We start from the raw sequence: 115,343 nt of genomic DNA on the forward strand, positions 1-115,343 counted from the left end.
CGCATTAACGCGTACGCACCTCGCCAATTCCTTGCCAGCCTTAGTTTTAAGACTCTTCTTTCGTTAGTTGCTATTTAACATTAATATGTGTGCAGCTTATGCGCTAAACCGTTATATCGCCAACACCTATATTCAATAGTCATTTAGTTAAATTCCATATATTATATATCTGTAATTCATATATATCCATTATGAAACATTTATTACTACTTACGCTGTCTTGTTTATTTATCTTATCCTGTTCACAAGATGATACACTAAGTTCTGATGAGTATCCTCAGAAATGGAAGCTCGTTAAAATGACTGGCTCAATGGATTCTTCTGAAACAACCGATGAGGATATGTCTTGGCAAGAATACTATTTGTTATATAAAGATAATTCCTTTCTTAAATCCCGAGAACAAAATGGAGAGAAAACACAGGCCAATGGGACTTATCAGATTATAAATAAATCGGATGCAAAGTATTTAGTGTTAATATACAAAAGCGAACACAATATAATCGGCAATTGCAGTTCCAAAGCTGAGGAAAATTTGGTTCTTGCCTCCAAAAATAAAATAATTAGCACGTGGCAAAGTTGTGATGGCCCCCGCTTAGAATATAAACGAGTAGAATAAAGTAGCTATTTGCTAGCCATATAACCAGCGCTTCAAGTGGGACGTGCCTGGCCCCTACTTCGCGCAAGGCTTCGTAGAGCGGGCAATGCCGCCCTTGGTTTTAAAATTCATCTTTTGTTAGTTGTAAAATAAATAGAATTGAGTGTGCCGGTTTAGTGCAATACCGTTAGTGCAACTAACTAAATATCAATTTACCTATTCCACCATGACACCCTTTATAATTACGGGCATTCTGGTAGTTGTAGTTGGTTTTATGGTCTATGGTTCAATTGCTTCTCAAAAATGGCATAAAGAAAACCAAGGCCAGGAAACTATCACAGAAACAGAACATTTCTACTGGCATCTTTTTTACTTTAATTCAAATGACAGCCGAATATTTGTTCCAAAACGAACTGGTGGTGGTTTCACAATTAACTTTGCTAACCCATTATCAGTGATTGCCGGTATATTAGTAATTGGTGGATTTTTGGCTTTAATAATCCTCAAGCAAGGGTAAACGTTACACTAACCAACTTTCGAATACTCCTAAGAATAAATGACTTACTTTGGTAGTATAGCCACTACTGAATCCACTTCGCCCTCTCTTGATGCTTTCTGGCTTTTTAGCTTTCCGATCGTTATAGAACGCATGCGATTTTTCCACCTTAAAAATCTGTATAAATAATTGTACCTTGAAAATTGACGGTGTGATCATTGACGGTTAAAATAATTCCATGAATTATTTTATTTACCTTATTTCCGGTTATTCAGCAATCACCTGTATAATGTGGATAATTGCTTATTGGTATGTACTCAAGCAGATTTATGCACCGCCAAAAATAAGCCAAGTGAAAGCACCTGAACCTTCGTCCTTTCCTTCCCTTTCTATATTAGTTCCTGCCTGTAATGAAGCTAATACTATCAGAGCTGCGTTGCAGTCAATACTGGAACAGGACTATCCCAATATGCAAGTCATTGCCATAAATGACCGATCAACCGATCAGACTGGTAAAATCATAGATCAATTGACTACGCAATATGATAATCTACATGCAATTCACATTGAAAGCTTGCCCGATGGATGGTTAGGGAAAACGCATGCTTTGAAGAAAGGATACGAAATGTCAACTGGAGATTGGGTACTGGCTACTGATGCAGATGTATGCTACAAAAAATCAGCACTCCGATCCATCATGGCAGTAGCGTTGCACCATGATCGGGACCATATTTCCTGTATACCAGATATGGAGAATAATGGTTTCCTACACGAAACCGCCTTTGATGGTTTTGTAAGCCTTTTATTTAGTCAACAAAATCTTGTAGGCGTACCTGATCTCGAATCGGATGATTATTTTGGTTTCGGTGCCTTCAATATGTTTCGAAGAGATGTTTTTAACAGAACAAAGGGGTTTGATTGGTTGCGTATGGAAGTAATTGACGATATGGGTATCGCCCGCATGTTAAGAGATCACGGTGCCAAACAAGGTGTTTATTTTGCATTCGATCAGCTTGAACTGGAATGGTATGGATCACTTGGAAAAATGATCAAAGGTCTCGAAAAAAACAGTATTGGCGTGGTTGCGCATTACAGTTATCTGAAGGGATTTTTAATACCCATAATCTGGCTTTTATTTTTCATGGGGCCTATCGTGGGTCTGTTCTCTTCATTTTCCGCAATACAGATACTGTCGGCAGGGGTGATAATTGCTAGCATCCCGTTTAATATTTTGGCTTCATATAGGTTAGAACGATCTTATTTCTCATTCCTTTTTTCTGGTTTTGGGATGTTTTTTCCAATGTATGCCCTCATCCGTTCAACATTTGCATGTTTAAAAAGAGGAGGAATAAAATGGCGCGGGACCTTTTATCCTGTCGATGAACTACGGAATATGCAGCGGGTTCGTTTTTGAGATTTGTAGGATTCTTTGCCTTTTCATTTATTAGTTAATCTTTTGTTTTAAACTAATTTAACACTGTTACGCCTGCGCCTTATGGATAAGGTCGTTATACTGCAATTAGACACTCAAAATGCCTATCATGCAGAAATCATCTACTAGATGTAGTTCTATTTATCAACTTAAATCAAGATTATGAAACAACTATCATCAGTACTATTCATACTTTTGTTATTTACTGCCTGCAGCCAAGAAATTCCCGAAAGATATACAGCCAATGTGGAAGAAATTTTCAGCGATATTTCCATTTCTGAGGATCTTTACCTCTATGTTGATGGAACCGGTCAACCGGCTGATGGGCACTACACTTCCAACTATCAAAACGGTTCCATTCAAGCCGATATAACATTCAAAGATGGGATGATTTCGGAGGGTGAAATTTTCAGTCCTGATGGGGTACTTACAATACGTTACACAACTGAAAATAACCTGATGAAAATATCCTATTACAACAAAAGTAATAGTCAGCCCAGAATGGTAACCCTCTATGGTGATGATCTATCAGATCGAGTAGCGTTCCACACTTGGGATGAGGACGGGACCCGGAGAGTAAAACATGATCAAACAGTTATGAAACAGTGGTACGAAAATGGACAGCCACAGTTTGAAATGTCATTGAGGGATGGAAAATTACATGGAAAATCGGCCACATGGTATGAGAATGGCCAGATTAAATCTGAGGTGCATTATATCAATGATATGAAACACGGAACCTTTAAAGAGTGGGATAAAGAAGGAAATGTTATCAGTAAGCAGGTTTACGATATGGGAAAATTGGTTACAGAGAAATGAACAAAAACCATTAATCTGCAACAGCAACTCAATTACTACAAACATGCAATTGCGTTATAAGGAATCATCTTATATAAGATGACTCAATATTTATCAATTACATTCGAATCGATCAAGTTCAACGTTAATACTTTTTGAGTAAACTGTTGCTGATTAAATGATAATAAATTTATCTGACAAAAAAATGGAAGATCAAATTAAAGAAGAGTTTCGTCAAAACCGGAAGAAGATGTACTATATAATTACACTTATAGTCGTTATTGCTGGCTCTGTATCTACAACTTCGGGTCGCTTGGTGATCGATACCCGGCCTTTAATTCGGCCTCTGCTGTCTTGTCGATTGCCGCGCCTGCGCTTATGGCGGCCATGTTTGAGGTGCTTGTAGAGTCCTTTGTCAGCCGGATCACCGGTTCGCTTGCCGGCCCAGATCCACTGGTAGAGGGTCTCATGGGAGACCCCGTCGATGCCCATCACGCTCCATCGGCCGCTGATAAGTTCTGGGGAAAGTTTTTCTTCGATCAACCACTGGCGGGCCTGAGCTTTGAGGACGTCGGTAAAGCGTCGGTGTTTAGGCTTGTCGGCGTGGCGCTGGTCGGTCAACTGCTGGGCGGCTTTCGGACAATAGGCCTTGTCCTCCGAGTTGCTGTTGGTTACATTGCGGTTGAGCTCCCGACAGATCGTTGAGCGGTGTACGCCAATGGTTCGGGCAATCTCGCTTTGGTTATGACCTGCATCGAGCAGAGCTTTGATTTGATAACGATTTTCTTCGCTGAGTTGGGTGTATTTTTGCATGACAACATGAATATAACCCGCTTGGCTAAGACCTCAGGAAATTACCTAAGATCAAACTTCATATTACACTATTACTCAAATCGAACTTATAATAAGCACATTAACTAAACGTGCCTCACCATCCTACGCTTCTAAACCAAAAGCTTTGGTGAGCAGGCCACAGCAGCGTTTGGCTTTTTAGCTTTTCCTTTCATTATTTAAAAAGTTAAAATTTTATTTGCTCAGCTTATAAACAATGTCGTTATACCTTTATTTATGATTCGACAAATTACCATATTCAGTTACTTTTGCATTTGTATTCTGGGATGTCAAAACACAGTCAATAATATTGAGGATCCCAAGGAACCTCTGCATGACATACACATAGAGGGAGATGTAAAATTTCATGGGGAACTCACTTTGTCAGCTTCAAATAACAATCTAAACACCAAAATATGGGCAGAAAATATTAGTACTGACACAGCCAGCATTGAAGCAGGTCCCTGCGCTTTCAATGTTATTGCTTATTCTGAAGGCAATAACCCGGTTTGGTATAACCGACCTCCGGATAAATATATCTGTACGGATCAACTGTTCATTTACAGGATTGCTCCCAAAGAAATAAAACAGCTTACAGGCCAACTGTATATTAGTGGACAAAATTGGTATTGGGATATTCCTGAGGGTGATTGGAATTTTGTAATAGAAGCTAGAACGAAAAAAGGAGAATCAATTTCATTTAGCGCCAATAAAACAAAAATGAATTAGATAAGGTATCACCCGCCATTACAACCAATCCTAAAATATACCCAGTTTTCAGGTCATCATTACCTATCGTGGTCTCCCCTTTTATTTTTACATCAAGATTTTAAACGAATTATAAATGTTCTTTATTTGTAAAAGAACAAGTAAGGCATATTCTTTATACTGTTTATATATCATAAGGATTGATATATACATATTCATAGCATTTACATTTAAAATCATATAAGCAACAAATCGTGATTTCCAAAACATCTCTGATTACCCTGGCTTTTACAATAGTTTTATGTGTCTCCTGTACAACCGAAAAAAATGAAACTGTTTTTTCGGTGGAAGGAAAGTTAAGTAGCATCGACACGGAAAATGCACTATTGTATCAAGCGAAAGGTCTTAATGCTAATCAGTTCGATATCGTGGATACCCTGTCGGTAGATGCTGACAGTACGTTTTCAGCGAGCTACAGTCTTGAACCTCATTATTACCGTTTGAAAATACACGACACTCTGCACGTGCCATTTATTGCTGATTCCGGGCAACATATTACAATCAGTTTTCCCGCAGAGGACAAGTACGAAGTATCCGGATCTCCGGACACAGAACTTTATGAAGAGTATGAAGAATTCCGAATAGAGGTTTTAAGAGAAAATGTTTACCCAATAAGAGAGAAACTGGAAGATTTGCTCGAAGAGAATAATCCGGAAGATTCAGCGCGAATTGAAAAGCTTGGCGAACGTGTGGTAAAGGCAGAAGCAGGTTATCGGGATACCCTGATACATGCGGTAAAAAAGATGGGAACATCTATCGCCATTTATCCGACCATGGTTCGCTGGAAAGGCGATGAACACATGGATTACTATGAAGAATTGGCCGCAGATTTCTCTGAACAACATAAGGGACTTGAAGTAGCAGAATTGGTATCAGAGAAAGTTAGAATTTTAAAGCAGGTTTCCATCGGCGGAAAAGTTTCAGAAATTGTCGCTCCTGACACATCGGGTGTGGAGAGGTCACTTTATAATAATCTCGGCAAGTACACATTAATAGATTTTTTTGGAAGTTGGTGCGGTCCCTGTAGATCAGAAAGCGATCATTTGGCAAGAATGTATAAACAATACAAAAGCTCCGGATTTGAAATTTTTGGATTTGGGATTGAGTATGAAAGAGACCGATGGATCCGAGCGATCAAAGAGGACAACAGAACCTGGATCAATGTTTCTACGGTTGACGGTTATTCAAACGATATTGCCCGGGAGTATTCCATTACAGCTATCCCCAAAAATTTTCTTGTTGATGAGAACGGGATTATACTGGCAAAAGATATTCATGGCCAGGAACTTGAAGAGAAACTGGATGAATTATTTTCAAAAATTGAAAACTGACACCCTCACTGCTAATTCGGGTCAGTAAGTCAGATACCGAGCCTATATTCCGTAAAAAGTCTTGCTTTCAGGTTATTATTCTATTCAAATCTCTTTTTTGTTTATCAAGAATAACAACAATCAAGATGGCAAAGTAAAATCCTCACATAAGCATGCTCGGAGCATCCAATTTAGTTTAAACATAAAACCTGGTTTTTAATCAATACCTCAAAAGAAATTTTTTGTTTTATAACCGGTAAATAATGTTGGTATTGGTGCAGATGGCAGACGAGTTGGCATATCATTTCAAACTGTAATCTAGATGGAAAGACTATCAACTACGCAGACCTTCCTCCCGTTTTGCAGTTATCTGTTGGCATTTTAGCTGTTCGTTCAGTATTTAACAAATAAACATTCACACGTGCACCTGAAGCAGGCGCAATATTTTTCACACATCACAAATCTGCATTTGTACTGCAAAATATTATACTTATGACTGATACCGAAAAGGAACTCCGTTATCTAAAATTATTAGCCCAACAGTATCCCTCAATCCGGGCAGCCTCAACAGAGATTATCAACCTCAGTGCTATCCTTGAGCTCCCCAAAGGTACGGAACATTTTATCTCTGATATCCACGGGGAGTACGAGTCGTTCTTGCATGTACTGCGTAACGGCTCGGGATCGATAAGATGGCGCATTGAAGAGATTTTCGAATATACCCTTGACGATCAGGAAAAACGAAATCTGGCCACCCTTATTTATTATCCCGAACAGAAAATGCCAGCCATTGTCAAAGAGCTTGATAATCCCGATCAGTGGTACCGAAAAACTCTTTTTCAGCTTATCAAACTTTGCCGAGTCTTTTCCTCAAAATACACGCGCAACAAGGTACGCAAAGCCCTGCCGAATGACTTTAGCTATATTATCGAGGAGCTGCTTCACGAGCAGGAAAGCACTCAAAATCGCCAGGAATACTACAGCAGTATTATTCAATCCATTATTGACACAGATTGTGCGGATGCGTTTATCACGGCACTGGCCCGGCTTATTCAGCGGTTGACCATCGCGCGCCTGCATGTTATCGGTGATGTATACGATCGCGGCCCCGGAGCTCATATCATTATGGATAAGCTCATGGAGCATCATGCGGTAGACTTCCAGTGGGGTAACCACGATATTGTTTGGATGGGAGCAGCGGCCGGTAGCCAAGCCTGTATTGCCAACGTGATACGCGTTTCTCTGCGCTATGCAAATATGGAGACCATTGAAAACGGTTATGCCATCAGCATGCTGCCACTGGTTTCGCTGGCGGTAGAAGTTTATGGTGAGGATCCCTGTGAGCAGTTTCGCCCCAAAGAAGCCGACGAAGAATTTACTGAAAATGAACAGCTGTTGATGGCACGTATGCAAAAGGCCATCACAATAATACAGCTAAAGTTGGAGGGACAGATTATTTGGCGACAACCGCAGTTCCAGATGGAAGATCGGTTGCTGCTCGATAAGATAAATTATGAGCAAGGTACCATTCAACTCAACGGCCAAACCTATCCCCTGTTGGATACTCATCTACCTACCATTGATCCCGAGAATCCCTACGAACTTTCCGAGAAAGAACGGGCGGTTATGGAAAAGTTATCTTTGTCATTTAAAAACAGTGAACGTCTACAGTCGCATGTGCGATTCCTCTTTTCCAAAGGCAGTATGTATCTGAGATACAATGATAACCTGCTCTATCACGGCTGTATTCCCATGACGAAAAGTGGGCGTTTGCGTCACTTTACTCTTGACGATAAAAAGCACAGCCCCCGCGAATTTATGGATCGCCTGGAACAGCTTGCCCGCCAGGGTTATTTTGTAACTGACCAACCAGAGAAAAAACAGTACGGACTCGATACCATGTGGTACTTATGGAGCGGGTCACAGTCTCCGCTATTTGGCAAGAATAAAATGGCGACTTTTGAGCGCTATTTTATTGATGACCCTGAGACTCATAAAGAAGAAATGAATCCCTACTACGATCACCGAACCAATGAAAAAGTTGTTGATAACATTCTGGAAGAGTTTGGCCTCAATCCTGAAGAAGGGCATATCATCAATGGGCACGTACCGGTGAAGGTAACCAAAGGCGAAAGCCCCGAAAAGGCCGGCGGTAAATTACTGGTCATCGACGGCGGGTTTGCCAAAGCCTACCAGGAAAAAACCGGAATTGCAGGATACACGCTTATCTATAATTCATTTGGACTCATCCTTGCCGCACACCAGCCTTTTGAGTCTACCCAAAAAGCCATTGAAGAAGAAATTGATATTCACTCTGATACCCGTATCCTGGAACGCAATAAACAGCGCATCCGTGTTTGCGATACCGATAACGGTCAAGAAATTCAGCGTAAAATTGAAGATCTGCAAAAACTGCTAGAAGCCTATCGATCGGGACTGATTAAAGAGTTATCATAACCTGAAAATAGATAAAAACATGTCCTTAGCAGCTACTCTTGCGATCCTGATTGTCGCCTTATTACACATCGCCTTTTTAGTACTAGAAATATTTTTGTGGGATACCAAACTCGGATTACGACTGTTGGGCCACTCCAGGGAAAGTGCGGCATCAACCAAGAAACTGGCCGCCAACCAAGGTATTTATAACGGCTTTCTTGCTGCAGGATTATTTTGGGGGCTTAGCCTTGGAGCAGAAGGTTTTACTGTCAATCTCTTCTTCCTTTGCTGCATAGTTATCGCGGGACTATTTGGAGCTGTGACGGTTAGCAGAACCATCTTCTATGTTCAAGGGTTACCTGCTCTTATAGCTTTACTGCTACTTTTTTTGACATAGGAAATAGCTATTATTTATTATCTCACATTTCGTGTGATGATAATAAAAAATTCAACCTACAGAAGAACCAATATTAACTTAACAAGCTTTCAGAGATTACATTTTAACTGGTGCTAATATTAGTTTGAAATCTGCCGTAAACTAATGCGCGGTTGATCCCGGCAGTTCCCGTTATACTTGATACAACCAAAATAATCAGTTATTTACTTCAGGAGTAATCTAAAACCGTCTGAGGCACAGAGTCACAAACTAAAAATCAATTTTTATAAAGAGAACAACTATGGAACCGTTTGAATTAAAAGTTGATACCAATACTATTTATATAAAAATCATACACTTTTTGGGCACTCTGATGCTGGGATTCTTTATCGGAGCTATAATTTTCATATATAAATATGAAGGCACAATCGATTGGATGAATTCATTCATAGGTATTACGTGTAGTCTTGTTTTTGCTTTTTTCCCTGGGGCAGCGGTCAATCAAGCTCTTATTATTAATGAAGAGGGAATCTTTCTAAAAAACTATAGTACGTTTTGGGGTAAAAAGAAATATAATTGGTCATCAGTTAAAGCTGTTGAAGTGAAAAAGAATCGAATTGAACTGACAAAGAATGTTGGATCTACTGCGAAAATTAAACTTCCCTTACACACTGATGAACAGATTAAAAATTTAAAAAATTATCTTCGGCAGGTAACCCGTTCTAAAGAAATTGCTTACAAAAACTAAAATTAAGTATAACCCGTGTATCAATACAGGCTCCTCCCATCTACCCTCCTGTTTTACAGGCTTGACCTATATAGTGCCAGCAATTTTACTTTTTAACTTTGTAATTAATAGTACTTTCCAACAACAAATAAATAATACAAGAGATAATTCATATCGAAACAACAGAAAAATTATTTAAAGCCGCTAAAGTACCTGCAATTGTCACGGTAATACTATTATTAATTCCTTTAGTAGCTATGCAGCTTACCAGCGAAGTAGATTGGGATGAGACTGATTTCATTGTTATGGCCATTCTCATATTCAGCACCGGCTTTTCCTACAAACTGGTTACCATGAAATCGGAGAACTTCATCTACAAGGGAGCTGTCGGACTGGCACTTTTTACAGGATTTTTCCTCATCTGGGCAAACTTGGCCGTTGGTATCATCGGATCGGAAGACAATCCTATCAACCTATTGTACTTTGGGGTGATTTTTATCGGAATTATCGCAGCATTTATGGCCCGATTTCGTTCAAAAGGTATGACACTCGCAATGTGTGCGATGGCAATCGCCCACGCATTAGTAGCTGCCATTGCTTTGATCGGTGATTTTTACCAGTCTCCACCCAGCACGGTATTCCATATAATAGGCATAAATGTGTTCTTTATTACACTGTTTATGATATCTGCATTCTTATTTCGATATGCTGCCCACAGGAACTAAATCTATTTATATAGTGACATATTTTTGAGCAGAAACCTCGATAACTATTAAATAGGTAGATACCTAAAAGGAATAAAAAAGGGCAGCCTGCTTTCAGACTGCCCTTTCAGGTTACATAAGATATTAACCACACTTGTTATTAAAGGTTCTATTTAGAACCCATCCAGTGTGACTGAAATTAATCCAGATCAAAACGATCCAATTGCATTACCTTAGTCCATGCATCGACAAAGTCCTTAACGAACTTTTCTTCTGCGTCATCAGCTGCATAGACTTCAGAAAGCGCACGCAATTCAGAATGCGAACCAAAGATCAAGTCAACACGGGTGGCCGTCCATTTGACGTCACCGGTATCACGATCTTGGACTTCAAAAAGCATTTGTTCATCCGAAGTCGCCTCCGTTGTATAATCCATGTCAAGCAGATTCACGAAGAAATCGTTGGTCAACGTTCCCGGTTGATCGGTCAAGACACCATGATCGGAATCATCGTAATTAGCATTCAGTGCACGCATTCCGCCTACAAGTACCGTCATTTCAGGGGGAGTAAGCGATAGCAATTGTGCCTTGTCAACCAACATTTCTTCCGGCTTGGCACTGCACTCGGAATTGTAATAATTCCGAAATCCATCAGCATTAGGCTTGAGCCATTCAAAGGATTCCTCATCCGTTTGCTCTGCCGTAGCATCATTACGTCCGGGTGTAAAAGGTACTTCTATGTCATGACCTGCATCTTTGGCCGCTTTTTCAATCGCAGCAGCACCACCGAGAACGATTGTATCAGCAAGGGAAACCCGCTTGTCTCCGGATTGGGCACTATTAAATTCCTCCTGAACGCCTTCAAGCACCTCAAGTGCCTTAGCTAATTGTGCAGGATTATTTACTTCCCAATCTTTCTGTGGAGCAAGTCGAACCCGAGCACCATTGGCACCGCCTCGCTTATCAGAATCGCGATAGGTTGAAGCGGAAGCCCATGCCGTTTTAACGAGCTCTGATACAGACAGGTCCGTATCAATGATCTTCGCTTTAAGCTCTTCGATATCCTTATCATCAATCAGTTCATAGTCGACTTCTGGAATAGGATCTTGCCAAATCAGGTCTTCTTCAGGAACTTCCGGCCCGAGATAACGAGATTTGGGTCCCATATCGCGGTGAATAAGCTTGAACCATGCACGAGCATAAGCATCCGCAAATTCATCGGGGTTTTCATAAAATCGTTTGGATATTTTTCTATACTCCGGATCTACTTTCAAAGCAAGATCTGTGGTCAACATCATCGGAGCATTTTTCTTATCAGAGTCATGAGCATCGGGCACGGTACCATCTCCTGCTCCGTCTTTTGGCTGCCATTGATAAGATCCGCCCGGACTTTTTGTGAGCTCCCATTCGTATTCAAACAGATTTTCGAAGAAGCCCATATCCCATTGCGTTGGATCATTAGTCCATGCGCCTTCTTCACCGTCGGTAATCGTATCTCCACCTTTTCCTGAACCATAATCGCTGATCCAGCCAAAACCTTGTTCTTCAATATTAGCCGCTTCGGGTTCAGGGCCTTTATGTTCAACAGGTCCGGCACCGTGTGTCTTACCAAAGGTGTGTCCACCGGCAATAAGGGCAACCGTTTCTTCGTCATTCATCGCCATACGCAAAAACGATTGTCGAATAAAGTGTGCTGATTTTTCCGGATCCGGTTCTCCATTTGGTCCCTCGGGATTAACGTAAATCAAACCCATGTGATCAGCGGCAAGTGGTCCTTTAAGATTGCCTTCTTCATCATGACGTTCATCATCCAACCATTCCTGTTCGGAACCCCAGTTAACAGAAGTATCGGGTTCCCAATCGTCTTCACGTCCACCGGCAAAGCCAAAGGTTTCAAAGCCCATTGATTCCATCGCAACGTTCCCGGCCAGTACTAACAAGTCCGCCCATGAAAGCTTACGACCATACTTTTTCTTAATGGGCCATAGTAAACGACGCGCTTTATCTAAGTTGGCGTTATCCGGCCAACTGTTAAGAGGAGCAAAACGCTGTTGTCCGCCTGCGGCTCCACCGCGACCGTCAGCAACACGGTACGTACCGGCAGCGTGCCACGACATCCTGATAAAAAGTCCGCCGTAATGACCCCAGTCCGCAGGCCACCAATCTTTGGAATCGGTCATCAGATCATGAAGGTCCTGCTTGACGGCCTCGAAATCGAGCTTTTTAAATTCTTCGGCATAATCAAAATCCTCCTCCATTGGGTTACCCTTGGACGAAGGCTTACGTAGCATATCCACGCTTAATCGTTCGGGCCACCACTTTTCGAGTTTTGTACCACCGGCAGCAGTTTCATTTGAATCCCCATTATGAAATGGGCATTTGCTTGCATTACTACTTGATGTATTTTGAGCTTTATCTTTATCCATACGATACTTGGTTTATCAATTTTTTTATTTATCTGTTTTAATCTAACCAAATCATTCATTCATATAAATTGTTTTCTGATAGAAAAATACTATTACCGATATTAGAGTTAGTTATGAGTTTGCAGATAAACGATATTTTTCTTTGTGAGCCAATTTCCCCATTCCTTCTTAAAACAACTGATCATCTTTCAGTTTAAACCCTTTAATTAATTACTATGAAGGCTTTGCAAAACCATTCTGTCATCGCGAATGTAATGTGGCGATCTCCTTTTAAAAGCTTTGTTCGGGAGATTGCCTGCCTATGCCGAAGCTTTTTTACACAGGTGCCATATACAGAAAGGCTCCGCGCAGGCAGGCTTCTCAGGCTCGCAATGACAAGCTAAATTTTGAGGGTTTTGCAAAGGCCCCTACTATTATGTGTTTGTTTTAATTCTGCAAAAAAATCAGCAGACAGGTAGAGAGTGTAAACGATTTTTGCTTATAATCACTTATAATAACTTTAGAATTTGTTATGATACTGAATTAAACACAGGGATGAGTATGAAAAAAATTGCAGGTTTACCGGTCTGGATTATAGTTTGCAGTTTGGCCGGTGTATTTGGAGCTCAGTTTGAGCCCGGCACATGGTACGAACTATTGCAAAAACCAAGCTGGACCCCACCAAACTGGGTCTTCCCCGTTGTTTGGCCTATTCTTTATATTATGATGGGAACTTCGGGCTGGCTTGTTTGGCGAATGGATTCCGTTTCTTTATCTAATTACGAATTCAAGTGGTTTTTTCTACAACTTATACTAAATGCACTCTGGTCGTGGCTCTTTTTCGGAAAGCACTATATTTCAACGGGCTTAGCTGAAATTTTACTGCTATGGATTGCCATCGCTTTTACCCTGCTTCTATTCTGGAAAAAGAATCGGCTGGCAGGACTGCTACTCGTACCCTACCTGCTTTGGATAAGCTTTGCTTCAGCCCTGAATTTTGCGATCTGGCAACTTAATTAACCACCTTTTATATGCAGCAGTTCGACTACATCATAGCGGGTGCAGGTGCATCGGGACTTTCCCTGGCTTGGAAAATGCTGCATTCACCATTATCAGAAAAAAAGATCCTTGTCCTCGATCAATCTCTAACCCCAACCAATGATAAGACCTGGTGTTTTTGGGATACTGCCGACCCTCTTTTTGCGGATCTGATTTACCAAAAATGGACCCAAGCAGAAGTCAGTATTTTTGGGAAGCGATCCACCAAACATTTGAACGATTATACTTACTACTGTCTACGGAGCGGCGACTTTTACAACCACATTTTAAGCAGCCTTGAAGATCATCCCAATTTTAACCTGCTCGAAACTACAGTCAAGGAGCTATCATTTGATGGTCATAATCCCATATTAAAAACTGAAACAAATTCATTTAAAGCAGACTATATTTTCCAAAGTTGCTTTACTCCCTGGGACAAGACCGAAGATCATCCCCGACATCCACTGCTGCAGCACTTTCTGGGATGGGAGATTACCACATCAAAACCGGTTTTTGATGATAGCTTTTTCACCTTAATGGATTTTGACCAAACATTTGAGGATGGAATAGCTTTCATGTATCTGTTGCCCTGGTCTAGAACTTCTGCTCTCATCGAATACACCATCTTTTCAGACACACTGCTTGATAAAAAACAATACGAGGAAAAGATCTCTATATATTTAAACAACCGATATAATCTAAAACCGATTGATTATAGTATTGAACGAAAAGAATTTGGAAAAATACCGATGGAAGATCGTCCCCACAAACCATGGTATAAACCCGGAATACTCAATTTGGGTACCATTGGCGGGGTTACCAAACCTTCAACCGGCTACACATTTAAACGCATCCAAAAACAAACTGATGCAATTGTTGAGGACTTGTTGTCGAAGGGCACCTTAGAACCCCAACCCCCTTCTAAAAAGCGGTTTAAAGCTTACGATCTTTGGCTGCTACAAATTATTGATCAGCATCCCAAGGACGCATTCCGGATTTTTAATCACCTTTTAAAGAATAATTCTCTGGATGATGTTTTTCGATTTCTTGCAGAGGAATCATCCATACGGGATGATCTGAAAATTATGAACAGCGTTCCCGTATGTCCCTTTCCTGAGAGCTATCTGGAAGACTCTTGGACGCCTTAGAGAGTTCTAATCGCCTTCACTCTCCGCTTTTGGCCCTGCAGCTTGGTACTCAGTGCGATTCCCCAGCAGGTAACCGTATGGCTTCAGCGCTTCAACCTGATCAAAGACACATTTTAAAATTCCCAGAAGTGGCACAAATAATATCATCCCCGAAATACCCCACAGCTGACCACCGATTACGAGTGCAATTAATGCCATAAAGGGATTAATGCTTACCTGCGATCCAATAACATTTGGAGTGATAAAATTCCCCTCAAGAAACTGAACGACTGCAAAAACGGTTACCACTCCAAGGGGATTCAATAGAGAATCGGTAAATAAAAGTGCGAAAATGATGGCGGGCAGACTTCCTAAGATGATCCCTATATAAGGAATGATTGCAAGAATAGCTGCAAAAGCAGCAAAAAATAGGACATGATCAATGCCAACAATCCATAATCCTATCGCATTTAAAATACCCAGGATTGTAATGACTGTCATCATGCCCACAATGTAACTCTGCGTAACACTTTGGATGCCGTCAATAACAGAATCGATCGCATCGTTCTTACCATCCACGGCCTTGTGTAAAAAAGTACGGTACATTTTCTTGTAGTACATCATAAAAAATACAAAAAATGGGAGCAGCCCTATGGTTGTAAAGACGCTTGTTGTAGCTCCCAATACCGTACTGATGTATTCCCCACTTTTATTAATCGCCGTTTCAAGCCCCCGTTCTAAAAACTGTACTTGCCGATCGGGAGACAGATTAAATGTCGCCTCAAAAAACTGTATCAGATCACTACTCAACGTTTGAATCTTGGCATTAGCCTCGGGCAGACGATCAGCAAATTGAATAAACTGGATAGAAAGCAGCGACATAATACCTCCCAAAATTACAGCAATTAATATGATGCTGGTTAAAATGGCCAGAATTCTATTGAATTTATGTTGCTGTAACCATGTACTGATGGGATCTAATAACATTGCAATAAGAGCTGCAAATGCGAGAGGCATTAAAATAAATTTCCCATACGACAAAACAACGAACAACAAGATAATCCCAAATAATATTGTTGTTCCCTTCAACCAGATTGGAAATTCTTTTTCCATCAGTTATTTAATATTAGCAATTGATATTATCCCTCTAATTGATTCCCTAAATCGGTCAACGGCGGATCGTAATCTTCCTGAAATATTTCGAATGGAATTCGATATCCCACTTCTTCCTTAACATTACTATCCTCGATGACTTCCTGGTAGGTTTCATAGCAATCCAAAGCTGATAAAAATTTCTCGTAGTCATCTTCACTGGCTTCAACCCAACAGTCAATATCACCCTGTTTTGATGAAGTCAGATTAAACTTTCCCTCCCCTTCATCTTCGCTGTAATGGGTAAAAAAGGCGAGTCGCTTTGGGTAGTCAAATCCTTCTCGTTTTAAATCACAATACACACTTTTAACAACCGCATGACTTACAAGATGATCTTCGAATCCGCTGATACCATGCACCGCATAGGTCACTAATACATCAGGCTCAATTTTCTGAACCTGTTTGCGTATCACTTCCTCAATATCAGCAGGATCCATCTCTTTCAAACCGCTATCAGGCAGATCAAATACCGTCATCCCGTTTAAATCGAGCACTTTTTCTACACATTGCATTTCTTTATAACGTATTTCTCCCATCTCTTTTTTATTTACTCCCAATCGAAATCGCTGCTTGGTAGCCTCTCCTTTTGTCAGGGTAAACAGATATACTTCATGGCCCTTTCGACGCTGGGCAGCAATTGCCGGGGCCGGGCCAAATGACTCGTCATCGGGATGGGGAAAAACGTAAAGAATTTTCATGGCAAGATATTTTGATTAAATCATTTGCATGATGTTAATCATAATTTTGCTGTCACAAAACCCAAATATCTGATAAAATAAATGGCATCAAAAGCGGAAACTGGGAGTCCTATGTTGTAGCTGCTTCAATTTGAATCTCCTGATTTTCCAAGGCAGGATTCCCAACTTTCTCATCACTTTCAATTTTACCGTCACGAAGGCGAATAATTCGACGTGAATGCTCAGCAATTTCGGGTTCATGCGTAACAACGATAATTGTATTCCCCGACCGGTACAGCTCCTCAAAGAGCTTCATAATCTCTTCCCCTGTTTTCGTATCAAGATTACCCGTAGGCTCATCGGCCAATAAAATAGAAGGGTTATTTACCAGAGCCCGAGCAATAGCTACACGCTGACGCTGCCCGCCAGAAAGTTCATTGGGTTTATGATCCATACGATCTCCCAGTCCCACGCGCTCTAACGTTTTCGCTGATCGTTCATGACGTTCAGCAGTTTTTACACCCGAATAAATTAGTGGCAATTCCACATTTGAAAGGCAATCCGTACGGGGTAGCAAATTAAACGTTTGAAATACGAATCCGATCTCCCTATTTCGAACTTCTGCAAGATCAGCATCGTCAAACTGGCTGACATCCTCTCCATTTAAAATATAGGTGCCCGAAGTTGGAGTATCCAAGCAACCAATAAGGTTCATCAAAGTAGATTTGCCCGATCCCGATGGACCCATAATAGCAATGTATTCATTTTCCAATAAATCAAAGGTAACGCCATCAAGAGCACGTACCTCTTGGGTTCCCATCTGATAAATTTTCGTTAAGTCCTCTACCTGAATAATCGGTTTTGCCATTCTGCTATTAATTTGAAGCCATTCGGCCAATCTTATTATTATTCACATTCACTTTATCGCCATCCGAAAGCTCCCGGGAAAGCATTCGATAACTACCTGTTACCACCTGTTCACCGGCTTCAAGTCCCGATAAAATCTGAATATGAGTATTATCACTGATGCCCGTTGTTACTTCCTTGCGCTTAGCTTCTCCATCTTCTACAACAAACACCACTTTTCGCATATCCTCTTCAGGAATAATTAGATCTTCATCAACATTAGTAGTATCACTTTCACTTTTCGTAGTATCGTTCTGTGCAGATCTGTTTTCATCAGCAAAATCACGTACCGTCACAGCTTGTATCAGTACCGAAACGACATTGCGCACGGTCTGCGTTTGCACATCCACCGTAGCAGACATACCAGGCTTAAACGAGGGGACAAATTTATCCTCTGGCATCTCTTGCGAGGCCTGCTGAACCAGTTGTTCATCCCCAACCATATCAAGATTGTGGGGTGTAGCTACCCGAATTTTTACTTCATAGTTGGTAACCTGTTCGTTCGTCCCTTCTCCGGAAATTTCAGCAGAGTTAGCTATTTCTGTTACAACACCGTTAAATGACCGTTCAGGATAGGCATCGACTTCAATATTTGCAGTATCTCCTGTCGAAACATTTACAATATCATTTTCATTAACCTGCACCTGAACTTCCATCTGATCCATATTCGCTATCCTTAGAAGTTCAGTTCCTATGGATTGGGTATTCCCCAGCACTCGTTCACCAACCTCCACGGCCAACTTACTTATTGTCCCACTACGAGGGGAACGAATAATAGTCTTTTGCAACTCTTCTTTCGCCTGTTCAAGCTGAGCTTCGCTGCTCTGCACCTGGTATTTTGCAGCGTTAAAGTTCGCCTTTTGAGCCTCATAATTCGTTTCTGATTGTATAAATTCTTTTTCAGAAATAGCTCCTTTTTCAAAAAGCTGTTTGTTCTGTTTATAAACCGATTCAGCTTCCAGCAGCGATGCACGGGCCTGTTCCATGCGCGCTTTTTGCGTGAGCAACATGGCATTGGTCTCATCAATTCTGGCCTGATAAATATCCGGTTTTATGCGCACCAAAAGCTCTCCCTGTTTTACATAGTCCCCTTCTTTTATGGGTAGTTCTATGATCTCTCCGGATACTTCCGGACGCAAGATCACCTCTACTTCCGGCTGCATTTTTCCAGAAGCCGATACAATCTGAGTTATGGTTTTCAATTTGGCTTCGGTTACCTCAACCTGCTTGGCTTCCGGTTCACCTCCTAACCATCCCATCGTTTTACCTAATAATGCTCCTATCCCCAATAAAACAACGAGTCCAATACCAACATATAATAATTTTTTTGTAGCAGACTTCTTCTTTCTTGACATATTTTTAAAATCTAATTCTCTTAATTTAACGTCATTTCTTTATCTAATTTGCCTATATAATAATCCAGAAGTTTTTCCTGGAATATTAGATTATATAACGCCCGGGCATTATCTGACTGGGCCTGAACATAATTTGCATTCGCATCACTGAGTTCAATTAACGTACTTGCCCCTACATTATAGCGCTCTTGCTGAGTTTCATACGCTCTTTCAGCAGCCCTCAATGCTTTTCTTGTCGACTCTAACTCTTTTTGATACGATAAATAATCATTATAAGCCTGCGTGACTTCTTGAATTATTTGCAATCTCGTATTCTCTAATCCAAGCTTAGCATTTTTTAGATTAATCTTTGCCGTCTGTATCTGATTCATACGATTCCAATTATTGAAAATTGGAATATTAAGCGAAAATCCTATCGAGGTGGTATAATTTTGATCATAGAACTGATCACTAAAAGAAATCCCTCCACCAAAATATTGATCGCTATATGAAGATGACAGTCTCGCACTTGCACTTAAGGTAGGTATCAGGTTGTACCTTGCCTGTTTTAGCTGAAGTTCAAGAGCTCTAAGATCTGCCATTTCACTTTTAAGATCTGAACGATTATCTAAGGCATTCGTTATTAATTCATCAATATTAAACTCCTGTCCTCCGATCTGAATATTGCCATTACCTTGAATTTCGGGATGTGTAAATTCATAATTACCGCGGGGATCTATTTGTAATTGCCGCACCAGAGCAAGCCTACTCATTTTTAAATTATTCTCGCGCTGTGTCAGGGTTAACTCATTACTGGCTACCGTTGACTCCTGATTATACAGATCTACCGTAGGTCGGGAACCAACTTCAACTTGTGCCTTTACCTGCTCTAACTGTTTTTGAGAGGCTTCAAGATTTTCTTTTGCAATTTTTACCAGTTGCTCATCCAAGAGAACTTGCAAAAAATTTGATGCCGCATTGAAAATCACATCTTCTTTGGCTCTTTGCATCTGCTCCTCGGAAGAAAGCTTATCAGCCTTGCTTCTCCTCAAACTCAAAATATTTTCAAAGCCATTAAAGAGGGAGAGGTCAGCACTCAGGCTCCCGCTTAATCCATTTGTTACATTGTCTTCGAATACTTGCGTGTCACCCTGACGAACCAGCTGCTGTCCTTTTCTACTTGATCCACTGAGATTAGCTGATATTGAAGGAGCAAAGTCAGCATATTCACTCTTAATGCTACTTTCCGCTAACTTTAAATTATTAGATGCTTGTTTAAGCTGGTAGTTATTCTCCAGAGCAATATCAATAGCCTCTTGCAGCGAAATTTCTCGGGGCTGAGAATCCTGGGCATATACAGTAACACTCAGCATTAATAGACTAAATAGTAAACAGATACCTTTGCGCATATCGATAATTTATTTTTTGGGTTTACAACTCGGGAGGTTACACGATCAATGATACGAATTGTTACGGAGGGAATAGGTTATTTTACGTTATAAAAGATTAAAAGCTTTTTTAATCATCTTGTTCTCCGTTATTTGGCGCCAAGTGCTCTTCAGCCTTTTCTTCAAGGATATTTTCGATATAGTCGGTTGCAAAGCTTATGGCCTTACGGGTAGCAAGTCTCTTTAACTCAGATAACAGTGCCCCGCTAAATTCTCCCACTTTATCGGATGAAGAGGTCGATGATTTCCTTTTATGACCCAGTAAAAATCCTATTACCGCTGAGGCCCCTACAATAGGCAAGGGATACTTTCGAATGATATTTTTAGGAGCCAAACTACTACTTACATCTTCACGGACCTGGTCAATAGAATTATCCAATTCTCCCTCAATGTTATTCAATTCTTCTTCCAGCTCCTGCTTCTTTTTCTCCAGTTCATCAACTTTTTCTCGTGCCATAATATCCTATCCTTCTTTGGATTTTGAATGCCCTTCTTTTTCAATTTTCAAAGTCTCTTTAACGGTCTCTCCATTTTGCTCGATTGATTTTATTACTTCATTTTCAAACCGATGTTGCAGCTGCTTAAAAACACTTTTAGGTTTCAAATACATAAATAATCCACCTACCAGCAACAACGGTAACGAAACCAACACATAGCCCAGACTTCGACTCTCAAGCAAATCTCCAAGATAAATAGCCAAAGCAAATAACAGAAAACAGAGCCCTCCCAAAAGCAGAAAAACACCAATGCCACGCTGTACCGAGGCTGCCATTAATCCCGAAATGGCTTCTCCAATATTGAGCATGGTGAGCTCAATACGTTTTTCGAGATATAGCTTTAAGTCAGCAGTAATAGCACGTAACCGTTTCCCGAATTGATCTTTCTGTTTATCAGTTTTCATTATTTTTAATCTTCTGAACTCAATAATTTACCAACGATATAACCAATAAATAATCCACCTGCTACACTTTTAACGGGATGTTTTCGGATTAGATTTTCGGCTCGTAATTTTAGCTCTTCAACACGTTTCGCCAGCTCTTCTTCCTCTACCATCTGGCGACCGCGATCGAGTGCATTATCCAACTCTTCGTTTAAATTTTCTAAAATCTCTTCATCCATGACTTTAATAATCTTGTTAACGTAATAGGCTCCATCGTCTTAATTATAAGGAAATATGTGGACTTTAAATATTACATATTTCTATTTTTAGCCTCAATCCACCGTCCCATATACTTTGTACTCTCAGCGGTATGGTGCATTAACATCTGACCAATAAAGTTTTGCGCACGATGCCTTGGCAGATCTTTCCGAAGTCTTTTGATATTCTCTATTAGCTGATTATCGAAATCCGGTTCTATAAACTTTTTATTAAGGATTGAAAAACCCTTTTGTTGCGCTTCAGTCCACGCCTTTTTATCGCTATAAAGATGTTGGGCTGCAGACGCAATGTCTTCTGAATTCTCGGCTATTATTCCACCCCAATTTTCATCACTGCTTACAATACCCTCTGCACCTATACTTGTTGTCACACTCGGCGTTCCACACTGCATGGCCTCTATCAGCTTACCTTTAAGACCCGCCCCAAACCGAAGGGGAGCCAACAATACCTTCGCATTGGCTACCACCTGTTTAGCATCCTTTACCCTGCCCTTCACATAAAATCCTTCTTCGGGATTATGCATCTGTTCCGCCTCTTGGGTAACATAGGCTCCATATATATGCAGCTGGACATCAGGCAATTGCTTCCTGATCAATGGCCAAACTTTCTTTTTTAAATATCTAACGGCATCCATATTTGGGGAATGCCGGAAGTTACCAATTGTGACGAAGTCACTTCGTTCACTAAAATCCGGTAACGCATTCTTTGCATCCTCTGTAATTGGATCAAGCAAAAAGGGAAGATATTGTAACAGGCATGGATCTACGTCAAATACCTCCCGGAGCAGATCCATTTCCGCCTCAGAAATAATCAGGGATAAATCCGATCGAAAAATACTGGCGATCTCTCGCTTGGCATCTTTCGAGGATAATAGATCTTCCTTTGTACACGCTCGATTTTCGTTATGGGCCTTTTTTCGCGCCCTTCGCAAAAAATGCAGATCTTCAGTATCCAATATCCGCAATGCATTGGGACACTGCTCGGCAACACGCCATCCGAACTGCTCCTCAACCACAAATCGATCAAAAAGAACGACAGAAGGATTGAGCTCTCTGACGAATTCGTCAAAGGTTGAGCTGTTCATCTGGATAGAAACTTGGTCGACGCCAATAGCCTTCAGGTTGCTCATGTGATCTGTTTCGGCAGCCGAGCTCGCGAACGTTACGTTCCACCCCTGATCTTTAAATAGATGGATCAATTCAAGCATGCGTTTGCCGGCGGCCGATGAATTGGGTTCGGGCCATACAAAACCAATTATCAAAACATGCTGTTGATCATCTTTCATTATTCCAAAAGAAGTTATTCGTAGCGAAGGCTGTCGATGGGATCTAAACGGGCCGCTTTATATGCGGGATACACTCCAAATAAAAGGGCAATAACGAACATCCCAAAAAAGCCCGTCAGCACTGCCCAAATCGGAATAACGGGTTCGGTTTCGATCCAAATTGCCATGCCATTACCGGCCAGTATTCCAAGCACAATTCCTATTAATCCACCCAGCTGACAAATAAAGATTGTTTCAGTAAGAAATTGTGATACAATTGCTTTTTTTGTTGCCCCTACTGCTTTACGAAGCCCGATTTCACGGGTACGCTCGGTTACGGAGACCAGCATGATATTCATCACCCCGATGCCGGCTCCAAACAATGTAATACCTCCAATTACAAATCCAACGGCATACAAAATAAAGGTAAACTGATCGAAGGTACCCGCAAGAGAGTCATTTGTTTCAATTTCAAAATCATTTTCGGCACCGGGTGCCACTTTACGGACAACTCGCATTATCCCGGTAATTTCGTCCATAGCGGCTTCAATAAAATCCATAGCCGGCGCCTTAACCTGTATATCGATGTTGCGATCTCCACCATAAATCATAAGGCCCGCAGTATATGGAATCAGCACAAACTGATCCTGCGATTGCCCAAACACACTCCCCTTTTCATCTAACGTACCAATAATCCTGTATTGCTGTCCGGCTACCCGGATATTTTTTCCAATAGGATTCACATTTTGAAATAGTTCCTGTTGAATATCATGCCCGATGATAGCTAATAACCTTCCATACTGAATATCCTCAGAACTAAAATTACGGCCTTCACTCAGTTCATAAGCATTGTTTCCAAGATAATACTGGTTACTCCCAATCACTCTTACCGTAGGATCGGTTTCCTCATCTCCGTACGTTACTTTGGTATAATCAAATGTTTCATCCGGACTCACATTCTCCGCTAGTCGTAACATTTCTTGAAGCCGTTCAGCCGTTTCAAACGTAATATCCTGGCGATTTCGCACATTTTCTGCACTGCCACCCATCCGAACAGACGGCGTTTTGGAAACGTTGATTACGTCGCCTCCCATAACACTCATCGTATTCTGGAAAAAATTGTCTAGTACAGCTACCGCAGTGGTGGAAACAATCACCGAAAATACTCCTACAATAAGAGCCAATAAGGTTAGTGAAGACCGTAATTTATTGGCCCAAAGAGAATCAAACGCCTGTTTAAATACTTCTATAATATTCATTTTTATTCGTACCTGAGTGATTCTATGGGGTCTGATTTTGCAGCGCGGTAAGCAGGGATAAATCCAAAGATCAATCCAACAATTGAACACAGTACGATAGCTGCAATAACAACACTGATATCAATGCTGGCCACAAATATCTGATTAAGTAACATGCTCAGTGGATAGGAAAGCAGGAGTCCTATCAATCCCCCTAAAAGACACATGATCACCGCTTCAATTAAAAACTGATACATTATTTCCCACGCTTTGGCTCCCACCGCCTTGCGGATGCCGATCTCCTTGGTGCGTTCGCGAACTGATACAAACATGATGTTCATTACACCAATGCCACCAATAATTAGTGAGAGTGCTGTAAGTCCTCCTCCAACCATATACAGACCGGCTTTAAATGATGAAAGCTGAGCTTCAAAAGCTTGCGGTTTATTCAGCTCAAAATCGTTATCCTCGGTAGCATCAAGACCGCGAACACGGCGCATGATGCCCTCAATTTCATACTCTCCTTCTTCCAAAATCTTTTCATTTGGAAATTTTACTGCAATCTGAATGTTACCACGTAAACTAAAAAGCTGTCCATAAGCCTTAATCGGTGTAATAGCACGCCGATCCATATCAGCTAATCCCAAAAACTTTCCCTGTTTTTCCAATATCCCAATTACCCTAAACCGCTGTCCCCCAATGCGAACCTCTTCACCCAAAGGATTTTTACGATCAAATAAGCTTTCTGCCAGTGTTGCTCCCAGGACCGTTACTTTCGCTCCCCGCTGTATTTCTTCGGGCGTAAAAGCACGTCCCGTTTCAATACCGAGTCCAGCTGTTTCAAAATATTTATCGGTAACTCCGGCAATAAAAACGCCATCTGCACTCACATCATCATACCTGATGGAGGTGCCTCGCGACGCTGATGCCGAAACAGCGGAAGCAAGGCGGCTCGATTCTCGGATATCTTCCACATAATCCAATTTAATATCTCTGCGACTCCGATATTTCCACCATTCATAATTGGGTCCTCGATTCCATGGATGCTTTTCGACATATACTACATTCTGGCCCATCATGGCCATGCTCTTATCAAATTCAGCATCCATGCCATTACTCACGGCATTCATCAACGTTACCATCACAATACCAATAATGATACACAGGGTTGTGAGGAAGGAACGAGTTTTATTAATCCCTAAAGCGCTCAAAGAAATCTTGAGTCCCTCCCAGCTGCTATTTATAAATCGACTTATCTTAGACATGCCCTAATTTCGGTTCAAATTTTATAACGTCTCCTCTACGAGCTAAAATACGAAACGTTACAGGAAACTTAAGAAATTCATTTTTAGCGATCCCTTAAAATCAGCTATATTATACTGTAAAATTAAAGAAACTACATGATATGAAACTGGATATTTTGGCACTCTCTTCTCACCCGGATGATACTGAACTTTGCTGCGGGGGTACGCTGGCAGCGCTTGTTAACCAGGGCAAAAAGGTAGGCGTAATCGACTTTACGCGGGGAGAAATGGGAAGTCGCGGTACTCCTGAACAGCGGTTGCAGGAAGCTCAACATGCTTCCGATATCATTGGACTCGAAATTCGAGAGAATTTAGGCCTCCCGGATACGAAGCTTAAAAGCACGCGTGAATATCAGAAAAAAATTATCCAAAAAATTCGGGAGTACCGACCGCATGTATGTTTGGTGGGAGCTCCTTCAGATCGCCATCCCGATCATGGCAATGGCACAAATTTGGCCTTGGATGCCATTTTCTATAGCGGATTAACGAAAATCGAAACATTTGACAAGCAGGGTGATTCGCAAGAGCGTTGGCGTCCTTCGCATGTGCTCCATTTCATGCAGGATCGACCTTTTGATCCTGATATCGTTTTTGATATATCGGATACATTTGAAACGAAGAAAAAAGCTATTCTAGCTTTTGAATCCCAATTTAACGTAAAAGATCCCGGCGACGAACCCGAAACATATATTTCCAACGAGCAGTTTTTTAAGGGAATTGAGGCCCGTGCCCGCCACTATGGTCATTTGATTGGAACAACCTATGGTGAGCCATTTAAATATCACAACGGACCGGTACCGATGGCATCGTTTAACAGTTTATTTGAGACAGAGCCGCAGAGATAAAGTGAAAAGCGAGAAGGATTGCAATTTACTTCTCGATTCGTGCTTGCCTCTCATCCTTATCGAAATAATTCGAAATCTCATCCAATAAAAAAGAGTGCACGGTGGGATTCCCTGCCACAATTCTTTTACCAAACAGCCAATCGCTACCGCCGGACCAGTCGGTCACTTTCCCGCCTGCTTCCTGAACAATTAAAGCTCCGGCTCCCACATCCCACGGGTTCAGGGCATATTCATAGAACCCCTCAAAACGTCCGCAGGCTACGCAGCATAAATCGTATGATGCCGCTCCGGGACGACGCAGCCCCTGAACTGTTGTTATCAGCATGCGGAAAAATTCTAAATAATTGTCCACAAGACTCAAGTCATTATAAGGAAATCCCGTGCCTACAAGAGCGTTAGCAGGATTATCGAGCTTGGAAACTGAGATAGGATTACCATTCAAATAGGCCCCCTTGCCCTCTATTGCTGTAAAACAGTCATTTCCCGACACTTCGAGCACCAATCCCATTTTTGGTTTACGATTTTCCCAGAGTCCAATCGAAACACAGTAAACCGGAAAGCCATGCGCAAAATTTGTGGTCCCGTCAATAGGATCAATCAACCACGTTCGCCCCTCAGGCATTGCCTGTTCTGCAGATGACTCTTCGGCAAGAATATGATCATCCGGAAATTCCTTTTTAATAACAGACAGAATTTCTTTTTCGGCCTTTACATCCGCTTCCGTAACCAGATCATTTTTACCTTTATAATCGACCGAAAAGTTACTGTCTTTCTGATATTTCCGAATAATTTTGGCTGCTGATTTTGCAGCCTTTTTAGCAACATTTAATTCTATGGTAAAATCTGACATCTATTATGCCCTTAAAATTCGCTGTCAGTTTAAGAGTTATAATACATTATTGATCGGATTCCCGTTCATGCTTCATCTTATACTCAAACACTTTATCCGATACCTTATTCGCCGCATCAGAATCCGGATCGGGAAACAGTTCATCAATCGGTGATTCTTGCAACAACGTACGTTGACGTCCGGCCTCTTTCATCGCTTTCATCACCTTCTTACGCTCATCATCTTCTTCGGTTGAATTATAACGCTCGTATAAATCAACCTGCAGGCGATCGAGGTAATGAATTTTAAGCGCTTTTAGAGCACCTTTAGCCGTACTATAAGGATTTTTATCCTTCTTATACTGCACGCCGATTTTTTCGTGGTGACGCTCACTAACGGAATGTTCTTCAAGCACGATCTCTCCCACCAACTCGGGATACGGATGTTCCCGTTCGGCATAAGCCTCTACCGAAACTTCTTTCTCATCTTTATAACGATCAATGATATCCTTATAAAAATTGCGGAGCTGTTCATCCTCAAATTGCCGCTCGTTGCACTGCGAACCGATGTAGTCAATCATATCACGCTCATACATCAGCATCAGACGAATCAATTCCTTTTCATAATTGGGACGCTTCTTAGGCGGTTCGGGCTGGTTCTTTTTGGGTGATTGTGACGCTTCCCGATCATTATATCCTACCGAGTGAGGAACCGGAGCCTGTGGCCGCTGGTCTCCGTCTCCCTGCTGCTGACGTCGCTCCTCTCGCTCTTTTCTTCGTTTCTCACGCTGACGGGCTTTCTTGCGTTCATCCTTCAGCTGTTTGCGGATTTTTCCCAACTCATCAAAAAGCGCGCGATCTCCAATTTTTGCTTTGCTATTCAAGTGCTGCACATAGGTTTCTCGGGATACCTGATCCGGCATATGCGCAATACTTTCCAGAATCTCGGAAATTACCTTTTTCTTCTCTGCCGGCTCCTCCCACTTCCCCTCTTCTTTTGCTTTATGGATCTGATAGCTCAGAAAATCTTTCGATTCCTCGCGCTTCAATTCCAGGAATGAATCCTTTCCAAATTGGCGAACAAAGGAGTCAGGGTCTTCCCCCTCGGGTAGCTCCAGCAGCTTCACGTCCATCCCCTCGCGCAGCGCTATATTGATGCCGCGCTTCATCGCACGCTGTCCGGCAGAATCCGAATCGTAAATCATCGTAATGGTATCCCCGTAGCGATGCAACAATTTCATTTGATCGGGCGTCAACGACGTCCCGCTGGATGCCGCCACGTTATTAATGCCGTATTGCTGCAGCGAAATTACATCCGTATATCCCTCAACCAAAAGAACTTCGTCCGTTTTCCGAATATCATTTTTAGCAAAATTGATGCCGTACAGGACCTTGCTCTTATTATAAACTTTAGTCTGCGGCGAGTTGATATACTTCGCAGTCTTTTTATTATCTCCGAGCACACGTCCGGCATAGGCAATAACTTTACCCGAGGGATTAAAAATCGGGAACATCAACCGACCACGAAAAGCATCATAATAACCATCTCCGTGATTACTCGGCTTGATAAGCCCCGCTTCTAACAGGTATTCTTCGTTCAGTCCTGAATCAAGTGCCGTACGGTAGAGTTTTTCGCCATCCGAAGGAGCATAGCCAAGACCATATTTCTTGATGATGCTGCGATCATAGCCACGCTCTTGTAAATAATCCCGGGCTTTTTGCGCTTCTTTTGTTTCCATCAAATGACGATAGAAGAAAACTCCCGCATACTTGAGCGCATGATAGATTCCCTCGCGAAGATTGTGCTCCTCATCAAATTCTTCAGCATCCTCTTCGGGCAGTGAAACACCGTAACGGTCAGCAAGAGAGCGCATCGCTTCCACAAAACCCACGCCTTCCATCTCCATCACAAAATTAAAGACATCACCCGATTCTCCACAACCAAAACATTTATAGATTCCCAGATCGGGCGTCACGTGAAAAGAGGGCGTTTTTTCATCATGAAACGGACAAAGACCTTTCCAGCTTCGGCCGGATCGCTTCAATTTCACATAGTCCTCGACCACCTCGACGATATCCGCCGCGCCGCGTACTTCTTCTTTTTTTTCATCGGGAATCATCCTAGCCATAGCACGGAAATGATAAGAGAATTCTTCATGAATCTCATCTAATTCTACTAATAATTTCTATCGTTTAATATCAATACTCTAGAAAGCAACATGGTATAAAATCAATCCAAAAAAATATGCAGCGAGCGTAACTATTTACCTAAGAATAACGAAATCTTTTATTTACGGGGAACTAATTGTTTCTATTTAGGTTTTTATATGAACATTTCAACTTAAAATAAAAATGAGAGGTATTGTGATGCTACTTAGAACAATAACTATGTTAACCTTAGGATTGTCATTATTAGTTATTAGTTGTAATGATACAACCAATGGAGACCTATCTAATGAAAAATTATCCCAAATAAATCAATCAAGCCAAGTTAGTAACCTTGAATACAAGGCAAAGAAAAACTCGAACTCTAATTCGAGTACTATTTTAGAAATAGCAGCTACCAACGATGATTTCTCAATATTGGCCCAAGCTGTTTTATTTGCGGGTTTAGATAAAGCACTCGACGGAAGGCGCCAACTTACGGTACTTGCACCTACCAATGCTGCATTCGCCAAACTCCTCGCTGAAGGACAAACAGCAGAAGAATTATTACAGTCCCTTGGCAAAGAAACCGTCAAAGACATTTTGCTCTACCACGTAGCGCCCGGTAAACGTGCGGCAAATGCTGTTTTAGGATCAGAGCAGATAAATACACTTCTCAAGAAGTTTATTGATGTAGAACTAGATAGCGGTAATTTAACGGTCGGAAATGAAGAAAATGGATACGCAAACGTAGTCGCTACCAATGTATTTGCATCCAATGGTGTTATTCATGTAATTGATAGCGTTATGTTACCACCAACTTCTTCCTTACCTCCAGCCCGTAAATAAATACATTTTCATTATTTACGATTGTAAGTTAAAAACTATGGGAGTCCTTCAATAAAAGAACGGACTCCTGTTTTTTTGGCATTATCCTCTTCAATACACTTTTGCATCTCAGTTAATTTAGATCCCATAAATTTTTAGATCCTGTCTTTGCCAAATCATGATCTTGTCGGTATATTCAGACCGACTTAAGGAAATTATTTTAACTTAATTTAGGAAAGTTCATGAGCGTACTTGTAGGTAATGATACTCGATTAGTAGTACAGGGAATTACCGGCAGCGAAGGAAGCTTCCATGCCGAGCAAATGATTGAATACGGCACTAATGTAGTAGCAGGTGTAACGCCAGGAAAAGGCGGCCAAAAGCACCACGGTCTGCCCGTATATAATACAGTGGCTGATGCGGTGGAAAAAGAAGATGCCAATACATCGGTTATTTTCGTGCCTCCCGCTTTTGCAGGCGATGCGATTTCTGAAGCTGCTTTTGCTGGGATAGAAACTATAATCTGTATTACGGAAGGTATTCCCGTTAAGGATATGATTACCGCCAAGCAGATTGTTAATAGTCGCGGAGCTACGCTTATTGGTCCAAATTGTCCTGGTGTAATTACACCCGGCGAAGCCAAAATTGGGATTATGCCCGGCAATATTTTTACACCCGGCAAAGTGGGACTTATCTCCCGATCCGGAACACTCACCTACGAAGCGGTTGATCAGCTTACCAAAGCCGATCTCGGACAAAGTACAGCTATCGGTATTGGCGGCGATCCGGTGATCGGAACCACACACACCGATGCCGTAAAACTTTTTGAAGCTGATGATGATACCGAAGCCATTGTACTGATTGGTGAAATTGGTGGTACGGCCGAAGAAGAAGCTGCTGCTTATATCCAAGAAAATGTAGACAAGCCCGTTGTGGCATTTATTGCAGGCAGCACAGCACCTCCGGGCCGACGCATGGGTCATGCCGGTGCCATTATTTCTGGTGGAGAAGGCGGCGCGGATGCCAAGAAAAAAGCGCTGCGCGATGCAGGGGTTACGGTCGTTGACAGCCCTGCTGAAATAGGCATCACACTTAAAAAGCTTTTAGAAACAGCTTAACTTTCTAAACTCGTCCGGTCATATGATCGGACGAGTTCTTTTATTTTATTCCGGATATATGACCTACTTCATTTTTGGATTCGCAGTTGGTGTGTTTGTCAGCGGATTGATCGAAAAGTATCATAAAAATGAAGCGACAAACTGGATAAATTCATCTTACCTTTTCCTGATAAGCGGTATCACTTTTGTGATTTATATTTACCTGGATTGGTCTACCCTCCAAGAGGTTTTTGAAAATCTATTTTCCTGATTTATTCCTATCTTTTAGGTTCAGTTTTTTATGCTCAAATTGATCGGTTTTTATGTTTTTACATAAACTCAACAAAAGCTATTCCTTATTTACATACTTTTATTTGGTTCATACACGTTAGAATGATAATTTTTATTTCTAATTATGATTAAACGTAGAATTAACATATCGACCGGGCTTTTGCTGATAATGCTTCTGGGCATCAGCCTTTCGTTTTCTACGTTGCATTCCCACCACAATCTAGAGCTTCACAACTCTTCAGAATTTGCAGATACGGGACATTGTATTACTTCTGATGATACCCTGTGCCCTATTTGCGCTCATTTGATTGAATCCGATCTTATCTCGATCAGTGAATCAGATACTGCCTTTTTCAAGGCTGAAAAACGAATCACATTCAACGCTGAAGAAGAGCATCCGGGCTCTGTTATCACTAATCGTGGCCGTTCCCCTCCCGTTCTTGGTTAATTTCTGATTTATCTGCTTGTCCATTTTAGGACCTGCAAAACCTATATCTATACAAGAAATATTAAGATCAAAACAACCAAGAACTATGGACTTTTTTACAAATTATTCTACCAAATTTATTGCTCTCACTTTTGCGGCAACGCTTCTTTTAGCAGGATGCAGTAACCCAGCCAGCGATGACGATGACCACGACGACCACACCGAGCCACACAGCATAGAATTTGTCCTGAACGGTGAAACAGTAGTCAGCTTTACGGATGGTAATATAAGCGGACATTTTGATGTTGCCAAAGGTGATGAAACAGCCCTTATTACGGCCAATTTTTACGATGAGGATGGTGACGAAATCCACGGTGAAGACCTCGATGATGAGTATTCTTTAGCTTGGAATATAGGAAATACTGATCACGCGGACATTGAACAGCATGACGAAGATGGTCGTTGGAGTTTTCATATCGTAGGTAAACAAGCCGGAGAAACAACTGTGCAGTTCCTCCTTCAGCACGGTGACGATCACGCTGACTTTGAAACACCAGCTGTTGATGAAAATGACGCCATCGAAATTCACGTAACAGATTCCAGTCAATAATTACTGACGATTATACGAAAGGCCGGAAACCTGATAATTTCCGGCCTTTTATTTCTCCTGTTTAACATCGTTTATTAACAGCTTTTATGGCATCATCTACTAAGTTAAATGTCCTGTTAGTTTTATCAGGACTCATATTTTTTCTATTGCAGCTGTCAAATACTTCATTTGCCCAGAGCAGTGCTATAGAAGGCATCATTATTGATGAAGAAACCGGCAATTCCATCAGCTATGCGTATCTCTTTTTGGAAGGAATTAATCGTAGTCAAACAACGCACAGCGATGGTACCTTTTCATTTCGAAACGTCCCGGAAGGTACTTATAACCTCAAAATGCAGCGGATTGGCTATAAAACCCAATCGCGGACCATTGAAGTACCCCCTAATGATACCTTGAAAATCACGTTAACAATGACCCCTACCATTTTAGATAATGAAGGGATTGAAGTAGTTGGTCAACGTGACAGAGGAAGTAGTAATCATCTCGAAAATGCTTCACAAAATATTTCCGGAGCCTCTTTGCGTCAAAATTTAAGCACTACCCTTTCGGGTACGCTTGAAGATGTACCCGGAATCAGTACGCGTTCAATGGGTACTGCTCCCGGTCGTCCGATAATGCGCGGGCTGGGAGGCGAACGGCTGATGATACTCCAGGATGGAAAACGTACGGGCGATGTATCTTCACAATCAGCCGACCATGCTGTGACAATAGATCCGATGTCGGCCGAAGAAATTGAAATTGCGCGCGGTCCCTCGGCCCTCGAATACGGATCCAATGCTATTGGCGGAGTTATCAATGTGGTACGTAACCAAGTACCATCAAGCATACCCGACCACCTGCACGGCACTGCAAGTCTGCAGGGAGAATCGGTAAATACCGGATCAGCAGCAGGTATTGAATTTGGTTTACCCCTGGGAAATAATTTTGCATTAAAAGCAGACGGTAACTTCCGATCAACATTGGATACCAATACTCCGTCTGGTACCCTTGAAAACTCCGGTATTTTTTCAACAAACAATTCCGTTGGGCTCGGATATATTAAACCCTGGGGACATGCAGGAATTTCTTCTAATATTTATTTAAACAATTACGGTATCCCGCCAGATTCTCTGGGTGGTCATCCCAATGGCGTAGATATTGAGATGGAGAAATTTCAGCTTGAGGGAACCTCCGAAATTATTTTAGATCGTCCCTTTATACGCAAGTTGGAAATCGATCTCTCGCACAAAAGCTACTTTCACCAGGAAATAGAATCCAGCGGTATCGTTGGTACCGAATTTGGTGTACTTACCACTAATGCTTCTGTAAAAGCAAACCACAATAATCTTGCCTTTTTTGATGAAGGAAAATTCGGCATATGGGCAGAACAAAAAAACTATGCCGTCAATGGCACACGTACACCAGATTCCGATTCATATAGCCTGTCAGCATTTTTTATTGAAGAAAAAGATATCGGTCCCTTTCACTTAGAAATTGGCGCACGACTTGATCACACCGTCGCAATGCCCGATGCGGAAAATCAGTCGATACGGGGTCGTGAAATTCGCGATCGCAGCTTTACCGCGCTGGCTAGCTCGGCTAATGCTGTCTATGATTTTGGGGGCGGATTTTTCACTGGTGCCAGCGTCATTCATTCCTTCCGCGCGCCCTCACAAGAAGAACTTTTTTCGCTGGGTCCCCATTTAGCATCCTATTCGTACGAAGTAGGAAACCCCGATTTAGATTCAGAACGCGGTTTGGGTAAGGAAATATATTTGCGCTACAGAAAATCTAACGCTCGTGCAGAACTCACGTTTTTCCACAATGGATTCTCGAACTACAACTATGCGGCAAATACAGGTGAAAATCGCCCCGAATTTTTAGGCGGATATCCCATCTACCAATTTACAGGCACTGAAGCTGTACTACAGGGGATAGAATTTAGCTCTCAGCTTCAACTTTTTAGTAACTGGGCTCTTTCCGGAACCCTTAGCTATACCCACGGCAAGCGTAGACTTTTCGAACAAGAACAAAATCAGCAGGCAACAGACGACGAGTGGTCCCCCTTGCCTATGATTCCCCCACTGAAGGGAAATATCGAGCTTAGCTATAATAAAGATGGGCTTAAAATTGGTACTAAAAGCAAATGGGCGGCCGAGCAAAATCGTACCGGTGAATTTGAAACACCTACCGATGGCTACGCTATCTTTAACTTATTTGGACAGTATCACTTCGAAAAGTGGGATCTGCTCCATACGGTATCGTTAAATGCAAACAACATTTTCAATACTACCTATCGTGACCATCTATCGCGAATTAAGGAAATTTATCCGCAACCGGGACGCAATATTTCTATGCTTTACCGGGTATATTTTTGATCCCAAGAATGATCATATTTCAACTTTTGTTGTGAAATCTAAAAATTAAAATTTTTGATTTACTACTTTTAAACATTCAATGAAAGTACGTCCTACCATAACAAACCGAGCATTTCTTCTGGTGGTTGGACTATGTCTTATCGGGATTTCATTCCATATTCACGATGATATTCCGGTATTCTCCGATCAACATCAGCTTGAACACCATATCAGTCTCGATCAACCGGACTGCCTGGCATGCCTGCATCTGATTCAAAGCCTTCCTACCCAATCCCAGATTGGAAGTACCCTAAGTTTTCAAACCCATACTTTTCTACTTCAAAATCAACTTTTTGCAGGAACAGGTGATTACCACCGCATCTCAAATAAGTCCCCTCCCACCTATACATAACAATAAATACGCAATTCATTCACAGACTTATTTGAAATCAAATAATTTGTTATGCTGCATCTATTTAAAACGATCACCCTAATATTTTTAGCTTCTTTATTAACAACAGGATTATTTACATCATCTCTGCATGCCCAAAATCAATCCAATAATACCTCCAATATCACGGGCACGGTTACCGATGCCAGTGGCGCGCCTCTACCCGGCGTTAATGTCGCATTTGCTAAACTGGGAGAAGGAACATCAACGAAAACGGACGGGAAATACCGTATAGAAAACCTCCCCTCCGGCACCTATTCCCTTACCTTTTCATTTGTAGGATACACTTCCCAAACCCGGAAAGTAATTCTCCGTGCCGGTGAAACCACCACTCTTAATGTCACCCTTCAAAAACAGACATTGCAATCGGAGACCATCACCGTAACCGGAACGCCCTACGAATCGGATCCCCTTACAACACCTGCAGACGTTGATGTATTAACTGGTGACACCAAGTTTTCTCGTCAGCAAACTTCGCTGGGAGCATCGCTGGATGAACTGGCCGGGATATCCACCATCTCAACGGGAAGCCAAACCGGTAAACCGGTCATACGCGGCCTCAGCGGCAGCCGTGTGCGTGTACTCGATGATGGAGCGGCCATGGATTACCAACAATACGGTGTGCGCCACGGTCCCAATGTAGATCCGTTTACTTCAGAACGTATCGAAGTGGTGCGCGGAGCTGCAAGCGTACAATACGGATCAGATGCGCTCGGAGGGGCTGTAAATGTGATCTCCAATTCACTACCTGATGCCATCGATTCTAACCCCTTTTTACAGGGTCAAACCCTGGGTGAGTTTTCATCCAATAACAATGAGCTTGTAGGTGGATTGCACCTCAATGGCGCTGCGGGACGATGGGGCTTTACCGGCACCGTCATTCGCCGTTCTGCCGGCAATATGAAAGCACCCGATGTGCCTACCTTCCAAGAGAGCAATAATACCTCAGCTCCCAAGTTTTCCGGGGAATTAGATCATACGGACTATGACCAACTGAATGGCAGCTTCGGGATCGGTTACAAAACGGGAATCGGCCAAATCACCGGAGAATATACCCGCTGGCAAAACAATCACAATTTTCTGCTACCCAACGGCAAAGGACTGGGGCAAAATCTGGAGAATAACTCCCTGCAGATTGAGGGAGACTTGGATCTCGGAAATGATTACACGTTAAATCCCCAGTTTACCTATAGCCAGAACCTGCGGCAATCCAACCCGGGCGGACCCAATGCGGAGCCGCGGAGTGAACTGCCGGACGAAGGTTTTGCACACCTGGATATCCTGCTAAACAGCTATACGATGAAAACTGATCTCAAACATCCGGCAGTAGGTCCATTCGCAGGTACAGTTGGCGTTGAATATAAATACCAGGAACAGGATACCCGCGGAATAGAACCCCTAGTACCTTCGGCCTCTATCCAGAATATGGCAGCCTTCGTTTTTGAGCAGGCGGAAATCAACGATCTCACCTTCTCATTCGGGGCACGCGTTGACGCACGCTCTCAAGAAGCTGAACAAAATCCCGATCTAAATTTACCCGATGCCAATGCCGGTGAAACAGATGACGTGCTCAACCAATCGTACGTGGAATTTAGCGGATCGCTGGGCGCTACCTATCAATTTACCGAAGAGCTTGCCATTGCAACAAATATTGGACGCGGATTTCGCGCGCCGAGTCTTTTTAATCTACATGTGGATGGTGTTCACGGCGGTATTGCGGCCTACCAGGTTGGGAATCCATATCTTGATTCCGAACGATCACTAAATACAGATTTATCCATTCGGTGGCGTTCCGAAAACGTGCAGGCCAAAGCTACCGTCTATCGAAATGCCATTAATAATTACATGTTTTTAGTTAATACCGGAGAATTTGCCGGACCAAATAATGACGGCCCGCCAATTTTAGAATTTGTGCAGGGCGACGCACGATTAGTGGGAGCCAATGCTGATCTTACTGCACAAGTTCTGCCCTGGCTGCAATTGTCAGGCACTTTTGAAACAGTCAACGGCCAAAATGTGGATGAAGATATTTCGGAAGTTGACGATCTGCCGCTCTTACCTCCCACAAAACTAAGTGGCAAGGTAAAAGTGATGGGATCATCATTCGGTAAATTTGAAAACGTCTTTTTTAGCATGGGCATACAATATACATCGGCAAAAGAAGCAGCCGGACGCTATGAACCCTTTTGGCAGTTTGGCAATGCGCCCCAATTTAGTGACTTTGGAGTGGCCTCCACAGACGCTTATACCTTGATAAATGCTACTTTAGGTGCTGAGGTATCCCTCTGGGATCGCCCCATTGCACTACAACTATCCGGTAATAATTTACTTAATAAAGCTTATCGAGATTTCCTGGATACCTACAAAGGATATGCATTAAGTCCCGGCAGAAATATAACCTTCCGAATTAAGGTACCGTTTACCGTCTTGTAAATGTATTTAAAGAATCTGGAATAAAGATTGATAATTACAAGGGAATAAAGTTAGTTTAACCCCGTTCGCAAAATGACGGAAGAACAAAACATAATTTTATTATCTAATCAATGACTAATACTCTCAAATACCTTTCAACGCTTCTATTGGCAGTCGTACTTATCGGGTGCCAAAATGATGATTCACCCCAAGAAACTCCACAGCAATCACCGCAGCAACAGACTCAACAGCAAGGCCCTATGGGGCAAATGCAGCAACAGCAAGTACCTGATGTTGAAGTTTCTGATGAGGAAGCTGCCACCTTCGCCGATGCTGCCATGAGTGCACAGCAAGTACAGATGCAGGCTCAAAAACAAATGATGGGAATCATACAGGATGAAGGGCTTGATGTCCAAACTTATCAAAAGATTGCGCAATCTAAGCAGATGGGTCAGGGTGATTCCACGCAGTTCAGTGACAGCCAAATGAAAATGTTTGATGCCGCTACCTCTGCTATTCAAGAATTGCAATCTGAAATTCGGGATAGCGTAACAAAAGCTATTGAAGATGCGGGCATGAAAATGCAGCGTTTCCAGGATATCAGTCGTGCTGCCCAGCAGGATTCAGCGCTGCAGATGCAAATTCAACAACAGATAAAAGAGAAAATGGGTGGACAAATGCAACAGCAACCACCGCAAAACTAATTTTAAATTACACTCGTTTTACAGAAGTCCGCTGTATTAAGCAGCGGACTTTTTTATTTGGAACCACTTTCATGGGATATTGACAAAAAAGGTTGATCCTACTCCAACTTCACTTTCGACCTGTATATCGCCACCATGGGCTTCTACGATTTTTTTGGCAATCGCCAATCCCAATCCTGTACTTTTTTCTCCGGCTGTGGGTTCACTGCTTATTTTAGCGAAGGGTACAAACAAATCTTCAAGTTCATCTTCGGGAATACCCTGTCCTTCATCCTCGATATAAATGGTAATGGCACTTCCCGCCTTCTCGCTAATACCTACTTCTACTTCTGTTTGAGACTGTGAATATTTAATAGCGTTGGAGACCAAATTATCCAACACTTGTTGAAACTTATGGGCATCGATCTCTTTAGTTATGGGGATATCGGGCACCTTTGTAACCAGAGAGATATCTTTTTTATTAGCAGTTGGTCTATTCAGTGACACTATCCGCTCAATCAACTTACCAATATCTTCATCCTTTTTATCCAAATTTATACTTCCCGATTCGATAGCAGAAATATCCAGCATATTCTCAATAATTTGCACCATATATTCACTGGATTGTTTCATCTCTTTTACCAGCTGAAACTGATCATCGGTAAAGATGTCCTGTTCTTCATGATCTTCAATCAAAAAGTTGGAATAATTTTGGATTAGCGTTAGGGGATTTCGCAGATCATGAGCTGCCATTCCCAGCATTTGATTTTTGAGTTCATTGATCCGTTCCAGTTTGGCCGTCTTTTTCGTAAGCTTGCGCTGCATATTAGCCAGCTCATTATTGAGTCCGCTCATCTGATCATACATTGCCCACTCATCATTTTTTGATCCGGTAGGTTGCTGCTGTTCTTTCATAAAGGAACGCAGCTTATTAATAGACTCATTATTCATTTCCATCAATCCATTCAAAAACTGTTCGGTATCATCCGAATTGGCAGTACCTATTAACAAGTTTTCATCATCAAATCTAATACCTGAAAAACTAAACAGGCTCATTTCATCACCATCTGTAACATGCAGTTCCCAGTTATAAGCTACATCGTTGGTATTGATGCGCTTAATGAACTGATAGGCTTTGGGAATGCTGTCGCTCTCCAGGCAATCCACAAAAGAAATTGTTTCTTCTCCCTGGAGTGAAAAAAGCCCATAAGAATCGTGAATTATCTTTTGAAGAATCCCGTCATCATTTACAATGACAGCAATTCCGTTTGGAAGCGTCTGGTTCTGTTTACTCAATTTTTAATCAATTTATTTGCAGTTTCAATGGCATCGGATGCCGATCCTGCTGACGCATCAGCCCCAATTCTCTTCCACAAATCGGGTACAACTTTAAAGGGATATCCTCCAACCATTATTTTTAGATTCTCGAGTTCGCTATCATTCCGCAGTTTTTCAATCAGATTTTTAGCTTTACTAATATGTAAGGGTAACGTCACTGAAATCGCCAATACATCAGGATCATTTTCTTTAATCGATTGCATTAAATGGGTATCCGGCATATTAGCTCCTAAATAATGGGTTTCCCAACCTTCCATCTCAAAAAAGTCAGTCACCATGCGGATGCCAATTTCGTGGAGTTCGTTAGCTACCGAACAAGCAACCAATCGTTTATCACTCTTCTCCATGGCAAATATTTGTGGATATAACTGCGACATAATCAGCTGTGTGGCAGCGGTACAGTAATGCTCATGAGCCACGGTGATTTGATTCGTCTGCCAAAGTGCCCCCACCTCATACTGCGTCTTTTGAAAAATATGCTCGTAGATATCTTTTATCGACGTTCCATCATCCACCAGCGTTTTAATCAGCTGGGCCGCCTCTTTACGATTTCCCGACAGTAACAAATCCAGATATTCCCGTGCTTCATCAAACAATGGATCATCCTTATGCAAAAAAGTAATTTCTTCCGTATCAATATCCTGCAACGAGGAGAGCCCGTCATTAACATATTCGACTAATAAAGAAGCCTCAGTATCCGGCAATGTCTTTGTTATTGCTTCTCGTAAGATTACGATATTATCAAACAGATCACTTTTGGGGATATTCCGTTCTTGCAACATTGTTCGCGCCCAGCCCAAATAGTTATTAAACAGTTTCTTACTGTCAACACGAACGGCCTGCTCTAAGTAATCGAGGTGATAAATAGTATCCTCATAACATTTCTTTCTCCCCTCTTCCCCATAATCCTTATCCAGTTTCGGGTGACGTTCAAATTGCATCGCCGTAACAAGCTCGGCCAACTCCTCCTTGTGGGCCTCTAATTGTTGTACCACCTTGTGGTCTGATTTCGGCATAATGTGCCTCTATTTACGATGTTATATGATCAAAATAGCTGAGCGTAAAGCTCCGTTTTACCAGTTTTAATCCTTTGGGAATATTCTGATGAGATTCGCTACGATGATTATCATGCCAATGATGAAAGGACTCCTCATCTTCCCAATGTGTTATCAGCCAAAACTCTGCGGGGTTATCCTTCGGTGAAATTACATTAAGACCCACAAAGCCATCGGCATCTTCAACCAGTTCGGGACGATTCCTAAATGCCTCCCGCACTTCATCTTCCATATTATTCCGCACTTCAAACTTACTGATAGCCGTAAATCCCATACCACTACGGATGAACTTTATTTTTTTACTGCCTTAACCTAAATGCTCCCTACCTAAAATATGTAAATACTTTCAGGCATCATTTAATATAACAATTTAATCTAACAATTTAACATCAAAACAGTTTATCAATTATTCAATCAGTATACTCCTTCATAATTCCTACCATAATTAAATTGCTACATCGTATCTTTTAACAGCTGCTCTGGGATTTTATTATCATCCCGCTCGCTGTTCCAGGTAATATTTGTAATCCACCAGCGGTCTTGATCATACACCAATTGCACCGTATTTACTCCGCGGCGGCTCACTTTTCCATCCTCGGCCGACTTAATTTTAAAGGATGTCTGCACCGTAGCAATTTCCCCGAACTGGAATACCTCGCGAGCTATCTCCTCTTCCCAAAACCCATTCTTTTTAAAATACTCATCATTGCGATCCCTGTACTCATCGGGCGTCATGGAAATATATCGCAATGTGCCATCCTCAGCCTTACTTATTGCTCCCATCGTTGCCTCTTCTTTATACAACGAAGAAAATCTTTCCCAGTTGCGCTGACCGGCCGGACCGGAAATCACATCGTACAAAGCATTAATGATACCATCAATACTTTTAACATCATCCCTGTTAACCTGCTGACCATAAGAAATACTACTGAATGTGAAGAAAAGAATAATTAGTAACCCGTAAAACAATCTCATAATAGTATATTTTGTTATGGTTTATCATCAGTTTTTACTGAAATACGACAAGTAAGTTACTTCTAAATCTTATTTTATCATCACCTGTTAACCTGCTGACCATGAGAATCTCTTGGACGTGAAAGAAAATCGTGGTAACTCCGGTAAAACCAATCTTCATCCATTATCGGTATCTTTGCTATAGCTCTGTCATCAGTTTTTACTGAAATACGACAAGTAAGTTACTTCTAAATCTTTCGTCAACGGACCTCCCCTGAGCATGCGGTCGTTATATGATTCAAGATCAACACCACTATTAAATTGTAGCGACCACAAATTCTTAAACTGCGCCCCTCCCAACAGGTTATATCCGTTTTCAATCTGATCGCCGCCGAAGTTCCACAAATGATATTTTACAGCCGCGACATTATAAGATCGGAAGATTCCGTTGGGCTCTGTTTCTTGGTAACGCAGAAAATACGCTGCTCCTTGGTAATCGGTTCGCTGACCGAATCCACTGTCATTAACCTCATAACCAGGACTTGTAACCGAATAAGAGACCGAAGCCAACCAATGCTCTCCGGCAAATCGACCAAATGCCAGCCCGCCTGCATACCCCTGCAGGTTCGTTTTGTTGGGATCAACCGACAAGTAATCAGCATCCGGGCGATTGTAATATCGAAGGCTGCTTTGCTGGGTTAACTGCAGGCTTTCGGAGCTCCCGCTAACTGTACTCGCAGAAAACGTACCGCTGAAAATCCAATCTTTCTTTATCGGAACGCTAAAATATCCTCGTTTTATTTACATGCCATGCACTAATACGTTATCGGAACGCTAAATCTGCTCATTTTATTTACATGCCATGCACTAATACGTTAACCAACATAGCATTTATCGGAACGCTAAATCTGCTCATTTTATTTACATGCCATGCACTAATACGTTAACCATAATTGCTACCAACAACCGGCAGTAAACTTACCCTTTCTTCGGAAGTCCCATTATTTTTGTTTCAAAATAATGGAGTTTATCTAAAATATCGGTGGTTACAACTCACTGACAAGTATTTTAATGCATCATGATTTAGCTGGGAGAATCAATCCTCCACTTTTTCCCGGATAAAAAGTGGAACTTTTTTGACTTTCTTCTTCTTTATTAAGCTTGCACTACAAAAAGAAAAACAAGTCTACTATTACTAATACAAAGCAACAATCTCTCCTCAAAGATTTAAATCTTTACGTCATTTTCGGGATCACCCTCTCCGCGGTGATGGGCGTTTCCAGCATCGCTCCCGCCCTGCCCAAAATGGCCAACGTGCTGGATGTCTCAAACGAACGCATTGGGCTGCTTATCACAGCATTTACCGTACCCGGGATGTTTTTGACCCCTTTACTTGGTGTCTTTGCTGATCGTGTCGGGCGTAAAGCCATTTTAGTTCCCTCATTGTTTCTTTTTGGAATTGCCGGAACAGCTTGTGCTTTTGCCACCGATTTTACGTGGCTGCTCATCCTACGTTTTTTACAAGGCATTGGTGGAGCTTCGCTCGGTGCCCTCAACGTAACGCTTATAGGTGATCTCTACGAAGGAAATCGACGGGCAACGGCCATGGGTTACAACGGCAGCGTACTAAGTGTGGGCACAGCGGCATATCCGGCCATCGGTGGTGGCTTGGCGCTATTTGGATGGTTTTATCCCTTCTTTCTTACGCTGCTGGCTATTCCGGTTGGCTTATTTGTGCTGGCCAAACTGGATAACCCCGAACCCGATAATCACAAACATATAAAATCATACCTGGGTGATGTACTACAGGCACTGAAATCCAAAAAAGTAATCGGGCTTTTTGCTGCAAACTTTCTCACTTTTATTATGCTGTACGGTGGCTACCTGACCTTTTTCCCAATTTTACTGGATGAACAATTTGAAAAGTCATCCCTCATTATCGGTATCATGCTCTCCGGTTCATCTTTAATAACCGCTTTTGCTTCTTCTCAGCTCGGCAACTTAACCAAGCGGTTTCCCGAGTCAACGCTTATTATTACAGCAGCCATTCTCTATCTCGGCGTATTTTTAAGCATCCCTTTTATTGAAAATATTTGGCTGTTTGCTCTTCCCATCATTGTGTTTGGATTTGCTCAGGGCATCAACATCCCCAGCATTTTAAACCTTCTTACCCATCAGGCTCCCAAGGAATACCGAGCGGCATTTTTATCGGTAAACTGGACGATTATTAGAAGCGGTCAGGCGGTGGGACCTTTCCTTTTGGGATTGGTGTACGGCGCTATCGGACTCAGTGGGACATTTTGGATATCTGCATTGGCTGCGTTTTGCCTTTTATTAGTAGCAAGTGTGGCAATAAAAGGGTAAATCACTCAAGCCACCAGTTATTATATAAAATAACGGCTTTATGAAATTGTTAGGGAAAGAGAAATTTTTTATCGTATAGAAGTGATTTATGGCCCCAAATAAAAAAGGCCTCAGGAGTATCCGTCCTGAGGCCCCGTGCTTTAGGTTTCAGCATTTAGGAGTGACTAGAGTATCTAGTTGGCTAACTAGATGGGGTCTAGAGAGACAATAATAGTGCGTTCTGTTTTCAAGAGTATGGCAAACCCCTTTTGTTACAAAAAAATCTTAGTTTAGGAATTGTGCCCTCAGAGGCCCGGAACAAATCATTCAGCCTGTAATATCACTAATTCAACAGTTTATCAACTAACTTAGACCGGCCTGTTTATGACCTACCCAAAATTTGTATCCGTAATTCTATTGACATGCACTCTTTTATTACTGGATGGATGTGCTGCCCTTGAAGATTTATCCAACTCTATCCAAAAGCCACAGCTTTCAGTAGAAAATGTCCGAGTCAGTGATTTTAATTTTGAAGAGATAGAGCTTACTTATGATATAAAGGTCAATAATCCGAATGCACTGTCGGTGCAAATGCTGGCCTATGACTATAATCTTGATATCAATGAAAATACACTGGTAAGCGGCGACCAGAAAAAACAACTTGCTATCGAGGCATCCGGAGAAAGTACATTCCAAGTACCGATGCGCCTTAATTTTGCAGATATCTATCGAAGCGTGCAGAGTCTGCGGAATTCCGAAGAGGCCTCTTATAACTTTTTAAGTAATCTTACCTTTGACTTGCCCGTGCTTGGTCAAACAAAAGTTCCAGTTAGTAAAGAAGGACGCATTCCGCTGTTAAAAACACCCAGAATAAGCCTCGAAGACTTTAATGTTACTGGAATTAGTTTGAGCAGTGCAGATATTAACCTGCAGCTACGGTTTGATAATCCCAACAGCTTTGTGATCGACGTTCATTCTCTCAATTATGATTTAATGATCAACGGGGACCAGTGGGCCAACGGCACCGCCCTTGAAGGGGCGACTATTAAGCAAAAAGGCGTAACCACGCTCAACATCCCGATATCGCTAAATATTTCTAAAATAGGGATGTCGGCATATCGTTTATTAACCGGAGACGAAGCCTTTAAATATCAAATAAAGGGAGATTTTGATCTCAATGCCCGACATGAACTGCTCGGCCAAACTACATTTGATTTCCTGCGCTCCGGTAATCTTTCACTGCCTTCAAACTAACATTAAAAGAAACTCCATATCATTGTCGAAAGATTACACGACATACACTCAATCTCCTCTGGGTCCTCTTCAAATCAAAGCCGATGAAAAGGGGCTCACAGCCGTCAATTATTGCGATGATAACCCGATTGAATCACCAGACCAGCACGAACAGCCGGTACTCACAAAAACCATCGACCAACTAAATGAATATTTTGAGGGGAAAAGAAAAACGTTTGATATCCCACTTGTTTTGAAAGGAACCAATTTCCAGCAAAAGGTCTGGAAACAGCTGCAACAAATTCCGTATGGACAGACAATAACCTACAGTGAGCTGGCATCGCGCCTTGGAGATACCCAAAAAGCTCGGGCTGTCGCTGGCGCCAATGGACTAAATCCTATTCCAATTATTATCCCCTGCCACCGAGTTATAGGAGCCGATAATAAGCTTACCGGCTACAGTGGCGGGATCGAACGAAAACAATTTCTACTACAGCTTGAAGGAGCACTGCTTTTGTGACTTTGAGAAACACAACTATTCTTCTGTGATTTTGTACAAGCAATTGAGGGATCCATTTTCCGGCACTAAGATGTAAGAATCACAGTTGAAATTCATTGAACACCATTTCCGCCTTTCGGCATGAGAATTGTGAGCCGAGTTCCCAAAAGGCTCGTAAAAGTTCCATGGGAATCTAACTCCTTGGTGTTGCCATCATTTCTTAACTTCACGGTTTTAATCAATCCGGCATAACGAATGGTGTGCGGAACCCAGAGAGGGAAAGGAATAATTTGTATCGGTACGTAACCACAAAATCACCTCTATAGTTAAAGAACCATCAAAATTATTCCACCCGATGGGTGTAGCGTTTTCAGCATTCTCAGCCGGACACTTTTTTGGTTCGTTTTTTGGTGACAAAAAATGAATATAATCTAAACGATAAAGCATTGTCAGAATCTTTTTTAAAATCTTTTACTGTCATCCCCTACATCTGATTATTACATTCCATCAAATCTAAATCAATGAAACCGGAGCTATGAAGAATTACCTGATCCTGCTAACCGCTCTTTTAACTTTAACAATTGGCATTAATGACACCTTGGCCCAAGTCCAGGAAGCTCCTGATCGAACTATGGGCGAAGGACCTTATGATCATATGATAATACGGGGCGTAACATTGGTTGACGGAACCGGTTCTCCGCCCCGCGGTCCGGTAGATGTGGTAGTTAAAGGTAACCGCATTACCTCGGTACAGTCGGTGGGATATCCCGGCGTGCCCATTGATGAAGATCGCCGCCCACAGGCCAATGAAGACACAAAAGTTATTGAAGCCGAGGGTATGTACCTGCTGCCCGGCTTTATTGATATGCATGCCCATACCGGCGGAGAAGCCCAGGGAACACCCGCCGAGTACGTTTATAAACTATGGATGGCACACGGTATTACCACCGTTCGCGAACCCGGCTCTTTTAACGGGATGGACTGGACGCTCCGGCAAAAAGAGCGAAGTAGCCAAAATGAAATTACTGCGCCGCGCATCTTTTCCTACATTGGTTTTGGGATGGGGCATGATGGTGAAATAACATCTCCCAAAGAGGCTCGCAAGTGGGTACAAATGATTGCTGATAAAGGCGCCGATGGCATCAAATTTTTTGGAGCCCCTCGTCCCATTTATAAAGCTGCAATTGAAGAGGCGAATAAGTTAGGCCTTGGCACAATGACCCATCATGCACAAACGCGCGTAGTGTATAATAATGCGCTTGAATCTGCACGGCTGGGACTTACAAGTATCACCCATTGGTATGGTATTCCCGAAGCCTTATTTACCGATCAGCAGATCCAAGACTACCCGGCCGATTATAATTACAATAACGAGCAACACCGTTTTGAGGAAGCCGGGAAGCTGTGGAAACAAGCCGCTGAACCGTACAGCGACAAGTGGAACAGCGTGATGAATGAGATGCTGGAGCTGGATGTAACGCTTAATCCCACTTTTACTATTTATGAAGCCAGCCGCGACTTAAGTGCTCAGCGCCGCGCCGAGTGGCACGAAAAATATACCCTTCCCTCCCTTTGGGAATTTTACAAGCCCAGTAGAATTTCACATGGCTCCTACTGGATTAACTGGGGAACCGAACAAGAAATTGACTGGAAAGAAAACTTCGATCTCTGGTTTAAATTCGTCAATGAGTTTAAAAATCGTGGCGGTCGTGTTACGCTTGGTTCCGATGCCGGATATATCTACAAGCTCTATGGATTTGGATATATTCAGGAGATGGAGATGCTGCGGGAAGCCGGTTTTCATCCGCTCGAAATTTTTCAGTCCGCATCGCTTAAAGCAGCCGAAGTACTTAAAATGGATGATCAACTCGGTACTATTGAAGTGGGTAAACTAGCCGATATGATGCTGGTAGATGCCAATCCCTTAAAAAATCTAAAAACACTTTACGGCACTGGTGCTGTACACGTGAATAGTGATAACGAACCGGTTCGGATTGGCGGCGTTGAATATACCATCAAAGACGGCATCGTTTATGATGCCAAAAAATTGTTGCAGGATGTGGAAGAAATGGTGCAAAAATCGAAGCAAGAAAAGAATTACCAAATTACCCAGCCGGGACTGGATTACTAATCAACTATTTAATTTGAAAAGTTGCTAGTTCATGTAAATCAGATTTATATTCTTTATAGCAAATATTCTGAAAGTTCACATTATAATAAAATTGTAAAGGGTACTTGTATCATGAAAAAATCATTACTTACGTTATTGTTCTGCGGATTATTACTGTTTTCGGTTGAAACAGTTCATGCTCAAAATTCAGAAAATTCAGGTCTTGGTGTAGGGGCTGTAATTAATAATCCTTCCGGTCTTAGCGCCAAATACTGGCTCAGTGATAATATTGCGGTAGATGCAGCTTTTTCTTTTTCACTCTCAGACAACTTTTCAGACGTATATCTGCATTCCGACGTTTTAAAACATACTGATACGATTAATTCCGAAGCTCTTGAACTGTATTATGGAATGGGACTACGGCTCTTATGGGGCGATATCTACAACGATGTAAATGCAGGACTCCGCTGGCCCGTCGGTACAGAATACTCTTTCGCAGATACAAAGATAAAAAGCTTTATTGAGCTGGCACCTACCTTAGATTTTGCTCCTGATGCTCGTTTTTTCTTTGGTGGAGCTGTAGGTATGCGGATATATTTGAATTAATATAACTTTTATCAAGCAATATTAAACCAGTGCGCTGGACGAACCTTTTATCTCTTTCATTTCGAAGGAAAAAGTAAATGAGACCCCATTTTTGTCTTTCACTTTTTGTTCAGCTTCCAGCTGCTGAATGAGCGTTTCAATAATCGTCATACCAATCGATTTTGATTTTCGATATTCAAAATCACTTGGCAGGCCGCGGCCGTTATCCTTAATGCTAACAATAACCTTATCCTCGATATTTTCGAGCGTAACCTTAATCAAACCGCTTTCCTGATCGGTAAAAGCGTGTTCAAATGCATTTGCTACCACCTCATTTATAATAAGCGCACAAGGCACAGCCTGGTTCACATTGAGATTAAAGGAATCGTATTCAAGCTCTACCTTTATTTCTTTATCACTTGCTGAAACTCCTTTGATATTATTAATCAGATCTTTGACATAGGAACCAAATTCAATTTGGGAGAGTGAGGCCGACTGATACAGCTTTTCGTGAATCAGTGCCATGGTTTTAATCCGGTTTTTACTGTCAGTCAGCAGACGCCTAACCTCTTCATTTTCGGTGCTAAAGGTCTGCAGATCCATCATACCCGAAACAACGGCTAAATTATTTTTTACCCGGTGATGGATTTCCTGCAAGAGCGTCTCCTTCTCTTTAAGCGACTCTTTCAATTCTCGCTCATACTCTATCTGACCGGTTACATCCTGCCCAACTATTTGAATTGCTCTCTGATCACCTTCGTAAGTAATCGGGGTCGACTGTATTTTAATATGGCGAATCTTTCCATCTATGGCCTTAATCTTATAAATAACGGCTATCCTATGGTTAAGATCACCCTCCACCATTCAGGTGATAAAATTTTCATCCAAATCAATTACTTTGCTGCCTTAAAGAGTTTCCAAAATCAGTTTTTAATTACTGATATAAAATTTTTACCCTCTGTATACTCTATTTCAACTTGTGAATTAAAACGCTGTTATGCCCAATAGTAAACAGGTATCTATTCCAACCTTTAAACAGGTCCAAAAAGCATATCTTAAAATTCGTGATAAAGTTCATCGCACCCCGGTTATGAAAAGCCAAAAAGTAAATGAGCGCGCCGGTGGAGCGCTGTATTTTAAATGCGAAAATTTCCAGAAAGTGGGGGCATTCAAATTCCGCGGTGCCACGCATGCCGTTGGCAATCTGAGTGATGAAGACGCCAAAAATGGAGTAGCTACACACTCTTCGGGAAACCATGCGCAAGCAGTGGCGCTGGCCGCCAAACAGCGCGGTATCCCCGCCCATATTGTAATGCCCGAAAATGCGCCCAAAGTTAAGGTTAATGCGGTACGTGATTATGGGGCCAATATCACTTTTAGCGAATCAACACAGGAAAGTCGGGAAGCTACGCTCGAAGAGGTCATTCAAAAAACAGGCGCTACGTTTATTCATCCGTATGACAATCCAAATATTATCATGGGTCAGGGAAGCGCCGCTATTGAACTGCTCGAAGACAAACCGGAACTGGATATTATTCTGGCTCCTGTTGGAGGCGGCGGTTTGATCAGCGGTACGGCTATTGCCGCGTCGGGATTTTCGCCCGAAACCAAAGTGATCGGAACCGAGCCGGAAGTGGCCAACGACGCCTATCTCTCATTTAAAACCGGAGAACGTCACCCCGTACAAAGCACCGATACCGTAGCCGACGGACTGCGGACTTCCCTCAGTGAGCTCACATTTAATTGCATTCAGCAGCACGTTGATGATATTGTTACAGTAACAGAAGATGAAATAATTGAGGCCATGCGCTTCATCTGGGAGCGAATGAAAATCATCATTGAACCTTCGTGTGCCGTTCCTGTTGCAGCGGTTTTTAATGGAAAAGTTGATGTCTCCGATAAAAAGGCTGGTATTATTATTACGGGAGGAAATATTGATTTGGACCATCTACCCTGGCAGGATTTTGAGAATTAGGAATTAAGAATTTGTTATTGATGTCGGATAAGATCATCATAATTGGTAGTGGCGTTTCTGGAATTACCACTGCACTTACGCTACAACTTTTGGGTTACGAGACTGAAATTATTACTGCGAAAGTGCCCACTGAGATAGCTAATAAAAATGCACATCCCGATTTTGCCAGTCTCTTTCCATCGGCCTCGATAATCCCTCATTCGGTCTATTCACACCGGCTGGAGGAACTGTTTAAACTATCACAATCATTTTTCTACGAACTCAGGAAGCAAGTTTTTCCTGGATTAACAATTAACAAACATTTTGAGATATTTGAGTTTGAACCCGATCAGCCTAACTATTGCGAATGGATGCTCAACCTTGAGCTTATTGATAACCTTCCTGATGATACCATTCCCCGCCGCTCTGATGACAAATCTCTGAATGGTTGGGTCTTCGACTGTGTCTTTGCCGATTGGTCGCTCTATTTTCCCGCACTAATTGCTCTATATCAGCAGAGTGGAGGAACGATCACAAAACAAAAACTGGCACGTAAAGATATCTCTAACCTATCATCTGAGGTTATCATCAACTGCAGCGGTGCTGGCGGACCTTTATTGTTTGAGGATCCCAGTGAAAATCAACTAATAATGCGGGGCCATTTGCTTCACAAGGCTAATGCCCCATTAATTACAAACAGTGCAGATGAAATTACATCCTACAATTACACCCCTCAACCCGATGTGTATTCCGACGCCGAGGGTAATACCTGCGATGTGTATTGTTATCCCCGAAAAGACGGTTGGATACTCGGTGGTAGTCGTCAGGTGGGAGAACTAAAAAAATCGAATACCTGGGAAAGTCTTAATGACTCATCTACCTATACTATCGATGGGATTCAATTTCCACAAGAAATTATCAGCCTGAATAATGAGATTCTCAGCTATACTTACGATCATTCCTTTGAAGTATCAGACGACATTACTCCTTCGGTCGGTTATCGATACATCCGTAACCGCAAAAATGGGTTACGACTCCATCAAGAAAACGTATCAGGTAAAACAGTTTATCATAACTATGGCCACGGCGGGGCGGGCGTTACGCTTTCCTGGGGATGTGCTCTTGAAATAACTCATGAAATTACAACCAAAAAAACAAAAGAATTAAAAACCGAGCTGCTGAAAAACATCAGCAAAATTGATATGAAAAAGCTATCCTGACTCTTAGTTGTAGATTTGTTTTTCGGCACAATCCGGACAATCAAGCCAATTTTCTGATGGCATCTTCGGCAGTGCTTTGGGACTACTGCCCTTCTCAAAAACAGGCCGGTAAAGCACATCGCCTTTTTCGTGAGACTCCCCACAACTGTGGCAACTTTCCTCCCCATCGAGCTCTTTGGGCGTATATCCTGCAATAACCCAGCCTTCGTGACCGGCGTGTACGGCAAGACTTTCCAGTGCGGCACGAACCGTTTGAGATTTATTGCCGCTATAATACCTCTCTGACAATTCATTTAAAAGCTGTACGGTTTCATTATCAAGAGTGAAATTCAGCCGTTTCATAAGTGAAAATTTATGTTAGTATTTTTTCCAATCATTCCAATTTTATGTTTAAAGACTACGTCAACTACATCAGTAGACCATATACCAGGCAGCGAAAACCAAGAGTCCGCCAATAAATGTATTGAGTACAGCCCATCGTCTATATTTGTCAAGTTTGTGATGCTCATCGTGATCCAGGTCGGTATCCCGGTGTACATTGCCACCCACTTCGCACTCCGGTAAAAAATCGATTGCTACATGGAAAAAGACGCCGGTCGCAAAACCAAATATTAGCGCATTTATAACGGCATCAGATGGAATTTCCAATAAACTTACCGGAAGAGCCGTGAGACCAATAGCTGAAGCCGGCAGCAATAAAAGCAGTGCAGACTGACCCTGCATTGTAAGACGTCGTGAAGCGGCATAGCCGGCGGGACCTTTATGTGTTACAATGGCAACCCCAAGCAAGAGCCCCAGTTCCGGCATGGCAGCATAGACCATGCCGATAATCACACCTGCTGCAAGAGCATGCGAGGTAAGTTCCAGCACTACCGGAGGGGTCGAAAAGGAAGTGTGCGTTAACCCATGATTTAGAGTATGTATCGCAAAACCGGCCATGATTCCCACGGCAATTCCCAACCCTCCGTATACCGGATGATGGTTAACGGCAGTAGGTACTAGGAATATTGCAGCGCTGGTAATCATGGCTCCGCTTGCTAATCCATAGCCTGCAATCAGATGATTCAGTTTCGTTTTACCCGCAGCTTTAATCCCCATTGGAATAGCGAGAGCCATAGCGGCAAACGCAATCCATGATATACCAATAATTTTCCAGTTTGAAACCAACATAGCGAACAACGTAAATATGCATAATGTGATAACAGTGCCGTAAGCAATAAATTTATCAGACATATATAATAAAGCTCATTTCGATTTTGAAACTCGGGAAACCGAACAGGTTCGTGCAGAGTGAATTTTGTAATTGAACCAGTGACCGGCAATCAATAGAAGGCTCCCCATTGTTGTAACAGCCGATTCTATCCACATTCCCATCGAGTCGTGTAGCAGCCATGTTACACCAATAATCGCAAGACCTGTAAATAATAAACCGGATACTCGAGCAGGAACATTACCTGAACGTACAACAAAGTAGACGGTTGGTGTAATCAGTAAAAATAAGATTGGATGAGTCCAGCTATGGACTGATTGAGCAACCGGCCAAAGGGGCAATAGTGCTACAGCCACCGGAAAGAAGAGACAATGCACCGCACAAAGTCCTGACAGGGATATTCCTATTCGGTCCCAAAAAGATTTCGAAAACAAAAGACGATCAAATTGATTGCATTTTTAATGTGTATTAAAATACACACTTACCGCATTTCTTGCAAGACTTTGATCTACTCTTCTGACAAAAATTATTTACAAATAATTTCGAAAATCGGTTTCATAATTTCTGGAAGCTCCTATTTTTAAAACTCATAAATCTTTAATTAACGGTATCATAATGTTAAACGGTAAAAGAATTGCTACGCTGGCAGGCATCATCTTTTTAACACTTTATTTAGCGGCTCCATCCCTTGCGCAACAAAACAATTTTAGCAGCAAGGATTACGAAAAATCACAATACGATATTGAGATGCGAGATGGCATCAAATTGCATACTGTAGTGTATGCTCCTAAAGATACTACACAAGAATATCCCATCCTGATGAAACGAACGCCCTATAGTTGCCGTCCGTACGAAGAAGGAAAAGTGCCCGAACGCATCATGCATAATCCCCACCTGCAAAAGTCAGGATTTATCTTTGTCTGTCAGGATGTACGAGGCCGCTGGATGTCGGAGGGTGATTTTACGACAATGACTCCGAACCAAACAGATCCCGATAAAATAGATGAGAGTTCTGATACCTATGATACGGTAGAATGGCTTATTAATAACATTCCCAATAATAATGGTAAAGTGGGCCAATGGGGAATCTCGTATCCCGGATTTTATACTACCGCCGGATTACCCGATGCACATCCTGCTATGGCTGCCTCTTCTCCTCAGGCTCCCATATCAGATTTCTTTTTTGATGATTTTCACCACCACGGGGCCTACTTCATGAGTTACTGGTACGTCACTCCGCTGTTCGGCATCCAGCAAACCGCCCCGACCGATACTGCCTGGTACAATTTTGCTGATCTACCCACAAATGATATGTACAAATTCTATCAATCGATCACACCGCTGAAAAAATGCCAACAAGTACTATTCAAAAAACAATTTCTTCTGGCAAGAGCTAAAGAATCATCCCAATTATGACGAGTTTTGGCAAAGCAGAAATATTCTTCCGCACTTAAATGATATTGATCATCCCGTGATGACGGTCGGCGGCTGGTTTGATGCAGAAGACCTGTATGGGCCGCTTAACACGTATCGATCTATCGAGGAGAAAAATCCGGAGACCCAAAATACTATTGTGATGGGACCCTGGAGTCACGGCCAATGGGCCAGCAGTAATCCTCACCAATCGGTGGGAGAAATCTACTTTGGCGAAGGGATCTCTGCATTCTACCAAAAGGAAATTGAATACCCATTCTTCATGAAACACCTGAAAGGTATTGATATTAAAGACCTCCCTGAAGCATATATGTTTAATACGGGGAAAAAATCATGGAGTACCTTTGATCACTGGCCTCCTAAAAACACAGAGCAGAAATCATGGTATATCCACAGCGGTGGTCGTTTAAGTGATGAAAAACCAGGCAAACCAAAAAAGAAATATACCGAGTATAAAAGCGACATCGACAATCCGGTTCCCTATAAAGAAGAAAACGAACTTGTTTTTATTCCCCAGGATTATATGAGCGATGATCAGCGCTTTGCAGCTCGACGGCCGGACGTTATCACATTTGAAACACCTGTACTCAGAGAAGATGTAACACTGGCCGGAGACATGCTTGCGAATCTCTTTGTTTCGACCTCCGGAACTGCATCAGATTGGGTAGTTAAGTTGGTAGATGTGTATCCCGCAAGCACCGAAGAAAGTGAACATACTCCTGAAGGTGTAGAACTCGACAACTATCACCAGATGGTACGTAGTGAAGTAATGCGCGGACGCTTTCGGGACAGCTATGAAAATCCCAAACCGTTTAAGCCCAATAAGGTGACCAATGTTGAACTTCCATTACAGGACGTGTACCATACTTTTAAGAAAGGTCATAAGATACAGATCCAAATTCAGAGCACCTGGTTTCCACTCGTTGATTTAAATCCCCAAAAATATGTGCCCAATATTTTTAAAGCAGATAAGGATGATTTCCAGGATGCCATCCAGCGTATATATCACACCTCTAAATACCCTACTTCAATTGATGTAAAAGTGTTGAAAGACAAGTAGGCTTATATAAAAGATAATTAGATCACCACTCAAAGTAATAAAGGCCCCGAAATCCGGGGCCTTTATCAGTTAATAAGAATTTTAAAATCTAACTGGCTTCTCGAGCATACCATATTTTCCCATTGGGATATTTAAGTGCAATGCCCATCATTACTTTCCAAGCGGGATTATAGGAACTTTTTTTCTTTTTTATCCTGCTTTTCACATCAGGCTTTGCACCACCGTATTCCTTGCGATACTGAAACTGGGGAACTTCTACAATACCCGAAAGTTCTATGACAGAACTACTGTCTGTTTCTATAACATTTGAAACTAACCAGACTTTTTGCTCATTATATTTTTTGAAATTAGTTTCCAGTACAAGTTGACTTTTATTATATGACTTTATACTAAAACCTTCCGCTTTAAAGATCTCATCAAGTTTATCAAATGACTTGTTAACGGGATCTGAAGTTTCAATAAGTATAACATTAGCGTTCTCCATTGGAGTACTATCTGGTCCCGCAGGTCCCAAATTCATTGTAGCACAACTAACAAACAGTAGTAAAATAAATAACCAGACGTATTTCATTTCTCGATTTTTATATGTAGTTCCACTTTGCTGCATGAAAGAGAACCAACAAAATAATTGCAAGTTTTTTGTGATAAGCCGTTGATATATTTTATGAATGCAAACTAAAGAAAATTACTAATAACACCTTTGAAAAACCGACTGTTATTTCGCATTCCGATTTATCGGGATGGAAATCTATATTTTCAAAATATTATCTTCACTTAAACACTTAAAAAAAGAGCTGTCTGCCGAAGTGTTCAGCATCGAGAAAACAGTGTAGATTCGTAAGGTTTTTTTAGGATCCCTAATAAAAAAGGGCTCCGAAAAATCGGAGCCCTGATAATGCTTTACCAAAACGGATTTATTATCCCGCTTTCTTTTTCGCCTTAAAGTGATTGATAACACCACCATATAACACAGCTTCCTTTTGTCGATCACTGAAGGTGTGTTTTACAGTATATTTATTGCCCTTCGTCTTGTTGTGAATAACAACTTCATTGCCATTTTTAATAGCTTCTTGGATGTCATTTACTTCAAGAATATCACCCTGGTCAATATCTTCGTAATCCGCATCGTTTTCGAATTCTAACGGTGGAATTCCGAAATTAATCAGGTTTTGCCAGCCAATACGAGCATAACTTTTAGCAATTACAGCCCGCATGCCAAGGTATCGTGGTGCAATAGCTGCGTGCTCACGACTGGATCCCTGCGCGTAGTTTTCACCCGCAATCACTACATGTCCGTCGTGCTCTTCTTTGGCTTCCATCGCACGATCATGGAAATTTTCATCCACAACATCGAGCGTAAACTTGCTTATTTCGGGGATGTTACTGCGATAAGGAAGCACTTCAGCTCCGGCACGAAGAATTTCATCGGTTGAAATATCATCGCCCATCTTCAATAGTACAGGAACATCAAAGTCCTTTAGCTCATCAAAGTCGGGCATCGTTGAAATATTAGGTCCTTTCTTGATTTCGCCACGCTCCTCTTTGGGCTTAGGCGGCGTTAGCATCTCAGTATTAACAACCAGCTTCTCCGGATGTTCGTACTTGGGATACTTCATATTGTAAAGATCTTCAAGATCCCGGGGATCGGTTATCTTACCCGTTAATGCCGAAGCTGCCGCTGTTTCAGGACTTACCAAGAACACGGAATCTTCGGGCGTTCCCGAGCGATCGGGGAAGTTACGCGGAACGGTACGCAAGCTGTTCTGTCCTGTTGCAGGCGCCTGCCCCATCCCGATGCAACCGTTACATCCGGCCTGGTGAATACGAGCACCGGACTGTACCAGGTTATACATCACGTTGTTCTTGACCATATTCTCAATGATCTGTCGTGATGTGGGATTGATATCCCAAGAAACATTATCATTTACTGTTTTGTCTTTTACAATCTCAGATGCCATCCAGAAATCGCGATATCCCGGATTTGCGGAAGATCCGACATAGGACTGATAAATATCTTGCCCTTCCACTTCGCGAACTGGAACGACATTACCAGGGCTGCTGGGCAGAGCAATAAGCGGTTCTACATCATCAAGCACAAGTTCTTCGTATTTATGATACTCAGCACCTTCATCGGCTTTCAGCTCAACAAATTCGTGGCCACGCTCTTGTGATTCCATAAAGCGACGCACTTCGCCATCCGCAGGAAATACCGTACTGGTTGCGCCCATCTCAGTTCCCATGTTCGCAATTACGTGACGGTCCATCGTAGAGAGATTTTTCAATCCTTCACCAAAATATTCAATCACATATCCGGTTGCACCGTCAACATCATAACGACGAAGCATTTCGAGCACCACATCTTTGGCACTTACCCAATCAGGAAGATTTCCTTTTATTTCAACACCTAACACTTTAGGCATTTTTATATATAGGGGTTCACCGGCGATAGCAAAAGCTACATCAAGTCCGCCCGAACCAATAGCGAGCATTCCCATACATCCGGCCGCAGGAGTATGACTATCGGAACCCGCCAATGTTTTTCCGGGTATGGCAAAACGTTCCGTTTCAATAGGATGGCTTACCCCATTTCCAGGACGGCTAAACCACATTCCAAATCGTTCAGCAGCAGATTTTAGAAATACGTGGTCATCCGGATTTTTAAAGTCCGTTTGGATCAAATTGTGATCAACATATTGGCACGACATTTCGGTTTGTGCCTCATCCAGTTCCATGGCCTCAAGTTCAAGCATCACCATAGTTCCAGTGGCATCTTGCGTAAGGGTTTGATCAATTTTAAGACCAATTTCCTGGCCGGGAACCATTTCACCATCAACGAGATGGCTTTTGATTAGTTTTTCAGTAACATTAAGTGGTTTACTCATAAATATTTTTAGATTTATTTTCCGCTGTACAGTTGATTACACTATAGTAAAACTCTTTTAAAATCGTTTCTTAAAATACCGGACAACACCCCTATTCTTCAAGTAAATGTACAAGAAATAATAATTTATACATATTCTAAGCTATAGGAAGAAATATATACTTAGTTTTTAAAGTTTTTTTTCTTAATTAACAGTACCTCTTATAATAATAAAGTTAGTGAGATAATTTGAGTTTAATATTCGTATGAATACGAGCGATGTAGTAGCGATTCTTGCCGAAAATTGGGATATGACCCAAGCTGAAGCACGCGAATTATTAGATGTTATTACGCAGACATTTAATGAAAATATTGCTACCGGAAATTCTTTTACGATACCTAAACTGGGAACGTTTAGTACTAAAACTCGAAAAAAAAGAAAATCCTATAATCCTCACTATGAGCAATATATGGAGTTACCTCCAAAACGGGTTGTTGATTTTAATCCCAGCCAGGGACTAAAGGAAGACTTCAAACAAGCGGATATAAGCGATGAGTGAAAAAGTTACATTTGGAGAACTTGTTGAGTCGATTGCTGAGGAAACGGAACACTCCGAGCAGTTTACTCATGATTTTCTCAAGGATTTTGTGGACGTCATTCATGGCGGACTTGAAGGGGACGGCAAGGTGAATATTGCCGGCTTTGGAAAGTTTGAACTTCAGCGCGTGGATGAACGCGAGGGATATAATCCACAAACTGAAGAGAAGATAACAATTCCGGCCCACAATAAAGTGGTCTTCAAGCCCTACAAAGATCTCAGAGAGCTTGTAAATGCTCCCTATGCACATATGGAACCACAGCTGATAGAAGAAGAGGAAACAAAAACTTCTGAAAAAGAGCCACCATCCCCTGATCAACAAACAAGGGATTCCCAAACAGAAAAGTCCGGTGTTGAGGGTGATAGAAGCACTGACGATGAAACTGAGCAATTAAAAAAGGAAGAGAAATCGGAACCTGATTTTACAGAAAGTTCAAAAGAACAGAAACCCAATGAAGACGATTTCATTCCTACTGCTCCCCCCACTTTGCACGAACAAGATAGCGACGAGGATGAAACCAGTGATAAGGGGCAAGAAGAAGACCAGAAATCTCCTTTTAATTTGGGAGAACAGCAAGATTCGGATGAGGATATAGATATAACACAGTCCTCAAGTTCTGATGATGATGACAACGGTGATATTGTAGAATTCAATGCTACTCAGTTGGATGACGAAGATGATCTACTTGAAAAGTTCATCGGTTCAGAAGAAAAAGAACATCAAGATGAACACTCCGGAGATTTAAAAGACGAAGAAGAACTTGAGTCAGAAAAAAACGAGCCAAAAGAAATTGAAGATGAGCCAAATGAAGTAGCATCAAACGAGGAAGACGACAAAGAGAAAGAATCATCGAAGTCTGAAGAAGAAGTATTGGCAGAAGAAGTTGAAAAGCTTGAAGAAGCTGCAGAAGATTTAAAGCAGGATCAACCTGATCAGTCGAATCAGGAAGAGGAAAAGTCTCCCCTCACCACTCCTACTGCGGTAAGTCGTGCATCCGACCGAAGTTCTTCGTTTTCTTATGTAGCGGCAGCTGCAATTATTTTACTGCTCATTGCGGGAGGAGCTTGGTATTACAGCACCTTATCAACAAATGATACTACTATGATTTCTTCATCGGAAGAACCAACAGCCTCGGCTGATGCTACCAACCAACAGAATAATAACAATCAACAGCAGCCGGCAGAGCCAGAAGAGGCTGACGACGATGCTCAACAAGCAGCACAAAATCAAACACAATCAGCAACACCTTCTTCAGCAACATCACAATCAACAACTAATAATACGGCCAATAATCAGGCTGTTGAAATTCAAAAAGGACAAACCTTGTGGAGTCTTGCCGAGGAACGCTATGGAAATCCTCGTTTATGGCCCTGGATTTACGGCAACAATGGTTCTCTTGATGATCCCGACCTGATTTATGCCGGAAGTTCACTTTCAGTTCCCCTGCCATCGGGACCGCAGAATACCCTCACCGGCACTGATTCGGTGGGTGTTGCAAAAGGATTTATCGCCACCTATAAATGGTATAAAAGCAATGAGCAATCCAAAGCAAAAAATCACCTTTGGGCTGCCAAGTTATATCACGATGATTTACAACAACTTGCTGATATACCCATAGATAAAACAGATCTTTCTTATGCCAACAGAGCCCGCTAACGGTTAGTTTGGCAAACCTTAGACCATTAAATAAAATTTATAATAAAAGCACACCATAGGAGTAAATATATGATTCGTCACGTAGTTATGTGGAAATTAAAAGAGGAAGCGGAAGGTGCCACCAAGGAAAAGAATGCCGAAAAAATGAAACTTATCCTGGAAGGCCTAAAAGTAAATATTGATGAAATTAAAAATGTGGAAGTCGGAATCAATATTTCTGATGATGATGACGAAGCCGGTTCACCGTATGATGTGGTGCTGATCTCTGATTTTGAAACCGAGCTGGACTACACCATGTATACCCGGGATGAAAATCACAAAAAAGCCGTGAAATTTATTAACTCGGTAATCGAAGAACGCCACTTTGTCGATTACAAAGTAGATACCTAAGAGTTGATACATACAATATTATTCAGAGCAGGGGTTCATACTAAAAGCCCCTGCTTTTTATTTTCTCATCCTTACCCTGGCTTCTGTAACCAGCTGCTTAAAAATACGTCGCTGTGGCGGTATCTGCGGCATATATTCAGGGTGCCACTGTACACCCAAAATAAAATTCCGTTCAGTATGTTCAATAGCTTGTACAATGCCATTTTCTTCGCGCGCAACAATAGCTAACTCCTCTCCAAGCTCATCCACCGCCTGATGATGCAGCGCATTCACCCAAATCCTGTTAAAAGCCAGAATATCAAATAACTTGCTCTGTTCATCCACCTTCACCCTCTTTTTGGGCCATACACTATGTATCCTGGGCACTTCGGTATAGTAACTCGCAATATCCTGATGAAGAGTCCCCCCAAAATGAATATTTAGCAGCTGAGCTCCTCTGCATATACCCAGTATGGGGATATTTTTATCCACAGCCTGTTTAATCAGATCAAACTCGAGTTCGTCACGGTTGTTATCTACATCCTCTGATGATGCCGAAAAAATCTTCCGCACAAAGTAAATGATTGGAAAAAATAAAACTGTCAACAGATAGGTAAAAAATTTACGCAGACTCGATATTTTTTCATCCTTCAAAAACAGGTCCCCAATATCCTCTGCCCCATATCGTTCGGGATTAATATCTGCGCCACCTCCAATTATAAGTCCGTGAATATCTGCATCGGGCAACCCTTTTTGTGGATGAATACGAATAGCACGTCCCCCGTGCAAAAACACAGCAAACCAAGTAAACCACCAAGCTGCACGGCCTCCTTTATCGGGTCCCGTCACTCCTATATTTGGTCTATGCTTGCTCATCAAGATCCAGTAAAATTTCCAGGGTATTTGCCCATTCTTTACGAAAAGATATTACCGTTTCATCTCGTCGCAGTAGATATAACCGACTTAATTTCTCAAGCATTTCATTATTACTAACAAGCTTTTCAACCACCAGCCAGTGATTCCATTCATCTGCAAAGCGCCATTCCGGATCATCAATCCTGCTGTTGGGTAAACGATAATGATAAGTAGGCCGCGGATCGTTCTTCTCCCCCTCCATCACCGGTGCAATAAGCTTTTCATTCAGCATTCCAAAAATGGGCATCATATCCACCGGACGATTACGAGTAGGATTAAACTCGATATAGTCCTCGATAAATTGATCAACATCGGGTACATAATCAGGATTCAATATCTTTTTCACATATTTATCGGGGAAGGGATCCACAAACGGAGAAATTCGACGTGTCATGTCAATGTCAAGTGCCTTAAGCAGCCACGGATATACAATCATAAAAGCACGTAAGTAATCGAGTAGCGTAGTTAATTTCAGATCTGGAGATTCAATATTCAGGTGCATCCCAAAAGCATGCACCATAGAAGCATAAGTGCCCTTTGCTTTGTTTTGCTGAAGAGCTTCGCGTAATCGTTCCAGCTGATCGAGCTCCTGAATGGTAACCGGCGGCATAACAATTTCCAATGGTACCACCGATCGCGCCATTTTATCGACCACATCTTCTATCGACTTACGGATAGAATCTTCCTCCAGACTGATACCCAGCTTATCAAAAATATTTTCTTCGGCCATTCTCCGAAGAACACGCGCATCCAGTTCCACTCTAAAATCACCTAAATCAGTATCAGTAATATTTATATGGTACCTGTGCTCTTCAGCTATTTCCCCGCCAAAAACGGATGCAATTATTTCAGCAGCCTGCATAGGTTCAATACCGGCGAACTCGATCTCAAGGCCAACCTTTCTGAGGTTACCGTCTTTATTTTTTGTAATCGGAGGTAATAAAAAGGACATTGTAAAAACTTGAAAAGGAGCGTATTGATAATTTGCCAACAAATCAGCTTCTTAGCATAATCAAGTTTTAAACGACTGCAAAATATCATTAACAAAATTCAGGAAAAATTTATGAAACGACTCATCGGGCTTAGTCTGCTGCTGATCTTCTTCTTACCCATCATGTCTGCAGCCCAGTCAACCAAAGTTTTTACAGGAGCTAAAATAATACCTATAAGTGGCGAACCCATTGATAACGGAGTGCTCGTCACAAAAGGTGATAAAATTGTTGCTGTGGGATCGGAGGGTGAAGTTGACATTCCATCCAATGCAAGAGAATTCGATGTGTCCGGAAAAGTTATTATGCCCGGACTCGTAGACTCTCACTCCCATATTGGCGATGGTGATGGCGGTGATCGCTCTGCAGCACTCCATCCCGATACGCGAATTATCGACAGCATTGATCCGCACAGCGAAACATTCAAAAAAGCACTGGCCGGTGGCGTAACAACCGTCAATGTAATGCCCGGCTCGGGTCATTTAATGAGTGGACAAACGGCCTATCTCAAACTCCGTAAGGCAGATAAAATTGAGGAAATGCTTTTCGTAGATGATCCCAGGCACGAGATAGCCGGCGGACTTAAAATGGCAAACGGTACTAACTCCATAGGAGATCCTCCTTTCCCGGGAACACGGGCAAAATCAGCTTCGATGGTTCGGAAACTATTTATAAAAGCACAAGACTATAAAGAAAAAGTAGAAGAGGCCGACGGTGATCCCGAAAAAATGCCTAAGCGCGATATAGGTATGGAAGCCTTGGTTGAGGTACTGAATGGGGAGCGTATCGTCCACTTTCATACTCATCGTCACTACGATATCCTCACGGCTATTCGGCTTTCCGAAGAGTTTGGTTTTCGTCTGGTATTACATCATGTAAGCGAAGCATGGAAAATTGCCGATGAAATTGCAGAAGCTGATGTCCCTGCCTCTATTATTGTATTGGATGCACCTGGAGGAAAGCCCGAAGCAGCAGACATCAAATACAAAAATGGTGCTGTTTTAGAGAAAGCTGGCGTAACAGTGGGTTATCATACGGATGCTTCTATTACCGATACGCGACTGTTTTTGCGATCAGGAGCATTTGGCGTACGCGCAGGTATGAGTCGTGAGGCAGCACTCAAAGCACTAACGATCGAAAATGCTAAAATGATGGATCTGCAAGATCGTGTAGGAACGCTCGAAGCCGGCAAGGATGCCGATTTTGTGGTGTTATCCGGCGATCCGCTGAGCGTTTATACCAAAGTTGAACAAACATGGGTTGAAGGGATCAAGCGATTTGATTACTCCAATCCCAAAGATCGCAAGTATTCCACCGGCGGTTATGATGTATTCAGAGGTTCGGCTCATAATCATCACGGTGATAAATAATGCACTGCATCTCAAACACAATGTTGAGTTTGATTCAACATCTTCAAGAATTTAAGCTTCAAAAAATTAGCGCTATGAAAAAACGAATTACACTTCTTGCTTTCACACTATTGGTTGGATTAAGTACCGTTACACAAGCACAAAGGGCTGTGCAGGCCGATACACTATACACTATGGAAGGTGAAAAAATTGTGAATGGTATTGTCCTTATTGCAAATGACAAAATTGAAGCCGTGGGCTCAGCTTCACAAATTGACATTCCTTCTGATTATGAAACTCATCAGGCTTCGGTTGTTACACCGGGTTTGGTGGATGCCCACAGCGTGGTAGGTCTGGCCGGCATCTACAACCGGGATGATGACCAAAACCAGCTGGAAACCTCAGATCCCATCCAACCCGAATTGCGAGCCTTCGATGCCTATAACGCACGCGAGCAACTGGTAAAATTTGTCCTCGATAAAGGCGTAACGACCACCCATACAGGACATGGTCCCGGGGCTCTGGCCAGCGGACAAACGATGATAGCCAAGACGCCGTACAATACGGTTGAGGATGCACTGGTAGATTCTGCAACAACCGTCGCTTTTACGCTCGGCTCTACCGTTGGACGTAATTTTGACAGTCCCGGCACAAGTGCCAAAGGCATTGCTATGCTCCGGCAAAAGTTTATCGACGCACAGGAATATCTCGAAAAACGTCAGGCTGATGATCTCGATAAGCGTCCCGCTAAAGATTTAAAAATGGAAGCTCTTGCTGACGTACTTAATGGCGAACTTACTGCATTGATAACCGCTCAACGCTCTAATGATATTATGTCGGCCCTGCGACTGCAGGAAGAATTCGGCTTTGATATGATTTTGGACGGTGCAGCCGAAGCGTATTTACTAATAGATGAAATCAAAAAAGCAGGTGTTCCGGTTATTATTCACCCTACCATGGTGCGCACTTATGGCGCAACTCAAAACGCCAGCTTTACCACGGCAAGTAAATTGGCCGAAGCGGGTATCCCTTTCGCTTTTCAAAGTGGATTCGAAAGCTACGTGCCTAAAACCCGTATTATTCTCTACGAAGCAGCCATTGCTACCAGCTATGGACTTGATCGGGAAAAGGCTTTATACGCTTTGACCAAAGCTCCCGCTGAAATACTGGGTATTGCTAACCGCGTTGGATCACTGGCAGAAGGCAAAGATGCTGATCTGGTATTATTTGATGGCGACCCGCTCGAATATACAACTCATATTAGTTCTGTAATCGTAGACGGGAAAGTGGTGAAGAAAAAAGAATAGATGTTAAATTAAAACCTAAGGGTTTTCATAAATATTTATCAGAGGGTTTGCAAAACCTTACTGTCATCGCGCCTTGTCCCGCCCATGCGGGGAATATAATGCAGCGATCTCCTTTTACCAGCTTTGATCAGAAGATTGCTTCACAGGCTCGCAATGACGTGCTTTATTTTCGGGATTTTGCAAATCTCTCTGTCAATTGTTTGCATAGGCTTCGCGGATTATTCCGCGGAGCTTTTCTTTTGTTTGCTCATCTGTAAAAGCGTGATTAATAGCCTCAATATTACAGCGTAATAACTGATCAACATCCCAATCAAAAAGATCGGAGAGCATTTGGTATTCCTCCTCTAAAGTTACATTAGAAATAGTGCGCGTATCTGTATTTACGCTCAACGAAATTCCTTCTTCGTAAAGAGAATTAATGGAATGATCAGAAATAGTATCAAAAACATTGGTCTGTACATTGCTTGTAGGACACACCTCCAAATGAATTTCGTGATCCTTTAAATAATCAAGCAGTTCATCATCTTCCGCGCTTCGAACCCCGTGACCTATTCGTGAAGGCTTAAAATTAATGAGCGTCTCCCAAACGCTTTCTGCTCCACAGGCTTCTCCCGCATGAGCAGTACAGTTAAATCCTTTTTCATTCGCATATTCAAAAGCAGAAATATGATTATCGATGGGAAAACCCGCTTCGTCAGCAGCAATATCAAATCCCACCACCCTGCTGTCAGAAAACTGTTCCACAAGCTTAACCGTCTCCATACTCTGATCTTCAGAATAATGGCGTAACGTACATAAAATGATACCGGCCTCAATTCCCGTTTCATTTACTTGTTCCTCTACTGCTGCATTTACGGCCTCAACGACTTCTTCTGCCGACAAATCTTTCCTTGTATGCAGCAGCGGAGCAAAACGAATTTCAGCGTAGATCACATTATCTGCCTGTAACTGTTTAAATAAATCATCAGTTACCAATTGCAGTGCTTCGCGATCCTGCATCAAAACTACAGCACTTTCGGATCGACTGATATAATCGGCCAAATCCCGGCATTTATCCGGTGCAATAAACTGTTCACGGAACTTCTCTTCGTTTATTATTTGCGGATCTAATTGCTGCACAACATCAAAACTTAGTGAACAGTCCAAATGTAAATGTAGCTCAACTTTGGGAAGCGCAGAAAATGGCATATCAATATTCAATTATTAATTTGTAGTAAAGCTACTGAAAATCGGGAATTTATCAGAAAGCACAAATAAGCTCTGCAATGGAATAGCAAAATATTCTTTTTTGCAGTGATTTGGTATGATCCACGTTTCTAAGTGGTGCTTGGGTTCCTTATTTTGCATAGCAATAAAAATCAGCTATCAAATCATCTGTTTTAGCATCATCGATCATTCATGACATATCTCTCCACTGAAAACCTGGCAAAAAATTACGGGCACAAGGTACTATTTGAAGGCCTTACCTTTGGAATATCCGAAGGAGACAAAACAGCCCTTATTGCCGAAAATGGCACAGGTAAATCTACACTCCTTCATATTTTAGCCGGCAAAGAAACGCCGGACGAGGGCAAGGTGATGATCCAAAATGACGTCAGTATCGGTTTCCTTGAACAGGATCCCCAGCTCGACGAAAGCCTTACTATCCGTGATTATATAGCGCAGAGCAACAATGAAATGGTGCGGTTGATTCAGGAATACGAACGCGCTGCAGAGGCTCAGGCCAAAGATTATAACGAAGAAACACAGCAAGCATTTCAAAAGGCCGCTTCCAAAATGGATGCTGCCAACGCCTGGGATTACGAACAGCGCATGGAGCAAATTCTTGGGAAGCTCAGCATCCACGATTTGGATCAATCCATTGCAACCCTTTCGGGCGGACAGCGAAAGCGCGTGGCCCTGGCTTTTGTGTTGCTGGATGATCCCGACATGCTCATTCTCGATGAGCCGACTAACCACTTGGATGTAGAGATGATCGAGTGGCTGGAAGACTACCTTAAATCAACCAATAAAACGCTGTTGATGGTAACGCACGATCGCTATTTCCTGGATCGGGTATGCGATCACATCATTGAGCTGGAAAACGGCAAGCTTTATCATCACCAGGGAAATTACCAGTACTTTTTGCAAAAACGCGCTGAACGTCGAGAGGTTGAACGCAAACGCGCCCATAAGGCTAATCAGCTATATAAGCAGGAACTGGAGTGGATGCGCCGATCACCAAAAGCACGAACCAGTAAATCCAAATCACGCATCGATGATTTCAAGGAGCTTGAAGATGAGCTCGATACCGGGCCCGATGGTCCCGAACTGCGTCTGCAAATGGATATGCAGCGCATGGGCGGTAAAATTTTGGAACTGCTCAATGTTTCCAAAAGCTACGGGGATGAGAAAATCCTGGACAGCTTTTACTATGATTTTGAGAAAGGCGAACGCATAGGCATCATCGGTGAAAATGGAGTAGGCAAAAGCACCTTTTTAAAGATTCTTACCGGTGAAGAGTCATTTGATTCTGGTAAACGGCGTGTAGGAGAAACGATCGTCTTTGGTCATTACCGCCAGGAAGGACTCAATTTTGATGAGGAACAGCGCGTAATTGATGTCATCGAAGAAGTGCGCAAAGTAGTGGAACTGGCAGATGGATCAAAAATATCGGCATCGCAATTCCTCAAGCACTTCATGTTCACTTCCGATATGCAGTATACGCCGGTTAAAAACCTGAGCGGCGGTGAAAAACGCCGGCTGAGTCTTATGATGGTACTGCTGGAAAATCCAAATTTCCTGGTTCTTGATGAGCCTACCAACGATCTGGATCTGCTTACTCTCAATAAAATCGAAGAGTTCTTGATGGGATTTGAAGGTTGCCTGGTTATAGCTTCGCACGACCGCTTTTTTATGGATAAGCTGGTTGATCACTACCTTGTTTTTGAAGGAGAAGGAAAAATTCATGACCATCACGGTTCCTATGAAGAATATCGTCAGCTCAAAAAAGAACGTAAAGCCAAGAAACGCGCGAAAAAGAAGGCAGAATCTTCGACATCCCAAAATGGGCAGAAAACACCATCAGGCAATTATGATGAGCGTCTGAGCTATAACGAACGCCGCGAGTACAATAAGCTGGAAGATAAGATTGCGAAGTTGGAAGAAAAGAAAGAAGAGCTCGAAGCTGAAATCAGCGGCGGCGAACTAAATCACGAAGAGCTTCGCGAAAAATCAGATGAATACTCAGCATTAAAAGCTGAAATTGAGGAGTGTACGGAACGCTGGTTTGAACTGGCCGAGCGAGCTTGAAAAATTCTATCTATAACTCTTCACTAAAATGATAAATTAACACTAAGCGCCACACTGTTTCTACTGGCGACTGGCATAATTTTTACGCGCTCAGATTGAATATTTAAATGCCTTTTCGAAAGATAATAAGCCATTGAAAATCCAATAGCTGCACCTGCAGTAACATCGCTCAACCAATGGCGCCCCTTTGCAACACGGGCAATAGCCGTTCCAACCGGAATAGCCATCAATGAGTAGGTTATTGGTCCGGGATAATAAATCACCCAAGGTGTTAGAAAAGCAAATGCCGTAGCTGTATGGCCTGACGGAAATGAAGTCGCGCCGAGCTCCGCAAACTCCATATCGAACGGTCCTTCATTGTGAATAGGACGTTCACGAGCAAAAAGAAATTTCCCGGCATTAACCGTAAGATTAGTCATTATCAACGACTGCAATGAAGTAAAAGCTGCATCCTGAAATTTCGTGTTTTTAGTCAACAGCGAAGTGCCAAAAATACCCGCTGAAATCGGTACTACGGTCTCCCAAGCACCCCACCGGTTTGTGAAATCCAAAACCGAAGAATCCGAGTAATACCGTCGCATGCTGCCACTTATATTAGCATCAGACGCCGACATTGCAGCTATACCCATCCCAAATGAAGCCATAGTTAAAACCTGGTCGCCTTGAATATTCGAAACCATATTCACAGGATCATCTTTAAGCCACCGCAAAAAACGCTTATTATCCTGCTGACAGTAGGCGCACTTCACCCCAACCAACAAAACAAGCAGTGCTATAAATGATATGACTATTTGTTTCTTCACTGCACCATATATAATAATAACAAAATTAAAAACAAATACTTGGCGATATATTTTTCATCAATAATTTTTTAATCTTCCTATTCTCCTCGCTATACTTATATGTCTACTAAATAGATCTAATTTAACAATAATGGAACCTACCGAAATTCCCATTGATGGAACTCTTGACTTACATACTTTTAAACCCGGTGAGCTGGGCTCACTCATTCCGGATTATATTGATGAATGCCTGAAAAAAGAGATCTACGAGATTCGCATAATCCACGGCAAAGGAACGGGCAATATTCGGCGTTCGGTGCATGCTCTTCTTGATAGAAATGACAAGGTTAAGTCCTACTCTCTAGCAAATGATCGCAGCGGGTGGGGTGCAACTATTGCCACCCTTAAAAGAGAGTCATAATTTCTTGTGCTTCATAATACAGGTAAACAAGTTTAATGCTTAGCTGAGGCCGAACATTTTTACGGGTACTTTATCTATTATAACCCCAACGATCCACTACTCTTTAAACCTCGCGGTGGAGGATACACTCTCAATTTTGCCAGACCCACAGCAATTATAGCCACGACATTAATAATTGGTAGTTATATCATTGTCATGATTTATATGTAAGTATATCAACCCATAAATCAATTCCGAAGCTTAAATATAATAGGAATTGTAAACTGAACACGAACAGGGACTCCTCGCTGCTCCCCGGGTTCAAATTTAGCTAATTTTACAACTCTTACTGCTTCTTCATCACATCCTCCTCCGATTCCGCGAATAACTCTTGGATTTTCCACTTCTCCCTTTTCATTAACAATAAATTGTACAATCACCCGACCTTCAATACCTGCTTTTTGGGCCCTATCAGGATATATAATTTTCTTTTGAAGTTCCGCGAAACTGGTTTTCATTTCGGGCATCTTTTCTACCGAAACAAAGAAATCCTCTTCCTCCTCTTCAGCATCTTCTTCCTGCTGAGGTGGCGGGGGCATCTCCAGAGACTCCTCCATATCAATTTCTGCATCTATATTGATTTCCACATCCTCAATAATCTCATCATTGGGAACACCCACGGGAACCTGTGGGCGTGGCGGTGGAGGCGGACGATTTTCCTGTTCGGTTTGTACTACCTCTTCCATCTCAACTACCTCTTGTTCACCTTTAAACGTGATTTCTGAGTCTTTAACATCAAAATCAATTTTTGTCAGCCCAATAAATATCAGGAGGGATACGATAAGTCCTACTTCCAAAAAAAGTTTATAGTAAGTTTTGAGATTATATTTTGGATTTTTCATATCTGAATACATAGTAACCTCCTTTTTTAATTTGGAGAACCGAAAACAGATAGCTTATCGAACATCAAAATGTAAATGCGACACAATCCTATGTTTTCAGGTTTATTCTATTAATAGTACTACAAGAATCAGGCCATTCTTTAGTACTTGCCAGAGATGCTCCAAACCCTCCAGACAAGACATTTTCAGGTCTCCCGAAAAGTTACTATTGCAATGGTGCAAGAATTGCATCAATCGAGATTGTAGCAATGCATGACTAAAGAAAATTTCCCTTATCTTCTTTAGGTTAAAGGGAAAAGATTTGATATAAACTAACTTCGAATCCTATTTTGTGAATAATGCGAGCTTAAAACCAACTTTCACCTTATATTTACCATTTAGGAGAAGTTGAATTTCTTTATATTCAACTGATTTGAGACTAAACCATCTAATTAACTTTTTGTACAATGAAAATTCTACAGTTTTTAATATTATCGCTGGCATTCAGCCTTATGCTGTCTTCCTGCGATCAATCCAACAGTAAAACAGATTCGATGAATAACAATCCTTTATTTTCTGCCAGCTCCCTTCCCTATGAAGCGCCTAATTTTGATGCCATAAAAGTTGAGCATTATCGCCCGGCTTTTGAAGAAGGCATGAAGCGAGAACTGGAAGAAATAGAAACCATTGCTACCAATCCCGAGCCTCCAACATTTGAAAATACCATTGTAGCAATGGAAAAAAGCGGAGCACTCCTTCGGCGAACAAGCTCTGTCTTTTATAACCTTACCTCGGCCCATACCAATGACCAAATCCAGGAAATACAATCAGAAATGGCCCCTAAACTGGCTGCCCATTCTGATGACATTCTGCTAAATGCCAATCTTTTCGATCGTGTAAAAACCCTTTACCAAAAACGCGATGAACTTGAGCTGGATGAAGCCTCATTAAAACTGCTGGAAGATACCCATCGCGAATTCGTCCGCGCGGGAGCCGAACTTTCGGAAGAAGAAAAAGAGCGGATGCGTGAAATCAACGAGCGTGTTTCTTCACTTACGACTCAATTCCAGGATAACCTGCTGCAGATAACCCAAGAACGTGCCGTCTTAGTTGAGGACGTTGATAAGCTTGACGGACTCAGTGAAGATCGTATTTCAGCAGCCCAGGAAGCTGCTGAGGAGCGTGGTGAAGACGGTAAGTATCTACTCACTATCACGAATACCACCCGCGTCCCCATTTTAAAGAGTCTAAATAATCGCGATCTGCGAGAACGCGTGTGGAAAGCCTCTGCCTATCGCGGCATTGGACAAGATGACGGAATCGACAATCGACCCATTATTCTTGAGCTTGCCAAGCTACGCGCTGAAAAAGCAAACTTATTAGGATACGAAAACTTTGCAGCATATAAACTGGATCCCCAAACGGCTAAAACACCAGATGCCGCACTGGATATGCTTACAGATCTTATCCCACCGGTAATCCAAAACTCACAAAATGAAGCCGATGCCATCACAGAAATGATGCGAAAAGATGGTATTGATGAAGAAGTCCAACCGTGGGACTGGAATTACTACGCTGAAAAAGTTCGCGAGGCAGAATACAATATAGATGAGTCGGAAGTACGCCCCTATTTTGAGCTTGACCGGGTGTTAAAAGACGGTGTATTTCATACCATGGAAAAACTGTTCGGCATCACCTTCGAAGAACGAAATGACCTCCCGGTCTATCATGAAGATGTTCGCACATTTAATGTATATGATGAAAACGGCGAACAAATCGGACTATTTTATGCCGATTATTTTGAGCGCGATTCAAAACGCGGTGGAGCCTGGATGAACTCATTCGTCTCACAATCACATCTGCTTGACAAAAAGCCGGTGATTGTCAACGTAATGAACATTCCCCCTCCCGCTGAAGGAGAACCTGCACTTATCAGTTTTGATAACGTTACAACTATGTTCCATGAAATGGGACACGCCGTGCACGGACTTTTCTCCGATGTAAAATATCCATCACAATCAGGTACATCTGTTCCACGTGATTTTGTAGAATTTCCATCAACATTTGAAGAGGACTGGGCGATACAACCGGAAGTACTCGAAAATTATGCCATCCACTACGAAACAGGAGAGCAAATTCCCCAAGATCTACTCGACAAAGTGATTGAAGCGAGTAATTTCAACCAAGGATTTGATACCCAGGAATACTTGGCGGCAACGATGCTCGATATGGAATGGCACCTGCTGGGTCAAGATGAGATCCCACAAGATGTACAGGCATTTGAAAACAATGCTCTTGCAAAATACAACCTCGATGTCAAAGCGATTCCACCACGATACAAATCGCCTTATTTTGCCCATATTTTTTCTGGCGGATATGCGGCCAATTACTACGCCTATATCTGGAGCGAAGTACTTGCCGCTGATGCCTTTGCTTTTATGATGGAGCAAGGCGGATTGGAAAGAGAAAACGGGAACCGATTCCGTGAGTATATTCTTTCTCAGGGCGGCAGCGATGAAGCGATGGAGCTCTATAAAGAGTATCGCGGTCAGGAACCGGATGTCAAACATCTGTTGAAACGCAGAGGACTCGAAGTGGATAATTAATATTCAGTTCCTTACTCATTTCTAAAGGCCGGAATTTGAATAAAATTCCGGCCTAACTTATTTATATACGCCTTATCCCATATATCATCACATAATCACACTAAATTTGATAAAAGCGCTAAGCTTTTTTAGGATTAAAAAGAATCAAAAACAAATCATTTAGCGATGCGTCAGATAAAACAGCTCCTGTTTATTTTATTAATTGCAGTTACAATAACGCAATGCAATGACCTAAAATCTTCGCAGGATGCCGAGCTATACTTCGAAGGAGAGGTAACCTATATGGAAATTGAAGGCGGCTTTTGGGCATTAGAAACGAATGAAGAAACCTACGAACCCACCAATCTGCCCTCTGAATTTCAGAAAGATGGACTCGAAGTTACCGTTGCTGCCAATGTAGAAGAAAATAAAGTAAGCATCAGAATGGTAGGACCTATCATCCGTATCGTTGATATTACAAAAAGGTAATTTCTCTTCTAATAAATAATATCCGCATAACCTCAGATGTTCTAAAATAATAAAACCAATCTGAGATCTTTTTATTCGATTCGGGCTCTTTTTTCCATTTCCTGTGTTTTTTCACAACTTATTTCTCCTCCTTTTCTGAAACTTAAATAGATTTTTCTGCGTCTAATTTCTGACAAAAAAACTATACCAAAAACAGATAATTGATTACTCCAGTAACTGGGTCAAGGTATATTAATTTGCATTTTTTAAAATAATCGCATTAGTATTTTTGTAAATTTGCAATTATAATGTTCATCATTCACAATTTGTGCATTAAGAACTAGGACATTCTCTGTATAAAATTTAAAAGCCTCAAGAATTTGAAAGTTTTGAAATTATTCCTCGTATTTTTTGTCATAACAGGAACCATAGCTTGCCAACACACCGAAAAAACAGCAACAGAATCTTCTGACAACTCAGCTGATAAATCAGAGCTTGAAGAACTTTACTGGGATCGTATCGAGAGTGCCCGAACATCGTTCACAGAAGCCGATGTAAAATTTATGACAGGAATGATTGCCCACCATGCTCAGGCACTCGTCATGTCCCGCTTAGCCCCTAAAAATGGCGCCAGTCCCGAAATACAGCGACTGGCCGCACGCATCATTAATGCTCAGCAAGATGAAATAAAATCTATGCAGCAGTGGCTTCGTGACCGAGATCAGCCCGTGCCTAATATTGAAATTGAAGGACTTAACTTAATGATAGAGCTCAACGGTAAACCCTATACCATGTATAAAAAAATGCGTGGTGTCTTATCGCAAGAAAAAATCGAAGATCTTGCTGCAGCACAAGGCAAAGAGTTTAATCAACTATTTCTTAAATACATGATTGAGCATCATTCCGGAGCCGTATATATGGTCGAAAACCTGTTCAATACCGATGGAGCTGCCCAAGACGAACAAGCATTTCGGTTGGCATCCGATATACAGGTAGATCAACGCACCGAAATTGATCGCATGCAGCAAATGCTCGATCAGCTTACCGAATCAGGATAACACATTAACAACGCTTTACTTTTAACTTAAAACTATCTTTATGAACTCATTGTACAACCGCTTCATTTCTGTCACCGGATTAGCCGGAGCAAACAAGCGCTGGCTGGGGCTATTATTCATAGTAGCTCTATTCGGCACTTATGCCTGTTCCTCTTCATCATCGGTAACAGAAAATCAGCAAGAACAATCCATCGAAACACCCAATATAAAATCGCTGGATAATGTAACACCTCCATCTCCTGATCCTCGCGTAGGACTCAAAGCGGGATTATTCGATGCCGAAGAGGCCATCTGGAATCTCGAGATGCTTTCGACCACTCCGCCGCCTAAAGATTTTATTGGCTCAACAAACTCTGACCTGGCATTTAAAGGTAATTATGCTATCCAGGGAAATTATAACGGCTTTATGGTTTGGGACATATCTAATCCTTCAAATCCAAGTCTGGTCGTTGATTTCCTTTGCCCGGCTTCTCAAAGTGACGTATCCGTTTATGGTGACCTTCTCTTTGTATCCGGCGAAGGACTTGGCGGACGCCTCGATTGCGGTACAGAAGGAGTTGATAAGAAAGCAAGCGACGAACGATTGCGCGGAATTCGAATTTTTGATATCAGTGACATCGAAAATCCTGAATACGTTTCCAATGTACAAACCTGCAGAGGCTCGCACACACATTCGGTTTTAGACGATCCACAGGATGATGAAAACGTCTATGTTTATGTTTCCGGATCAGCTCCGGTACGTCCCGATGAAGAATTGCCGGGTTGTTCTTCGGCTCCTCCCTCCGAGGATCCAAACTCAGCCCTATTCCGAATCGAAGTAATTCAGGTTCCTTTGGACAATCCCGAAAATGCTAAAATTGTTAACTCTCCGCGCATTTTTAAGGATCTTACTGAAGCACCCACTCACGGAATGTCTCCTGCTGATAAAGAACAAATTGAGAAAGCAAAAGAAGAAGGAGCATTTGTGGCTGAAATTTTTGGTCAACCCCGTATCATTCCTGATCGCTATGTTCAACAGATGCTTGCACAGGTCGTAAAGCAACGCGGCGGCACTGGTGAACCCACCGCACAAGACAGTGCTATGTTGCGCGAAAATATTGGCAAGATGATTGAAGAACGCTTTGGCGGTAATGATGACGAGGAAGAAGATCTCATGGCCAATCGCGGTCCAAATCAGTGTCACGATATTACGCTATATCCGGAAATTGGATTGGCCGGCGGAGCTTGTGAAGGATACGGCCTTCTTTTGAATATTGAAGATCCCGCTAATCCTAAGCGCGTTGATGCTGTTGCGGATTCCAATTTTGCATATTGGCACTCTGCTACCTTCAACAATGAAGGCGACCAAGTTTTGTTTACGGATGAATGGGGCGGCGGTACTCAACCGAAGTGCCGCGAAAAAGACCCAATGGAATGGGGCGCAAATGCCATATTCACTATTGACGAAAACAATGAGATGGATTTCCAAAGTTACTATAAGTTGCCTGCGCCCCAGACACCACAAGAAAACTGCGTAGCCCACAACGGTTCGCTGATACCGGTACCCGATCGCGATATTATGGTGCAATCCTGGTATCAGGGCGGCATCTCCATTTTCGACTGGACCGATCCCAATAATCCCGTTGAAATTGCTTACCACGATCGTGGTCCCATCGACTCTACCCGTTTTCAAATGGGCGGAAGCTGGTCGGTATATTGGTACAACGGCGTTATTGTGAACTCTGAAATTGCCCGCGGACTGGATATCTTTAAACTGGAACCCAGTCCATATCTCACCAAGAATGAGATTGCAGCTGCCAATACCGTTACGTTTGAACAACTTAATCCACAGGGACAGCCGAAATACGACTGGCCTGCCACTTTTGCTCTTGCAAAAGCTTATGTAGACCAACTTGAACGCGGCGAAGGACTATCCATGGATCAGATAACTAACGCCAGAAAGCAACTTGCAACAGCTGAAAAGGCCTCAGGAGCCAAACAACAAAAAATCCTTAATGGGTTAGCTGATGATATGGATAGCCAAGCATCAAGATCCAGCCAAACGGCGAAGGTAAATAAATTAGTTGATACCCTTCAAAAACTGGCTGCCAAATAAATCACCGTTATCTGACGAAGTGTTTTATTTGTGATACTATTGGCTCTTATTGGAATTGCTTAATGCATTCCGATAAGAGCCTTTTTTATTTTAGGATTTCTTTAAACCAGAAATGGATGCAAAAAGTAAAGTCCGGCAACTTAGAAAGCTACCGAACTTTACCACTCATCTTACAACAGGCTTGTTTAGTTTGCCACCAAGAATACCTTGTCAACAACATGAACATAGCCATTTGATGCGTCAACGGTACCTAAAATTTTGGCGCCGTTGACATACACGGCATCATCCTTCTTTTCCGACTGAACATACTGTCCGGTAGCCAGATACACATTCATGCCGCTTGCCAATTGATCTTGATCCAGCGAAGCAGGAGATGCATGGGAGGTTAAAATCTTAGCCAACTTCGATTTGTTTTCGGGCTTCATCAACTCATCGAGCGTACCTTCTGGCAAAGCCTTAAAAGCTTCATCAGTTGGAGCAAAAACCGTTAATGGTCCCGGATTAACCAATATATTTTGGATACCGGCTGCCTCTATCGCTTTAGCCAAAATGGTGTGATCAGGGGATTCTTTAGCAATTCGCAAGATGTGTGCCTTAGACTCATTATCCACTACTCCGGCCTGTCCCGTTGTAGATGCAGATGCTGTTCGATTCTGACTGGTAGTGTTATTGGATTTTTCTTCGGTATTACCACATGAAATTAATGCCATTGAAAGGGCCGTTACCAACACTATCGTACCTATTTTTTGTAAAATGCTCATAATTATTATGGGTTTTATTATTTTGATATACCACCTAACAAGATTAAAAGATCTTTTTATCTTTAATTGAATTTATAAAAAAATTATTACTTGGCCAATTTTAAATTACACTTCTAATTTCTATCTGCATCTTTTCGCTGCTTTCTCTATCCTTTGGCATAGTATTATTTATCCCAATAAACCTTTTTATGCAGAACTACTCCCGACAGTCGTTAGCAAACGCGCTCAAAAATCAAGTTCGCCGTTTATCCGATAACATTGCTTCCCTTGATAAGCTAAGTAGTCGCCTTTCAATGGGCCGACTTTTCGGCTTTGTGGGTGGGCTTACGCTGGTTTATACTGCCGGAAAATGGGGACCGGAATGGCTTTTCTGGATAATGCTGGTGGGCTTTCTATTTGGATTTAGCCGGTTGGTAAAAATTCACAATAAAATAGAGCAGTCCAAAGAAGAGTTTAAAATTTGGAAGTCGATTCGGGAAAATCACCTGGCCCGCCAGCAGTTAACGTGGCAAGAATATTCCAGAACGAGAAACCACCTCAAATTACGAAGATCATCCCTTTGCCAACGACCTCGATATTATTGGCAACCATTCCCTGCTCCAACTTATTGATACCTCTACATACCAAGGCAGTACCGATACATTGGCCAACTTTCTGCTAACCCGCGAACCTTCCATTGATGATATCAAACAGCGTCAGGAAATTGTTCGAGAACTTACCTCAAAACCACAGTTCCGGGATAAATTACATCTTCTGGCAGAACTCAACAGCAAACAGGAACTCGAAACTGACTGGAATCTCGATGAGCTGCTCGACTATCTAAGGAATTCTAAAGTGGTCAACTATACGCTTCCTCTAACAATACTGGGAGGACTATCGGCTCTCAATATCGTGCTGCTGGTGCTCTATCTTATGGGAACTGTTGCTCCATATGTTATCATCAGCTTTGTGGCATACTTGGTGATTTACAACTTTAACAGTGAAAAGATATCCGGGCTATATAATGAAGCGCATCAAATTGAAAAACAGCTTAGTCGCTTCAATCCCGTATTACACTTCCTGGAAAATTACAATTACCAAACTAATAAACAGCTAAAGGTATTCTGTGAACCCTATTGGAGCAGTGATTATTCCCCATCAAAATATGTAAATGGAATTATTCGTATTGCCGGAGCGGCTTCCTCTCAACAGAGTGAAATTGTCTGGGTGCTGCTCAATTTTTTGGTGCCGTGGGATCTCTACTTTTCTCAAAAACTTAGCACCTATAAAAAAGAGCTCGCCCCAAAACTGGACGAATGGCTTACACATTTCTATCAGCTTGAGGCTTTTTGCTCAATGGCCAATTTTGCGTGGTTAAATCCCCAGTATCATTTTTCTTTGCCTAATGTTCAATCCTCCACCCCTTTTTCCGCAACTGATCTGGGTCATCCGCTCATTTCCCATGAAGAAAAAGTAACCAATGATATTTCCATCGATTCAAAAGGGGATATTCTGTTGATCACCGGCTCCAACATGGCCGGTAAAAGCACATTTTTGCGGACCATGGGTATCAATCTGGCAATGTGCTTTGCAGGGGCTCCCGTTAATGCCTCGGAATTTTCTACGATTCCTTTTCGGATTTATAGCAGCATCAATGTAACCGACTCGCTGGACAATGGACTGTCTCATTTTTATGCAGAAGTAAAACGCCTGCGGGAATTACTTGATATGCTTAATGACGATCATGATACCCCGGTATTTTTTACGGTGGATGAGATCTACCGTGGTACCAACAACCGAGAGCGCCTCCAGGGTAGCGAGGCATTTCTGAAAAATGTGGCGGGGAAAAACGGAGTGGGGCTTGTTTCCACGCACGATCTGGAGCTGGCCCAACTGGAAGAGTCCATCCCCGAACTCAGTAACTGGCACTTTGCAGAAACCATTGAAGGCAACAAGATGAGTTTTGAATACAAACTGAAACCCGGTCCCTGTCCTTCTACCAACGCCCTTAAAATTATGGAAATGGAAGGATTACCTACCTAAGCCACACAACCAAAAATTACGAACGATCACTTTATGATTATTAAACATATACGACTATTGTGCTATTTTGTGATACTACTGAGCACAGTTTTGCTCAGTGGATGTCAGGAGAAATCAAAATCTACCGTTTCAGACCAAGAAATTACCTATCAAGAAATTAGCTTCTTGGCTCTGGGTGATTCTTATACAATTGGCGAAAGCGTAGATGAAGAGGAGCGCTGGCCTGTTCAGCTTGCTGATTCTCTCCGCCAGCACGGCTATTCTGTATCGCCTCCTGATATTATTGCCGAAACAGGCTGGACTACTGCTGACTTACAACAAGCGATTGACGAAGAGAATCCCCAATCTAACTACGATCTCGTTTCCCTGCTTATAGGCGTTAATAACCAGTATCAAGGCTTGAATTTTGAACAGTTTGAACAGGAGTTTGAAGAGTTGCTTTCGCAGGCTATTACTTTTGCTGGAGATGATACGGCGGATGTGTTTGTGGTTTCAATCCCCAATTATGGAGCCACTCCATTTGGACAAATTCGTAATCCTGAGCAAATACGGCAAGAACTAAAGCAGTATAACGAGACCGCCGAATCCATTGCGCAAGAGTACGAAATAACATTTATCGACATCACCCCCATTTCTGAAAAAGCACTAGATAATCCGGAACTAACAGCCAGTGATGACTTACATCCTTCAGGAAAGATGTACCAGCTATGGGTGTCGAAAATGCTGCCATCAATTTTACCTAAACTACAGTAATTAGAATGGAGCTACTCAAAGAAATTGAACAAGCTCACAAGCGAATCCGGGATGATATTTTTCAAACGCCATTGATCTATACAAATTGGCTGAGTAATCACTGCAATGGTGATGTCTACCTGAAGCTTGAAAGCGAACAAATTACCGGATCTTTTAAAGCGCGTGGCAGTTTAAACAAGCTCAAATGGATACAGGAACAAAATCTTGACAGTCTGCCCGTTACTGCTTCAACGGGAAATCATGGACTTGGGTTTGCCCGTGCTTGTGATCTACTGGGTATTAAGGGAAAGGTCTTTCTTCCTCATAATGCGGTTGTATCTAAGGTAGAATCTATCAAGGCTTTTGATGTGGAAATCGAATTCCACGGAGATGATCCCTATACAACCGAAATGTACGCCCGTAAAACAGCAGAGGAAAACGGATGGATCTACGTATCACCCTATAATGATTCACAAATTATTGCGGGACAGGGAACCATAGGGATAGAAATATTGAATGCTATTTCAAAACCCGATAACATTTTAGCTACAGTGGGTGGCGGAGGTTTAATTTCGGGTATAGGTGCTTATGTAAAAGAGCAATCATCACAAACAAATATCATTGGATGTCAGCCAGAAAACTCACCGGAGATGAGCGCAAGCGTGCGTGCCGGAGAATATCGCGAAGTGGAATCCAAGCCAACCCTTTCGGACGGTTCGGCCGGTGGATTTGAACGCGATTCTATCACTTTTGAGTTGTGCAAAAAGCTGGTAGATGATTTTGTTTTAATTTCTGAAGACGAAATTGCCGACAGTATCCGTTCTATGATCAAGCACCACAGCAAATTAATCGAAGGATCAGCGGGAGTGGCTATTGCAAGTTTACTAAAGCAGCCTGAACGTTTCGCAGATCAAACCACCGTTATTATTGTTTGTGGTGCGAATATTTCCGAAGATAAACTGCAATCTGTCTTGTGTGATTAATCCACTTAATTTCAACTAAATCATTTATTCTATGAGAGCCCTTACCCTTTTTCTTTCACTTTTCATTTTTACAGCAGCGGGACAAGCTCAGAACGAAATATCGATAAATGCCGCTGCGCAGGTGCTGGTTCCTGCAGATAAAATTGCTTTTCAAATCAACCTGAATGCTGAAGGTGATACCCCACAGGAAGCGTATGATCTTCACAAGGAAAGAGAGAACGTTTTGGTCCGGCAGCTAAAAAAGCATGACATAAAAGATGAAGACTTAAAGTTTGAACCTATCTCCATCAATAAAAGCTACAATGGTTCATATAGAAATAAAGAAGAGAAACGTATTCAAACGCGTCAAAACGTTATTGTAACGCTTGATAATTTTGATATCTACGAACAAATCCAGATCACGCTTATTGAAAATAATTTTGATGAATTCAGCGGTAATTTTACATCCAGCGAATCTGAGAAAGGTGAAGATGAAGCCCTTAAAAAAGCATTAAAAATTGCACGTGAAAAAGCAGAAATTATTGCCAAAGAAACGGGTGTAACAATTTCAGGAATCAAAAATATCAGCCATTCATATAGTAGTCGCCCGCCCCGTCCAATGATGGAAATGGCTGCCAGTAAAGCTTCTGATAGCAGTCTGTTAGAATTTGACCAGACAGTAAGTGTTTCGGCAAATGTGTCGGTAACTTATAAATTCAAGAAATGATTTCTAAAGTAAGGGATGCCATTGCTCTAAATGTCGGCATCCCTTTTTTAATTCCGAAAGTCTACATTGGGATTTCTGTAAATCGGTACCTCATTAACGGCCTCAAAAAAATCTTTCGCTTTTGTTAGATCTTCTTTGTCATTAATAGCATACGGCCAATACTGTTCCACATTACCACGTCCCATCAACAGCTGCATAGTTCCCTGCGATTTGTGCTCGGCAATCACCCAGTTACCAATAATCTTGTAATCCAGCCGATTATCAAATCCGAACTTTTGCGTACGATCAAACTCCATCGGCTCCTGTCCTTCCATCAGCCTGGAAATCGGATAACCCTCCAACTGGGAATAGTTAGTTTTCTCTCCCAATGAATCAGTAATGGTTGTAGCAAAAACAAGGGGGCGTTCTTCTTCGGGAAGATCTTGTATCACTTGCAAAGCCAAAATTGCAGAGGCTTTATGGTGTCCATGTGTGGTTTTCGAAGGAATCATAGTAAATACAAAGTCGTACTGTTCCTCCTTCAGAATTTTTTCCAGTCGTTGCTTAATCCAGTCCGTATTCCATCGCTGCATGGCCGGCTCAACATCTTTCGAATACTCGAAATCAGTCTGATCAAAAAAGAAGTAGTTGCGCATTCCCACGATTTTACCGCCGGCCATCAATTCCCGTTTACGGATACTTGGCAGATACTCGCGGCCTACCTCCTCTTTATCAAGTTCACGGTTATAAATATAATTTCCCAGGGTTGAGTACTTATATCCTCCTTCACCGTTAGTCATAATTGCGAGATCTACGACGCCATCCAGCAAATGCGTAGTCTTGAAAACCGTGGCCGCAAAAAGGGCATCATCATCGGGATGGGCGGTTACCAGCAATATTTTTGGTTCATAATCAAGCTCCTGAGCTTGGGCTTGTTCCGTAAATCCGAATAAAAAAAGTAAGGTGACAATTAAGAAAATCCCTTTTATTCTGCGCATAATAATAGTGAATACTTTTAATTAGTATGGTTTTCTGCTCTTTTAGATTTCAATATCGGTTTTAACACCTTCCACGTTTTCTCAGCCAACAACCTGTGTCCTGCTTCTGTCGGATGAATTCCATCAGACTGCATTAATTCCGAATTACCCCCCAGTTCATCTAAAAAATAAGGAATTAGTTCGGCATTATTTTCTTTAGCCAAGTCGGGATATATCTCCTTAAACTTAGTGGTGTAGTCGGGACCTAAATTAGGCGGTACCTGCATGCCAGTAATAATAATTCTCGCATCCGGATACTTGGCTTCTACCCTATCAATAATATTCTGCAAATTTTTCTTCGTTGTATTCAAATCAATGCCCCGAAGTCCGTCATTGCCACCCAGCTCAAGCACAAAAACAGATACCGGCTGACGCAACATCCAATCGATTCGGGATAAACCGCCGGCTGAGGTTTCACCGCTCGATCCCCCATTAACCGCTTTGAAATTCCAACCCAGTGAATCAATCTTCTGCTGAATAAAGGCCGGAAAAGCATTTTCTTCTCCTACTCCATATCCTGCAGTAATACTATCACCAAAGAAAAGTATGCGTTTTTGGGATTCCTGTCCTAAGAGCAACATCGGAAGTAAAAAAATCAAAACAATAGCCGTCAAAATCCGTTTCATTAATCAGTAAGCGTAAATTATTGTTATAGCATTTTCATTTAGGTTGGGAAACGCTTTCCTTTACGGAATGATTCACCCGTTGGTAGATGTTACTACCCATAATTCAATTATGATATTATTTTTATGGCTTTAGATCCAATTCTGGAAGTTACAAATCTTACTCAACAATTTAGAAGTGGCGATAAAAAATTAACCGTTCTCGATCACGTCGACTTTTCAGTAGAAGAAGGTACCACTTGTTCTATCGTGGGACCATCCGGCAGCGGAAAAACGACCTTGCTAGGACTTTGTGCAGGGCTCGATCGTCCAACAACCGGAGAAGTAACACTCAATGGTGTAAAATTAGGCCCGTTAAATGAAGACCAACGCGCCGAGGTTCGCAATAAACACGTGGGATTTGTTTTTCAAACCTTTCAACTGGTGCCCACCCTTACCGCTTTAGAAAACGTAATGGTTCCGCTTGAACTCCGAGGAGTAAAAACATCCGAGGTAAAACGAAATGCCGAAGAATTACTTACACAAGTTGGGCTTGCTGATCGGATGAGTCACTATCCTGCTCAACTTTCAGGTGGCGAACAGCAGCGCGTTGCTATTGCAAGAGCATTCATCAATAAACCAAAGATTCTTTTTGCAGATGAACCCACCGGAAACCTTGACTCCGAAACAGGGGGCACTATCGAAGAATTGCTCTTCGATCTCAATAAAGCCCGCGGCACTACTCTTGTTTTGGTAACGCATGATTTATCACTGGCCGAGCAGTGTCAGCGTATCATCCGGTTAAAAAATGGTCAGATCCACAAAGACGAATGGATTGACAAACCAACTGCAGAACAGGTTCAATAAGAGTTTTTAGATATCAGATTTATGTCATCATTCTTTTCTAAATGGTCATGGAAGATGGCCTGGCGCGATGCCCGATCCAATAAAAAGCGATTGTTCGTTTACATTTCTGCCATCATTATCGGCGTGGCGGCACAGGTAGCAATTACTTCGTTTCGTGACAGCCTCAATAATACGATCAATAATCAGTCGAAAGAACTACTGGGAGCCGACCTCAAAATTGAAACCGAGCAGCCTCCGCCCGATACGCTTACCGCCTATTTTGATACCTTGGGCGGCGAACAATCCACCATTACGGAATTTCCATCCATGGTTTTGTTTCCACAAAACGGGAGTACGCGACTGGCTAACGTCCGCGCGCTGGAAGGGAATTTTCCCTTTTACGGGGCACTCGAAACCATCCCAAAAGAAGCAGCCCAAACGTTCAAAACGGATACCACTGCCCTCGTCGATCAGGCGCTGTTGACCCAATTTAATATTGGGGTTGGTGATTCCATCAAAGTCGGAGAAGTTACATTTACTATTGGAGGTGGAATTACCAAAGTCCCCGGAGAGGCCGCGGCCGCAGCAATGGTAGGTCCCCGCGTATTTATTCCCGCTTCAATGCTGGAGGCTACAAATCTTGTACAGCGCGGCAGTCGTGTGGAATATAAGCAGTACTTTAGTTTTGCCGATGAACGGGATATGAAGGCCATCGAAGCACGCGTCGACTCGCTGCAAGATGCTCTCGGCATTGATATCGACACGGAAACCGTAGAAGAACGGCGTGAAGAAATCGGTGAGGCGGTTGGTAATCTTGGCAAATTCCTCAATCTCGTTGGCTTTATCGCCCTGCTGCTGGGTGGGATAGGTGTGGCAAGTTCCATCCATGTGTATATCAATCAAAAGATCAGCACGGCTTCTGTTCTTCGATGTTTTGGAGCTTCCTCTAATCAGACGATGAGTATCTTTCTGATTCAATCCATTGTTTTGGGATTCCTGGGAGCCCTTGCAGGCACGATAATCGGAGTAGGTGTTCAATATTTATTACCAGGATTATTTAGTGATTTTCTGCCGGTTAATGTAGAACTAACTACCTCTTGGTTGGCTATTGGACTCGGACTCTTTACCGGTACTGGTGTTGCCCTTGCTTTCGCCCTTCTGCCGCTTCTGGCGCTCCGTAAGGCTTCTCCGCTGTATGCTCTGCGCACGATGGAGGGATCAATTACAGAACTGCTCTCAAACAAGACAAAAACAATTATTTACGTAGCTATAGCGCTTGTTGTTATGGGATATGCTACCCTGCTTACATCCGATTGGATTATAGGCGGATTATTTACTGCCGGGATGATTATCTCTTTCGGATTACTCTGGCTGGTCGCAAAATTATTGATCAAGCTTATTCACCGATTCTTTCCCTCTCACTGGTCATATGTCTGGCGGCAGGGATTGGCGAATTTATACCGCCCTCACAACCAAACAACCACGCTTATGCTTTCTTTGGGATTGGGTATGCTGCTGGTAAGCACGCTCTACTTTAGTCAGGATATGCTGATGGAGGAACTCGATTTTGCCACCCGCGATGATGCTCCCAACCTCATTTTCTTTGATATCCAACCCGATCAAAACGAGGGCCTTAATCAACTGCTTGAAGAAAACAATGTACCCATTCTTCAAAATGTGCCCATGGTAACCATGCGACTGGATTCACTTCGTGGACGCAGCACTCAGGAAATTGATGACGACAGCACCAATAACGTCCGCGGCTGGGCACTGCAAAGAGAGTATCGATCCACCTATCGCGACAGCCTAATTGATTCCGAAACAATACTCAAAGGCGAATGGATTGGACAAGCCCCCGATACCGGGCGCGTTCCCGTATCAGCAGCCAAAGAAATTTCCGAGGATCTCAACTTAGAAATTGGCGATTCGCTTACATTTGATGTACAAGGAGTACCCGTGGAAGCTTATGTAGGAAGTATTCGAGAGGTAGATTTCCAGCGCGTGCAACCCAACTTTTTCATGCTCTTCCCCACAGGTGTTTTAGAACCTGCGCCCCAAATTTATGTCACCGTTTCTCGGGCTCCCAACCAAGATATTTCGGCTTCTATTCAACAATCGGTAGTTCAGAAATATCCCAATGTTTCAGCTATTGATGTGAGTCGCATCCTTGAGACCATCAATCAGTTTATCGATAAAATTTCGTTTGCTGTACAGTTTATGGCGCTGTTCAGTATTATTACCGGACTTATCGTCCTTGCCAGCTCTGTAGCTACCAGCCGATTCCAGCGTATTAAAGAAAGTGTATTGCTAAGGACTCTCGGAGCCAGCAAAAAACAGATCATCCAAATACTATCAGTAGAATATCTATTTCTGGGTATTCTATCTGCACTTACAGGACTTATTCTTTCAGTAGGTGCTACATGGCTATTAGGCTACTTCTATTTTGATATCACTTTTGTACCCAACCTCTGGGTTATAATTCTGGGCACGTTAATCGTTACCGGACTTACCATTTTAATTGGTATGTTTAACAGCCGAATCGTCTACAAAAAAACTCCTCTCGAAGTCTTACGCATGGAAGCTACGTAAAACGATGGATATCAAACAGAAAACAAATTTGATCTCCCTCATCATACTGCTGGTATGTATTTTAGTGTCTATTCTAATCTATCAGTACACAGGCAACATCGTTGTGGCTTTATTTATTGCTCCTCCTATTATCCATTGGATTCTAAGAAAAAGAAACAGTTCGGAACATTTATAAATTAATCGCAAATTCTTTTACAATTTGTATTAAGATTGCAGCTTAACCATATTATTGCCACTGTTTAAACAAAACATCTATTGATATGGCTACTTCGGGTAAGATTACAAATATGCTGCCAAGCATACGATTTCGCAAAGCAGGGCATCGTAAAAAGCCGGGAACGGCGCCGGGGACCATTGAGCATATTGGTGAACGGCACATGGATGAAATCAAAATCACCGTTCATGATTACGATGAAGAACAGATTGATGAGATTCCAATTAATAAAATTCAAAAAGTCCAACCTTATTTAGATGCTCCTTCAAAAACCTGGGTGCAGGTACGAGGCCTACATGACACTGAGAAACTGAAATCGATCTGGAATTTCTTTAATCTGCATCCACTCATTCAAGAAGATATCGTTCACACGGCGCAACGCCCCAAGGTAGAAGTCTACGATAATTGTATCTTTTTTGTACTTCGTCTGCTTTCGTATTCCCAAGAGGAACAAAGAATTAAGGCTGAACAAATCAGCATTGTGCTTGGCAAAAATTACGTACTTTCATTTCAGGAAACTGATATTGATCATTTTAAGCCCATTATTAATCGCTTGGCAATAAAAGGATCACGCATCCGAAAGCACGGTACCGACTATCTGACCTATGCCTTGGTTGACGCTGTTGTGGATTATTACTTCAATATCATAGAACACATAGCTGAAGATATTGAACGACTTGAAGACGAACTGCTTAAAGACCCTGAGGATCACCTGTTGACAGAGATACATAAAATCAGGCGTGAAATTATCTTCTTTCGAAAGTCGGTTTGGCCATTACGTGATGCCATCAATACAGCTATCAGAGATGAATCTGAATTTATTCATGATAACACAAAAATATATCTCCGTGATGTTTACGATCACATGATTCAGGTAATTGATAACATCGAAAATTACCGCGACATGATTCTGGGTCTGCATGATATGTATATGTCCCACGTGAGCAATAAAATGAACGAGGTAATGAAAGTGCTCACCATAATTGCCACCATTTTTATTCCATTGACATTTGTTGCCGGAATTTATGGGATGAATTTTGATCCCGGAGCAAGTCCCTATAACATGCCGGAACTCAGTTGGTATTGGGGGTATCCCGCCGCGATGGCTGTAATGGCAATAATTGCCGTAATTATGATTTTCTACTTTAAACGGAAAGGCTGGTTCTGAGATAAAAAGATATTTTTGTATTTTAAATAAAGCATTTAATCAAATACTACCATCATGGAAAATATAAAAATACTTGTCCCGCTCGACTTTTCTGACCTTGGCTCAATAGCGCTACATTCCGCCGAGAAACTGGCAAAACTATTTAATGGAAGCGTCACTCCTTTCCACTCCTACCTGCCACTTAATGAGGTTGATGGTGGTCCTTACATGTTTGGAATGGGAACGTCTACGATGGAAGATTTTGATGAAATTGAGGAAGCACTCCACGAACGACTGTCAGAACTGGCCAAGGATGAAATTGATTCCTCACTAGTTACTGAACCATTGATTTCTATCGGCAATCCGGCCCAATCTATTGTGGAGGAATCCGAAGATTTTGATATGATTGTAATGACTACCCACGGCCGAACGGGATTTTCCCGGTTTTTCCTGGGATCTGTTTCCGAGAAGGTTCTTCGAATAGCTCATGTGCCTGTTTTGATTGTTAATGAAGAACGGGAACTTACAAATTTAGAGCGCATAATGGTGACGACAGATTTCTCTGATCACTCAAAGGAAGCCTTCCCGGTCGCTATGGACATTGCTAAAAAAGCCAATGCCAAACTGGAGCTGGTTAACGTAATGGCGTATGATCCTCAGCACGAAGACGAGCCTGATGATTCCAAGAAACAATTGCGCGAACAGCGGCTCAAAGTTTTAGCCAAAGAAGAGATGCACAAATTGGGCGATCTGCTGGAGACTAAATTAATAACGTCAGAAGACACCCCGCACGAGGCTATTCTTAATTACAACCTTGAGAATCCTCACGATCTTATTGTAATGTCTACGGTGGGACGTACCGGAATCGACTACCTTATGATGGGGAGTACCACTGCAAATGTTGCCCGACATGTAAAAAGTCCCGTACTTAGCGTTAACCCCAAAACCAATAAGTAACTGTTAATGAAGTTTTCATTTCAAAAACTCCCCTATTTCCTTACTGCCTTACTGTTTGTTTTAGCATCATGTGGCACGCCCTATCAACCCGAAGAAGAACCCGATGAAGAGGAGGAACAGGAAGAAATTGAACAGAATGATCCAGTACCTCCCGATGGAGTGCTTGAAACGGTAACTTGGAATATTGAATGGTATGGTTCGGAATCCAACGGCCCTTCAAACGAAGAGCTACAGACAAAAAATGTTGTTGAAGTTGTAGACTCTTTGAATGCCGATTTGTATGCCTTTCAAGAAGTGGCAAACCAAGATGCACTAGACAATATTATACAATATATGGCTGGATACCGTGGCTTTACGGCCAATCACGTTCCAAGAAATCAGGATATGACCTTTGTTTACAATACTAATACCATTGACTCTCTTGAAGCCGGATCAATTAAAGATGTAAGGGAAGCCTATCAAAGTGATTGGTCTTACTATTGGGCCAGTGGCCGAACACCCCTATTCTTTCGCTTTAACTACACGTATGAAAATACTACCCAGGAATTCTATGCAGTAGTAATTCACGGAAAGGCCAATACTGGTAGCAGTTCAGAGGAATACGCTGAAGCCTACGAACGTCGGCAAAAAGCTGCGGAGGGACTTTATTACTACTTAAAGGATAATAAACCGGATGCCAATATTATTCTGTTAGGAGATTACAACGATGATGTTGATGAATCAATTTATTATGAAGAGCAAAGTCCTGACAACTATTCCCAAACACCGTATTATCAGTTTGTGAATGACACAGATGACTTTGATGTAATTACCAAAAAGTTCTCTGATGCCGGCGAATCAGCCTCTGTGCCTGAGGAGTATACAGATCTTATTGATCATATTACGATCAGTGATGAGCTTTTTGATGAGCACATGCAAAACAGCACGTTAATTCACGACCCTCGATCGTACATAGAAAATTACGGTACTACTACTTCAGATCACATGCCGGTTTGGGCCAAGTTTGATATTACAGCTAGTTCAAAATTGCAGGCCAACAACCAATAAATTCTTACAAGGTCATTCTAAGGCCGGCCATCACATTAAGTCGGGTCACCTGCTCCTGAACGACTTCAGTAACATCGGGCGTAGAATAGAGCGCATTTTGATCATCCCAGAAACTGTATTGGAGGCCAAAATCGAATGTAAGACCTTTGGTTAAAACGGCACTAAATCCACCGCTGATAAATTGGCGCTCACTATCAATACCATCCTGCGGACTGGGGAAATAAGCATATCCCAACCGAGTAGTAAAGGAATTATTGGTCTCATATTCCAAGCCGCCTCTCAGGTTTATAACATCCGTAAATGCCGATCGTACGGTACTATTGATATCATTCTCAAGGGGATTGAGATCCAGCTCATCAAAATCAATTTCTGCATCCGAGTAGGCTATAACCTCGGCCGATCCCGATAGCGTAAGCTTCGGAATCCCCTTAAATGTTAGGCCCGCTTTAATTCGCTGTGGACGTGTTATAGTGTATGAAAATGCGCCGGGTGCATCATCAGAAAACTGTATCGTATTATCGAAAGTGCTTGTTATTATTGTGTTGAACTCTTCATCAATAAAAAGTTTAGAGGGGAATTCGTAACTGGCGGCCAGTCTAAAATCGGGTATTGGTTCATAAATAATACCCAGTCGGGCACTAAATGCCTGAATTTCTGCATCTATACGATCTTCGCTTAAAATATTATCGATATCCGTATCGGGATTACCGTCACCGTCCGAATCGATAAATGTGGCATTGTAATCATTCTGCCGATCTGATTCCAAGAATTCTCTTCGATAGGTATATGTCCCGCTGTAATACCCTATTGAACCACCAACATAGAAATTCTCCAAAAATTCAGTGGCTAAAAAAAGCGAGTATTCGCCTGTTTTTCCGCGTTCGGTTAATTCAAAATCCTGATTAATACCGGGATACTGCGGAAATCCAATTCGAAAAATGGAAGAAGTCTCGGCGTAGGAGCTATCCGTGGTAGCAAAATCGACAGCATAGGCATCAAAGGCCGCAAAAAAGAGGCTGTCATCACTGGTAGTGTTATAAAAATCAGTGATGGTAGAGCGTTCATTTCTACCGGAAGCCGAAAGTGCACGATTAAAATCCGTTGTTTGACTGTATCCGCCTCCCACAACCAAACTACCACGGGTAGTGGGTACTTTATACACCAATCCCAAATCACCTATACCGGTTTGATTGTCGGAGTAGTTAGAAGTATTGCCCAAATAGGTACCCGTTTCGTCAAGAAATCGACTGCTTAACCCCATTGAGAGAAAACTTTCATCAAACAAAGCCATCGATGCCGGGTTTTCCTGATAGGCTCCGAATCCGGTAGCATTGCTAACTGCAGGTGTTACCAAACTAACGGGATCATAGGATGGATATTCCAGACTGTATCGCAGCACGTCATCCGCACTCTGAGCCATAATTTGAGTGGAAGAGATAATAAACACACCGATGAGTAGCAGAATACTTTTTTTAGACATACTTCTATCATTCATGAATTAAAAATGATTTCTTTTGTTGGAATGTGGTCGCTTAGCTATCAGTTGCCGCGACTTCGGTCAGAACCAGATGAAGAGCTGCTGTTATCACTCCGGCTTCGGGACGAAGAACTACTGCCTCGCGAACGTGAATTGCTGGACGACGATTTGCTTTTTGTAACCGAGCTGCGATTATTACTGCTCGAATTACGGTTTATAGCCGACCTGTTTGTTGATGGATAACTGCTTCTGGTACGTAATGTTCGCCCATTATTTCCATTCGAAAAGCTGCCAGCACTCTGCTCGAAAAAGTTCTTCATTCGGTTAAAAAACGTGGGTGTTCTATCCCTGTCGCTATTTAATCGAGAGCGGTTTATATAATTATTTCTATGATTATTCCTGATTCGAGCTCTAATTTCTTCCAGCTGTTTTTCATCAATGACCAACGGTATCTCGTCACTGCTGCTGCGATAATCATATCTACTTCTCTGATTGTTATCGATTTGATCCTGCCCTCTTGTTCGGCTTCGACTTGAGGAGCTGTTATCCCGGCTTTTGTCACGATTAACGGATGATGAACGATCAGACGTACCTCTAGTACGAGTTGTCCCTACCGATCGGGTACGAACGGTTGACGATGTTCGATTAGTCACCGCAGCACTTCGATCCCTGTTAACTGACCTGGATCTATTGCCTTCCGTCTCTACGCGATTTGTGCCAATAGAACGCGGACCATAACGGCCATTATTATTATCTCTTACTTTTTTATCGGGATAATATCCATAACCATATCCAGACTTTCCATAATAATTCCAATATCCATAGGCATATCGACTGTAATATCGATGCCAATAGTAGTCATAATAGGGATTATAGAATGGATCATAATAACCGTAATGATAACTTGGCCATCCCCAACTTAAACTAATAGAAAATCCATAATGCGGTCGATCGTACCAGCGTCCATATAAACTGTGAAAAGCCCAGCGATCGTAGCTAAACGGGTTCCAAGAATAAAAAGACCCCCATCTTGAATATGGATAAGAATTATATCCATACCAGTCATTACCATAAAAGTTATATACATCGCCATACTTAGTGGCATATTCATAATCCTTATAGTAGACCGGAATATAGTCTTCGGTTTTCTTTTGTTGATACTCTGCCTTAGCTGCATTTTCATCCCCTTTATCTTGAGAAGACTCAGCTTGCTCTTCACCACTCCAGGAATAGGCGGGCGTATCGCTCGTTTGTTTCTTATCCGTAACCTTTTTCATGGTTTGACTATACTGAAGCTGCGTATAGCATCCGGTGAGAAAAAGTGCTAAGAGGGTGATTATAAACACTTTCACTAATTTCATAATAGACTCCATATTTTACCCAAATTGGCAGAAGGTTTCAGCTGCTTCTGTTATTATCTATAACAATAGTAGTAAGCAGAATCGTTGCATTCAATCACATATTCATGCGAAGGGAATTACTAAATTTCTCCCTTTAGGGACTTGGCAATAACTTCTGCCTTAGAATTAACGTGCAGCTTCTTGTAAATATTACGGATGTGTGCACGAACGGTATCAATAGAAATATCGTAGCGATCAGCTATCATTTTGTAGCTTAGTCCGTCTACAAGTCCATTTACAATATCATGCTCGCGGGGCGTCAGATCTGAATCGGTATTCTTTTTTGGCGCATTTTCCTGGAAATGATTAATCACTTTTCGCGCAATCTGTGGGGACATGGGTGCACCGCCATCAACCAGCTTTAAAATTGAATCCTTAATCTCTGGAAGAGAAGTATGTTTTAACAGGTATCCCGATGCACCCGCCCGTAAAGCATTAAATATTTTGTGGGAATCGTGATATACCGTAAGCATGATGATATCCACATCTTCATACTTCTCTTTGATCTGGCCGATACCTTTAATACCCGACATGCCTGGAAGCTGAATATCCATCAAAATAACATCTGGCGCAGGGTGCTCTTCCAGATATTCCTGCATCTCCTCTACCGAATCCACTGCAACGGGACACGACAGCTCATCCTGCATATCCAAGTAGCGCTGTATTAAATCCCTTATTTTTTTGTTGTCTTCAACAATTCCTACTACTGGTGCCATATTACCGGAGTTTATATATTTAAACTAAATACGTACTCATTAGTTACGATTCTCTACTATCACTTCAAAACCGTTCTTATCATTAAATGTAATTTCTGCATCAATTCGTTTCGCTCGCATTTTCATATTCCTCAACCCCTGCCCACTTTTTCGCGATCCCGAAACTTCGGTCCCATTATCTTTAATACCCATTGTAAATCCACTTCCATCAGCACATAACTTTACATCCACACGGTCGGCGTTGGAATGCTTGGCTATATTATTTACCGCTTCCTTATATATGAGATACAGATTTTCTTTTAATGATACATCCAGCTGTTGCTGCATATCACAATCAAAATCGTAATACACCTTACGGTCCGGCAGTACATTATTCATGTGATCCTGCATGCGATCGGTCAGATCTCCAACGGTATCGTTACGAGCATCAATTGACCACACGATGTCATCCAGACTGGAAACTATTCTCCTGCTTTGTGCACCAATTTGCTTTAGAGATTCCTCCAGCTTATCCGGCACCTCCATTGTTTGCAGAAAATCAGATTGTAAAGCAATTTCCGTTAGAGCTGAACCTACATCATCGTGCAGATCACTGGCAATTCGTACGCGCATTCGCTCCATTTCTACCATCCTTTTAACGCGATAGTAGTTATAAATAAACAGGATTATACCTGCCAAAGCGATAACAACCAGTGCAATAAACCACCATTGTAGCCAAAATGGAGCCTGTACCGAAAAGCTAATACTTGCAGCCCGGGGACTCCAATTACCATTAAAGTTTCTCGCTTTTACCTCAAAGGTATAATCTCCGGGCATAAGCGCGGAATACCGAACCGAAGGCTGTGTAGTTTCTTGCCATCCCTCATTCGAATTTTTTAATCGGTAGCGATATTTCATCTGGTGTGGAGCCGTAAAACTAATGCCAATAAATTCAAAAGTGATATTATGATTATCACTCCCAATATCCAGCGGCTCTTTAATTGATATAAGTTCACCGGATACGCTGATATTTTCTATATGTACTTTGGGAGCAGCATTGCTAATCTTCTCTTTGGAAGGATCAAAAACAGATACACCCCCTACTGATCCAAACCAAAGTCGACCGCGGCTGTCTTTAAACGATGCACCGGCATTCATTTCGTTTGATGTAAGTCCCTGATCAGTTGTAAGCAGTCGAAAAGGCTGCATATTTGTATTTTCAGCTCCCGATTGATAGGCTTGATAATCAAATCGAACAACCCCCTTGTTGGTTCCGATCCAAAAAATCCCACGATCATCCTGTTCTATAAAGTAGCATACCTCATCGGGCAATCCATCTTCTGGTGTTATAGATTCAAAGCTATCCCCGGTAAATCGGGCAATGCCCCCGAATGTAGCAACCCATAATTCCCCATTATCTGCAATTATTACATCCAGGATACCATTATTGGGCAGGCCATCCTGCAGCGTATAGTTTGTAAAGGTGTTATCTTTGAATCGACTTAACCCGCCATAGGTTGCAGCCCAAACTGAGCCATCAGCTCCCCTTTCGAGTGCCATTACCACATTATTAGCTAACCCGTCTTCTTCGGTAAATTGACTAAATTCTTTATCTCGATATTGAATAATACCCTCCCCATATGTTCCCAACAACATATCTGAACTATTGGGAAAAGGTAAGATTGTACGAATTTTACGATGGGGAAGCTCATGCTCGTCAAAATTATTAAATGTGTTATAATTGTAGATACTAAATCCCCAGCGCGTACCAACCAGTAACTGGTTCAAATCATCAGTTCGCAACGTATATACTTTATCATCTACCAAACCATCGCCGGCATTGATAGTTTCGAGTGATTGCCCTTCAATCTTGGTTATCCCGCCCCCGTAGGTTGAAACCCAAAAACGCCCCTTGCGATCTTCTGTAATTGAGGTTACAACATTATTGGGCAACCCATCCTCAATAGTATAGTTTTCAAATTGATCTCCTAAGAAAAGACTGATACCCCCACCAAACGTACCAAACCAAATATTCCCTTCAGTATCATAAAATGTTGAATGAATGATATTATTGGCTAATCCTTCTTCTACTGAATAGTTTTCAAATTCCCCGTCAGCAAAGTAGCTCGCTCCTTCTTCGGTACCCAACCATAAATTATTATTACCGTCTGCTGATATGGATTGAATTCGATTATTAATTAAGCCCTCTTGTTCGGTAAAACAACTGATTTCTTCATCAGTTACAGTACAGAGCCCACCCCTACTGGCCACCCAAAGGTCTCCATTTTCGGTTAATGCAAGATCCCTCAAACGATTATCCGGCAATCCATGTCGCGTTGTAAAGGTTCTAAAATTCCCGTCTTCCAGCTTTGTAAGCCCGTCACGAGTAGCAAACCAAATAACTCCGTTTTTATCTTCCAGTACATCCCGCACTCGATTACTGCCCATTCCATGCACTTCTCGATACTGAGTCAACTGCTGACTGGAATCCCAATGCCAAACCCCTTCGCCATCCGTTGTAAACCAAAACTCATTTTGACTGTCTTTATAAATTGATAAAATAGAACTCGAGTCCAGGGGCTTCAGCTCAGGTATGGTATGGATACTGTCTTTTCTCATGACATTAACACCGCCTTCAGTTCCAATCCACAGCTGATTTTTTTCATCTGCTAAAAGCGACTGTATTCCATTATTCAGCAAACCATCCTCAACGTAATAGTTCTTAAATCCAACGCCTTCAAAACGGTTTAAGCCATAACCCGTACCGATCCACAGATATCCGTCTTCATCTTGGGTAATAGTATTTACAACTGCTTCGCTTAACCCATTTTCAATGGAGTACGTGCGAAAGGGATATGTTTGCGCCTCCACTACAGCGGCCGTGCAAAGAAGTAGTAAAAATAAGCAGATTCCTTTTTTCATAATTATAAAACGAAGCGGCTGAGGAAATATTAAATGGCTACTCCCTATTCTATTAAAAGTTTAGACCAATAAAAAAAGCCCCGAAATTCGGGGCTTTCAATTTTCAAATAAGTTTATGGATTTTATCCTAAGTAGGCACGTAGCGCAGCGCTTCTGTTATGGTGACGCAACTTACGGAGTGCTTTCTCTTTAATCTGACGAACACGTTCGCGCGTCAAATCAAAACGCTCACCAATTTCTTCGAGCGTTAACGAGTGTTCGCGGCCAATGCCAAAATAGAGGCGAATAACTTCTGCCTCTCGATTAGTCAGCTTTGAAAGTGCACGTTCAATTTCAACTTTGAGCGATTCGCCCATCAGATCCATATCGGGATCGGGGGTTTCCTCATTTTCAAGCACATCGAGCAGGCGGTTGTCTTCGCCCTGTGCAAAAGGAGCATCCACGGAAAGGTGCCGACCAGAAATCTTAAGCGTATCAGCTACTTCCGAGACGGTCATATCCAAACTTTCTGCAAGCTCGGCAGCAGAAGGAACACGTTCATACTCCTGCTCCAACTTGGAAAGCTCTTTACCAATCTTGTTGAGCGCACCCACTCGGTTCAGTGGTAAGCGAACAATTCGGCTCTGTTCTGCCAGTGCCTGTAAAATAGACTGACGAATCCACCAAACGGCGTACGAAATAAATTTAAAACCACGCGTTTCATCAAAACGCTTAGCAGCTTTAATCAAGCCGAGATTCCCTTCATTGATAAGGTCGCCCAGCGAAAGCCCTTGGTTTTGATACTGTTTTGCAACAGAAACCACAAAACGAAGGTTTGCTTTCGTTAGATCTTCAAGTGCTTTTTGGCTGCCTTTTTGGATCTCTTTGGCAAGCCTGACCTCGTCTTCGGGGGTGATAAGTTTTTCTTTTCCAATCTCCTGTAAATAGCGATCGAGAGATTCTGATTCTCGAGTAGAAATACCTGAACTTCTAGCCACGGGATATGATGGGTTAAATTAGGATTTATTTACGTTGATTTGACCTGCTGCTAAAGATCACTTTGATAAGACAAACAAGTTAAATGGGATATATAACGACTGAATCGGATATATGTTGCCTATTCTAGATCTATATAATATAAGACTTTAAAATGTCAATTTCGAACCAACTTTGTCTACTCTGCTTAACTTTTATTCAACATTGATGTGCCCGGAAATGTTTCCGAAATTCCGAAAAAATCAGCTGCAGTACTTGCTATATCACTGAACGTATCACGGGTTCCCAAATTAACGCGTTCAGCCTTTTCAGAAGGACAAATTAATAAGGGTACAAACTCTCGGCTGTGATCGGTGCTTTCGGATGTAGGATCGTTACCGTGATCACCGGTAATAATCAATATATCATCCTCATCTAACTTACTTACAATCGCCGGTATTGCCCGGTCAAATTCCTGCAGACATTCTGCAAATCCTTGGGGATCAAGTCGATGTCCGAATTTTTGATCCGTATCAATCAGGTTTACAAATACAAAACTATCTTCAGCAGCCGACATCAGGCTTAACAGCTGTGAAATTCCCTCGGCATTGCTTTTTGTGCGCCGAAATTGGGTGAAATATTCATCGGTAAAAAGGTCAACTACTTTACCAATAGAATACGTTTTAATTCCCTGCTGCTGCAATTGATTGATGATATTATGTTCAGGCGGCATCATCGAATAATCATGACGTTTATCCGAAATGCGTTCAAAATTTCCCGGCTCTCCTGTAAAGGGACGTGCAATAACTCGTCCTACCGCGTGTTCGTCCTGCAGCACTTCATTGCGGGCAAATTCACACCATTCGTAAAGCGTATCTACAGGGGTTACATCCACATGGGCGGCAACCTGGAATACACTGTCTGCTGAGGTATACACGATAGGATATCCGGTTTCCATATGCTCCTTACCGTAATCGGCAATAACATCGGTACCCGAATACGGTTTGTTCACCAACGCATTTTCAACACCGATTCCCTCACAAAACTGATCAATAACCTCTTGGGGAAACCCATCGGGATAGGTTGGGAACGGCCGGTTTAGCTGTATACCGGCAATTTCCCAGTGGCCCGTTGTAGAATCCTTACCGGCCGACAGCTCCCGCATTTTTCCATAGGCACAAATAGGTTCCGATTCTACAGCTACTGATGTTAATGGAATAATATTGCCAAGCCCCATTCGCTGCAAATTGGGCAACTTAACTTCTGTTTCTTCACAAACATGACCCAGCGTATTTTCATCTTCATCTCCATATTCGGAGGAATCTTCTTGTGCGCCGACGCCAAGACCATCGATAACAATTACATAATAATTTCCCATAAATGTTATACCGCTTCGTTTTTATTGGATTTTAGTGCCTGTGATAAAGCTGATTTGGCATTTTTTAAAACTTGATAACTGTCACTATAGTCACTGTCTAAACGTACAAATCCCACTTTTATACCTGTTTCAATATGGATACCGTTTGAAAGTTCAAAGGAACCGTCGAACTTCTTTTTAATAGACTTACTCCAGTTTTTTACGGCATCCTCATCTTTGCTCTGGATTAAAAAGGAATACACATAGTCGGAGTTATATCCTAAAATTCCGTTATATCCGAACTGACTCGGATTAAATGATGCAATTAAGTCTTTCTGCATCTGATCCAATTGATCCATCCGCAGCTTAGTTCTCAGTTCAGGCAAATTAGATAAGGTTACCAACCCAAACCAGGTTTTCTGCATTCCTGAATCGGGTTTGAGACGATGTAATTCTGAATTAACAGTCTGCTCCCACAGCTCTGGCAAATAGGCATCATACTGATTTGCGAAAACAGAACTGTCAACATTCAGTTGCGGATTGTTTGAGAGCATTTGTAATCCCGCAATACGCACCAAATTTACCAATTTATGCTTGGTAGATTCCTTAAATATAAGGGGATTTTTATCGTACACCAGCACCACCCCCTGTCGCCGGTCTTTTATCATCAATGGAATAGCAAGCGTTGCACCCTCCGAGTTAAGTTCTCTTGGCGAAAGCCGCTTTGGATTATTGTTAAAATGGATGGCAAACTCTGCTTTTCCTTGCTCAACTGCCTCATAAGCCAGCGAACGCTCTTCCATTTTCATGCCGATAGGCGGGGCGTATTTGGCATTATCAGCATTCAGAACATTGTACCAATTGTTCATTCCCTTCGCGATAAATGAAACTCCGCCGTCATACAAAAACGATTGAATAGTACTCAATAGCTTTTTTATTAACTCTGTCCGGTGGCATCGAACCTCTAACTCCGAAATACAATCCTCATAATTAATCCACTCATCCTGCTGCTCGTAAAGATCACTGATCTCCAGGTAGGTATTCAGCACATTACGCAGCGCATTGATATACGAATAAATAACATCACTCTTATTTTCGGTAAAGATATGATCCCGGGATTCCAAAACCGTTATGGCTACCGTTTCCCCATTATTTACAAATGGAAGCAACGTAATATACTTGACCGGCACTTCGCTGTAGTAATGATTTAACGCGGAAGCGGGAATATCTTCACCGATCTCTATCGCTGTAGGTTCATCCAGATCCTTAAACTCATCGAGAAAGTGCTTGTCAAAACTAATCCGATCCTTAAACATCACATTTTCGAACACTGTCGATTTTGTCTCCATCACAAACTGCTCCCGCGAACGGTTAACCCAATACATATATACCGTTTCCATCTCGGAAGCACTCTGTAACAAAAAAATCAGGTCATTTAGCACCTGCTTGAATTCACGAAGTGCTTTTTCCTGACGTTTCTGCCCCATCAATTCGGCATTCGATCGTTCTTTATCCCGTGCCGTTGCGTAATTATCCATCCCCTGTTAATTTATCTTTTTTGCCAATTCTTCTGCCTGTTTAATCATCTCCTCAATAGCTGAAAGACCGTTGTCCCAAAAGTCCGGCTGCGTAATATCTAATCCCAACTTGCCAACTATGTTTTCCGGCCAGTCCGATCCTCCCGCGCGCAACATCTCAATATATTTATCTGAAAACCCATTTTCTGAGCGCGTATATTCTTGATAAAGTGCCAGCACAAGCAACTCACCAAAGGCATAAGCATACACATAACCCGGCGTATGTAAAAAGTGCGGTATATAACTCCACCAAAGATTGTATTCCTCCGTAAGTGTAACCGAATTGCCATAGACCGCTTCCTGTGTTTCACGCCATAACTTAGAAAAATCATCGGTGGTAAGCTCTCCTTTTTCACGCCGATGGGTATGCATGGCATGTTCAAACCGATTCATGGAAACCTGGCGAAAAACCGTTGCAATAGTATCATCGATTTTACCGATCAGCAGTGCCAGCTTTTCTTTGGGATCGTCGAGCTTGCGCATCAATTTTTGAAAAACCAACATTTCTCCAAATACAGACGCTGTTTCAGCTGTCGTCAAGGGCGTATCAGCCTGTAAAACTCCTTGCTCTCGAGATAAATACTGGTGGACTCCGTGCCCTAATTCATGAGCCAGTGTTTGCACATCACGAATATTTCCATCAAAATTCATAAATACATACGGATGCACCGACGGTACAGTACTGGCAGAATACGCTCCACCCCTCTTGCCATGCTCCATCGCAGCATCAATCCAGTTATTATCAAAAAACTTACGAGTAACAGTACCCATCTCTGAATGAAAATCGGTGTAAGAATCCAAAACCATTTCCTGGGCTTCATCCCACTGAATTTTCTTTTTGCTCTCAAGAATGGGCGCATACCGATCGTAGTCGTAAAGCTCATCATATCCCAGAAGGCTACGCTTCAGATTATAAAACCGGTGAACTAGATCATAATTGCTCGTAACCGAATTAATCAACACCTCGACCGTTTCGTCATCAATTTCATTAGCCAGGTTTCGAGATGAGATCCAGCTATCATAGTTGCGCAATTTATCATCGGTATGCTTGTCAGCCAGCAGCGTATTAAAGATAAACGTCAGCGTACGGCTGTGATCTTCGAACGTTTCCGTCAGCGATGCATGTGCTCGCTTTCGCAGATCTCGATCCGGCTCATGGAGCTTACTTAATACTTCTTGTTGCGTTAGTTCCTCTCCTTCTAACTCAAAACGGGCTGCCCCCATCGTCTCATCAAAATACCGATTCCACGCGCTACGCCCTGTCACTTTTTTTGCTGATAATACCTGCTCTTCCTTTTCACTCAGCACATGATCTTTGTATCGACGAGATGTTTCGAGATAGTGCTTGTACTGTTTCAACTCATCACTTTCGATCAGCTTTTGTGCTTTTTCATCATCTACATCCAACCACTCTACATCAAAAAACACCAGCATCTGATGAATTTCGGAAGAAAGCTCACTTGCTTCCTGTTTTAGCTTGCCGTATTCGGGTTTATTGGTATTAGTTGACCAGATGAGATGCGCATACGAACCGATCTTGCCAACCATTTCAATAAGCTCTTCATAATTTTCAAGAGCCTGTTTCATACTTTCTTCATCAAGATCGGCTACGTTCCCTTTATACGTCGACGCAAATTCTTTAGCCTGCTCAACGACTTTCTGTTTGTCATTTTCAAGAGCAGGATCATCAATAGAATTATAGAGATCAGAAAGATCCCAATAAACATTTTCTGCCCCTGTTTTTTCTTTCACTTTATCGTTCATAAATTGCTTGAAACCTATTTATAAAATCATTGTTGGGATATCGAAATAAGCAAAATAAAATCAAAAATTATCTCTGCTCAAGAATCGTAATTTAATATCACAATGATTAACTTTACGCTTGATTGTTTATGGTTTAAAGAAACCAAAAATAACATTCAATATTAACTCTTGCAGACGTTTATTTACTAATAATTTCAACCCACTGAATAAGACCATATTTTGAAGTCGCTCGAAGCTGTTTTCGGACCTAATTCCGCACTTGTTGAAGAACTTTTTAATCAATATAAAGAAGACCCTTCTTCTGTTCCCAATCATTGGCGCCAATATTTCGACGAAATTGAAGGAGTAGAGCAGGCAGAAGATCTAAAAGCTGAGGCACAAAAAGCCGGTAACGATCCGGCACCTGCCAAAGCTACTCCATCCAAGGCCAAGGAACAGAAAAAAACCAAGAAAGCGCCCCAGCAAAAAGAAGATGGCGACACTGACATCCCCTCAGGAGCTACCCTTGAAAAAATCAAAGGGATTTCCAGCAAAATTGTTCAGAATATGGATGAAAGTCTGGAGGTTCCTACGGCTACGTCGGTTCGTTCACTGCCCATGAAGATGCTTATTGAAGATCGGGTTATTATCAACCGACATTTGAAACAGCGTAATGAACCTAAGTCTTCATTCACGCACTATATTGCCTGGGCCATTATCAAAGCGCTGGAAGAATATCCGAATATGAACAACTCCTTCGCCTACAAAGATGGGGAGCCCTACAAAGTTATTCCGGATCAAGTAAATCTGGGGCTGGCGATTGATGTTCAAAATAAGGATGGATCTCGCAACCTCCTTGTGCCCAACATCAAGGGCGTAGATAAGATGAACTTTAAGGAGTTTCTCTATGCCTATTCAGAACTTATTGATAAAACCCGAAACGGCAATCTCGAAATTTCTGACTTCCAGGGCACTACCCTTACGCTTACGAATCCGGGAATGATCGGAACCGTGCAGTCGGTACCACGGCTGATGAAAACCCAGGGTGCTATTATTGCGACAGGAGCCATTGATTATCCGGCGGAATACCAGTCGATGTCGCAGGAGGTGCTTAATAAGTTGGGCATCAGCAAAGTCATGAATGTGACTTCAACTTACGATCACCGGGTGATACAAGGGGCTGAGTCGGGAGCATTCTTGAAGAAAGTTCATAGCTTGCTGAACGGCGAAGAGGATTTTTATAACGAAATTTTTGAGGATCTTGAGATTCCATACGATCCTCTGCCTTTTGGTGCCGATACTTATGTGGGCCAGCTCGATGGCAGTGGTGCAACGCTGGAACAAAACAAGCGCGCCATTAATGTGATGCGACTTATTAATATGTATCGCACGCGCGGACATGTACTCGCTGATCTTGATCCGCTGAGTGACGAACCGAGACAAAGTCCCGAGCTTGATTTAAGTTACTACGATCTTACCCTTTGGGATTTGGACCGCGAATTCTACTGTGGTGGATTAGGGGGCAATGAAAAAGCTACGCTTCGAGAAATCATCACCTTGCTCCGCGAAACATACTGTGGCAAGCTGGGTGCCGAGTTCATGCATATTCTTGATCTCGAGGAACGCAAGTGGCTACGCGAACGCATGGAATCAACCACGAATACGCCTGATTTAACCAAAGATCAGAAAGAGCAGATTCTGCACAAGCTCAATCAGGCGATGGCTTTTGAACAGTTCTTGCATAAGAAGTATATCGGTCATAAGCGCTTCTCCCTCGAAGGGGAAGACACGCTTATTCCTATGATGGATCACATGCTTGAAAAAGCAGGTCAAGACCAAGTAGAAAAAATATTTATGGGTATGGCTCACCGGGGACGATTGAACATCCTCGTAAATATTATGAACAAGCCGTACCGAAAAGTCTTTGCTGACTTTGAAGGAAATCTCGATCCCGACAGCATTCAAGGATCCGGTGATGTAAAATATCATCTGGGATCGAAAGGAATCTATGAGACTACGTCCGGTGAAGAGATTGAAATTGAGTTGATGCCAAACCCAAGCCACCTCGAATCGGTTAATCCCGTAGTTGAGGGGGCAACGCGCGCTACTCAGGATCACGACAGCGAAAATGCAGAGAAGAAAAACGTACCTGTACTCATCCATGGTGATGCAGCTTTTTCTGGTCAGGGCGTAGTTGCAGAGACCTTGAACATGTCGCAGCTAGATGCCTATAAAACCGGGGGAACCATCCATATTATCCTAAACAACCAAATAGGATTTACGACCCTTCCCAAAGACGGACGTTCTACAGAATATGCTTCTGACCTTGCCAAAGCTATTCTTGCTCCGATCTTTCATGTGAATGGTGACAATCCCGAAGAAGCCGTCCACGCTATGCAGATGGCCTTCGAATACCGCCAGAAATTTGGCAAAGATGTGGTTATTGACCTAATCGGCTTCCGGAAACACGGACATAATGAAGGTGATGAACCTGCATTTACGCAGCCAGGTATGTATCAAGAAATCGACAATCATCCAACGGTGCGCGACATTTATACAGATACACTGTTGGGTCGTGGTGAATTTACCGAGGAAGAGATGCAGGAAATCTTCAATGAATTTGATGAACTTCTTCGTGAGGCTTTTGAGGATGCTAAAAATGCCTCACCCCTTGAAGTTACCGAAGACATGATTAATCGTCATGAAATGACGCAAGAAGATTGGAACGAGTTTCCGGATACTACCTATTCCGAGGATGAACTCAAAGACATTGCTGTCAAACTCAATACGGTTCCTAAAGATTTTGATGCTAATCCCAAGTTGTTACGACAGCTTGCCAAGCGCGCCGAAATTGTTGACAAAAACGAACAAAAAATTGATTGGGGCTTCGCAGAAGCACTTGCTTTTGGATCGCTACTTAAAAACGGTACTACTGTTCGTCTGACGGGACAGGATGCTGAGCGCGGAACTTTCTCACACCGCCACGCAATTCTGCACGGAACAGAAACAGATCAACAGTTTATTCCACTTAATAATCTTGAAGACGACCAGGCTCCATTTTATCCATATAACAGCTTGCTCAGTGAATTTGCTGCAGTCGGCTTTGAATTTGGATACAGTGCAGCCAACCTTGATGCACTCGTTATTTGGGAAGCCCAGTTTGGTGATTTCGCCAACGGTGCCCAAGTGATGATGGATCAATATATCTCAGCGAGTGAAGCGAAATGGGGGCAAAATTCATCATTAGTTATGACTCTGCCGCACGGCTACGAGGGCCAAGGGCCTGAGCACTCATCAGCACGACTGGAACGGTATCTACAACTCTGTGCTGAAGATAATATGCAGGTTGTCAACCTTACGACTCCTGCTCAGTATTTTCACATCTTGCGTAAGCAAGCAAAACAGGATGACAAAAAACCGCTGATTATTATGTCGCCCAAGAGTTTGCTGCGTCACCCGCTTGCAACTTCCAAAACAGATGATTTGGCCAAGGGACAGTATCAGCCGTTTATTCCTGATCAGGAAGTGGAAGACAAGAGCAATATCGATCGATTGGTGATCTGTTCCGGAAAGGTCTATTATGATCTGTATAAGCAGCGTCAGGAAGAGGAAATCGACAATGTGGCTATTGCTCGATTAGAGCAGTTTTATCCTTTTCCTGACTTAGACATCAGTAATATTCTGGAGGAATTCAGCCATGTTGATGATATTGTATGGTGCCAGGAAGAGCCCAAAAATATGGGTGCATGGACATTCGTCTCTACACGTATTATGCAGCAGCTCAAAGATGGACAAAATCTTCGCTATGTAGGTCGACTGGCTTCAGCTTCACCGGCTGCCGGACAGAAGAAAGTCCACAAGGCTGAGCAGGAGAAGCTTGTAAATGAGGCGCTAAACTAAATATTAGTTGAGGATATCCTGATCAACTTCGGATATTGCTTATATAATTTCTGGCATCGTAGCTTTGCTGCGATGCCTTTTTATTTTGCAGGATTAAATTATCATGTAGCAGAGTTAACTGTGTTTAGAAAGCCAACAATCATACAACAAAAGAAAGGCTAGCTTAATCAACAACGTTTTTCTCAAGTGCTTGGCCCTTTTGGGCTCCTCCCCTTGATATATCTTCCAGGCTTAAGCCCTTAGTTTCGTCTACGAACTTTTTCACAAAAAAGTATGCAACTACTCCAAAGAAGGCATAGATACCATAAGAAATGCCAAGTCCCAGATTAGACAATAACACCGGAAAACTGATGGTAATTACAAAATTTGCGCCCCACTGAGCCATTCCACATACGGCAAGTGCAGCACCTCGATAGTGATTTGGGAACATCTCACCGAGCATCACCCACATTACCGGCCCCCAAGAAAAAGCAAAGAAAGCGATATAGGTATTGGCTGCAAGTAAAGCAATCATTCCTTGCGTTGGATTTAAGCTTAATCCATCCGGTCCCCCACTTGGAGCAATACTAAATACATAAGCCATAACTCCCAGCATAACTGCCTGTCCTAATGATCCCACCAATAAAAGCGGTTTTCGCCCTACTTTATCGATAAGCATGATAGCAACAAAGGTAAAGAAAATATTTACGCTTCCGCTTATCACATTTTGCAGCAGAGCGTCACCCTCCGTAAATCCCGCAGATTTCCAAAGTGTGGCGCCGTAATAAAAAATCACATTTATACCCGTAAACTGTTGTAAGATAGCTAAGCCCAAGCCAACCCAAATTAGCGGATGAACTTTCCCGGAATAACTGTCATAGATATTTTTAAGTTTTGGCTTTATCCCCTGTTGCAGGGTCGATTCTATATCAGCAACCTTTTCTCTAATATTAATTTTAGGTAGGATTCCCTTAAGCACCTTTCCGGCTTCCTCTACTTTTCCAGCTGCAACTAAATATCGAGGGGATTCCGGGATGGCCAGCAATGAAACAAAGAATACAGAAGCAGGAATTATTTCAGCCCAGAACATCCATCTCCAGGTTTGAAATCCTCCCCATAAAACTTCTGTAGCCCCACCCGATAATCCGGCCAGCCAGTAGTTACTCATAAACGCCATAAATAATCCTATAACAATCATCAGCTGTTGTAAGGTAGCCAGACGTCCACGTACCTTTGATGGAGCTATTTCACTTATGTATGCGGGAGCAAGAATACTGGCAGCACCCATTGCCATCCCGCCAATAAGACGGTAGATTACAAATTCTATCGATCCCCCCGAAATGCCTGATCCCCAAGCACTTACTATAAATGCAAGTGCCGTAGAAATCATGATGGGCTTACGACCAAACTTATCAGCTAAGTTCCCGGCAAAGAAAGCCCCTACCATGGCGCCTAATAAAACAGAAGCTACATTAAAACCAGTTCCTGCAGAATCAGATCCAAAAGCTAATTGGATAGCATCAACGGTACCGTTAATAACCCCACTGTCAAATCCGAATAAGAACCCTCCCAATGCCGCTGCTGTAGATAATAGAATTACACGGCTAACATTATAACTTTTATCCATCTGAATTCTATTTTATTATGTAGGATTTTAAAAACTACTGTTTTTGATAAACGTGCACGTAGTCTACTTCCATCGTTTGTGGAAATACGGTTGTTTCATCAGGATATCCAGGCCAGTCACCGCCCACAGCAATATTTAACAAGATGAAAAACGGAGCATCAAATTCACGCATAGAAGAAGATTGGGTACTTAATGAAAAATACTGCTCGCCGTCAAAAAACCATTTAATCTGCTGGTCATCCCATTCAATAGCGTAAGTATGAAAGTCCTGTGACAACTTTTCTGAATGGGTTACTGATTCTCCTTTAGAAGTATGTCCATTATCATCCCAGTGCGCCGTACCATGTAAAATACGATCATTTTCACCGCCGCCAATCATCTCCAGGATATCAATTTCTCCGGTAGCAGGCCACGTCGTCCCTTCAAAAATGTTTTTACCTAACATCCAAAATGCGGGCCATATACCTTGTCCTTCCGGCATTTTAATGCGTGCTTCCACACGCCCATATTGCCAATAGTGATCATTTTCATACGTAATCATTCGAGCAGAGGTATAATTTGCACCCTGATAATTCTCTTCTCGTGCAGTAATCGTTAATACGCCGTCACCAACACGTGCATTTTCTAATCGATCGGTGTAATACTGCAATTCATTATTTCCCCAGCCACTAGCCCCAATCTCAAAGTTCCATTTGTCAGAATCTGGTGCTCCCTGATAATTAAACTCATCGCTCCAAACCAATTCATATTTTCCACTGCTTGCGGTCGTGTCTGAGGGATTTTCATCATCCGTTCCTGACGTTGTAATACCTTTATCATCTCCACAGGCATTTAGTGTAAACACCATCATAATACCAATAGTGCAAAAGAGAATTTTTTTTCTTAAATCCGAAATCATGATTAAAGTAGTCTAAGTTGAAATCTTTCGTTCATACATGTTACATTTTAAAACCATTTACTGCCCAGCTTTTTTTTCAAAGCTCTACTGGCAAACTAGTATTTAACAATTGAGTACTACTTTCCTATTAAACTCATCAGACCAAATAAAGCTTAGAGGTATTAAAAAATGACATCTATAAAAAATGGAAGGAAGCTAAACCTTCCTTCCATAAAGATTTAAAAAAGAACGGTTTAATTAGCCGATGTTAATTCAAAATCATCAATAAAGAAGGTTCCAGTCCTTCCGTGTCCTTCTCCACCGATCTGAATTACAATACGGTCAAAGTCTTCGCGATCGCTGACAGCACTGAAATCAAACTCTAAGTCTACCCACTTTCCAGTCTCCGATACCTGCTGGATCACTGTTTCTTGAGTTTGCCATGAATTACCACCCAGTCCTGTTTCACCGTTAACATTATGGAGCTTTACCTCAACTTGCTTCAAGAGGTTTCCTGGTGCCCATGATTGTGCATTGGGATCTACCGTTTCATAATCATTGTAGGATGGCAAATAAGCCCTCAGTCGAATGAGGCTCCGCTCATTCAAGTTTAGTTCGTAACCAAGATCAATATATACGTTTTCAAATTGTCCCTCTCCTTTAGTGTATTTAGCAACCTTATTAGTTGTGTCAGGAACTAAAGGTGCAGGATCATCATAGCTTTCATTGAAATTCGTGATCTGATCAGTGACCCAGCTCACGTTTCCTTCCTCGTCAAAATTATCCTCCAGGGCTTCAGACTTATAAGGTAATATTTCTGGTGGATGTTCATAGCCTTCAGGAATCAATCGATGAAACCAAAAAAAGTTATTTTTTGTGTCTGAAAATCTAATTACCATCAAATTTTCTTTCAGTTCTAAGATATCATATGTCCTAGTACCTGTATAAAACCCCATAAATGAAGGTTCAGAAATTTTCAATCTAAGTTCTCCATTATCTGCTTCTTCTAATGAAAATGATTGATTCTCCGGAGCAGTGTAGGCGGTTACCAAATCATCACCGCCCGGACCAGCTGTCATAGGATTATTAAAAATTTCAGCATCTGAATATTCAGTTTTTAGGAAAACATGACCATTTGTTTCCTGCTTATAAACAAATCCATCATCAAGTTGAAAAGTATACCGATCGTCATAAAGACCAGCACCTGACTTAGCCTTTGGAGCGGCTTGCCACCATGCTGGCGTTCCATAACCATCCTCATTGGGATCAGCTGGGCCTAACCCCATATGACCAATTTGAGTACTATCAATAACCCAAGTTTTACCATTTATAGCATCAATACCACCTGTTAACATATTTAAATTTGGATCATCCAACATAGCAACATTTGTCTCAGCAATAGTTACTGTGCTGCTATCTATTGCATGCCCGGATTCGGTAAAAATAGTTAGCGAAACTGTATATTCGCCCTTTGTAGGAAATTCACCAATAACTTCATCTCCTTCGGCCGTTGTGCCATTCCCAAAATCCCAAAGCGCCCTAAAACTATCAGACGTATTTGTGAAATGGATAATATTAGGGTTTTCGGAATCAGGTTCTGATGTGAAAGTTACATCCTCTGATGTTGGTGCGGAGCCTAGCTCACCGCCTGTCGTACTATCGGTACATGACGACATAAAAAAACCAACCATGAGTACTAAAAGCACCGTAAATTGATATGTCGGATTTTTTGAATTTTTGAACTTATACATAATGAAATACCTTTCAGATTTATATTTATATACCGATAGTTTTGCATACCAAACTACTTTTATACTTCTCCAAAACAGTATGCAATACTATCAGCATAATCAGTTTAGTACTACTCTTTATTCATAACCATTGTTCTGTTCAAGAGCTGAGTTGTTTAGTGACTCCAGCGGGATAGGCAACACTTCGTGTATACCTTCCTGGAATCCTTCATCAGCCAAGACATCTGCAGCCCGACCGGTACGCACTAAATTAAACCACCGGTGCCCTTCTGTAGCGAGCTCTAACTGCATTTCTCGATAAATATTATCAAGCGTAGGAGTAACAGGGCCCAGACCCACCCGGTCACGAACCTCGGTGAGTAAAGCTTCAGCTCGAGTATCACTAGAACCGTTCAAACGAACGAGCGCTTCAGCCTCAAGCAGGTAGGTGCCTGCAAGACGAACTTCTATATAGTTGTTGGGATAATTAAGTTCAATAGTCCCACTTTCAGCTGTGTATTCTTGTAGCGGGGCAAACTTCTTAATAAAGTATCCTGTATCTTCGAAGCCCGGCTCGTAACTGGCTGTTCCGTTGTCTGCCATACTTCCAATATCAACAATAGTATGATCGTAGCGTGGGTCGCCCTGAAGAGCATTCACCAATTTGGAAGTGATAGGATTAAATCCATACCCACTGTTGTATGTGGGACCGCTATAACTTCGGGCGCCAACAAACTGCACATACACATTACCCTGGATATTTCCGCTTCCAAACATTCCCCAATCAGCTTGTTGTTTAGCTGTGTGAGTAATTTCAAAAATGGACTCCGAATGGTATTTATTATCCGGGCTGAATATTTCAGGATAATTGTCTAATAATTCATAAGCCGTAGAGGTATTCACTTGATTTAGCAAATTTGCAGCGCGCTGCATCTTCGCTTGATCTTGACCGTCTCCAATTTCATACATCAGCGATTTCGCCAAAAATGCCCGTGCCGCGCCTTTCGTTGCACGCCCAGCTTCGTTTGAAGGCAGTGGAGCCTTAGGCAAGTCAGCAATAGCAGCAGACAAATCTTCGTCGATCTGAGCATATACATCTGCAGGCGGTGCCTGCTCTTGTTGATAAATCTCACTGGTCTCGATCGGTTCTGTAATCAACGGAACGTTGCGAAAAAGTCTAACCAACCAGAAGTAATAGTAGCCGCGTAAAAATCGAGCTTCAGCAACATATCGTGCTTTAGTTGCCTCATCCAGCCCCTGGACACCCTCTATTCTTTGCAGTAATAGGTTTGCCCGGTTAATACCGGCGTAGCTACGGCTCCAATAGCCTGCCTGGGGACCCACGGCACTACTCAGATCATAGGAGTTCCACGCCTGCCAAGCTGTTACATCATTCGGTCCGCCACCACCGGCATTCATACCGTCCGAAGCACTATTAAGCGGTCCAAGGATATTTATAAAGGTACCATCAGGTCCGCCTGTTTGCCATCCTATTGGATTATATGCAGCTACTAATGCTGCAAACGCCTGGTCAGGAGTCTGATAATAATTTGACTCTAACTGCTGTCCTTTAGGCTCCACGTCCAAGACGTTATCACAGGAGGCAAAGGAAACGACTACAGCCAAACACATAAGATATGTAAGTAAACTTTTCATCATTTTCACCAATTGTTGTGTTGTTTAGATTTGTCTGATTTAAAATTTGATATTTACACCAACTTGGAAAGATTGAGCTTGCGGATAAATGCCGCGGTCGATACCAAAGCTGGCTCCGCCAACTTCAGGATCGAAACCGGAATATGCGGTTATTGTTGCCAGGTTCTCGGCACGAACGTAAACACGTGCTTGTTGAATACCGAGATCACTTGAAAGCTCTACCGGCAACGTATACCCAAGCTGCAGGGTTTTGATCCTGAAATAGCTTCCATCAGACAGATAAAAATCGGATGGATTTGTAAAGTTATTATTGGGATCGCTATCTGAAAGACGCGGATAAGAATTAGAAGTACCCGGTCCTGTCCAACGATTCAATGCCCGTGTTGTATAGTTGGCGGAAGCAATGTCGAGGCGGCGCAGTCCCTGGAAAATTTCGTTTCCATATACACCTTGTCCAAACATCTTCAAATCAAACTGCCTCCAATTTGCAGAAAGGTTGATACCAAATGTCCAAGGAGCTGTTGGATTCCCGATGAAGGTACGATCTTCACTGGTAATGCGGCCATCACCATTTAGATCCTTCCAGCGAAAATCACCCGGCTGGGCATTTGGCTGGATAAGATCTCCATCAGAGTTCGTATAGTTATTTACTTCTTCCTGCGTTTGGAAAATACCCTGTGTCTCGAAACCGTAAAACGATCCAATAGGTTGTCCAACAGTGGTTCGCGTAAGCTCATAAGCACTTGCCTGTAGCGGTATCGATCCGACTAAGAAATCGTTTTCACCAATATCGGTAACCTCGTTCTTATTATAGGAACCATTTGCCGTAACGCTAAAGCCGTAGTCCTCAAACTGCTTGTCATAACCCAATTCAAGTTCAACACCATCGTTAGTCAAGCTTGCTACATTACCAAATGGATTGCCGCTGGCACCAACATATGAGGGGATTTCAACCTGGAGGAGCATTCCATTAGTCTCTTTGTGATAATAGTCAAAAGTCAAAGAAAAATTATTCAGAAAAGTGGCGTCAAAACCAGCATTAATCTGAGTTGTTTCCTCCCACTCCAGGCTTGGATTAGCCGGGGCATTCGGGCTTGCACCAGTGTAAATACTGTTTCCAAACACATAGTTGCGACCTCCCGAAACTGTTGACTGGTACTGGAAATCACCCAACGAGCGATCATTACCGTTGACCCCGTAAGATGCGCGAACTTTTAAATAATCAACAAAAGTGTCCGGGAAGAATTGTTCAGAGGTTGGCACCCAGCCCACCGAAACGGCGGGGAACGTTCCATACTGATTTTCACTTCCAAATCGGGAAGAGCCATCAATCCGGAGCACTACCGTTAGCAAATACCGGCTATCATAATCGTAATTAACTCGGCCGAAGTATGAATTAAGGGCGTATGGCTGTGCCTCTCCTCCAAAAGCAATACGCTGATCATTAGGCACTGAAAAGTTCATTGAGGCATTATCAAAATTCTGTGCCGGGATGGCCTGATATGTTCCACCAACAGTAGTAGCGTTGGTTTCGCGCGTGCTGGTTCCTACCAAGAAGTCGAAATTATGATAATCAAGGCTGGTGGAATAGTTAATAGTATTTTCCCAGCTCCAGATTAAGTTACGACTATTCTCGCGAGCAAAACTATTGGTACCCGTATTCTGAGCAACTGAACTCAGGTAATAAATTGGAGTAAAAGACTCAAAGCCAAAGAAGGCTGGCTTAACGCCAATATCAGTCTTAACTAACAGGTTCTCTATTGGTTCAACCTCGAGACTGAGATTACCAACAATATTATGAGAGTACCCATAATTTCCGCGCTGTGTTTCGATATATGCCAGCGGATTCGACATTTCCTGTCCTACATATCGCGAGATTCCGTAGGGATAACCTTGCTCGTTCCTTATTACAGGATTATTGCTATATGGAGGGCTATTAATAGTAGATTCATTAGTAATAAGTACTGGTGTTATGGGATCCAGATTAATTGCAGAACTAAGAGGACCGCCAAACTCAGTATTGGTTCCCAAACTTCCGCGATTCTTCTCGTATGTATAGCTAATATTTTCACTAAAGGTTAGCCAGTCAGTAACATCAACAGTAGAATTTAATCGAAATGATACCTTTTTATTATGCGAAATCGGTGATGCTACAATACCCTGCTCATCGTAATACCCAATTGAGGCATAGTACGAAGATGTTTCATTACCACCGCTAAAACTAAGGTTTTGATTAATCACTGCTGCAGAATTATTGAAAATCGTTTCCTGCCAGTCGGTACCTTCGCCATACTGCTCTGGGTTAGGAAAAATAATCCCGTTACCTGCCGCTACAGAAGACTCATTTCGCAACACGGCATATTCTCTGGCATTCAACAAGTCCAATTTTTGTTCAGGTCCTTGGATTCCATAATAACTACTGTAGCTAACTTCGAAATCACTGCGTGAGCCACTTTTTGTAGATACAAGAACAACTCCACTTGCAGCTCTTGTACCATAGATTGCTGCTGAAGCAGCATCCTTTAATACTTGGATTGATTCAATATCACTTGGATTCAAATAGCCAATACCGCCATTTTCAATAGGAACGCCATCCACAATATAGAGAGGGTCACTATTATTTATAGAGGTCGTCCCACGAATTCTCACAGATGATGAGGAACCAGGTGCACCTGAACTTGAGGTTACCCGAACTCCCGAAACACGACCTTGCAAGGCATCATCTAAGCGCTGTACCGGCGCCTCATCC

General features: G+C 42.2%; 99 protein-coding genes and 1 pseudogene (1 of these 100 running past the window's edge). 53 read left to right on the forward strand and 47 right to left on the reverse strand.

Annotated features, from left to right (window positions below):
* Positions 1-191: 191 nt before the first annotated feature.
* From U5J89_RS08255 to U5J89_RS08270, 4 genes are all read left to right on the forward strand, one after another.
* On the forward strand, positions 192-617 hold the full coding sequence (locus tag U5J89_RS08255) for a hypothetical protein (protein WP_322575140.1): 426 nt from the start codon (positions 192-194) through the stop codon (positions 615-617).
* Between the two features lie 205 nt (positions 618-822).
* Positions 823-1,113 carry a DUF5808 domain-containing protein gene (locus tag U5J89_RS08260; RefSeq protein ID WP_322575141.1) on the forward strand — a complete coding sequence of 97 codons (291 nt, stop codon included), beginning with the start codon at positions 823-825 and terminating at the stop codon, positions 1,111-1,113.
* Between the two features lie 217 nt (positions 1,114-1,330).
* Positions 1,331-2,506: a glycosyltransferase gene (locus tag U5J89_RS08265; RefSeq protein ID WP_322575142.1), complete on the forward strand. Its 1,176-nt coding sequence runs from the start codon at positions 1,331-1,333 to the stop codon at positions 2,504-2,506.
* A 180-nt stretch (positions 2,507-2,686) separates the two neighbouring features.
* Entirely contained in the window at positions 2,687-3,343 is a 657-nt protein-coding gene (locus U5J89_RS08270) for a hypothetical protein (protein WP_322575143.1), read from the forward strand.
* A 234-nt stretch (positions 3,344-3,577) separates the two neighbouring features.
* On the opposite strand, the gene U5J89_RS08275 is transcribed toward U5J89_RS08270, so the two are convergent.
* On the reverse strand, positions 3,578-4,135 hold the full coding sequence (locus tag U5J89_RS08275) for a helix-turn-helix domain-containing protein (protein ID WP_322575144.1): 558 nt from the start codon (positions 4,133-4,135) through the stop codon (positions 3,578-3,580).
* Positions 4,136-4,390: 255 nt separating this feature from the next.
* Between U5J89_RS08275 and U5J89_RS08280 the strand changes: the two genes are divergently transcribed.
* The 6 genes from U5J89_RS08280 to U5J89_RS08305 all read left to right on the forward strand — a co-directional run bounded on the left by U5J89_RS08280 (position 4,391) and on the right by U5J89_RS08305 (position 10,495).
* Positions 4,391-4,882, forward strand: a complete 492-nt coding sequence (locus tag U5J89_RS08280; protein WP_322575145.1) for a hypothetical protein — start codon at positions 4,391-4,393, stop codon at positions 4,880-4,882.
* A 233-nt stretch (positions 4,883-5,115) separates the two neighbouring features.
* Positions 5,116-6,252, forward strand: a complete 1,137-nt coding sequence (locus U5J89_RS08285; RefSeq protein WP_322575146.1) for a TlpA disulfide reductase family protein — start codon at positions 5,116-5,118, stop codon at positions 6,250-6,252.
* 471 nt (positions 6,253-6,723) lie between these two features.
* Positions 6,724-8,688, forward strand: coding sequence for a fructose-1,6-bisphosphatase (locus U5J89_RS08290; RefSeq protein WP_322575147.1), 1,965 nt, complete (start codon positions 6,724-6,726; stop codon positions 8,686-8,688).
* 19 nt (positions 8,689-8,707) lie between these two features.
* Positions 8,708-9,064, forward strand: a complete 357-nt coding sequence (locus U5J89_RS08295) for a DUF1304 domain-containing protein (protein ID WP_322575148.1) — start codon at positions 8,708-8,710, stop codon at positions 9,062-9,064.
* A gap of 280 nt (positions 9,065-9,344) precedes the next feature.
* Positions 9,345-9,791 carry an EbsA family protein gene (locus U5J89_RS08300; RefSeq protein WP_322575149.1) on the forward strand — a complete coding sequence of 149 codons (447 nt, stop codon included), beginning with the start codon at positions 9,345-9,347 and terminating at the stop codon, positions 9,789-9,791.
* A gap of 236 nt (positions 9,792-10,027) precedes the next feature.
* On the forward strand, positions 10,028-10,495 hold the full coding sequence (locus U5J89_RS08305) for a hypothetical protein (RefSeq protein WP_322575150.1): 468 nt from the start codon (positions 10,028-10,030) through the stop codon (positions 10,493-10,495).
* A 178-nt stretch (positions 10,496-10,673) separates the two neighbouring features.
* Here the strand turns inward: U5J89_RS08305 and katG are convergent, their stop codons facing one another.
* Complete coding sequence (katG, locus tag U5J89_RS08310) at positions 10,674-12,899, reverse strand: catalase/peroxidase HPI (protein WP_322575151.1); 2,226 nt, start codon at positions 12,897-12,899, stop codon at positions 10,674-10,676.
* A gap of 540 nt (positions 12,900-13,439) precedes the next feature.
* Here katG and U5J89_RS08315 point away from each other — a divergent pair.
* Together U5J89_RS08315 and U5J89_RS08320 are read left to right on the forward strand one after the other, a co-directional pair.
* Positions 13,440-13,898: a TspO/MBR family protein gene (locus U5J89_RS08315; RefSeq protein ID WP_322575152.1), complete on the forward strand. Its 459-nt coding sequence runs from the start codon at positions 13,440-13,442 to the stop codon at positions 13,896-13,898.
* Between the two features lie 11 nt (positions 13,899-13,909).
* Complete coding sequence (locus U5J89_RS08320; RefSeq protein ID WP_322575153.1) at positions 13,910-15,064, forward strand: lycopene cyclase family protein; 1,155 nt, start codon at positions 13,910-13,912, stop codon at positions 15,062-15,064.
* Between the two features lie 6 nt (positions 15,065-15,070).
* On the opposite strand, the gene U5J89_RS08325 is transcribed toward U5J89_RS08320, so the two are convergent.
* From U5J89_RS08325 to U5J89_RS08375, 11 genes are all read right to left on the reverse strand, one after another.
* Positions 15,071-16,156, reverse strand: coding sequence for an AI-2E family transporter (locus tag U5J89_RS08325; RefSeq protein ID WP_322575154.1), 1,086 nt, complete (start codon positions 16,154-16,156; stop codon positions 15,071-15,073).
* A 26-nt stretch (positions 16,157-16,182) separates the two neighbouring features.
* Positions 16,183-16,893, reverse strand: coding sequence for a PIG-L family deacetylase (locus tag U5J89_RS08330; RefSeq protein ID WP_322575155.1), 711 nt, complete (start codon positions 16,891-16,893; stop codon positions 16,183-16,185).
* Positions 16,894-17,002: 109 nt separating this feature from the next.
* On the reverse strand, positions 17,003-17,740 hold the full coding sequence (locus U5J89_RS08335) for an ABC transporter ATP-binding protein (RefSeq protein ID WP_322575156.1): 738 nt from the start codon (positions 17,738-17,740) through the stop codon (positions 17,003-17,005).
* 7 nt (positions 17,741-17,747) lie between these two features.
* Entirely contained in the window at positions 17,748-19,133 is a 1,386-nt protein-coding gene (locus U5J89_RS08340; RefSeq protein ID WP_322575157.1) for an efflux RND transporter periplasmic adaptor subunit, read from the reverse strand.
* A 20-nt stretch (positions 19,134-19,153) separates the two neighbouring features.
* The gene (locus U5J89_RS08345) at positions 19,154-20,521 is read right to left on the reverse strand and encodes a TolC family protein (protein WP_322575158.1); all 1,368 of its coding nucleotides are present in this window, start codon (positions 20,519-20,521) and stop codon (positions 19,154-19,156) included.
* Positions 20,522-20,630: 109 nt separating this feature from the next.
* Positions 20,631-21,017, reverse strand: coding sequence for a hypothetical protein (locus U5J89_RS08350; RefSeq protein ID WP_322575159.1), 387 nt, complete (start codon positions 21,015-21,017; stop codon positions 20,631-20,633).
* Positions 21,018-21,023: 6 nt separating this feature from the next.
* Entirely contained in the window at positions 21,024-21,461 is a 438-nt protein-coding gene (locus U5J89_RS08355) for a phage holin family protein (RefSeq protein ID WP_322575160.1), read from the reverse strand.
* Positions 21,462-21,466: 5 nt separating this feature from the next.
* The gene (locus U5J89_RS08360) at positions 21,467-21,679 is read right to left on the reverse strand and encodes a hypothetical protein (RefSeq protein WP_322575161.1); all 213 of its coding nucleotides are present in this window, start codon (positions 21,677-21,679) and stop codon (positions 21,467-21,469) included.
* A 71-nt stretch (positions 21,680-21,750) separates the two neighbouring features.
* A complete protein-coding gene (locus tag U5J89_RS08365; protein WP_322575162.1) occupies positions 21,751-23,004 on the reverse strand; it encodes a glycosyltransferase in 1,254 nt (417 codons plus the stop codon).
* A gap of 14 nt (positions 23,005-23,018) precedes the next feature.
* Positions 23,019-24,242, reverse strand: a complete 1,224-nt coding sequence (locus U5J89_RS08370; RefSeq protein WP_322575163.1) for an ABC transporter permease — start codon at positions 24,240-24,242, stop codon at positions 23,019-23,021.
* A 2-nt stretch (positions 24,243-24,244) separates the two neighbouring features.
* On the reverse strand, positions 24,245-25,486 hold the full coding sequence (locus U5J89_RS08375) for an ABC transporter permease (RefSeq protein ID WP_322575164.1): 1,242 nt from the start codon (positions 25,484-25,486) through the stop codon (positions 24,245-24,247).
* A gap of 140 nt (positions 25,487-25,626) precedes the next feature.
* On the opposite strand from U5J89_RS08375, the gene bshB1 reads away from it, so the two are divergent.
* Positions 25,627-26,370, forward strand: coding sequence for a bacillithiol biosynthesis deacetylase BshB1 (bshB1, locus tag U5J89_RS08380; RefSeq protein WP_322575165.1), 744 nt, complete (start codon positions 25,627-25,629; stop codon positions 26,368-26,370).
* 25 nt (positions 26,371-26,395) lie between these two features.
* Here bshB1 and U5J89_RS08385 read toward each other — a convergent pair whose 3' ends face one another.
* A complete protein-coding gene (locus tag U5J89_RS08385) occupies positions 26,396-27,220 on the reverse strand; it encodes an inositol monophosphatase family protein (protein ID WP_322575166.1) in 825 nt (274 codons plus the stop codon).
* 46 nt (positions 27,221-27,266) lie between these two features.
* Positions 27,267-29,327 (reverse strand): DNA primase, encoded by a 2,061-nt coding sequence (dnaG, locus tag U5J89_RS08390; RefSeq protein ID WP_322575167.1) that lies wholly within the window; start codon positions 29,325-29,327, stop codon positions 27,267-27,269.
* A 238-nt stretch (positions 29,328-29,565) separates the two neighbouring features.
* On the opposite strand from dnaG, the gene U5J89_RS08395 reads away from it, so the two are divergent.
* The 9 genes from U5J89_RS08395 to U5J89_RS08435 all read left to right on the forward strand — a co-directional run bounded on the left by U5J89_RS08395 (position 29,566) and on the right by U5J89_RS08435 (position 38,499).
* Positions 29,566-30,192, forward strand: a complete 627-nt coding sequence (locus U5J89_RS08395; protein WP_322575334.1) for a fasciclin domain-containing protein — start codon at positions 29,566-29,568, stop codon at positions 30,190-30,192.
* Positions 30,193-30,413: 221 nt separating this feature from the next.
* A complete protein-coding gene (gene sucD / locus U5J89_RS08400; protein ID WP_322575168.1) occupies positions 30,414-31,289 on the forward strand; it encodes a succinate--CoA ligase subunit alpha in 876 nt (291 codons plus the stop codon).
* A gap of 22 nt (positions 31,290-31,311) precedes the next feature.
* On the forward strand, positions 31,312-31,539 hold the full coding sequence (locus U5J89_RS08405; RefSeq protein ID WP_322575169.1) for a hypothetical protein: 228 nt from the start codon (positions 31,312-31,314) through the stop codon (positions 31,537-31,539).
* A gap of 144 nt (positions 31,540-31,683) precedes the next feature.
* Complete coding sequence (locus tag U5J89_RS08410) at positions 31,684-32,007, forward strand: hypothetical protein (RefSeq protein ID WP_322575170.1); 324 nt, start codon at positions 31,684-31,686, stop codon at positions 32,005-32,007.
* Between the two features lie 85 nt (positions 32,008-32,092).
* The gene (locus U5J89_RS08415; protein WP_322575171.1) at positions 32,093-32,596 is read left to right on the forward strand and encodes a hypothetical protein; all 504 of its coding nucleotides are present in this window, start codon (positions 32,093-32,095) and stop codon (positions 32,594-32,596) included.
* An 86-nt stretch (positions 32,597-32,682) separates the two neighbouring features.
* Positions 32,683-34,953, forward strand: coding sequence for a TonB-dependent receptor (locus U5J89_RS08420; RefSeq protein WP_322575172.1), 2,271 nt, complete (start codon positions 32,683-32,685; stop codon positions 34,951-34,953).
* 79 nt (positions 34,954-35,032) lie between these two features.
* Positions 35,033-35,344, forward strand: a complete 312-nt coding sequence (locus tag U5J89_RS08425; protein WP_322575173.1) for a hypothetical protein — start codon at positions 35,033-35,035, stop codon at positions 35,342-35,344.
* Positions 35,345-35,395: 51 nt separating this feature from the next.
* On the forward strand, positions 35,396-37,816 hold the full coding sequence (locus U5J89_RS08430) for a TonB-dependent receptor (protein WP_322575174.1): 2,421 nt from the start codon (positions 35,396-35,398) through the stop codon (positions 37,814-37,816).
* A 110-nt stretch (positions 37,817-37,926) separates the two neighbouring features.
* The gene (locus tag U5J89_RS08435) at positions 37,927-38,499 is read left to right on the forward strand and encodes a DUF4168 domain-containing protein (RefSeq protein ID WP_322575175.1); all 573 of its coding nucleotides are present in this window, start codon (positions 37,927-37,929) and stop codon (positions 38,497-38,499) included.
* Positions 38,500-38,568: 69 nt separating this feature from the next.
* On the opposite strand, the gene U5J89_RS08440 is transcribed toward U5J89_RS08435, so the two are convergent.
* The 5 genes from U5J89_RS08440 to U5J89_RS08460 form a co-directional block, all read right to left on the reverse strand.
* Positions 38,569-39,774 carry a HAMP domain-containing sensor histidine kinase gene (locus U5J89_RS08440; protein WP_322575176.1) on the reverse strand — a complete coding sequence of 402 codons (1,206 nt, stop codon included), beginning with the start codon at positions 39,772-39,774 and terminating at the stop codon, positions 38,569-38,571.
* Positions 39,771-40,832, reverse strand: coding sequence for a cobalamin B12-binding domain-containing protein (locus tag U5J89_RS08445; RefSeq protein ID WP_322575177.1), 1,062 nt, complete (start codon positions 40,830-40,832; stop codon positions 39,771-39,773). The genes U5J89_RS08440 and U5J89_RS08445 overlap by 4 nt, the downstream gene beginning before the upstream one ends.
* 13 nt (positions 40,833-40,845) lie before the next feature.
* Positions 40,846-41,145: an antibiotic biosynthesis monooxygenase gene (locus U5J89_RS08450; protein ID WP_322575178.1), complete on the reverse strand. Its 300-nt coding sequence runs from the start codon at positions 41,143-41,145 to the stop codon at positions 40,846-40,848.
* A gap of 179 nt (positions 41,146-41,324) precedes the next feature.
* Positions 41,325-41,846, reverse strand: coding sequence for a hypothetical protein (locus U5J89_RS08455; protein ID WP_322575179.1), 522 nt, complete (start codon positions 41,844-41,846; stop codon positions 41,325-41,327).
* Between the two features lie 192 nt (positions 41,847-42,038).
* On the reverse strand, positions 42,039-42,626 hold the full coding sequence (locus U5J89_RS08460; RefSeq protein WP_322575335.1) for a DUF5916 domain-containing protein: 588 nt from the start codon (positions 42,624-42,626) through the stop codon (positions 42,039-42,041).
* A 360-nt stretch (positions 42,627-42,986) separates the two neighbouring features.
* On the opposite strand from U5J89_RS08460, the gene U5J89_RS08465 reads away from it, so the two are divergent.
* The 5 genes from U5J89_RS08465 (at position 42,987) to U5J89_RS08485 (ending at position 48,616) form a co-directional block, all read left to right on the forward strand.
* Complete coding sequence (locus tag U5J89_RS08465; RefSeq protein WP_322575180.1) at positions 42,987-44,189, forward strand: MFS transporter; 1,203 nt, start codon at positions 42,987-42,989, stop codon at positions 44,187-44,189.
* A gap of 363 nt (positions 44,190-44,552) precedes the next feature.
* Positions 44,553-45,422: an LEA type 2 family protein gene (locus U5J89_RS08470; RefSeq protein ID WP_322575181.1), complete on the forward strand. Its 870-nt coding sequence runs from the start codon at positions 44,553-44,555 to the stop codon at positions 45,420-45,422.
* Between the two features lie 22 nt (positions 45,423-45,444).
* The gene (locus tag U5J89_RS08475; protein ID WP_322575182.1) at positions 45,445-45,921 is read left to right on the forward strand and encodes a methylated-DNA--[protein]-cysteine S-methyltransferase; all 477 of its coding nucleotides are present in this window, start codon (positions 45,445-45,447) and stop codon (positions 45,919-45,921) included.
* Between the two features lie 514 nt (positions 45,922-46,435).
* Positions 46,436-48,031, forward strand: a complete 1,596-nt coding sequence (locus U5J89_RS08480) for an amidohydrolase family protein (protein ID WP_322575183.1) — start codon at positions 46,436-46,438, stop codon at positions 48,029-48,031.
* A gap of 111 nt (positions 48,032-48,142) precedes the next feature.
* Positions 48,143-48,616 carry a hypothetical protein gene (locus U5J89_RS08485; RefSeq protein ID WP_322575184.1) on the forward strand — a complete coding sequence of 158 codons (474 nt, stop codon included), beginning with the start codon at positions 48,143-48,145 and terminating at the stop codon, positions 48,614-48,616.
* Between the two features lie 21 nt (positions 48,617-48,637).
* Here the strand turns inward: U5J89_RS08485 and U5J89_RS08490 are convergent, their stop codons facing one another.
* A complete protein-coding gene (locus tag U5J89_RS08490) occupies positions 48,638-49,459 on the reverse strand; it encodes a sensor histidine kinase (RefSeq protein ID WP_322575185.1) in 822 nt (273 codons plus the stop codon).
* Positions 49,460-49,592: 133 nt separating this feature from the next.
* Here U5J89_RS08490 and U5J89_RS08495 point away from each other — a divergent pair, with 133 nt between their 5' ends.
* Positions 49,593-50,570, forward strand: a complete 978-nt coding sequence (locus U5J89_RS08495; RefSeq protein ID WP_322575186.1) for a threonine/serine dehydratase — start codon at positions 49,593-49,595, stop codon at positions 50,568-50,570.
* 20 nt (positions 50,571-50,590) lie between these two features.
* Positions 50,591-51,769, forward strand: a complete 1,179-nt coding sequence (locus U5J89_RS08500; protein WP_322575187.1) for an FAD-dependent oxidoreductase — start codon at positions 50,591-50,593, stop codon at positions 51,767-51,769.
* A gap of 3 nt (positions 51,770-51,772) precedes the next feature.
* Here the strand turns inward: U5J89_RS08500 and U5J89_RS08505 are convergent, their stop codons facing one another.
* The 3 genes from U5J89_RS08505 to U5J89_RS15935 form a co-directional block, all read right to left on the reverse strand.
* On the reverse strand, positions 51,773-52,111 hold the full coding sequence (locus U5J89_RS08505; protein WP_322575188.1) for a hypothetical protein: 339 nt from the start codon (positions 52,109-52,111) through the stop codon (positions 51,773-51,775).
* 69 nt (positions 52,112-52,180) lie between these two features.
* Positions 52,181-53,002, reverse strand: a complete 822-nt coding sequence (locus U5J89_RS08510) for a hypothetical protein (RefSeq protein WP_322575189.1) — start codon at positions 53,000-53,002, stop codon at positions 52,181-52,183.
* A 12-nt stretch (positions 53,003-53,014) separates the two neighbouring features.
* Positions 53,015-53,413, reverse strand: coding sequence for a MerC domain-containing protein (locus U5J89_RS15935; protein ID WP_416208507.1), 399 nt, complete (start codon positions 53,411-53,413; stop codon positions 53,015-53,017).
* 181 nt (positions 53,414-53,594) lie between these two features.
* Here U5J89_RS15935 and U5J89_RS08515 point away from each other — a divergent pair, with 181 nt between their 5' ends.
* Positions 53,595-54,395, forward strand: coding sequence for a CocE/NonD family hydrolase (locus U5J89_RS08515; protein ID WP_322575190.1), 801 nt, complete (start codon positions 53,595-53,597; stop codon positions 54,393-54,395).
* A gap of 1 nt (position 54,396) precedes the next feature.
* A pseudogene (locus U5J89_RS08520) lies at positions 54,397-55,473 on the forward strand (CocE/NonD family hydrolase); the annotation flags it as partial.
* Between the two features lie 88 nt (positions 55,474-55,561).
* Here the strand turns inward: U5J89_RS08520 and U5J89_RS08525 are convergent.
* Together U5J89_RS08525 and U5J89_RS08530 are read right to left on the reverse strand one after the other, a co-directional pair.
* The gene (locus tag U5J89_RS08525; RefSeq protein ID WP_322575191.1) at positions 55,562-56,044 is read right to left on the reverse strand and encodes a hypothetical protein; all 483 of its coding nucleotides are present in this window, start codon (positions 56,042-56,044) and stop codon (positions 55,562-55,564) included.
* Positions 56,045-56,390: 346 nt separating this feature from the next.
* Positions 56,391-58,355, reverse strand: coding sequence for an aconitate hydratase (locus U5J89_RS08530; protein WP_322575192.1), 1,965 nt, complete (start codon positions 58,353-58,355; stop codon positions 56,391-56,393).
* Positions 58,356-58,599: 244 nt separating this feature from the next.
* On the opposite strand from U5J89_RS08530, the gene U5J89_RS08535 reads away from it, so the two are divergent.
* The 3 genes from U5J89_RS08535 (at position 58,600) to U5J89_RS08545 (ending at position 60,979) form a co-directional block, all read left to right on the forward strand.
* Entirely contained in the window at positions 58,600-58,893 is a 294-nt protein-coding gene (locus U5J89_RS08535; protein WP_322575193.1) for an HU family DNA-binding protein, read from the forward strand.
* Positions 58,886-60,589, forward strand: coding sequence for an HU family DNA-binding protein (locus U5J89_RS08540; protein WP_322575194.1), 1,704 nt, complete (start codon positions 58,886-58,888; stop codon positions 60,587-60,589). Before U5J89_RS08535 ends, U5J89_RS08540 begins: the two co-directional genes overlap by 8 nt.
* Positions 60,590-60,658: 69 nt before the next feature.
* Entirely contained in the window at positions 60,659-60,979 is a 321-nt protein-coding gene (locus U5J89_RS08545) for a Dabb family protein (protein ID WP_322575195.1), read from the forward strand.
* Between the two features lie 57 nt (positions 60,980-61,036).
* Here U5J89_RS08545 and U5J89_RS08550 read toward each other — a convergent pair whose 3' ends face one another.
* The gene (locus tag U5J89_RS08550; RefSeq protein ID WP_322575196.1) at positions 61,037-61,834 is read right to left on the reverse strand and encodes a type 1 glutamine amidotransferase; all 798 of its coding nucleotides are present in this window, start codon (positions 61,832-61,834) and stop codon (positions 61,037-61,039) included.
* Positions 61,821-62,825: an amidoligase family protein gene (locus tag U5J89_RS08555; protein WP_322575197.1), complete on the reverse strand. Its 1,005-nt coding sequence runs from the start codon at positions 62,823-62,825 to the stop codon at positions 61,821-61,823. Before U5J89_RS08555 ends, U5J89_RS08550 begins: the two co-directional genes overlap by 14 nt.
* Before the next feature lie 111 nt (positions 62,826-62,936).
* On the opposite strand from U5J89_RS08555, the gene U5J89_RS08560 reads away from it, so the two are divergent.
* Both U5J89_RS08560 and U5J89_RS08565 read left to right on the forward strand, forming a co-directional pair.
* A complete protein-coding gene (locus U5J89_RS08560) occupies positions 62,937-64,232 on the forward strand; it encodes an amidohydrolase family protein (RefSeq protein WP_322575198.1) in 1,296 nt (431 codons plus the stop codon).
* A 74-nt stretch (positions 64,233-64,306) separates the two neighbouring features.
* Entirely contained in the window at positions 64,307-65,518 is a 1,212-nt protein-coding gene (locus U5J89_RS08565) for an amidohydrolase family protein (protein WP_322575199.1), read from the forward strand.
* A 192-nt stretch (positions 65,519-65,710) separates the two neighbouring features.
* On the opposite strand, the gene add is transcribed toward U5J89_RS08565, so the two are convergent.
* Positions 65,711-66,706 carry an adenosine deaminase gene (add, locus tag U5J89_RS08570; protein ID WP_322575200.1) on the reverse strand — a complete coding sequence of 332 codons (996 nt, stop codon included), beginning with the start codon at positions 66,704-66,706 and terminating at the stop codon, positions 65,711-65,713.
* Between the two features lie 210 nt (positions 66,707-66,916).
* Here add and U5J89_RS08575 point away from each other — a divergent pair, with 210 nt between their 5' ends.
* The gene (locus tag U5J89_RS08575) at positions 66,917-68,809 is read left to right on the forward strand and encodes an ABC-F family ATP-binding cassette domain-containing protein (protein ID WP_322575201.1); all 1,893 of its coding nucleotides are present in this window, start codon (positions 66,917-66,919) and stop codon (positions 68,807-68,809) included.
* Between the two features lie 23 nt (positions 68,810-68,832).
* Here the strand turns inward: U5J89_RS08575 and U5J89_RS08580 are convergent, their stop codons facing one another.
* Positions 68,833-69,612 carry a phosphatase PAP2 family protein gene (locus U5J89_RS08580; protein ID WP_322575202.1) on the reverse strand — a complete coding sequence of 260 codons (780 nt, stop codon included), beginning with the start codon at positions 69,610-69,612 and terminating at the stop codon, positions 68,833-68,835.
* 130 nt (positions 69,613-69,742) lie between these two features.
* Between U5J89_RS08580 and U5J89_RS08585 the strand changes: the two genes are divergently transcribed.
* Entirely contained in the window at positions 69,743-70,012 is a 270-nt protein-coding gene (locus U5J89_RS08585; RefSeq protein WP_322575203.1) for a Smr/MutS family protein, read from the forward strand.
* 227 nt (positions 70,013-70,239) lie between these two features.
* On the opposite strand, the gene U5J89_RS08590 is transcribed toward U5J89_RS08585, so the two are convergent.
* Positions 70,240-70,893: an energy transducer TonB gene (locus tag U5J89_RS08590; protein ID WP_322575204.1), complete on the reverse strand. Its 654-nt coding sequence runs from the start codon at positions 70,891-70,893 to the stop codon at positions 70,240-70,242.
* Positions 70,894-71,339: 446 nt separating this feature from the next.
* On the opposite strand from U5J89_RS08590, the gene U5J89_RS08595 reads away from it, so the two are divergent.
* From U5J89_RS08595 to U5J89_RS08610, 4 genes are all read left to right on the forward strand, one after another.
* Positions 71,340-73,478: a M3 family metallopeptidase gene (locus U5J89_RS08595; protein ID WP_322575205.1), complete on the forward strand. Its 2,139-nt coding sequence runs from the start codon at positions 71,340-71,342 to the stop codon at positions 73,476-73,478.
* Positions 73,479-73,643: 165 nt separating this feature from the next.
* Entirely contained in the window at positions 73,644-73,946 is a 303-nt protein-coding gene (locus U5J89_RS08600; RefSeq protein WP_322575206.1) for a hypothetical protein, read from the forward strand.
* A 368-nt stretch (positions 73,947-74,314) separates the two neighbouring features.
* Positions 74,315-74,983: a DUF305 domain-containing protein gene (locus U5J89_RS08605; RefSeq protein ID WP_322575207.1), complete on the forward strand. Its 669-nt coding sequence runs from the start codon at positions 74,315-74,317 to the stop codon at positions 74,981-74,983.
* A gap of 40 nt (positions 74,984-75,023) precedes the next feature.
* Positions 75,024-77,078: a hypothetical protein gene (locus tag U5J89_RS08610; RefSeq protein ID WP_322575208.1), complete on the forward strand. Its 2,055-nt coding sequence runs from the start codon at positions 75,024-75,026 to the stop codon at positions 77,076-77,078.
* A gap of 185 nt (positions 77,079-77,263) precedes the next feature.
* On the opposite strand, the gene U5J89_RS08615 is transcribed toward U5J89_RS08610, so the two are convergent.
* Positions 77,264-77,839, reverse strand: a complete 576-nt coding sequence (locus U5J89_RS08615; protein ID WP_322575209.1) for a fasciclin domain-containing protein — start codon at positions 77,837-77,839, stop codon at positions 77,264-77,266.
* Positions 77,840-78,027: 188 nt separating this feature from the next.
* Here U5J89_RS08615 and U5J89_RS08620 point away from each other — a divergent pair, with 188 nt between their 5' ends.
* Genes U5J89_RS08620 through U5J89_RS08640 form a run of 5 tightly spaced genes read left to right on the forward strand, consistent with a single transcriptional unit; the run spans position 78,028 to position 82,282 of the window.
* On the forward strand, positions 78,028-78,450 hold the full coding sequence (locus tag U5J89_RS08620) for a hypothetical protein (protein WP_322575210.1): 423 nt from the start codon (positions 78,028-78,030) through the stop codon (positions 78,448-78,450).
* A 31-nt stretch (positions 78,451-78,481) separates the two neighbouring features.
* Complete coding sequence (locus U5J89_RS08625) at positions 78,482-79,861, forward strand: MutS family DNA mismatch repair protein (protein WP_322575211.1); 1,380 nt, start codon at positions 78,482-78,484, stop codon at positions 79,859-79,861.
* Positions 79,862-79,894: 33 nt separating this feature from the next.
* Entirely contained in the window at positions 79,895-80,614 is a 720-nt protein-coding gene (locus U5J89_RS08630) for an SGNH/GDSL hydrolase family protein (protein ID WP_322575212.1), read from the forward strand.
* 5 nt (positions 80,615-80,619) lie between these two features.
* Positions 80,620-81,576: a threonine/serine dehydratase gene (locus tag U5J89_RS08635; protein ID WP_322575213.1), complete on the forward strand. Its 957-nt coding sequence runs from the start codon at positions 80,620-80,622 to the stop codon at positions 81,574-81,576.
* Positions 81,577-81,607: 31 nt separating this feature from the next.
* Positions 81,608-82,282, forward strand: coding sequence for an SIMPL domain-containing protein (locus U5J89_RS08640; protein WP_322575214.1), 675 nt, complete (start codon positions 81,608-81,610; stop codon positions 82,280-82,282).
* 47 nt (positions 82,283-82,329) lie between these two features.
* On the opposite strand, the gene U5J89_RS08645 is transcribed toward U5J89_RS08640, so the two are convergent.
* Both U5J89_RS08645 and U5J89_RS08650 read right to left on the reverse strand, forming a co-directional pair.
* On the reverse strand, positions 82,330-83,259 hold the full coding sequence (locus U5J89_RS08645; protein WP_322575215.1) for a PIG-L family deacetylase: 930 nt from the start codon (positions 83,257-83,259) through the stop codon (positions 82,330-82,332).
* 17 nt (positions 83,260-83,276) lie between these two features.
* On the reverse strand, positions 83,277-83,924 hold the full coding sequence (locus U5J89_RS08650; protein WP_322575216.1) for an arylesterase: 648 nt from the start codon (positions 83,922-83,924) through the stop codon (positions 83,277-83,279).
* A gap of 123 nt (positions 83,925-84,047) precedes the next feature.
* Between U5J89_RS08650 and U5J89_RS08655 the strand changes: the two genes are divergently transcribed.
* The 5 genes from U5J89_RS08655 (at position 84,048) to U5J89_RS08675 (ending at position 90,700) form a co-directional block, all read left to right on the forward strand.
* Positions 84,048-84,767 carry an ABC transporter ATP-binding protein gene (locus tag U5J89_RS08655; protein ID WP_322575217.1) on the forward strand — a complete coding sequence of 240 codons (720 nt, stop codon included), beginning with the start codon at positions 84,048-84,050 and terminating at the stop codon, positions 84,765-84,767.
* A 21-nt stretch (positions 84,768-84,788) separates the two neighbouring features.
* Positions 84,789-87,335, forward strand: coding sequence for an ABC transporter permease (locus U5J89_RS08660; RefSeq protein ID WP_322575218.1), 2,547 nt, complete (start codon positions 84,789-84,791; stop codon positions 87,333-87,335).
* A gap of 260 nt (positions 87,336-87,595) precedes the next feature.
* Entirely contained in the window at positions 87,596-88,717 is a 1,122-nt protein-coding gene (gene corA, locus U5J89_RS08665) for a magnesium/cobalt transporter CorA (protein ID WP_322575219.1), read from the forward strand.
* Between the two features lie 54 nt (positions 88,718-88,771).
* On the forward strand, positions 88,772-89,653 hold the full coding sequence (locus tag U5J89_RS08670) for a universal stress protein (protein ID WP_322575220.1): 882 nt from the start codon (positions 88,772-88,774) through the stop codon (positions 89,651-89,653).
* Positions 89,654-89,659: 6 nt separating this feature from the next.
* Entirely contained in the window at positions 89,660-90,700 is a 1,041-nt protein-coding gene (locus tag U5J89_RS08675; protein WP_322575221.1) for an endonuclease/exonuclease/phosphatase family protein, read from the forward strand.
* A 4-nt stretch (positions 90,701-90,704) separates the two neighbouring features.
* Here U5J89_RS08675 and U5J89_RS08680 read toward each other — a convergent pair whose 3' ends face one another.
* The 8 genes from U5J89_RS08680 to U5J89_RS08715 form a co-directional block, all read right to left on the reverse strand.
* Positions 90,705-92,180 (reverse strand): OmpP1/FadL family transporter, encoded by a 1,476-nt coding sequence (locus tag U5J89_RS08680; protein ID WP_322575222.1) that lies wholly within the window; start codon positions 92,178-92,180, stop codon positions 90,705-90,707.
* Positions 92,181-92,239: 59 nt separating this feature from the next.
* The gene (locus tag U5J89_RS08685) at positions 92,240-93,538 is read right to left on the reverse strand and encodes a hypothetical protein (RefSeq protein ID WP_322575223.1); all 1,299 of its coding nucleotides are present in this window, start codon (positions 93,536-93,538) and stop codon (positions 92,240-92,242) included.
* Between the two features lie 119 nt (positions 93,539-93,657).
* Positions 93,658-94,293 carry a response regulator transcription factor gene (locus U5J89_RS08690; RefSeq protein ID WP_322575224.1) on the reverse strand — a complete coding sequence of 212 codons (636 nt, stop codon included), beginning with the start codon at positions 94,291-94,293 and terminating at the stop codon, positions 93,658-93,660.
* A 39-nt stretch (positions 94,294-94,332) separates the two neighbouring features.
* On the reverse strand, positions 94,333-97,194 hold the full coding sequence (locus U5J89_RS08695; RefSeq protein WP_322575225.1) for a ligand-binding sensor domain-containing protein: 2,862 nt from the start codon (positions 97,192-97,194) through the stop codon (positions 94,333-94,335).
* Positions 97,195-97,316: 122 nt separating this feature from the next.
* A complete protein-coding gene (locus tag U5J89_RS08700; protein ID WP_322575226.1) occupies positions 97,317-98,171 on the reverse strand; it encodes an RNA polymerase sigma factor RpoD/SigA in 855 nt (284 codons plus the stop codon).
* Between the two features lie 185 nt (positions 98,172-98,356).
* A complete protein-coding gene (locus U5J89_RS08705) occupies positions 98,357-99,526 on the reverse strand; it encodes a phosphopentomutase (RefSeq protein WP_322575227.1) in 1,170 nt (389 codons plus the stop codon).
* 5 nt (positions 99,527-99,531) lie between these two features.
* Entirely contained in the window at positions 99,532-101,043 is a 1,512-nt protein-coding gene (locus U5J89_RS08710) for a GAF domain-containing protein (RefSeq protein WP_322575228.1), read from the reverse strand.
* A 6-nt stretch (positions 101,044-101,049) separates the two neighbouring features.
* Complete coding sequence (locus U5J89_RS08715; protein ID WP_322575229.1) at positions 101,050-102,846, reverse strand: M3 family oligoendopeptidase; 1,797 nt, start codon at positions 102,844-102,846, stop codon at positions 101,050-101,052.
* Between the two features lie 219 nt (positions 102,847-103,065).
* On the opposite strand from U5J89_RS08715, the gene U5J89_RS08720 reads away from it, so the two are divergent.
* The gene (locus U5J89_RS08720) at positions 103,066-106,725 is read left to right on the forward strand and encodes a multifunctional oxoglutarate decarboxylase/oxoglutarate dehydrogenase thiamine pyrophosphate-binding subunit/dihydrolipoyllysine-residue succinyltransferase subunit (RefSeq protein WP_322575230.1); all 3,660 of its coding nucleotides are present in this window, start codon (positions 103,066-103,068) and stop codon (positions 106,723-106,725) included.
* A 163-nt stretch (positions 106,726-106,888) separates the two neighbouring features.
* On the opposite strand, the gene U5J89_RS08725 is transcribed toward U5J89_RS08720, so the two are convergent.
* From U5J89_RS08725 to U5J89_RS08745, 5 genes are all read right to left on the reverse strand, one after another.
* Complete coding sequence (locus U5J89_RS08725; RefSeq protein ID WP_322575231.1) at positions 106,889-108,331, reverse strand: sugar porter family MFS transporter; 1,443 nt, start codon at positions 108,329-108,331, stop codon at positions 106,889-106,891.
* A gap of 34 nt (positions 108,332-108,365) precedes the next feature.
* A complete protein-coding gene (locus tag U5J89_RS08730) occupies positions 108,366-109,181 on the reverse strand; it encodes a glycoside hydrolase family 16 protein (RefSeq protein ID WP_322575232.1) in 816 nt (271 codons plus the stop codon).
* Between the two features lie 281 nt (positions 109,182-109,462).
* Entirely contained in the window at positions 109,463-110,959 is a 1,497-nt protein-coding gene (locus U5J89_RS08735; protein ID WP_322575233.1) for a PKD domain-containing protein, read from the reverse strand.
* Between the two features lie 117 nt (positions 110,960-111,076).
* Complete coding sequence (locus U5J89_RS08740) at positions 111,077-112,597, reverse strand: RagB/SusD family nutrient uptake outer membrane protein (RefSeq protein ID WP_322575234.1); 1,521 nt, start codon at positions 112,595-112,597, stop codon at positions 111,077-111,079.
* Positions 112,598-112,633: 36 nt separating this feature from the next.
* On the reverse strand, positions 112,634-115,343 hold the 3' portion of the coding sequence (locus U5J89_RS08745; protein WP_322575235.1) for a SusC/RagA family TonB-linked outer membrane protein. It continues 686 nt past the right edge of the window; only the last 2,710 of its 3,396 coding nucleotides appear in the window; the start codon falls outside the window, past its right edge — the gene reads right to left on this strand; the stop codon is at positions 112,634-112,636.

It is taken from the genome of Fodinibius sp., assembly GCF_034521915.1.
In the GTDB taxonomy this organism is placed as follows: Bacteria; Bacteroidota; Rhodothermia; order Balneolales; family Balneolaceae; genus Fodinibius.

Coding starts and splice junctions, on each gene's coding strand:
- U5J89_RS08255 (WP_322575140.1), top strand. CDS start 192: ATGAAACATTTATTACTACTTACGCTGTCTTGTTTATTTATCTTATCC.
- U5J89_RS08260 (WP_322575141.1), top strand. CDS start 823: ATGACACCCTTTATAATTACGGGCATTCTGGTAGTTGTAGTTGGTTTT.
- U5J89_RS08265 (WP_322575142.1), top strand. CDS start 1,331: ATGAATTATTTTATTTACCTTATTTCCGGTTATTCAGCAATCACCTGT.
- U5J89_RS08270 (WP_322575143.1), top strand. CDS start 2,687: ATGAAACAACTATCATCAGTACTATTCATACTTTTGTTATTTACTGCC.
- U5J89_RS08275 (WP_322575144.1), bottom strand. CDS start 4,135: ATGCAAAAATACACCCAACTCAGCGAAGAAAATCGTTATCAAATCAAA.
- U5J89_RS08280 (WP_322575145.1), top strand. CDS start 4,391: ATGATTCGACAAATTACCATATTCAGTTACTTTTGCATTTGTATTCTG.
- U5J89_RS08290 (WP_322575147.1), top strand. CDS start 6,724: ATGACTGATACCGAAAAGGAACTCCGTTATCTAAAATTATTAGCCCAA.
- U5J89_RS08295 (WP_322575148.1), top strand. CDS start 8,708: ATGTCCTTAGCAGCTACTCTTGCGATCCTGATTGTCGCCTTATTACAC.
- U5J89_RS08300 (WP_322575149.1), top strand. CDS start 9,345: ATGGAACCGTTTGAATTAAAAGTTGATACCAATACTATTTATATAAAA.
- U5J89_RS08305 (WP_322575150.1), top strand. CDS start 10,028: ATGCAGCTTACCAGCGAAGTAGATTGGGATGAGACTGATTTCATTGTT.
- katG (WP_322575151.1), bottom strand. CDS start 12,899: ATGGATAAAGATAAAGCTCAAAATACATCAAGTAGTAATGCAAGCAAA.
- U5J89_RS08315 (WP_322575152.1), top strand. CDS start 13,440: ATGAAAAAAATTGCAGGTTTACCGGTCTGGATTATAGTTTGCAGTTTG.
- U5J89_RS08320 (WP_322575153.1), top strand. CDS start 13,910: ATGCAGCAGTTCGACTACATCATAGCGGGTGCAGGTGCATCGGGACTT.
- U5J89_RS08325 (WP_322575154.1), bottom strand. CDS start 16,156: ATGGAAAAAGAATTTCCAATCTGGTTGAAGGGAACAACAATATTATTT.
- U5J89_RS08330 (WP_322575155.1), bottom strand. CDS start 16,893: ATGAAAATTCTTTACGTTTTTCCCCATCCCGATGACGAGTCATTTGGC.
- U5J89_RS08335 (WP_322575156.1), bottom strand. CDS start 17,740: ATGGCAAAACCGATTATTCAGGTAGAGGACTTAACGAAAATTTATCAG.
- U5J89_RS08340 (WP_322575157.1), bottom strand. CDS start 19,133: ATGTCAAGAAAGAAGAAGTCTGCTACAAAAAAATTATTATATGTTGGT.
- U5J89_RS08345 (WP_322575158.1), bottom strand. CDS start 20,521: ATGCGCAAAGGTATCTGTTTACTATTTAGTCTATTAATGCTGAGTGTT.
- U5J89_RS08350 (WP_322575159.1), bottom strand. CDS start 21,017: ATGGCACGAGAAAAAGTTGATGAACTGGAGAAAAAGAAGCAGGAGCTG.
- U5J89_RS08355 (WP_322575160.1), bottom strand. CDS start 21,461: ATGAAAACTGATAAACAGAAAGATCAATTCGGGAAACGGTTACGTGCT.
- U5J89_RS08360 (WP_322575161.1), bottom strand. CDS start 21,679: ATGGATGAAGAGATTTTAGAAAATTTAAACGAAGAGTTGGATAATGCA.
- U5J89_RS08365 (WP_322575162.1), bottom strand. CDS start 23,004: ATGAAAGATGATCAACAGCATGTTTTGATAATTGGTTTTGTATGGCCC.
- U5J89_RS08370 (WP_322575163.1), bottom strand. CDS start 24,242: ATGAATATTATAGAAGTATTTAAACAGGCGTTTGATTCTCTTTGGGCC.
- U5J89_RS08375 (WP_322575164.1), bottom strand. CDS start 25,486: ATGTCTAAGATAAGTCGATTTATAAATAGCAGCTGGGAGGGACTCAAG.
- bshB1 (WP_322575165.1), top strand. CDS start 25,627: ATGAAACTGGATATTTTGGCACTCTCTTCTCACCCGGATGATACTGAA.
- U5J89_RS08385 (WP_322575166.1), bottom strand. CDS start 27,220: ATGTCAGATTTTACCATAGAATTAAATGTTGCTAAAAAGGCTGCAAAA.
- dnaG (WP_322575167.1), bottom strand. CDS start 29,327: ATGGCTAGGATGATTCCCGATGAAAAAAAAGAAGAAGTACGCGGCGCG.
- U5J89_RS08395 (WP_322575334.1), top strand. CDS start 29,566: ATGCTACTTAGAACAATAACTATGTTAACCTTAGGATTGTCATTATTA.
- sucD (WP_322575168.1), top strand. CDS start 30,414: ATGAGCGTACTTGTAGGTAATGATACTCGATTAGTAGTACAGGGAATT.
- U5J89_RS08405 (WP_322575169.1), top strand. CDS start 31,312: ATGATCGGACGAGTTCTTTTATTTTATTCCGGATATATGACCTACTTC.
- U5J89_RS08410 (WP_322575170.1), top strand. CDS start 31,684: ATGATTAAACGTAGAATTAACATATCGACCGGGCTTTTGCTGATAATG.
- U5J89_RS08415 (WP_322575171.1), top strand. CDS start 32,093: ATGGACTTTTTTACAAATTATTCTACCAAATTTATTGCTCTCACTTTT.
- U5J89_RS08420 (WP_322575172.1), top strand. CDS start 32,683: ATGGCATCATCTACTAAGTTAAATGTCCTGTTAGTTTTATCAGGACTC.
- U5J89_RS08425 (WP_322575173.1), top strand. CDS start 35,033: ATGAAAGTACGTCCTACCATAACAAACCGAGCATTTCTTCTGGTGGTT.
- U5J89_RS08430 (WP_322575174.1), top strand. CDS start 35,396: ATGCTGCATCTATTTAAAACGATCACCCTAATATTTTTAGCTTCTTTA.
- U5J89_RS08435 (WP_322575175.1), top strand. CDS start 37,927: ATGACTAATACTCTCAAATACCTTTCAACGCTTCTATTGGCAGTCGTA.
- U5J89_RS08445 (WP_322575177.1), bottom strand. CDS start 40,832: ATGCCGAAATCAGACCACAAGGTGGTACAACAATTAGAGGCCCACAAG.
- U5J89_RS08450 (WP_322575178.1), bottom strand. CDS start 41,145: ATGGGATTTACGGCTATCAGTAAGTTTGAAGTGCGGAATAATATGGAA.
- U5J89_RS08455 (WP_322575179.1), bottom strand. CDS start 41,846: ATGAGATTGTTTTACGGGTTACTAATTATTCTTTTCTTCACATTCAGT.
- U5J89_RS08470 (WP_322575181.1), top strand. CDS start 44,553: ATGACCTACCCAAAATTTGTATCCGTAATTCTATTGACATGCACTCTT.
- U5J89_RS08480 (WP_322575183.1), top strand. CDS start 46,436: ATGAAGAATTACCTGATCCTGCTAACCGCTCTTTTAACTTTAACAATT.
- U5J89_RS08485 (WP_322575184.1), top strand. CDS start 48,143: ATGAAAAAATCATTACTTACGTTATTGTTCTGCGGATTATTACTGTTT.
- U5J89_RS08490 (WP_322575185.1), bottom strand. CDS start 49,459: ATGGTGGAGGGTGATCTTAACCATAGGATAGCCGTTATTTATAAGATT.
- U5J89_RS08495 (WP_322575186.1), top strand. CDS start 49,593: ATGCCCAATAGTAAACAGGTATCTATTCCAACCTTTAAACAGGTCCAA.
- U5J89_RS08500 (WP_322575187.1), top strand. CDS start 50,591: ATGTCGGATAAGATCATCATAATTGGTAGTGGCGTTTCTGGAATTACC.
- U5J89_RS08505 (WP_322575188.1), bottom strand. CDS start 52,111: ATGAAACGGCTGAATTTCACTCTTGATAATGAAACCGTACAGCTTTTA.
- U5J89_RS08510 (WP_322575189.1), bottom strand. CDS start 53,002: ATGTCTGATAAATTTATTGCTTACGGCACTGTTATCACATTATGCATA.
- U5J89_RS08515 (WP_322575190.1), top strand. CDS start 53,595: ATGTTAAACGGTAAAAGAATTGCTACGCTGGCAGGCATCATCTTTTTA.
- U5J89_RS08525 (WP_322575191.1), bottom strand. CDS start 56,044: ATGAAATACGTCTGGTTATTTATTTTACTACTGTTTGTTAGTTGTGCT.
- U5J89_RS08530 (WP_322575192.1), bottom strand. CDS start 58,355: ATGAGTAAACCACTTAATGTTACTGAAAAACTAATCAAAAGCCATCTC.
- U5J89_RS08535 (WP_322575193.1), top strand. CDS start 58,600: ATGAATACGAGCGATGTAGTAGCGATTCTTGCCGAAAATTGGGATATG.
- U5J89_RS08540 (WP_322575194.1), top strand. CDS start 58,886: ATGAGTGAAAAAGTTACATTTGGAGAACTTGTTGAGTCGATTGCTGAG.
- U5J89_RS08545 (WP_322575195.1), top strand. CDS start 60,659: ATGATTCGTCACGTAGTTATGTGGAAATTAAAAGAGGAAGCGGAAGGT.
- U5J89_RS08550 (WP_322575196.1), bottom strand. CDS start 61,834: ATGAGCAAGCATAGACCAAATATAGGAGTGACGGGACCCGATAAAGGA.
- U5J89_RS08555 (WP_322575197.1), bottom strand. CDS start 62,825: ATGTCCTTTTTATTACCTCCGATTACAAAAAATAAAGACGGTAACCTC.
- U5J89_RS08560 (WP_322575198.1), top strand. CDS start 62,937: ATGAAACGACTCATCGGGCTTAGTCTGCTGCTGATCTTCTTCTTACCC.
- U5J89_RS08565 (WP_322575199.1), top strand. CDS start 64,307: ATGAAAAAACGAATTACACTTCTTGCTTTCACACTATTGGTTGGATTA.
- add (WP_322575200.1), bottom strand. CDS start 66,706: ATGCCATTTTCTGCGCTTCCCAAAGTTGAGCTACATTTACATTTGGAC.
- U5J89_RS08575 (WP_322575201.1), top strand. CDS start 66,917: ATGACATATCTCTCCACTGAAAACCTGGCAAAAAATTACGGGCACAAG.
- U5J89_RS08585 (WP_322575203.1), top strand. CDS start 69,743: ATGGAACCTACCGAAATTCCCATTGATGGAACTCTTGACTTACATACT.
- U5J89_RS08590 (WP_322575204.1), bottom strand. CDS start 70,893: ATGAAAAATCCAAAATATAATCTCAAAACTTACTATAAACTTTTTTTG.
- U5J89_RS08595 (WP_322575205.1), top strand. CDS start 71,340: ATGAAAATTCTACAGTTTTTAATATTATCGCTGGCATTCAGCCTTATG.
- U5J89_RS08600 (WP_322575206.1), top strand. CDS start 73,644: ATGCGTCAGATAAAACAGCTCCTGTTTATTTTATTAATTGCAGTTACA.
- U5J89_RS08610 (WP_322575208.1), top strand. CDS start 75,024: ATGAACTCATTGTACAACCGCTTCATTTCTGTCACCGGATTAGCCGGA.
- U5J89_RS08615 (WP_322575209.1), bottom strand. CDS start 77,839: ATGAGCATTTTACAAAAAATAGGTACGATAGTGTTGGTAACGGCCCTT.
- U5J89_RS08620 (WP_322575210.1), top strand. CDS start 78,028: ATGCAGAACTACTCCCGACAGTCGTTAGCAAACGCGCTCAAAAATCAA.
- U5J89_RS08630 (WP_322575212.1), top strand. CDS start 79,895: ATGATTATTAAACATATACGACTATTGTGCTATTTTGTGATACTACTG.
- U5J89_RS08635 (WP_322575213.1), top strand. CDS start 80,620: ATGGAGCTACTCAAAGAAATTGAACAAGCTCACAAGCGAATCCGGGAT.
- U5J89_RS08640 (WP_322575214.1), top strand. CDS start 81,608: ATGAGAGCCCTTACCCTTTTTCTTTCACTTTTCATTTTTACAGCAGCG.
- U5J89_RS08645 (WP_322575215.1), bottom strand. CDS start 83,259: ATGCGCAGAATAAAAGGGATTTTCTTAATTGTCACCTTACTTTTTTTA.
- U5J89_RS08650 (WP_322575216.1), bottom strand. CDS start 83,924: ATGAAACGGATTTTGACGGCTATTGTTTTGATTTTTTTACTTCCGATG.
- U5J89_RS08655 (WP_322575217.1), top strand. CDS start 84,048: ATGGCTTTAGATCCAATTCTGGAAGTTACAAATCTTACTCAACAATTT.
- U5J89_RS08660 (WP_322575218.1), top strand. CDS start 84,789: ATGTCATCATTCTTTTCTAAATGGTCATGGAAGATGGCCTGGCGCGAT.
- corA (WP_322575219.1), top strand. CDS start 87,596: ATGGCTACTTCGGGTAAGATTACAAATATGCTGCCAAGCATACGATTT.
- U5J89_RS08670 (WP_322575220.1), top strand. CDS start 88,772: ATGGAAAATATAAAAATACTTGTCCCGCTCGACTTTTCTGACCTTGGC.
- U5J89_RS08675 (WP_322575221.1), top strand. CDS start 89,660: ATGAAGTTTTCATTTCAAAAACTCCCCTATTTCCTTACTGCCTTACTG.
- U5J89_RS08680 (WP_322575222.1), bottom strand. CDS start 92,180: ATGTCTAAAAAAAGTATTCTGCTACTCATCGGTGTGTTTATTATCTCT.
- U5J89_RS08685 (WP_322575223.1), bottom strand. CDS start 93,538: ATGAAATTAGTGAAAGTGTTTATAATCACCCTCTTAGCACTTTTTCTC.
- U5J89_RS08690 (WP_322575224.1), bottom strand. CDS start 94,293: ATGGCACCAGTAGTAGGAATTGTTGAAGACAACAAAAAAATAAGGGAT.
- U5J89_RS08695 (WP_322575225.1), bottom strand. CDS start 97,194: ATGAAAAAAGGAATCTGCTTATTTTTACTACTTCTTTGCACGGCCGCT.
- U5J89_RS08705 (WP_322575227.1), bottom strand. CDS start 99,526: ATGGGAAATTATTATGTAATTGTTATCGATGGTCTTGGCGTCGGCGCA.
- U5J89_RS08710 (WP_322575228.1), bottom strand. CDS start 101,043: ATGGATAATTACGCAACGGCACGGGATAAAGAACGATCGAATGCCGAA.
- U5J89_RS08715 (WP_322575229.1), bottom strand. CDS start 102,846: ATGAACGATAAAGTGAAAGAAAAAACAGGGGCAGAAAATGTTTATTGG.
- U5J89_RS08725 (WP_322575231.1), bottom strand. CDS start 108,331: ATGGATAAAAGTTATAATGTTAGCCGTGTAATTCTATTATCTACAGCA.
- U5J89_RS08730 (WP_322575232.1), bottom strand. CDS start 109,181: ATGATGGTGTTTACACTAAATGCCTGTGGAGATGATAAAGGTATTACA.
- U5J89_RS08735 (WP_322575233.1), bottom strand. CDS start 110,959: ATGTATAAGTTCAAAAATTCAAAAAATCCGACATATCAATTTACGGTG.
- U5J89_RS08740 (WP_322575234.1), bottom strand. CDS start 112,597: ATGATGAAAAGTTTACTTACATATCTTATGTGTTTGGCTGTAGTCGTT.